This is a genomic window from Pseudomonas tohonis (assembly GCF_012767755.2).
In the GTDB taxonomy this organism is placed as follows: domain Bacteria; phylum Pseudomonadota; class Gammaproteobacteria; order Pseudomonadales; family Pseudomonadaceae; genus Metapseudomonas; species Metapseudomonas tohonis.
Map to the genome: position 1 here is coordinate 1,975,569 of NZ_AP023189.1, position 112,831 is coordinate 2,088,399.

Consider the following 112,831-nt stretch of genomic DNA (forward strand, 5'->3'; position numbering starts at 1 on the left):
GTTGCGTTTGATCACCAGCAAGGCGGGTGTGAACCTGGCTGCTGTGAATTATCACTTCGGCTCGAAGAAGGCGCTGATCCAGGCGGTGTTCTCGCGCTTCCTCGGGCCTTTCTGCCAGAGTCTGGAGCGTGAGCTCGATCGCCGGCAGGCGAAGAGCGAGGCGCGCGCGACGCTCGAAGAGCTGCTGGAGATGCTGGTGGAGCAGGCGCTGGCGGTGAAGCCACGCAGCGGTAATGACCTGTCCATCTTCATGCGCCTGCTGGGGCTGGCGTTCAGCCAGAGCCAGGGCCACCTGCGCAAGTACCTGGAAGAGGTGTACGGCAAGGTCTTCCGTCGTTACATGCTGCTGGTCAACGAGTCGGCGCCCAAGGTGCCGCCACTCGAGCTGTTCTGGCGCGTGCACTTCATGCTCGGTGCCGCCGCGTTCAGCATGTCCGGCATCAAGGCGTTGCGCGCGATGGCCGAGACCGATTTCGGCGTGAACACTTCCATCGAACAGGTGATGCGCCTGATGGTGCCCTTCCTGGCAGCCGGCATGCGTGCCGAGACCGGACTGTCCGACGAAACCCTTTCAAAAGCGGTCCTGAAACCGCGCAGCAAGTCCCCGAGTACGCCTGCCAAGGCCTGATCCCGGTGGGCGAGGGCAGGGGGATCGGCTAAGCTAGCGCCCCATGCCCGACCTCGATCTCCTTCATATTTCCATCGCCGACCAGCGCCTCTACGGCTTCGCCAAAGAGCGTCTGGTGCTGCGTCTTCCCGTTTCCACCGCGCTCAACGGCGCCGGTGAGCAGAGTGGCTCCAATCGTACGCCTCGCGGCCTTCACCAAGTGCGAGCGAAGATCGGCGAGGGGCTGCCGCAAGGTGCGGTGCTGCGCGGCCGTCGCTGGACCGGCGAGACCTGGACGCCCGAGTTGCACGCGCAGTTCCCCGGTCGCGACTGGATCCTCAGCCGCATCCTCTGGCTGAGCGGTTGCGAGCCCGGGCGCAACCGCCTGGGCAAGGTCGACACCATGCGTCGCTACATCTACCTGCACGGCACGCCGGACACCGAGCCCATGGGCGTACCGCTGTCCCATGGCTGCGTACGCCTGCGCAATGCCGACCTGCTTGAACTCTTCCCCCGCGTTCCCGTCCATTGTGCGGTGCGGATCGACGAAGCGCCCCGGCCTGACTGGGCCGCGGCAGAACTCTCCTAAGGAATCCCATGCAAGGCTCCCTGATGCTGGACATCGGCGGCACCTGGCTGACCGCTGAGGATCGCCAGATCCTGCGGCAGCCGGAAGTGGCCGGCCTGATCATCTTCGCGCGCAATATCGAGGACCCGCGCCAGGTGCGCGAACTCTGCGCCTCCATCCGCGCCCTGCGCCCGGACCTCATTCTCGCCGTCGACCAGGAAGGCGGGCGCGTGCAGCGTCTGCGCCAGGGGTTCGTGCGCCTGCCGGCCATGCGCGCGCTGGCCGACAACGCCAATGCCGAGGCGCTGGCCCGGCAGTGTGGCTGGCTCATGGCGACCGAAGTCCTGGCCGTCGGGCTGGATATCAGCTTCGCCCCGGTGCTCGACCTCGATCACCAGCGCAGCGCCGTGGTCGGCAGCCGTGCCTTCGAGGGCGATCCGCAGCGCGCCACCGACCTGGCCGGTGCCTTCATCGAGGGCCTGCGTGCCGCCGGCATGGCGGCCACCGGCAAGCACTTCCCCGGCCATGGCTGGGCGGAAGCCGACTCCCACGTCGCCATTCCCACGGATGAGCGCAGCCTGGAGCAGATCCGCGCCGCGGACCTGGTGCCCTTCACCCGCCTGGCGCCCGAGCTGGACGGCATGATGCCGGCCCACGTCATCTATCCCAAGGTCGACTCGCAGCCCGCCGGTTTCTCGCGCCGCTGGCTGCAGGACATCCTGCGTGGCGAGCTGAAGTACACCGGGGTGATCTTCAGCGACGACCTGTCCATGGCCGGCGCCCACGTGGTGGGTGACGCCGCGGAGCGCATCGAGGCAGCGTTGAGCGCAGGCTGCGACATGGGCCTGGTGTGCAACGACCGTGCTGCCGCCGAGCTGGCCCTGTCGCGCCTGCAACGTCTCGGGGTGACGCCGCCTGCTCAGCTCGCGCGCATGCGCCGCCGCGCTTTCCCGGGCACCGAATACCGTCAAGACCCGCGTTGGCAAACGGCGATCGCCGCCCTGCGCGAAGCCCAGCTGATCGACTGAAGGAAGCGAAATGACCGTTTACGCGATTATCGGTGGCACCGGCCTCACCCAGCTCGAAGGCCTGACCATGAAGGCGCTGCTCAACCCCGAGACGCCCTATGGCGCGCCCTCGGCGGGCATCGTCCAGGGCGATTACGCCGGGCGCGACCTGCTGTTCCTCGCCCGCCATGGCCACCCGCACCGCATTCCTCCGCACCAGGTCAACTACCGCGCCAATCTCTGGGCGCTCAAGCAGGCTGGCGCCCAGGCGGTGGTCGCGGTCAATGCGGTGGGCGGTATCAACGCCGCCATGGGCACCGGGCACCTCGTGGTGCCGCACCAGCTGATCGACTACACCCACGGGCGCACCGACACCTTCTTCGAAGGCGAGCTGGACCATGTGACCCACATCGATTTCAGTCATCCCTACGACGAGGCGCTGCGGCAGAAGCTGCTCACCGCACTCGCCGCCACCGGGCACGCGCACAGCGACCACGGCGTGTATGGCTGCACCCAGGGCCCGCGCCTGGAGACGGTCGCCGAGATCGCCCGCATGGAGCGCGATGGCTGTGATCTGGTGGGGATGACCGGCATGCCCGAGGCCGTGCTCGCCCGTGAGCTGGACCTGCCCTACGCCTGCATCTCGCTGGTGGTCAATCCGGCTGCCGGCAAGTCCAGCGGCGTCATCACCATGGCCGAGATCGAGGCCGCCCTGGCCGACGGCATCGGCAAGGTGCGCGAAGTCCTCGTCCGCCTGTTCAAGGCCTGACCGGCCTTCAGGCCGTCGGCAGGGGCGCGAAGAGGGCGTCGAGGTCCTCTTCGCGCAATTGCCAGTCCGCTCCCTCGCTCTGCCCGAGGATGCCCTCGGCGAGCAGCGCCTTGCGCTGTTGCAGTTGCTGGATCTTCTCTTCCACCGTGCCCCGGGCGATCAGCTTGTAGACGAACACCGGCTTGTCCTGGCCGATGCGGTAGGCACGGTCCGTTGCCTGGCGCTCGGCGGCCGGGTTCCACCAGGGGTCATAGTGGATCACCGTGTCGGCGGCGGTGAGATTCAGGCCCGTGCCACCCGCCTTCAGGCTGATCAGGAACAGCGGCACTTCTCCGGCCTGGAAGCGCTTCACGGGGGTGCGTCGATCGCGGGTGTCGCCCGTGAGGATCAGGTACTCGATGCCGCGCTGCTGCAGTTCGGCCTCGATCAGCTCCAGCATGCTGGTGAACTGCGAGAAGAGCAGCACCTTGCGCCCCTCGGCGAACAGCTCCACCAGCATCTCCATCAGGCTGTCCAGCTTGCCCGAGGTGCTGCCGCGCAGCGGCCGGGTGCGCTCGTGCTCCACCAGGCGCAGGTCGCAGCAGGTCTGGCGCAGCTTCAGCAGCGCCTCGAGGATCACCATCTGGCTGCGCGCCATGCCCTTGTCCTGGATCTCCGCGCGGACCTTGCGGTCCATCGCCAGGCGCACCGTCTCGTAGAGATCACGCTGCCCCTCGCTGAGCTCCACGCGCTGGACGATCTCGGTCTTGGCTGGCAGCTCGGTGGCCACCGATTCCTTGGTCCGGCGCAGCAGGAAGGGACGGATGCGACCGTTGAGATGGGCCAGGCGCTCGTTGTCGCCGCGCTTCTCGATCGGGGTGCGGTAGTCGCGGGCGAACTGCTTGGCGTCACCCAGCCAGCCGGGCATGAGGAAGTGGAACAGCGACCAGAGCTCGCCCAGGTGATTCTCCAGCGGCGTGCCGGACAGGCACAGGCGCTGCCGCGCCTCCAGCTGGCGCACGGCCTGGGCGGCCTTGCTGGTGGGCGTCTTGATGTTCTGCGCCTCGTCCAGCACCAGCAGGTGCAGGGGCTGCGCCTTCCAGGCCGCGAGGTCGCGGGGTAGCAGGGCGTAGGTGGTCAGCAGCAGGTCGAACTCGCCCAGGCGTGCGAAGTCCTTCTTGCGGTTCGGGCCATGCAGCGCCAGCACCCGCAGGTCGGGGGCGAAGCGTGCGGCCTCGTCCTGCCAGTTGGGGATCAGGCTGGTGGGCATCACCACCAGCGCCGGACGGTCGAGACGGCCGGCGTTCTTCTCGGTGAGCAGGTGGGCCAGGGTCTGCAGGGTCTTGCCCAGGCCCATGTCGTCACCCAGCACGCCGCCCGCACCCAGTTCGCGCAGGCTCTGCAGCCAGGCGAGGCCTTGCAGCTGATAGGTGCGCAGGTCCGCCTGCAGGCCGTCAGGGGCCTCGTGGCGGGTCTGGCGGCTGTCACGCAGGCGCTCGGCGAAGCTGCGCAGGCGTTCGCCGCCCTGCCACTCCAGTTGCAGTTCGTCCAGTTGCCCCAGGCGTGCAGCATCGGGCAGGGCGAGGCGCAGGCTGCGGCCTTCCGGGCGATCTCGCAGGTAAAGCTCGCCCAGGGTGGCCAGCAGGGGTTTCAGGCGACCGAAGGGCAGGGCGACCTGCAGGGGGCGGCCGGTGTTGGCGCCCAGGGTGTCCAGTTGCAGGCGCAATTGCTCGTCGTCGCGCCGCTTCTCCAGGTTCTTCGGGCTGAGCAGCTTGGGGTTCTGCTGGATCAGGCGCAGGAGGATGGGCAGCAGGCTGATGCGCTGGCCTTCGACGACGATGCCCAGCTCCAGGTCGAACCAATGCTGGCCCGGGACTTCGTCCACCTCGGCGTACCAGCGCTCGACGCTGGACAGGTCGAAGTGGAAGCCGGGGCGGATGTCCACCTCCCAGCCCTCGGCGCGCAGCTCCGGCAGGCCCTTGTTCATGAAGCGCTGCCAGGCGCTGTCACCGGGCAGCTCGAAGAGTTCGTAGAGGTCACTGGGCAGGGCCAGGCTCTGGCGCAGCGATTCCTTGAAACCGAGCTGGCGCAGGCGCTCACGCAGGGCCTCTTCGGTGGCGGGCTGGCGCTGGACTTCCAGCAATTCGCCCTGGCGCTTGCTCACTGCGTTGTGGCGGGCGTTCTTGCCGTGGGCGCTGATGCCGGCGTAGTCGAATGCCAGGCCGGCACGGTGCTGCTGGCTGCCGACCATGCGTCCGCTGCGCAGGTCGTAGAGGCTCTGCGCCAGGCTGCCGAGGGCCAGCAGCGGGCGTGGCTGGATGTCCTTGAGCACGCGCCTGGCCGTGGGCGTCTCGGCAGCCGACAGCGGTCGTTCCGGACGCTGGCTGGGGGCGCCTTCCTCCAGCACTTGCAGGATGGCTGCCACGCAGTGCTTGCAGTTGATGCCCACCGGGCAGCTGCAGCGGCCGATGATGCCGAGGCCGTGGGGCGCCAGGCGGATGTTCTGATGGTAGAAGTTGTCACCCGAGCCTGCGCAGCTGGACTGCAGCAGGGTCTCGTCCATGGCCCGCAGGCGCGCCAGGCGCTGGCGGGCATAGCCCGTGCCGCGCTGCAGCGCGCCGCTGTCGAAGTCCTGCCGCCAGTCGTGCTGGCGCAGGTGTTCGAGCAGGGTGAGCACGTCGGTCAGAGCGGGCTGACGCGGATCAGGACGCCGAGGCTGGAGTGATCGAGGTAGGTCAGCTCGCCGGTCTTCAGACGGGTGCCCTGCTTGATGCGTTCGCTGCCGCTGAGCAGGCCGCTACCGTCGAACTGGTTGACCCAGAAGTCGACGGCGACATCGGTGTAGCGCACCTGGGACAGGGTCACGGTGCCTTCCACCGGGAAGTGGCCAAGCTGCTGGTCACCGGCGCTGACGGCCACGCGGCTGGGGTTGGCGCCGACGCTCTGCGTCCAGGCCTTGTGCAGCAGCACCTGGTAGCCGTTGCCGGGGTTGAGCTTGGCAGCCTCGCCGTTCAGCGCGGTGGCGCGTTCACCGACACTGGCCAGGCTCTGCGCGCCGTTGGCCCAATCGTCCGGGGCCGGCTGGCTGGCGGGCGTGGCTTCGCCCGACTGGCGGAAGAGGATCAGCTCGACCTGGTAGAGCCCATCGGCGAAAGCGCTGGGGGCCAGCAGGGCAAGCATCAGGGCGAGGTAACGGAACGCACGCATGGATCGGTCCTTTAAGCGGATTGCGGAGTCAGGCGCTCGAACAGCGCCTCGAGTGTGTTGAAGCGTTCTTCCGGGCGCTCCATCGGCACCTGGAAGCGGAACAGCGTGGCGCCTTCGAACTTGTAGCGCTTGGGCTGGCCCTGGATCAGCTTGATCAGCACCAGCGGGTCGACGCAGGTGTCGGCGGCGAATTCTATCCGACCGCCCTGCGGGCCAGCGTCGACTTTCTTGATGCCGAGCTTCTCCGCCTGCAGTTTGAGCAGGGTCAGGCGTACCAGGTTCTTGGTCGGTTCCGGCAGCAGGCCGAAGCGGTCGATCATCTCCACCTGCAGCTCCTTCAGGCCGTCCTCGTCGGCGGCCGAGGCGATGCGCTTGTAGAGGATCAGGCGCGCGTGCACGTCGGGCAGGTAGTCCTCGGGAATCAGCGCCGGCAGACGCAGGTTGATTTCCGGCCCGCCGCCCAGCGGTTGCTCCAGGTTGGGCTGCTCGCCCTTCTGGATGGCCTTGACCGCGCGCTCGAGCATTTCCATGTAGAGGGTGAAGCCCACCGCCTGGATCTGCCCGCTCTGCCCGTCGCCGAGCAGCTCGCCGGCACCCCGTATCTCCAGGTCGTGGGTGGCCAGGACGAAGCCGGCCCCCAGGTCCTGGGCGTTGGCGATGGCCTCCAGGCGCTTCTCGGCGTCCGGGGTCATCTGCTTGCGTGGCGGGGTGAGCAGGTAGGCGTAGGCCTGGTGGTGGCTGCGCCCGACGCGGCCGCGCAGCTGGTGCAGCTGGGCCAGGCCGAACTTGTCGGCGCGTTCGATGATGATGGTGTTGGCGCTGGGCACGTCGATGCCGGTCTCGATGATGGTCGAGGCGATCAGCACGTTGAAGCGCTTGTGATAGAAGTCGCTCATCACCTGCTCGAGTTCGCGCTCGTGCATCTGCCCGTGGCCGATGCCGATGCGCGCCTCGGGCACCAGCTCCGCAAGGTCGGCGGCGCACTTCTCGATGCTCTTCACTTCGTTGTGCAGGTAGTACACCTGGCCGCCGCGCAGCAGCTCGCGCAGCAGCGCCTCCTTGATCACGGTGTTCTGCTGTTCCATGACGAAGGTACGCACCGACAGGCGGCGCGCGGGTGGAGTGGCGATGATCGACAGGTCGCGCATGCCGGCGACGGCCATGTTCAGGGTGCGCGGGATCGGCGTGGCGGTGAGGGTGAGGATGTCCACCTCGCTGCGCAGGGCCTTGAGCTGCTCCTTCTGGCGCACGCCGAAGCGGTGTTCCTCGTCGATGATCACCAGGCCCAGGTTCTTGAAGGTGATGTCGTCCTGCAGCAGCTTGTGGGTGCCGATGACGATGTCCACCTTGCCGTCGGCCAGCTGTTGCGCAGCGCCTTCCACTTCCTTGGCGGTCTTGAAGCGGCTCATCACCTCGACTTTCACCGGCCAGTCGGCGAAGCGGTCGCGGAAGCTGTTGTAGTGCTGCTGGGCGAGCAGGGTGGTGGGCACCAGCACCGCCACCTGCTTGCCGCTGTGCACGGCGACGAAGGCGGCGCGCATGGCCACTTCGGTCTTGCCGAAGCCTACGTCGCCGCAGACCAGGCGGTCCATCGGCTTGGGCGCCAGCATGTCGGCCAGTACGGCGTCGATGGCGGTCTGCTGGTCCGGCGTCTCCTCGAAGGGGAAGCCGGCGGAGAAGGTGGCGTAGTCGGCCATCGGGTCCTTGAAGGCATAGCCTTCGCGGGCGGCGCGACGGGCATAGATGTCCAGCAGTTCGGCGGCGACGTCGCGTACCTGTTCGGCGGCCTTGCGCTTGGCCTTCTGCCAGGCCTCGGAGCCCAGGCGGTGCAGCGGCGCGAGGGCGTCGTCGCTGCCGGTGTAGCGGGCGATCAGGTGCAGGCTGGCCACGGGTACGTAGAGCTTGGCTTCCTCGGCGTATTGCAGGGCGAGGAATTCGGCGGATTGGCCCTCGATCTCCAGGGTGATCAGGCCCAGGTAGCGGCCGACGCCGTGGTCGATGTGCACCACCGGCGCGCCTTCGCGCAGCTCGGCGAGGTTCTTGATGACGTTGTCGCCACCGTCGCCCCGGCGGTCGCGGCGGCGGCGCTGCATCACGCGCTGGCCGAACAGCGGGCTCTCGGCGACCAGCGCCAGGCCCGGGTCATCCAGCAGCAGGCCTTCGTCCAGGGGCGCGATGGTGATGGCCAGGCGCTCCTTGCCGGCGACGAACTCCGTCCAGCCGCTGACTTCCTGCGGGCGCAGTTTGAGGCGGGCGAGCAACTCCAGCAGCACTTCGCGGCGGCCGGCCGATTCGGCGCTGAACAGCACGCGGCCGGGGAACTCTTCCAGGAAGCGGCGCAGGGCGGCCAGGGGTTCGCTGGCCTTGGCCTGGATCGCCAGGTCCGGCAACGGGCGGGCCGGGAAGCGCTCGCGACCGACGCCGGTGTCCAGGTCCTCCTGGCTGACCACGACCCGTGGCGAGCCCTTGAGCCGGGCGAAGCAGTCCTCCACCGGCAGGAACAGCTCGGCGGGCGGCACCAGCGGTCGCTCGGGGTCGACGCGGCGCTCTTCATAGCGGTTGCGCACGTCGTTCCAGAACTGCTCGGCGGCCTGCTCGATGCCGGGCAGGGAGAACACCTGGGTGTCCTGGGGCAGGTAGTCGAAGAGGGTGGCGCTGTCCTCGAAGAACAGCGGCAGGTAGTACTCGATGCCGGCGGGGGTGATGCCGCTGGCCAGGTCCTGGTAGATCGGGCAGCGGCGGAAATCCACGTCGAAGCGCTCGCGGAAGCGACCGCGGAAGTCGGTCACGGCCTTCTTGTCCAGCGGGAACTCGCGGGCCGGCAGCAGGCGGATCGATTCCACCTTGTCCACCGAGCGCTGGGTCTCGGGGTCGAAGGTGCGCAGGGTCTCGATCTCGTCATCGAACAGGTCGATGCGGAAGGGCACGTCGCTGCCCATCGGGAACAGGTCGATCAGCGCGCCGCGCACGGCGAACTCGCCGTGTTCGTAGACGGTGTCCACGCAGCGATAGCCGGCCGCCTCCAGGCGGCTGCGCATCTGCTCGACGTCGAGCTTCTGGCCGACGTCCAGCACCAGGCTGGAGCCCAGCAGGAAGCGCGTTGGCGCCAGGCGGTGCAGGGCTGTGGTGATGGGCACCACCAGCACGCCGTGGGTCAGCTCCGGCAGGCGATAGAGGCTGGCGATGCGCTGGGAGATGATGTCCTGGTGCGGCGAGAACAGGTCGTAGGGCAGCGTTTCCCAGTCCGGGAAGTGCAGCACCGGCAGGTCCGGGGCGAAGAAGCTCAGTTCCTGCTCCAGGCGTTCGGCGCTCTGGCTGTCGGCGGTCAGCAGCAGGGTGAAGCGCCGGGCGGCGCTGGCGGCTTCGGCGATCGCCAGGCTGAGGGCGGCACCGGGGAGGTTGCCCCATTGCTGCTTGCCGGCGGCGGCGGGCAGGGTCGGGAGACGCAGGACGGACTCGGGCAAAGGTGGCTCCGGTCGGAAAATTGGACCCGGGCGATTGTAACTATCCCGACTGACGGATGTCAGTCTTACGTCCGCTGCAGATTGCCGCCGCTTGCGCGCGCCGTCATAATGTAGCCCCTTTTTTCAGCCCCTACATGTGGAAGGTACTGCCCGTGACTCAGAAGCCCGACCAGTGTCTCGGTGAGTGGATTGATCGTGAAGCCCTCGCGGAAGCGATGATTCCGCTGATTGGCCAGCTCTACCGCAACAACAGCGTGGTGACCTCGATCTATGGCCGTGGTCTGATCAACCGTTCGGTGATCGACATTCTCAAGGCCCATCGTTTCGCCCGCCACCGCCTGGCTGACGACAGCGAGCTGTCGGTCCACGATACCTTCCCGATCCTCAAGGCCATGAGCGAGCTGAAGCTGGGCGCGGCTTCCGTGGACCTGGGCAAGATGGCCAGCAAGTTCAAGGCCGAAGGCAACGGCCGTGCCGTCGAGCAGTTCGTCAAGGACGAGCTGGCCGACGTGGTCGGCAAGCAGAACGGCGCTGCCCGCGAAGGCACCGACGTCGTCCTGTACGGCTTCGGCCGCATCGGCCGCCTGCTGGCGCGCATCCTGATCGAGAAGACCGGTGGCGGCGACGGCCTGCGCCTGCGCGCCATCGTCGTGCGCAAGGGCGCCAGCAACGACCTGGTCAAGCGCGCCAGCCTGCTGCGCCGCGACTCCGTGCACGGCAAGTTCGATGGCACCATCACCATCGACGAGGAAAACAACACCCTCACCGCCAACGGCAACCTGATCCAGGTGATCTACGCCAAGTCGCCGACCGAAGTCGACTACACCCAGTACGGCATCAAGAATGCCCTGCTGGTCGACAACACCGGCGTGTGGCGCGATGCCGAGGGCCTGGGCCAGCACCTGAGCTGCCCGGGTGTCGATCGCGTCGTCCTGACCGCTCCGGGCAAGGGCGCGCTGAAGAACATCGTGCACGGCATCAACCACAGCGAGATCACCGCCGAAGACAAGATCATCTCGGCCGCCTCCTGCACCACCAACGCCATCGTGCCGGTGCTCAAGGCCGTCAATGATCAGTACGGCATCGTCAACGGCCACGTCGAGACCGTTCACTCGTACACCAACGACCAGAACCTGATCGACAACTTCCACAAGGGCGATCGCCGTGGCCGCAGCGCGCCGCTGAACATGGTGATCACCGAGACCGGCGCCGCCACCGCTGCCGCCAAGGCCCTGCCGGTGCTGAAGGGCAAGCTGACCGGCAACGCCATTCGCGTGCCGACGCCGAACGTGTCGATGGCCATCCTCAACCTCAACCTGGAAAAGGCCACCACCCGCGAAGAGATCAACGAGTACCTGCGCCAGATGGCCATGCACTCGGACCTGCAGAAGCAGATCGACTTCGTCAGCTCGCAGGAAGTGGTCTCCACCGACTTCGTCGGCTCCCGCCATGCCGGTGTGGTCGATGCCGAAGCCACCATCTGCAACGACAACCGTGTCGTGCTCTACGTGTGGTACGACAACGAGTTCGGCTACAGCTGCCAGGTGGTCCGCGTGATGGAAGAGATGGCCGGGGTCAACCCGCCTGCGTTCCCGCGCTGATACCGCGTTGAACAGAACGGGAGCTTTCGGGCTCCCGTTTTTCATTTTTAGGTCTGTAATCGCTATACCCACCTCCTGCTTGGAAACCCCTTGATGGACGGACAACAGCTGCACGCCGGCTCGCTCAAGCGCGGCCTGGAAAATCGCCATATCCAGCTGATCGCCCTGGGCGGCGCCATCGGCACCGGTCTGTTCCTCGGCTCGGCCGGGGTACTCAAATCCGCCGGCCCCTCGATGATCCTCGGCTACGCCATCGCCGGCTTCATCGCCTTCCTGATCATGCGCCAGCTGGGCGAGATGATCGTCGAGGAGCCCGTGGCTGGCTCCTTCAGCCACTTCGCCCACAAGTACTGGGGCGGCTACGCGGGTTTCCTCTCCGGCTGGAACTACTGGGTGCTCTATGTGCTGGTGGGCATGGCCGAGCTGACCGCGGTGGGCAAGTACGTGCAGTTCTGGTGGCCGGAAGTGCCCACCTGGGCGACGGCTGCGGCCTTCTTCGTGCTGATCAACCTGATCAACCTGGCCAACGTCCGCGCCTTCGGCGAGACCGAGTTCTGGTTCGCCCTGATCAAAGTGGTGGCGATCATCGGCATGATCATCCTCGGCCTCTACCTGCTGGTCTCCGGCACCGGCGGCGAGCAGGCGGCCGTGAGCAACCTTTGGAGCCACGGCGGGTTCTTCCCCAATGGCCTGGAAGGGCTGGTGATGGTCCTGGCGATCATCATGTTCTCCTTCGGTGGCCTGGAGCTGGTGGGCATCACCGCCGCCGAGGCCAGCGAGCCGAAGAAGGTGATCCCCAAGGCGATCAACCAGGTGATCTGGCGCATCCTGATCTTCTACATCGGCGCCCTCACCGTGCTGCTGATGCTCTATCCCTGGGACAAGCTGCTGGAAACCCTCGGCGCCGCCGGTGATCCCTACAGCGGCAGCCCGTTCGTGCAGATCTTCTCGCTGATCGGCAGCGACACCGCCGCCCACCTGTTGAACTTCGTGGTACTGACCGCCGCGCTGTCGGTCTACAACAGCGGCGTGTACTGCAACAGCCGCATGCTCTACGGCCTGGCCGAGCAGGGCGATGCACCCAAGGCGCTGCTCAAGGTCAACCGTCGTGGCGTGCCGGTGCTGGCCATCGGCGTCTCCGCGCTGGTGACCCTGCTGTGCGTGCTGGTGAACTACCTGGCGCCCAAGCAGGCGCTGGAACTGCTGATGGCGCTGGTGGTGGCGGCCCTGGTGATCAACTGGGCGATGATCAGCCTGTCGCACCTGATGTTCCGCAAGTCGCTGCAGCGCCAGGGCATCGAGCCGTTCTTCAAGTCGCTCTGGTACCCCTTCAGCAACTACCTGTGCCTGGCCTTCGTGGCGCTGATCCTCGGCGTGATGCTGCTGATCCCCGGCATCAACGTGTCGGTGTACGCCATTCCCTTCTGGCTCGGCTTCATCGCCATCTGCTACGCCATCCGCCGCTCCGCGGGCCCTCGCTCGTAACGTCGGAAACGGGGGCTGCGGCCCCCGTTCCTTTGCTGCTCGCCCCGCCGTTCGCATCCGTGACCCCGCGTCCGCCATCTGACCTCCCGTCACCGCTCCAGGCCTAACCGACGGAAAGCCAAGGATTTTCGGTGGTCGCACCGAGGTGCGCCTCTTTATAATGCGCGGTTTTCGTCCCGAGGCTCTGCCGCGTGCCGGCACATGTGCCGGTGCCTGCCTGGCGTTTGGCGGCTACTGTTCGACACCGGGACGAAACCCTTCTCAAGGTTCAGGCGAGAGACATGACAAGAATCAGACGGGGGTTGGACCTGCCCATCGCAGGCCAGCCCGAGCAGCGCATCGAGGCTGCACGAGCCGTGCGCAGCGTGGCCGTGATCGGCTTCGACTACCACGGCATGAAGCCCACCATGCAGGTGCAGGTCGGGGATCGGGTGAAGCTGGGCCAGGCCCTGTTCGCCGACAAGAAGAACCCCGGCGTGCTCTTCACCGCCCCGGCGGCGGGCGTGGTCTCGGCCATCCACCGCGGCGAGCAGCGTGTGCTGCAGTCGGTGGTGATCGATGTGGACGGCGACGACGAAGTCGTCTTCGAAACCTGCCCGGACAACGCCCTGGATGCCCTCGATCCCCAGGCCGTGCGGGACAACCTGCAGCGCTCGGGCCTCTGGACCGCACTGCGTACGCGCCCGTTCAGCCGGGTGCCGGCCGTCGATGCCGTTCCCAGCTCGATCTTCGTGACCGCCCTCGATACCCACCCGCTGGCCGCCGACCCGCAGCCGATCATCGCTGCCCACGCCGCCGACTTCGAGCGCGGTCTCAAGGTGCTGGCGCGCCTGGGCCGGGTGTTCCTGTGCAAGGCCGACGGGGCCAGCCTGCCGGGTGAGCAGTTGACCGGCGTGCGCGCCGAGGCCTTCTCCGGTCCGCATCCGGCGGGCCTTCCGGGCACCCACATCCACTTCCTCGACCCGGTGAGCGCCACCAGGAGCGTCTGGCACATCGGCTACCAGGACGTGATCGCCGTCGGCAAGCTGTTCGCCACCGGCCGCCTGTGGGTCGAGCGCGTCGTGGCCCTGGCCGGCCCGGTGGTGGAGAAGCCGCGTCTGCTGGCCACCCGCCTGGGCGCGAACCTCGACGAGCTGACCGCCGGCGAACTCAAGCCCGGCGTCAACCGCGTGGTGTCCGGCTCCCTGCTGGGCGGGCGCACCTCCCGTGGCGCCTGCGCCTACCTGGGGCGCTACCACCTGCAGGTGTCCTGCCTCGCCGAAGGCAACGACCGCGAGCTGCTGCACTACCTGCGCGCCGGGGTGAACAAGCATTCGGTGCTGAACATCTTCGTCTCCAAGCTGATGGCGGCCCGCCGGTTCGCCTTCAGCACCAGCACCAACGGCAGCCCGCGCGCCATGGTGCCGGTGGGCAACTACGAGGCGGTGATGCCGCTGGACATCCTGCCCACCCAGTTGCTGCGCTACCTCATCGTCGGCGACACCGAGATGGCCCAGAAGCTGGGCTGCCTGGAGCTGGACGAGGAAGACCTGGCGCTGTGCAGCTACGTCTGCGCCGGCAAGTACGAGTACGGCCCCATCCTGCGGGACAACCTCAACCGCATCGAGAAGGAGGGCTGACATGGGCCTGCGCAAATTCCTCGACCGGATCGAGCACAACTTCGAACAGGGGGGCCGCTTCGAGAAGTGGTACGCCCTGTATGAAGCGATCGACACCTTCTTCTACCGGCCGGCCAACGTCACCCGGACCACGGCCCACGTGCGCGACGGCATCGACCTCAAGCGCATGATGATCACCGTGTGGCTCTGCACCTTCCCGGCGATGTTCTTCGGCATGTGGAACGTGGGCTACCAGGCCAACCTGGTGTTCGCCCAGAGCCCGGACCTGCTGGCCGCCCAGGACGGCTGGCGCTTCGCGCTGATCGGCAGCCTGGCCGGCTTCGACCCCAACAGCCTGTGGGACAACGTCATCCAGGGCGCGGCCTGGTTCCTGCCCATCTACGCCGTGACCTTCATCGTCGGCGGCTTCTGGGAAGTGCTGTTCGCCGCCATCCGCCGCCATGAGGTGAACGAAGGCTTCTTCGTCACCTCCGTGCTCTTCGCCCTCACCCTGCCGCCGAGCATCCCGCTGTGGCAGGTGGCCCTGGGCATCAGCTTCGGCGTGGTGCTGGGCAAGGAAGTGTTCGGCGGCACCGGCAAGAACTTCCTCAACCCCGCCCTGGTGGGCCGTGCCTTCCTGTTCTTCGCCTACCCGGCGCAGATTTCCGGCGACGCCGTGTGGACGGCGGTGGACGGCTTCGCCGGCGCCACTTCCCTGAGCCTGGGCGCTGCCGGTGGCGTGGAGAACATCCTCGGCCACGGCATCACCTGGATGGACGCCTTCCTCGGCACCATTCACGGCTCCATCGGCGAGACCAGCACCCTGGCCATCTTCATCGGCGGCGGCGTGCTGCTGCTGACCCGCATCGCCGCCTGGCGCATCGTCGCCGGCGTGATGCTGGGCATGATCGCCACCAGCACGCTGTTCAACGCCATCGGTTCCGACACCAACCCGATGTTCGCCATGCCCTGGTACTGGCACCTGGTCCTCGGCGGCTTCGCCTTCGGCATGATGTTCATGGCCACCGACCCGGTGTCCGCCTCCATGACCAACACCGGCAAATGGCTGTTCGGCGCGCTGATCGGCCTGATGGTGGTGCTGATCCGCGTGGTCAACCCCGCCTTCCCGGAAGGCATGATGCTGGCGATCCTCTTCGCCAACCTCTGTGCACCGCTGATCGACCACTTCGTCGTCCAGGCCAACATCAAGCGGAGGCTGGCACGCCATGGCTAACCAGAAGGAATCCACGATCCGCACCCTGCTGGTGGCCCTGGTGGTCTGCCTGGTGTGCTCCATCTTCGTCGCCGGCGGGGCGGTGGCCCTCAAGCCGGTGCAGGTGGAGAACCGCGAGCTGGACAAGCAGCGCAGCATCCTCTCCATCGCCGGCCTCGGCCAGCCGGGCATGTCCGCCAGCGAAGTGAAGGCGCTCTATGCCGAGCGCATCACCGCCAAGGTGGTGGACCTCTCCAGCGGCGAGTACAGCGACGCCATCCAGGCCACCGGCTTCGACCCGCTGAAGGCCGCCAAGGACCCGAAGCTCTCCAACGCCCTGCCGGGTGACCAGGACATCGCCTCCATCAAGCGCCGCGAGCGCTTCACCACCGTCTACCTGGTGGAGAAGGACGGCCAGCTGGACACCCTGATCCTGCCGGTGCGCGGCTACGGCCTGTGGTCGACCCTGTACGGCTTCCTCGCCCTCAAGGGCGATCTCGACACCGTGGTCGGCCTGGGTTTCTACCAGCACGGCGAGACGCCCGGCCTCGGCGGCGAGGTGGACAACCCGAAATGGAAGGCGCTGTGGAACGGCAAGAGCCTGTTCGATGAGCAGGGCCAGCTGGCCATCCAGATCATCAAGGGCAGCGTCGAGCCCGGCTCGCCCAAGGCCAGCCACCAGGTCGACGGCCTGGCCGGCGCCACGCTGACCAGCAAGGGCGTCAACAATCTGCTGCATTTCTGGCTCGGCAAGAACGGCTTCGGCCCCTTCCTGGCCAAGCTGAACAACGGGGAGGCATGAACATGGCGCAACCCACGATCCGCTCGGTCCTGCTGGACCCGATCCTGCACAACAACCCCATCGGCCTGCAGATCCTCGGCATCTGCTCGGCCCTGGCGGTCACCTCCAACCTGAAAACCGCGCTGGTGATGTCCATCGCCCTGACGCTGGTGACCGGCTTCTCCAACCTGTTCATCTCGATGATCCGCAGCCAGATCCCCAGCTCGATCCGCATGATCGTGCAGATGGTGATCATCGCCTCGCTGGTGATAGTGGTGGACCAGGTGCTCAAGGCCTATGCCTTCAGCCTGTCCAAGCAGCTCTCGGTGTTCGTCGGCCTGATCATCACCAACTGCATCGTGATGGGCCGCGCCGAAGCCTTCGCCATGGCCAACCCGCCCGTGCTGTCGTTCTTCGACGGCATCGGCAACGGCCTGGGCTACAGCGCCATGCTCATCGTCCTCGGCGTGATCCGCGAGCTGTTCGGCTCCGGCAAGCTGCTGGGCTACGAGATCCTCCCGGTGATCAACGACGGCGGCTGGTACCAGCCCAACGGCCTGTTGCTGCTGCCGCCCTCGGCCTTCTTCCTCATCGGCCTGATCATCTGGGCCCTGCGCAGCTGGAAGACCGAGCAGAAGGAAGCGCCGTCCTTCAAGATCGCGCCCCAGGTATCCAACAAGGAGGCCTACTGATGGAGCACTACATCAGCCTGTTCGTGAAGGCGGTGTTCGTCGAGAACATGGCCCTGGCCTTCTTCCTCGGCATGTGCACCTTCATCGCCATTTCCAAGAAGGTGGAAACCGCCATCGGCCTCGGCATCGCCGTGATCGTGGTGCAGGCCATCACCGTGCCGGCCAACAACCTGCTCTACACCCTCCTACTCAAGGACGGTGCGCTGGCCTGGGCCGGCCTGCCGGACGTGGACCTGTCGTTCCTCGGCCTGCTCAGCTACATCGGGGTGATCGCCGCCATCGTGCAGATCCTCGAGATGCTGCTCGACAAGTACGTGCCCTCGCTCTACAACGCCCTCGGCGTGTTCCTGCCGCTGATCACGGTGAACTGCGCCATCATGGCCGGCTCGCTGTTCATGGTGGAGCGCGACTACAACCTGGGTGAGAGCGTGGTCTACGGCGTCGGTTCCGGCTTCTCCTGGGCCCTGGCCATCGCGCTGCTCGCCGGCATCCGCGAGAAGCTCAAGTACAGCGATGTACCCGAGGGCCTGCAGGGCCTGGGCATCACCTTCATCACCATCGGCCTGATGTCGCTGGGCTTCATGTCCTTTTCGGGCGTCCAGCTGTAAGGAGACGACATGCCGAGTTTCGAAATCTTCCTCGCCATTGGCATGTTCACCGCCATCGTCCTCGCGCTGGTGGTGATCATCCTCGCCGCCCGCGCCAAGCTGGTGTCCAGCGGCGACGTGAACATCGTGATCAACCGCGAGCGCACCATCACCGTCCCGGCCGGCGGCAAGCTGCTGCAGACCCTGGCGGCGCAGAACGTCTTCCTCTCCTCGGCCTGCGGGGGCGGTGGTACCTGCGCCCAGTGCAAGTGCGTGGTGGAGAGCGGTGGCGGCGAGATGCTGCCCACCGAGGAGTCCCACTTCACTCGCCGCCAGGCGAAGGAAGGCTGGCGCCTGTCCTGCCAGACCCCGGTGAAGCAGGACATGCACATCGAGGTGCCCGAAGAGGTCTTCGGGGTGAAGAAGTGGGAATGCACGGTGGAGTCCAACCCCAACGTCGCCACCTTCATCAAGGAGCTGACCCTGCGCCTGCCGGAAGGGGAGAGCGTCGACTTCCGCGCCGGCGGCTACGTCCAGCTGGAGTGCCCGCCCCACGAGGTGCACTACAAGGACTTCGACATCCAGCCCGAATACCGGGCCGACTGGGACAGGTTCAACTTCTGGAAGTACGTCTCCAGGGTCGACGAGACCGTCATCCGCGCCTACTCCATGGCCAACTACCCGGACGAGAAGGGCATCGTGAAGTTCAACATCCGCGTGGCCTCGCCGCCGCCGGGCAAGGACGAGATCCCGCCGGGCAAGATGTCCTCCTGGGTGTTCAACCTCAAGCCGGGCGACAAGGTCACCGTGTACGGCCCCTTCGGCGAGTTCTTCGCCAAGGATACCGACGCCGAGATGGTCTTCATCGGTGGCGGCGCGGGCATGGCGCCCATGCGCTCGCACATCTTCGACCAGCTCAAGCGCCTGGGCTCCCGGCGCAAGATCAGCTTCTGGTACGGCGCGCGCTCCCTGCGCGAAGCCTTCTACACCGAGGAGTACGACCAGCTGGCCGCCGAGAACCCGAACTTCCAGTGGCATCTGGCGCTGTCCGACCCGCAGCCCGAGGACAACTGGACCGGCTACACCGGCTTCATCCACAACGTGCTGTTCGAGAACTACCTCAAGGACCACCCGGCCCCCGAGGACTGCGAGTTCTACATGTGCGGCCCGCCGATGATGAACGCCGCAGTGATCAAGATGCTGCTGGACCTGGGCGTCGAACGCGAGAACATCCTGCTGGACGACTTCGGTGGTTAGACACGTTGCCCTGCTGCTTTCGGCCAGCCTCCTGCTGGCCGGATGCGGCGATTCCCTGGAGCAGTTCGGCGGCCCGACCATGGGCAGCAGCTACTCGGTGAAGTACGTGCGCAACGCGTCCGGGCCCTCCGTGGAGCAGGCGCGGGGCGAAGTGGAGGGCATCCTCGCCGAAATCGATCGGCAGATGTCCACCTACCGCGCCGACTCCGACGTGGAGCGTTTCAACGCCCTGCCGGCAGGCAGCTGCATGGCCCTGCCGGCGCCGATGCTGGAGCTGGTGGCCTTTGGCGACAGCCTGTCCGCACAGAGCGATGGCGCCTTCGACATGACCCTGGAGCCGCTGCTCAACCTCTGGGGCTTCGGCCCGCAGTCGCGCGGGGACCAGGTGCCCAGCGCCGAGGCCATCGCCGCGGCCCGGGCCGATGTCGGTCACCAGCACCTCAAGCACCAGGGCGACCAACTGTGCAAGGACGCCGCCGTTCAGCTGGACTTCAACGCCATCGCCGCCGGCTATGCCGTGGACCGCGTCAGCGCGCGGCTGGACGAACTGGGCGTGACCAGCTCGCTGGTGGAAATCACCGGGGAGATGAAGGCCATCGGCCACAAGCCCGACGGCAGCCCCTGGCGCGTGGCCATCGAGGCGCCGCGCGACGACCGCCAGGTGGCGCAGAAGATTGTTGCATTGCAGGACATGGGCATTTCCACCTCAGGCGACTATCGCAACTACTTCGAACGGGGTGGACAGCGGTATTCTCACACCCTCGATCCCACGAGCGGCGCACCCATCACCCATCACCTGGCAGCGGTCACGGTCATCGATCCGTCGGCCCTGCGTGCCGATGGACTGTCTACGCTGTTGATGGTGCTCGGCCCCGAGGCCGGCCTGGCGTTTGCCGACCGCCACGACATCGCGGCGTTCTTCGTCACCCGTGAAGGCACGGGCTTCGCCACCCGCGGCAGCCGCCGCTTCGAGCAATTGTTCCCCACGGAGGCGCACTGAACATGACCTGGCTACTGGTCTTCCTGATCATGCTGCTGGTGGTGCTGGGCATGGCCATCGGCGTGATCATGGGGCGCAAGCCCATCGCCGGTTCCTGCGGTGGCATCGCCAACCTGGGGATCGAGAAGGAGTGCTCGATCTGTGGCGGCAATCGCGAAAAGTGCGAGGAAGCCAATCGCGACGGCGATGTAGTGGATGCAAAACTCGCCTACGACGCGACCAAGCGCTAATGTGCAGCGCCATGCAGCGTGACTAAGCTGCGCGCCGAGTTCGAAACGCTGCGGTGACCCGTTCCGCGGCCCTGCCGGAGGCCACAGAGAGCCCTCCGGCCCGTTATGAGGAGTAAGCATGGCTGTCTACAACTACGACGTAGTGGTGCTGGGTTCCGGCCCGGCGGGGGAAGGGGCGGCGATGAACGCCGCCAAGGCCGGACGCAAGGTGGCGGTGGTCGACAACCGCCCGCTGGTCGGCGGCAACTGCACCCACCTGGGCACCATCCCGTCCAAGGCCCTGCGCCACTCGGTGCGGCAGATCATGCAGTACAACACCAACCCGCTGTTCCGCCAGATCGGCGAGCCGCGCTGGTTCTCCTTCCCCGACGTGCTCAAGAGTGCCGAGCGGGTGATCTCCAAGCAGGTCGCCTCGCGCACTGGCTACTACGCCCGTAACCGCGTCGACGTGTTCTTCGGCACCGCCAGCTTCTCCGACGAGCAGACCGTCGAAGTGGTATGCGCCAGCGGCGTGGTGGAAAAGCTGGTGGCCAAGCAGGTCATCATCGCCACCGGCTCGCGTCCCTACCGCCCGGCGGACGTGGACTTCCACCACCCGCGCATCTACGACAGCGACACCATCCTCAGCCTTACCCACACCCCGCGCCGCATCATCATCTACGGTGCCGGCGTGATCGGCTCGGAATACGCCTCCATCTTCAGCGGCCTGGGCGTGCTGGTGGACCTGATCGACAACCGCGACCAGCTGCTCAGCTTCCTCGACGACGAGATCTCCGACGCCCTCAGCTACCACCTGCGCAACAACAACGTGCTCATCCGCCACAACGAGGAGTACGAGCGCATCGAGGGGCTGGAGAACGGCGTGATCCTGCACCTGAAGTCCGGCAAGAAGATCAAGGCCGACTGCCTGCTGTGGTGCAACGGCCGTACCGGCAACACCGACCGCCTGGGGCTGGAGAACATCGGCATCAAGGTCAACAGCCGCGGCCAGATCGCCGTGGACCAGTACTACCGCACCGAGGTGGGCAACATCTTCGCGGCGGGTGACGTGATCGGCTGGCCGAGCCTGGCCAGCGCCGCCGCCGACCAGGGCCGCTCGGCCGCCGGCAGCGCGGTGGAGAACGACAGCTGGCGCTTCGTCGACGACGTGCCCACCGGCATCTACACCATTCCGGAGATCAGCTCCATCGGCAAGAACGAGCGCGAGCTGACCCAGGCGAAGATCCCCTACGAAGTGGGCAAGGCGTTCTTCAAGGGCATGGCCCGTGCGCAGATCTCCCACGAACCGGTGGGCATGCTGAAGATCCTCTTCCATCGCGAGACCCTGGAAGTGCTCGGCGTGCACTGTTTCGGCTACCAGGCCTCGGAGATCGTCCACATCGGCCAGGCGATCATGAACCAGAAGGGCGAAGCCAACAGCATCAAGTACTTCATCAACACCACCTTCAACTACCCGACCATGGCGGAAGCCTATCGGGTGGCGGCGTTCGACGGCCTCAACCGGCTTTTTTGAGCGGCACCGGCCGGGCGCCTGAGCCGGCCGGGGAGGACCCTCTCGGCGAACCGCGCACCTGGCGCTGGCCGAATCGGGAGAGCTTCTGATCAGGCGACGCCCATGAAAAACCGGCCCTTGCGGCCGGTTTTTTCGTTCCGGGGTGAGTGACGCTCGGATGGGCGCAGGGTGGGCTTCAGCCCACCGCGTGTTCAGGAAACAATGCTGAACCTCGCACCGTTGGGCCTCGCTGCGCTCGGCGCCAACCTGTGGCGCCGAAAGGGCCCCGGGACCGACTGCGCCTCAGCGCGCCAGCGTGCTCACCGCCAGGCCGGGGAAGTCGGTGATGATGCTGTCCACGCCGAAGTCGGCGAGACGACGCATCAGGGCCGGCTCGTTCACCGTCCACACCGACACGTGCAGGCCCTGCTTCTGCGCCTTCTGCAGGCGCTCGGGGGTGCACAGGGTCCAGTTCAGCGCCAGCAGGTTGCAGCCGTGGTTGGCGGCGACCTTCAGCGGGTCGAGCCAGGCGTACTCGGCTACCAGGCCGCGGGCGAGGTCGGGCGTCAGGCGGTTCAGTGCGCGCAGCACCTCGCGGGAGCTGGAGGTGACGGTGACCTTGTCCAGCAGCCCGTGGCGATCGGCCAGCTCGCGGATGGCCAGCACGGTACGCGCGGCGCGCACGCGGGAGGCGCTCTTCACTTCCAGCTGCCAGTGATCGAAGTCGCACTGTTCGAACAGCTCGGCGAGGCGCGGGATGGGGCAGGGCTTCACCCAGCCCGGGCCGCCCTGGCGGGCGTCGTAGGTCACCAGCTCATCGGCGTCGTGTTCCACCACCTTGCCGCGGCGACCGGTGGTGCGCTTGAGCGTCGGGTCGTGGATCACCATCAGTTCGCCGTCACGGGACAGGTGCAGGTCGAGTTCGCAGCGTTTCACGCCGTGGGAGAGGCACTGCTGGAAGCTGGCCAGGGTGTTTTCCGGGCATTCGCCCTTGGCGCCGCGATGGCCGTAGATCAGGGTCACTGTGAAACCTCGGGATGTCGGGGTTGGTGGTGGCGGACGCTGTCGACGACATGCCCGCTCTCGAAATAGACGGAGAACTCCCGGTAGTCCCAGCGCGTGATCGGCGGTTTGCCGACGGCGGGATGTTCCTCGTCCGGCAGGCCGAAACGCTCGAGTACGGCGCGCTGCGATTCGCCGCGCGCGGGCAGCGAAAGGCCGCTGTCGCCTTGCTGGCCGACAGGGATCTCGATGGTTTCGGCCAGGGCCGGGAGGGGGAGGGACAGGCAGAGCAGGAGCAGAAGGCGCGACATGGGGTCATCCTGGAGGCGGAACCGGGCGAGCGCGGGCCTGGCGGCGAGCCTGGGCCTGCTTCTGCAGGATATGTCGGGCGAGCAATTGGCGCTGTGCGTCAGTCAGCGCTTCGAATTCGGTGCCGATCTCGAACTGGCCGTCATCGCGTGGCTGGCTGTGGATCACCACCGCACGCAGCAGCAGGCCGAGCGCCTGGGGCATCAGCACCATCTTGATGGCCAGGTGGCAGCCGAGCTCGAAGGGCTGCGGGCAGACGAAGCCGACACCGCCCTCGGAGAGCGTCACCCGGCGCGGCGGGCCGATGTCGCGCATCAGGCTCTGGGCCACGGCCTGGCCGAGCAGGTCGATGCGTTTGTTCATGACCTTCAGGTAGTTGGCCAGGGTCCGGTCGCGCTCGGAAATGTGCCGCAGCAGGTGCTGCGACTCGAAGTCCATCAGGTGCAGGTCACTGAGCAGATTGAACAGCGGCGACGGGTCGTGGAGCTCCTCACTGGCCTGCGCCTGGGCGTGGGTCAGGGGGGTAAATTCCAGTGCGATCGTATCTTCGATACGGTAGTATTCGCGGCGGTCATCTGCGTCTTGTGTCGACATGGCGAACCCATGGCTGCAGGGGTGGTCTGAGTGTAAAGCTGCTCGCCGGGCCCCGCCACAAGGACGTTCCTTTCTTCGCAAGCGAACCTTTTTTCTATGTTCAGACCGCTGCCCCTGTTCATCGGCGCCCGTTACACGCGCGCCAAGCGTCGCAGTTACTTCGTCTCGTTCATCTCCCTGACTTCCATGATCGGCCTCGCCCTCGGCGTGCTGGTGATGATCCTCGTGCTGTCGGTGATGAACGGCTTCGACCGCGAGATGCGCGAGCGCGTGCTGGGCATGGTGCCCCACGCCACCATCGAGTCCGCCGTGCCGATCAACGACTGGCAGGCGCTGGCCGACAAGGTGCGCGCGCACCCGGGCATCGTCGCGGTGGCACCCTTCACCCAGATGCAGGGCCTGCTGACCAACGACGGCAAGGTGCAGAAGGTGCTGGTCAATGCGGTCGACCCGGCGCTGGAAAGCCAGGTCTCGATCATCGATGACTTCTTCGTGAAGGGCGACCTGGCCTCGCTGCGTGCCGGCGAGTTCGGCATCGTCATCGGCGACAAGGCGGCTACCAAGCTCGGCGTCGGCCTCGGCGACAAGGTCACCTTCGTGCTGCCGGAAGTGGCGGTCACCCCGGCCGGCGTGTTCCCGCGCATGAAGCGCTTCACCGTGGTCGGCATCTTCCATGTCGGCGCCGGTGAGCTGGACGGCGCCCTGGCCGTGGCCAACATCAAGGACACCGCGCGCCTGCACCGCTGGAAGCCGGACCAGGTGCAGGGCCTGCGCCTGAAGCTCGACGACCTGTTCCAGGCGCCGCGCGTGGCCTGGCAGATCGCCGGGCAGCTCAAGGGCGAGGACTTCTACGCCCGCGACTGGACCCGCACCCACGGCAACCTCTACCAGGCCATCCGCATGGAGAAGACCATGATCGGCCTGCTGCTGCTGCTGATCGTCGCCGTCGCCGCGTTCAACATCATCTCCACCCTGGTCATGGTGGTCACCGACAAGAAGGGCGACATCGCCATCCTCCGCACCCTCGGTGCCACGCCGGGGCAGATCATGGGCATCTTCATGGTCCAGGGCACGGTGATAGGCGTGGTCGGCACCGCCATCGGTTGCGTGCTGGGCATCCTTGCCGCGCTCAATGTCAGCGCCGCCATCTCCTGGCTGGAGGACGTGCTCGGCCACAAGTTCCTCAGCGCCGACGTCTACTTCATCGACTACCTGCCCTCGCAGCTGATGCTGGAGGACGTGGTGCTGGTCTGCGGCGCCGCGCTGGTTTTGAGTTTCTTCGCCACCCTTTACCCGGCCTGGCGTGCCGCGCGCACCCAGCCCGCAGAGGCGCTTCGTTATGAGTGACGTGAAAGATCGCGCGGTACTGAGCTGCCGCAACCTGGGCAAGAGCTACGAGGAAGGCCCGCAATCGGTACAGGTGCTGTCCGGCGTCGAGCTGGAGCTGCACCCGGGCGAGCGCATCGCCATCGTCGGTAGCTCCGGTTCGGGCAAGAGCACCCTGCTGAACATGCTCGGCGGGCTCGACACCCCCAGCACCGGCAGCGTCTGGCTGGCGGGCGAGGAGCTGTCCGCCCTTAACGAGAAGGCCCGTGGCCTGCTGCGCAATCGCGCGCTGGGCTTCGTCTACCAGTTCCACCACCTGTTGCCCGAGTTCACCGCGCTGGAGAACGTCTGCATGCCGTTGCTGATCGGCCGCACGCCGATCGCCGAGGCACGCCAGCGCGCCACGGCCCTGCTCGAGCGCGTCGGCCTCGGCCATCGCCTGTCGCACAAGCCGGCGGAGCTCTCCGGCGGCGAGCGCCAGCGCGTGGCCATCGCCCGCGCCCTGGTCAACACGCCGGAGCTGGTGCTGCTGGACGAGCCCACCGGCAACCTCGACAAGCACACCGCCCAGAGCATCCAGGAGCTGATGCTGGAACTCAGCGGGTCGTTGCGTACCGCCTTCCTGGTGGTGACCCACGACCTGCAACTGGCCCAGCAGATGGACCGGGTGCTGCGCCTGGAAGAAGGCCGGCTGGTGGCTGCCTGACATGTTCAGACCCCTGGCGATATTCATCGGCGCGCGCTACACCCGCGCGAAGCGCCGCAACCACTTCATCTCCTTCATTTCGCTGACCTCGATGATCGGCCTCGCCCTGGGCGTGCTGGCGATGATCGTCGTGCTCTCGGTGATGAACGGCTTCCAGAAGGAGATGAGCTCGCGGATCCTCGGCATGGTGCCCCATGCCACCCTCGCGGCCGACCAGCCCCTGGATGACTGGCGCAGCGTCGCCAGCGCGGCGATGAAGCACCCCGAGGTGACCGGCGCGGTGCCCTTCGCCGAGCTGGAGGGCATGCTCTCCTACAAAGGCATGATGCAGCCGGTGCAGATCAACGGCATCGACCCGGCGGAGGAGCCCAAGGTCTCCATCATCGGCAAGCACATCGTCCAGGGCGCGCTGGAAGACCTCGTACCCGGCGAGTTCGGCATCGTCGTCGGCGAGATCACCGCGCGGCGCTTCCATCTCAATGTCGGCGACAAGCTGACCCTGATCGTGCCGGAGGTCAGCAGCGCGCCGGGCGGCATCACCCCGCGCATGCAGCGCCTCAACGTGGTGGGGGTGTTCAAGGTGGGTGCCGAGCTCGACAGCTCCCTGGCGCTGATCAACGTCGCCGACGCCGCGGCCATCCAGCGCCTGCAGGAAGGCCAGGTGCAGAGCGTGCGCATCGCCCTGAAGGATCTCTACGAGGCGCCGCGCGTCTCCGCGCAGATCGTCAAGGCGCTGGGCGCGGGCTATCGCGCCGATGACTGGACCCACACCCAGGGCAGCCTGTTCAGCGCGATGAAGATGGAGAAGACCATGATCGGCCTGCTGCTGCTGCTGATCGTCGCCGTGGCCGCGTTCAACATCATCGCCACCTTGATCATGGTGGTCGCCGACAAGCGCGCCGACATCGCCATCCTCCGCACCCTGGGCGCCACGCCCCGGCAGATCATGGCCATCTTCATGGTCCAGGGCAGCGTCATCGGTGCGGTCGGTACCCTGATCGGTACGGTGCTGGGCATCGTCACCGCGCTCAATGTCAGCACCTGGATCGCCGCGCTGGAGCGGGCCAGTGGGCAGCACATCTTCAGCTCCGACGTGTATTTCGTCAGCTACCTGCCTTCCGACCTGCAGGTGGCGGACGTGGTGCTGATCTGCGGTGCCGCGCTGCTGCTGAGCTTCCTCGCGACCCTGTATCCGGCCTGGCGCGCCGCCCAGACCCAGCCGGCGGAGGCGCTGCGCTACGAATAGGGCCCGACCCTCCACCATTGAAAACGCCGCTCGAAAGCGGCGTTTTTCATTTCGGGCTCGGAAATTGGCGCTACTGGTGCCCGGACTGCTGGCGGCGCTTCTGACGTTTGCGCCAGCTGTGGCCGACCCACCAGCGCCAGTAGAGCATGGTCAGCATGTAGCCCAGTGCACCGACGAGGATGCCGCAGACGATGGAGCCGAGCAGGAAAGGCTGCCAGACGGTCGAGAGTTCCTGGGTGATCCACTGGAAGGTCAGCTCGTCGGGCAGGGTGCGCGGCGGCACGCCCATCAGCCAGGCGCCCATCTTGTAGGTGCAATAGAAGACCGGCGGCATGGTGATAGGGTTCGTCAGCCAGACCAGGCCGACGGAGATCGGCAGGTTGGCGCGCACGGTGATGGCCAGGCCGGCGGCCAGCAGCATCTGCAGGGGCAAGGGTATGAACGCGGCGAACAGGCCCATCGCCATTGCCCGCGAGACCGAGTGGCGGTTGAGGTGCCAGAGGTTCGGGTCATGGATCAGGGCGCCGAGGAAGCGCAGCGACTTGTGTTCCCTGATCAGGTCCGGGTTCGGCATGTAGCGTTTGAAGAGGCGACGCGGCATGAGGGCTCTCTGGCAGGCTGAAGCGCCGACATTATGCATTCATGGTTATGACATCGCCGGGTCAGTTTGTGTCGATAAATGAATGGAACCGCTCCGATCGACGGTCATTGGCCGTGGCGCGTGGCGGGGCTTCCCAGGGAGGGGAGTGCGATGACGTGGGCGTTGGTGGCGCTGGGCGGTGGCCTGGCTGCGGTGCGGTTCATGCCGGCGTTGCCGCCGACCGCCTGGCTGCTCGCGGCGGCGGCACTGGGGCTGGCATTGCTGGCCGGGCGCGGGCGGGCGCCCGGTCTGTTCCTGCTGGGGATCGCCTGGGGCTGCTGCTGCGCCCAATGGGCCCTGGATGATCGGCTGGCCCCATCCCTCGATGGCGAGACCCGCTGGCTGGAGGGGCGGGTCGTCGGGCTGCCGCAACGGGGCAGCGGGGTGGTGCGCTTCGAGTTGGACGATCCGCAGATGCCAGGTGCCGAACTGCCGTCGCGTATCCGCCTGTCCTGGTACGGCGGGCCACAGCTGCGCGGCGGGGAGCGCTGGCGCCTGGCCGTGACCCTCAAGCGCCCGCGCGGCCTGGTCAATCCGCATGCCTTCGATTACGAAGCCTGGCTCCTTGCCCGGCACATAGGCGCCAGCGGTTCGGTGAAGGCCGGCAAGCCGTTGGCGCCGGGCAATGGCCCCGCCGCCTGGCGTGACCGCCTGCGCCAGGGCATCGAGCAGGTGCCGGCCCATGGGCGCAACGGCGGCATCGCGGCGTTGGTACTGGGCGATGGCTCGGGACTGGTCGCTGCCGACTGGCGCTTGCTTCAGGACACGGGGACCGTGCACCTGATGGTGATCTCCGGCCAGCACATCGCCTTGCTCGCCGCCGTGCTCTACGGCGCCGTCGCGCTGCTGGCGCGGCTCGGTCTCTGGCCCGGACGCCTGCCCTGGTTGCCCTGCGCCTGTGCCCTGGCGTTCGTCGGATCGCTGGGCTACGGCTTGCTGGCCGGCTTCGACGTGCCGGTGCAGCGCGCTTGCCTGATGACCGCCATCGCGCTGCTCTGGCGCCTGCGTTTCCGCCACCTCGGGGTGGTCCGCCCGTTGCTGGTGGCCTTCTGCGTGGTGCTGGCGGCGGACCCGCTGGCCTCCCTGCAGGCAGGATTCTGGTTGTCCTTCGGCGCCGTGGCGTTGCTCATCCTGATCTTCGCGGGGCGGATGGGCGTGCCACCCTGGTGGCTCAGCTGGTGGCGCGCGCAATGGACCATGGGGTTGGCGCTGTCACCCTTGCTGCTGGCGTTGGCACTGCCCATCAGCCTGAGTGGCCCGCTGGCCAACCTGGTCGCCGTGCCCTGGGTCAGCCTGGTCTCGGTGCCGCTGTCCCTGCTCGGGACTGCGCTGCAGGGCGTGCCCTGGCTGGGCGCAGGGCTGCTGTGGCTGGCCGGCGGTTCGCTGGAGCTGTTGTTCCGGCTGCTGGCCTGGATCGCCGCGTGGGTCCCGGCCTGGCAAGCGACGGCCGTTCCTCCGTGGGCCTGGCTGCTGGGCATGGGCGGCTGCCTGTTGCTGGTTCTTCCGGCGGGCGTGCCGGTGCGTGTCCTGGGCGTGGCGCTGCTGTTGCCGACGTTGTTTCCCCCCGTGGAGCGGCCGCCCTGGGGGAGGGCGGACATCTGGCTGCTGGATGTCGGGCAGGGATTGTCGGTGCTGGTGCGGACCCGGGAGCACGCGCTGCTCTACGACACGGGCGCCCGGCGCGGCGACTTCGACATGGGCGAGCGGGTGGTGCTACCGAGCCTGTTGGGGCTGGGGGTGCGGCAGCTGGACCAGTTGCTGCTCAGCCATGCCGACAACGACCACGCCGGCGGTGCCGGAGCGGTACTGCGTGGCATGCCGGTGACGCGGGTGGTCAGCGGTGAGCCGCTGCGCCTGCCGGCTGCGCTGGGCGCCACGGCCTGTGGCAACCAAGCGTGGGAGTGGGATGGCGTGCGCCTGCGTACCTGGCGCTGGGAGCAGGCGCGCAGTGGCAACGACCGGTCCTGTGTGCTCAGCGTCGAGGCGCACGGCGAGCGCATCCACCTGACCGGCGACATCGGTGTCCAGGCCGAGGCCGCCTGGATCGCCAGCGGTGAACCCCTGCGCGCCGACTGGCTGCTGGCACCGCACCACGGCAGTGCCAGCTCCTCCTCCGCGGCGCTGATCGAGGCGGTGTCGCCCCGTGGTGCGTTGATCACCCGGGGCAGCCACAACGCCTTCGGTCATCCGCATCCGTCCGTCGTCGCCCGCTACCGTGCCTCTGGCGTCGCGATCCATGACACGGCGCAGTCCGGTGCGCTGCTGATCCGTCTCGGCGAACGTGACGAGGTGCGTGGACTGCGGACCCAGGCACGTTTCTGGCGGGAAAAATGAGAACGGCGACGGTCGGCGGGGCCCTGACCCTGTGCTAGAGTTGCGCCACTTTTTTCAAGGGGATTTGCCACCGTGTGGGAGCTGGTCAAAGCAGGCGGCTGGATGATGCTGCCTATCATTCTGAGTTCCATCGCAGCCACCGCCATCATTGTGGAGCGCCTGTGGACGCTTCGTGCCAATCGCATCGCACCGCCGCAATTGCTCGGCCAGGTGTGGCGCATGGTCAAGGACAAGCAGCTCAACGCGCAGAAGCTCAAGGAACTGCGTGCATCGTCCCCGCTGGGCGAGATCCTCGCCGCCGGCCTGGCCAACTCCAAGCATGGTCGCGAGATCATGAAGGAGTGCATCGAGGAGGCTGCATCCCGCGTCATCCATGAGCTGGAGCGCTACCTCAACACCCTGGGCACCATCGCCGCCATGGGCCCGCTGCTGGGCCTTTTGGGTACCGTGTTCGGGATGATCGAGATCTTCAGCGGCTTCATGGACAACGGCATGGCGAACGCCCCGGCCCTGGCCGGCGGTATCGGCAAGGCGCTGATCACCACCGCGGCTGGCCTGATGGTCGCCATCCCCGCCGTGTTCTTCCACCGTTTCCTGCTGCGTCGTGTCGACGAGCTGGTGGTGGCCATGGAGCAGGAGGCGATCAAGCTGGTGGAAGTGACCCAGGGCGATCGTGAAGTGGACTTCGCAGAGGAAGCCAAAGCGTGAAGTTCCGTCGCCGGGCGGGCAACGTCGCCCGTGAGGAAGTCTTCCTCAACCTGACTTCGTTCATCGACGTGATCTTCGTGCTGCTGCTGTTCTTCGTGGTCACCACCACCTTCAGCCGCCCCAGCGAGTTGAAGATCGAATTGCCGGAAGCCGTCAGCGGCACGCCGGCCCAGGCCACCGAGGTGAAGACCCTGGAGCTGTCCATCAGTGCCGATGGCCAGTACGCGCTCAACGGCCAGGTGCTGGTGAAGAACGACCTGGCGACGCTGATGACGGCGCTGAGCAAGGAGTCCGGTGGTGACAACAGCCTGCCGATGATCATCAGCGCCGATGCCAAGACCACCCACCAGACGGTGATCACCGCCATGGATGCGGCCGGCAAGCTGGGCTTCAGCAAGCTGCGCATCACCACGGTCGAGGCCCAGCCGGAGAAGCCCTGATGGCCTTCTCCGATCGCCTGCTGGACGCCTGGTACCGGGGGCATCCGGCCCTGGTGCTGCTTCGCCCCCTGGAGGCGTTGTTCCGCCTCGTGGTGCGGCGCAAGCGGGAGGCCTTCCTCGCCGGTGCGGGCCCCATCTACCGTTCCCCGGTGCCGGTCATGGTGGTGGGCAACATCACCGTCGGCGGCACCGGCAAGACCCCCATGATTCTCTGGCTCATCGAGCACTGCCGCGGCCTCGGCCTGCGCGTAGGCGTGGTCAGCCGTGGCTACGGTGCCCACCCGCCGAGCCTGCCCTGGCGGGTGCGGGCGGAGCAGGGGGCCGATGTCGCCGGCGATGAGCCCCTGCTGATCGTGCAGCGCACGGGCGTGCCCCTGGTGATCGACCCCGATCGGGGTCGCGCCGTGGCGGCGTTGCTGGCCGAAGGCCCGCTGGACCTGGTACTCAGCGACGATGGCCTGCAGCACTATCGCCTGGCACGGGACATCGAACTGGTGCTGATCGACGCTGCCCGTGGCCTGGGCAACGGCCGTTGCCTGCCGGCCGGCCCCCTGCGCGAGCCGGCGCAGCGCCTCGAGAGTGTCGACGCGGTGCTCTACAACGGCGCCGACGCTGGCCCCGGTGGTGCCTATGGCTTCCGCCTGCGGCCCACCGCGTTGGTCAACCTGCTGAGTGGCGAGCGGGTCGGCCTCGAGCATTTCCCCCCTGGCCAGGCCCTCCACGCGGTCGCCGGCATCGGTAATCCGCAGCGTTTCTTCACCACGCTCGAGGCGCTAAACTGGCGCCCGATTCCGCATGCTTTCGCCGACCACGCCAGCTTCGGTGCCGCCGAGCTGCAATTCAGCCCGGCACTGCCCCTGGTGATGACCGAGAAGGACGCGGTGAAATGCCGGGCCTTCGCCGCTGACGACTGGTGGTACCTGGCCGTCGATGCCGTGCCCACCGAGGGCTTCGTCGCCTGGCTCGACGCGCGCCTGGCACGCCTGGCCAGCGAACGCTCGTAACCCCATCAGCCACCCCTGAGGGTGGCCTCCAAGGACTCCCCATGGACACCAAACTGCTCGATATCCTCGCCTGCCCCCTGTGCAAGGGCGCGCTGAAGCTCGCCGACGACAAGAGCGAGCTGGTCTGCAAGGCCGATGCCCTGGCCTTCCCCGTCCGCGAAGGCATCCCGGTGATGCTGGAGAGCGAGGCGCGCACCCTCAACGTCGATGAACGGCTGGACAAGTGATGGGCCAGGCATTCACCGTCGTCATCCCCGCTCGCTACGCTTCCACGCGCCTGCCCGGCAAGCCGCTGCAGGACATCGGCGGCAAGCCGATGATCCAGCACGTCTGGGAGCAGGCGCGACGCAGCTCGGCCGAGCGCGTGGTGGTGGCCACCGACGATCCGCGCATCGTCGAGGCCTGCAAGGCGTTCGGCGCCGATGTGGTGCTGACCCGTGTGGACCACAACTCCGGTACCGACCGCCTGGCCGAAGTCGCCACCCAGCTGGGGCTCGGTGACGATGCCATCGTGGTCAACGTACAGGGCGACGAGCCGCTGATCCCGCCGTCGATCATCGATCAGGTGGCAGCCAACCTGGCCGCCCATCCCGAGGCCGGCATCGCCACCCTGGCCGAGCCGATCCATGATGTTGAGGCGTTGTTCAACCCCAACGTGGTCAAGGTATCGACCGACACCCAGGGCCTGGCCCTGACGTTCAGTCGCGCACCGCTGCCCTGGGCCCGGGATGCCTTCGCCCAAAGGCGCGATGCACTGCCCGAAGGGGTGCCTTACCGCCGGCATATCGGCATCTACGCCTACCGCGTGCGGTTTCTCCATGACTTCGTCGCGTGGGGCCCGTGCTGGTTGGAGAACACCGAGTCCCTGGAGCAGCTTCGCGCGCTCTGGCACGGCGTGCGTATTCACGTGGCCGATGCGGTCGAGGCGCCGGCCGCCGGGGTCGATACCGCTGAAGACCTGGAGCGGGTCCGCCGCTTGCTGGGGGCCTGATGAAGGTCCTGTTCGTCTGCCTCGGCAACATCTGCCGCTCGCCCACCGCCGAGGGCGTTCTGCGTCACAAGCTGCGCGAGGCGGGCCTGGACGAGCGGGTGGAGGTCGACTCCGCCGGCACCGGCGACTGGCATGTCGGCAAGGCGCCGGACATGCGCACCCGCCAGGCGGCCCAGCGCCGTGGCTATGACCTTTCCCTGCTGCGCGCGCGCCAGGTGAGCGTGGACGATTTCGCCCGTTTCGACCTGGTTCTGGCGATGGACCACAGCAACCTGCGGGACCTCAAGGGGCTGCGTCGCGGCGGCAGTGAGCCGGACCTGTTCCTGCGTCGCTACGGCCTGGTGCCCGAGGAGGTTCCGGATCCCTACTACGGGGGCGAGGAGGGCTTCGAAGAGGTGCTGGACCTGATCGAGCAGGCCTGTGACGGGCTGGTCGCCGAGATACGGGGGCGCCTGTGAGCCTGGTCGTTTCCGAGAATGTCCCCCTCAAGCCTTTCAACACCTTTGGCATCGATGTCCGGGCGCGGCTGTTCGCCGAAGCCCGTGACGAGGCGGAGGTGCGCGAGGCGCTGGTTCTGGCGGCGGAGCGTGGCGTGTCGCTGCAGGTGTTCGGCGGCGGCAGCAACCTGTTGCTGACCCGGGATGTCGACGCGCTGGTGCTGCGTATGGCCAGCCGTGGCGTGCGCCTCCTGACTGACGATGGCGATTCGGTGGTGGTCGAGGCGGAGGCCGGGGAAGCCTGGCACCCTTTCGTGCTCTGGACACTGGCGCAGGGCCTGGTGGGGCTGGAGAACCTCAGCCTGATTCCCGGTACGGTCGGCGCGGCGCCGATGCAGAACATCGGTGCCTATGGGGTGGAGATCAAGGATGTGTTCGCCGGGTTGACCGCGCTGGACCGCCAGACCGGCGAGCTGCGTGAGTTTGCCCTGGAGGAATGCGCCTTCGCCTACCGGGACAGCCTGTTCAAGCGTGAAGCGGGCCGCTGGCTGATCCTGCGTGTGCGCTTCCGCTTGAGCCGCAATGCGCGCCTGCACCTGGACTACGGCCCGGTGCGCCAGCGCTTGCAGGAGCAGGGCGTGGACGCCCCGACAGCGCTGGATGTGAGCCGTGCCATCTGTTCCATTCGCAGCGAGAAGCTGCCCGACCCGGCGCAACTGGGCAATGCCGGCAGCTTCTTCAAGAACCCGCTGGTTTCTGCCGCGCTGGCCGAACGGTTGCGTGGCGAGCATGTGGATCTGGTGGCCTATCCCCAGGGGGACGGGCAGGTGAAGCTGGCGGCGGGCTGGCTGATCGAGCGCGCGGGCTGGAAGGGCTTCCGAGACGGCGATGCGGGCGTCCACCGTTTGCAGGCGTTGGTGCTGGTCAACTACGGTGCTGCCACCGGCCAGCAACTGTGGGCGCTGGCGCAGCGCATCCAGGCTGATGTCGCCGAGCGCTTCGGCGTGTCACTGGAGATGGAGCCGAACCTGCTCTGAGGCTGGCTGCAGGCGATGAAAGGGATGCTTCGGCATCCCTTTTTTCATTGGCCTGCGGGAGGGCAGGGTGCCGCTCCGTTGCCTGTGCCTGGCCAGCAGTCGTGATTTTCGTCGCGTAGATCGGGGGCTGGATACTTTTCCGGCCCAAAGAAAAAGGGATGCCGAAGCATCCCTTTTTCATTCAGGCAGGGCCTCAGACGGTCGGCTTGGACTCGTCCTTGGCTTCCTCTTCCTTCGTCGCTTCAGCAACGGCTTCCTCGGTGGCGCTGCTGGCCTGGGTCACTTCGACCTTCGGCTCTTCAGCGACTTCCGGGGCTTCCACGCTGGCTTCGACGACAGGCTCGACCTGGGCTTCAGCCACCGGCTCCTGCTCAGCGGCGACTTCGACCACGGCCGGGGCGGCTTCTTCAACCACCGGGGCTGCTACGGCCGGAGCGGCAGCGGCTTCACGTGCCAGGCGCTCGGCTTCCTGCTGGCGACGACGCACTTCACGAGGATCGTTCGGTGCGCGGCCACCGGCGCTGACCGGTGCGGCGGCGGGAGCGGAGACCGGCTCGGCTTCGACCGGGGCCGGAGTCTCGATTTCCGCGACGGTTTCGGCAGCCGGTACGACGTCTACCGGGGCTTCGACGGCGACGGTTTCGACGGTCGGTTCGGCAACCACGACGGACACTTCGCTTTCGATAACGGCCGGGGCGCTGGTCTCGACCACTGCGGCCGGTTCCTGCTCCTGGGCGATGGTTTCGGCGACGGATGCGGCGGCAGGCGCTTCGCTGGTGGCGTTCTCGACCGGGGTCGGTTCGCTGCTGGCTTGGCCTTCGGCCTGCTCGGCGATGACGCTGGCCGCGACGGAGGTCACGGCGACGGCAGCGGGAGCGCTGCCTTCGACAGTGGCCTCTTCGCTGCCTTCCACGCCTTCTTCGCCTTCGACTTCACGCTGGCGCTCGCGGCGGTTGCTGCGACGACGCTGGCCACGGGAGCGACGACGAGGACGTTCGCCATCGGCGCCTTCCTGATCATCATCCAGTAGCTCTTCGTTGTTCAGCAGTTCTTCTTCGCTGGGCTCGGCTGCCTGCTCGGTGCGCGGTGCGCGCTCTTCACGGGGCTGGCGCTCCTCGCGCGGCGGACGCTCGCCACGTTCGCGGCGGTTTTCCTGGCCTTCGCGGGGTTCACGTGGCTCGCGCGGCTCACGAGCTTCGCGGGGTGCACGTTCTTCACGCGGCTGGCGCTCTTCACGAGGCTGACGCTCCTCGCGAGGCTCACGCGGTGCGCGCTCTTCACGGGGCTCACGCGGCTCACGGGCTTCGCGAGGCTGGCGGTCTTCACGCGGTTGGCGCTCTTCGCGCGGCGGACGCTCGCCACGTTCACGGCGGTTTTCCTGGCCTTCGCGAGGCTCACGCGGCTCGCGGGCTTCGCGAGGCTGGCGCTCTTCACGCGGCTTGCGCTCTTCGCGACCTTCACGGCCGTCACGGCGGCGGTTCTGCTGACGACCGTTACGGCGCTCCTCGGTGCGGGCGGTGCGCTCGCTGGAGGTGCTCTTCTCGGTTGCGGCGGGTTGGGCTTCTTCCTTGCCGGCGAACAGGCCTACCAGCGACTTCACCAGGCCCTTGAACAGGCTCGGTTCGGCCGCGGCGACAGCGGCGGTCGGCGGAGCCAGCGGGGCCGGGGCAGGGCGCTCGGGGGCGACGGTCTTCACCGCGGCTTCCTGGCGGACCAGGGTACGGGTGGCGGCGGCCGGCTGGTGATCCTCGGTTTCGGTCGGGGTCATCTCGTAGCTGGACTGGCCGTTCATCACTTCCGGGCTGTCATCGCGCAGGCGCTGCACTTCGAAGTGCGGCGTCTCCAGATGGTCGTTCGGCAGGATGACGATGCGGGCGCGGGTACGCAGCTCGATCTTGGTGATGCTGTTGCGCTTCTCGTTGAGGAGGAAGGCGGCAACCGGGATCGGCACCTGGGCGCGAACTTCCGCGGTGCGGTCCTTCAGGGCCTCTTCCTCGATCAGGCGCAGGATCGCCAGCGACAGGGACTCGACGTCACGGATGATGCCCTGGCCGTTGCAACGGGGGCAGACGATGCCGCTGCTCTCGCCGAGGGACGGGCGCAGGCGCTGGCGGGACATTTCCAGCAGGCCGAAGCGGGAGATGCGACCGACCTGGACGCGGGCGCGGTCGGCTTCCAGGGCTTCGCGGACCTTTTCTTCCACAGCGCGCTGGTTCTTGGCCGGGGTCATGTCGATGAAGTCGATGACGATCAGGCCGCCGATATCGCGCAGGCGCAGCTGGCGGGCGATTTCCTCGGCCGCTTCCAGGTTGGTCTGCAGGGCGGTTTCTTCGATGTCACCGCCTTTGGTCGCACGCGCCGAGTTGATGTCGATGGACACCAGGGCTTCGGTCGGGTCGATGACGATGGAGCCACCGGACGGCAGCTTCACTTCGCGCTGGAAGGCGGTTTCGATCTGGCTTTCGATCTGGAAGCGGTTGAACAGCGGAACGCTGTCCTGATAGAGCTTGATCTTGTTCTGGTACTGCGGCATCACCTGGCGGATGAAGCTCAGGGCTTCTTCCTGGGCTTCCACGCTGTCGACCAGTACTTCACCGATGTCCTGGCGCAGGTAGTCACGGATGGCGCGGATGATGACGTTGCTTTCCTGGTAGATCAGGAACGGCGCGCCGCGCTCGCCGGAGGCTTCCTTGATGGCGCTCCACAGCTGCAGCAGGTAGTCCAGGTCCCACTGCAGCTCTTCGCTGGAGCGGCCCAGGCCGGCGGTGCGCACGATCAGGCCCATGTCGGCAGGGGCGTTCAGGCCGTTCAGGGCTTCACGCAGTTCGTTGCGCTCTTCGCCCTCGATGCGACGGGAGATGCCACCGGCACGCGGGTTGTTCGGCATCAGCACCAGGTAGCGGCCGGCGAGGCTGATGAAGGTGGTCAGGGCTGCGCCCTTGTTGCCACGCTCTTCCTTCTCGACCTGGACGATCACTTCCTGGCCTTCGTTGAGCACGTCCTTGATGTTGACGCGCCCCTCGGGGGACTTCTTGAAGTATTCGCGGGAGATTTCTTTCAGCGGCAGGAAGCCGTGACGATCGGCGCCGAAGTCGACGAATGCGGCCTCGAGGCTGGGCTCGATGCGGGTGATGCGGCCTTTGTAGATGTTGGCCTTTTTCTGTTCACGGGCGCCCGACTCGATATCCAGGTCATACAGGCGTTGGCCGTCGACCAGGGCAACACGCAACTCTTCGGGCTGAGTTGCGTTAATCAGCATTCTTTTCATGTAGTACCGTCGGTTTCCGGGGCTGCCGGAAACGGCGATCAGCACACACGACTCTCGCGGTCGGTGTCAGGTGCGCGTCAGGAGCGGCATGCCACTCCCGTGTCCAGCGACATCCAGGCCAGTAGGGCCGGGGTCGCGACGACGTCTCCTGCTTGCTGTTGTCGTAACAGAAGCACGTTGTCAGGAGGAGGAATCAGCCATCGGTAGCGGACGAGATAAAGCGTCTTGATTGAAGCGTTTGCTACGCAGTCCGACGGTTGTGCATCTCCACCCTACACTTGTCCCTTGAAAATCGGGTGCCGCTCGCAGAATCCGTAGCGGGTTGCATTTACCGCGACTGCCCCTAGGGGATTGTCGCGCGTCATGGCTCAAGGCGTTTTTCTCTGGATATTCGCGCTCTGTGCGGCGAGATATTCTGAAGGACGGCCTGACGTCCTGAATGGGTTGCACGTGGCTGGGATGGCAGTTTTGGCGATCATCCGGGGCACGGCCGCTTTTGGCGGCGTTCGCGACTATAGCAGTAATCATTAAGTGCTTCAATTCCATAAAAAATTGTTATGATGCCCGCCATGACTACTCCTCCCTCCCCAACCTCCAGCGTCCAGCTGCTTGAGGTTGCGCCGGAATATGCCGGCCAGCGAATCGATAATTTCCTGCGCACACAGCTCAAGGGTGTTCCCAAGACGCTGGTCTACCGCATCCTTCGCAAGGGTGAGGTGCGGGTGAACAAGGGGCGGATCAAGCCCGAGTACAAGCTCCAGGCCGGTGACATCGTTCGCGTGCCGCCCTTGCGGCTGGCCGAGCGTGACGAGGCGGCGCCCGTGGCGCAGGGCATGCTCGAGCGCCTGGAGGCGGCAATCGTCTACGAGGACAAGGGCCTGATCGTGCTCAACAAGCCGGCCGGTATCGCCGTGCACGGCGGCAGCGGGTTGAGCTTCGGTGTGATCGAGGCGTTCCGCCAGTTGCGTCCTGATGCCAAGGAGCTGGAGCTGGTGCATCGGCTGGACCGGGATACCTCCGGCCTTCTGATGATCGCCAAGAAGCGCAGCATGCTCCGCCATCTCCATGAGGCCCTGCGCGGCGATGGCGTGGACAAGCGCTATATGGCGCTGGTCCGTGGCAGTTGGCCGACCTCGAAGAAGAAGGTCAGTGCGCCGCTGTTGAAGAACAACCTGCGCTCCGGTGAGCGCATGGTCGAGGTCAATGACGAGGGCAAGGAAGCGCTGACCGAATTCCGTGTGCTGCGCCGCTTCGGCGAGTTCGCCACGCTGGTCGAGGCGAGCCCCATCACCGGGCGGACCCACCAGATCCGCGTGCACACCCGTCACGCTGGCCATGCCATCGCGGGTGACCCCAAGTACGGTGACGAGGACTTTTCCCGCGAGATCCGTGAGCTGGGCGGCAAGCGTCTTTTCCTGCATGCCTACGCGCTGTCGCTGGTGTTGCCGGATGGCACGCCGCTGCAGGTCGAGGCGCCGGTAGATGACATGTGGGAGAAGACCCTGGAGCGCCTCGGTGCCTGACTATCGCCTGCTGGTATTCGATTGGGACGGCACGCTGGTGGATTCCATTTCGCGCATCGTCGAGTCCCTGCAGGTCGCTGCCGAGGCTTGCGGGTTGCCGCAACTGGACGAGTCGGCCCTGAAAGGCATCATTGGCCTCGGCTTGCCCGAGGCGATTCGCGTGCTTTATCCCGAGGTCGACGACCCGGTGGCGGTCCAGCGCTATCGAGAGGTCTATGGAGCCCATTACAACCGGCTGGAGGCGCAGCCTTCCGCGTTGTTCCCGGGTGTGCTGGAGGCTCTCGAAGGCTTTCGGGGTGAGGGGTACCTGCTGGCGGTCGCTACCGGCAAGACCCGGCGCGGCCTGGATCATGTGCTGGCCGGTCGTGGCTGGCTCGATTACTTCGATATCACCCGTTGCGCGGACGAGACCGCGAGCAAGCCGGATCCGCGCATGCTGCACGAGATTCTCCAGCATTGCCGTGTGGATGCCGGGCAGGCGCTGATGGTCGGTGACTCGCCCTTCGATCTGCAGATGGCTCACCGGGCGGGGATGGATTCCGTGGCGGTGGGGTACGGCGCCCAGTCCCTGGGTGCACTGCGCGGCGAGTCGCCACGATTGGCGATCGAGCATTTCGATGAATTGCGTCACTGGCTCGCTGGTGGTGCGAACACACACACTATGAAGGTGGATCTGCATGTCGGATGAATGGAAGGCTTCGACGCCTGCGGGCGGTGGCGATGACAAGAGCTGGAAGCTGCTGGAAAAGGCCGTGCTGGCGGGTGTACAGGAGCAGCGTCGCTCGCGTCGCTGGGGCATATTCTTCAAGGTCCTGACCTTTCTCTACCTGTTCGTGGCACTGGCGCTCTTCTCGCCGCTTTTCGATCTGCAGAAGACTGCGGCGCGAGGTGAGAACCACACGGCGCTGGTCGAAGTGAAGGGCATGATCGCCGATGACGAGGCTGCCAGCGCCGACAACATCGTCGGCAGCCTGCGCGCTGCCTTCGAAGATCCGAAGACCAAGGGCATCGTCCTGCGCATCAACAGCCCGGGCGGTAGCCCGGTGCAGTCCGGCTATATCTACGACGAGATCCGGCGGCTGCGCGGGGAGCACGCGGACATCAAGGTCTATGCGGTGATCACTGACCTGGGGGCCTCTGGCGCCTATTACATCGCCAGCGCCGCCGATGAGATCTATGCCGACAAGGCCAGCCTGGTCGGTTCCATCGGTGTTACCGCCGCGAGCTTCGGTTTCGTCGACCTGATGGGCAAGCTGGGTGTCGAGCGTCGCGTCTACACCTCGGGTGAGCACAAGGCCTTCCTCGATCCCTTCCAGCCTCAGAAGGCCGAGGAGACCCAGTTCTGGCAGGGTGTACTCGATACCACTCACAAGCAGTTCATCGAGAGCGTGAAGAAAGGTCGTGGTGATCGCCTGAAGGTCGAGGGGCATCCGGAGCTGTTCAGTGGTCTGGTGTGGTCCGGAGAGCAGGCTCTCGAGCTGGGCTTGGTGGACAAGTTGGGTAGCACCAGCTTCGTTGCGCGCGAAGTGATCGGTGAGAAGGAGATCGTCGACTACACCAAGCAGGAGACGCCCTTCGATCGTTTCGCCAAGCGGCTCGGCGCCAGCGTGGCGGAGCGCCTGGCGCTATGGATGGGGTTCCAGGGGCCGAGCCTGCGCTGACCCATCGCTGCCTTATATAAGGAAGAGCCCGGCCCGTGCCGGGCTTTTTCGTCAGGGTAGCGCCAGGCCTTCTTCGAGCAGCATGTCCACCAGGCGGATCAGTGGCAGGCCCACCAGGCTGGTGGCGTCCTCTCCCTGGGTGGAGCGGAACAGGCTTACGCCCAGTCCTTCGGCCTTGAAACTGCCGGCGCAGTCGTAGGGCTCTTCGGCATGGAGATAGCGCTCGATGGTCGCTTCGTTCAGGGGGCGGAAGTTCACCGTGAAGGGCACGCAATCCACTTGGCAGCGGCCACTGCGGGTGTTCAGCAGGGCGAGGCCGGTGAGGAAGGTGACGCTGGTGCCGCTGGCGGCCAGCAGCTGGCTGCGGGCGCGCTCGAACTCCAGGGGCTTGCCGAGTATCTGCTCGCCGAGGACGGCTACCTGGTCGGAGCCGATGATCAGGTGCTGGGGATGCAGGTCGGCCAGGGCGCGAGCTTTTTCTTCGGCCAGGCGGCGTACCAGCTGCTCCGCTGTTTCGTGGGGGTGGCGGGTTTCATCGATGGCCGGCGCGCTCCATGCGAAGGGCAGGCGAAGGCGTTCAAGAAGCTCGCGACGGTACGGCGAGCTGGATGCGAGCACCAGAGGTGGCATGCTGATCTCCCAGTCAGGAAGCGGAAATTCTATAGCTCTAGCCGCATGGCGGACAGGGCGGAATTTGTTTTGACAGGTGCTGGGTGCATCCCTAGAATGTCGCGCCTATGTTGAATGGGCCGATTCCACCTCACGTCGATCCGCGCAAGATGGCTGATCGCGGCGTAACCCTCCAGGGCGAGCTGCAACTCTCCAGTCTTGAGCGTCTCTGCGACCCGCTTGCCGATGATGCAGGCATCGTACGCACGAAACTCGTTTTCGGGCGCGACGAGCGCAGGACTGCGATTATTCGCAGTGAAATCGATGTCGAGGTCAAGATGGTGTGCCAGCGTTGTCTGGAGCTGGTCGTGCTTCCGATCCACAGCGAATGCACGTACGCCGTGGTGAAGGAAGGCGCGGACAGCGAGTCACTGCCCAAGGGCTATGACGTGCTGGAAGTGGGTGAGGATCCCCTGGATCTTCTGACTCTGGTCGAGGATGAGCTCTTGCTCGCCTTGCCCATTGTTCCGGCCCATGACCCTGAAGATTGCCAGCAGCCGGAGGGGCTTGATGAGCCCGAGCCGAGTGAGAACGAGGTGACGCGGTCCAACCCGTTCAGTGTACTGGCGCAGTTAAAGCGTGACCCAAACGTTTAGGAGTTAATTGATTATGGCTGTTCAGCAGAACAAAAAATCCCGCTCTGCCCGCGACATGCGTCGTTCCCACGATGCCCTCGAGGCCAACGCCCTGTCCGTCGAGAAGAGCACCGGTGAAGTACACCTGCGTCACCACGTATCCCCGGAAGGCGTATACCGTGGTCGCAAAGTGATCGACAAGGGCGCTGACGAGTAATCCTTGTCCGCTCCGATCATCGCGATTGACGCAATGGGCGGGGACTTCGGTCCCCGTTGCATTGTTCCGGCCAGCATCGCCTGTCTGGCTGAGTTCCCCTCGCTCCATCTCATTCTTGTCGGCCAAGCCCCTCTGCTCGAAGAGCTGATCGCCCGTGAAAACGGTGTCGATCGTCAGCGGCTTTCCGTCGAGCATGCATCCGAAGTTGTCGGCATGGACGAGCGCCCATCCCAGGCGCTGCGCGGCAAGCCCGACTCCTCCATGCGCATCGCCCTCGACCTGGTCCGTGCCGGTCGTGCCCAGGCCTGCGTCAGCGCCGGCAATACCGGTGCGCTGATGGCGCTTTCCCGCTACATGCTCAAGACCCTGCCGGGCATCGATCGCCCTGCGATGGTCAGTGCCGTGCCTACGGCCAAAGGGCATTGCCACCTGCTGGATCTCGGCGCCAACGTCGATTGCAGTGCCGAGCACCTCTATCAGTTCGCCGTCATGGGCTCGGTCGCGGCCGAAGCACTCGGGGTGTCGCGCCCACGTATCGCGTTGCTCAACGTCGGCACCGAGGACATCAAGGGCAATCAGCAGGTCAAGCTGGCGTCCAGCCTGCTGCAGCAGGCCGAAGGCCTGAACTACATCGGCTATATAGAAGGCGACGGTCTGTACCGTGGCGAGGCCGATGTGGTGGTATGCGACGGTTTCGTCGGCAACATCCTGCTCAAGTCCAGCGAAGGCCTGGCGTCGATGATCTCCGCCCGTATCGAGGCGCTGTTCACCGACAGCCTGGGCTCGCGCATGGTCGGCGCCCTGGCGCTGCCGTTGCTGCGCCGCTTGCAGGGTGACCTGGCGCCTGCCCGGCATAATGGCGCGAGCTTCCTCGGCCTGCAGGGCATCGTGGTCAAGAGCCACGGGGCCGCTGGCTCGGACGGCTTCCAGAGCGCCATCCGCCGCGCGCTCATGGAAATCCGCGAGAATCTTCCCCAGCGCCTGCACGGGCGTCTCGAGGATCTGTTGCTCTAGGATGTGACCGCCGTCTGCGGCCTGTCATCCAACTGTCAGTTCCTTGCGCTTGGCTATGCCCGGCGCTCCTGTACACCGATCAAGGCAAACAAGGGAATAGTTCCGATGTCCGCATCCCTCGCATTCGTTTTTCCCGGCCAGGGCTCACAGTCCCTGGGCATGCTGGCCGAGCATGGTGCTTCGCAGAAGCTGGTCCTGGATACCTTCGCTGAAGCCTCCGAAGCCCTGGGCTACGACCTCTGGGCCCTGGTCCAGCAGGGGCCGGAAGAAAGCCTGAACCAGACCGACAAGACCCAGCCCGCCATCCTCACCGCCTCCATTGCGCTCTGGCGCCTGTGGCTGGCCGAGGGGGGCGCCCGTCCGGCCTATGTCGCCGGTCACAGCCTGGGTGAGTACTCGGCGCTGGTCGCCGCCGGCAGCCTGGGCTTCGCCGATGCGGTGAAGCTGGTCGAGCGCCGCGGCCAACTGATGCAGCAAGCCGTTCCGGCAGGGCAGGGCGGCATGGCCGCCATCCTCGGCCTGGAAGATGCCGACGTGCTCGCCGCCTGCGACGAAGCCGCGCAGGGTGATGTGGTCAGCGCGGTCAATTTCAACGCCCCCGGCCAGGTGGTGATCGCCGGTAGCGCCGTTGCCGTCGAGCGTGCCATCGAAGCCTGCAAGGCCCGTGGTGCCAAGCGCGCCATGGCGCTGCCGGTCAGCGTACCCTCCCATTGCGCACTGATGCGCCCGGCTGCCGAACGCTTCGCCGAGTCGGTCGAGGCCATCGCCTGGCAGGCACCGCAGATCCCGCTGGTGCAGAACGTCAGCGCCGCTGTCGTGGCTGACCTAGCCGTCCTCAAGGGCGACCTGCTGGCCCAGCTCTACAGTCCTGTTCGCTGGGTCGAGTCCATGGTCCGCCTGTCGGAGCATGGCGTGACCGAGTTGGTCGAGTGCGGCCCCGGCAAGGTTCTTTCCGGCCTGAACAAGCGCTGCGTGAAGGGCATCGGTACGCACAATCTGGATACCCCCGACGCTTTCGCAGCCGCTCGCGCTGCGTTGGCCTGAGCAAGGAGAAGACTATGAGTCTGCAAGGTAAGGTCGCCCTGGTCACCGGTGCGAGCCGTGGCATCGGTCAGGCCATCGCGCTGGAACTGGGTCGCCTGGGTGCCGTCGTCATCGGCACCGCCACCACCCCGAGCGGTGCCGAGCGCATCGCCGAATACCTCAAGGAAAACGGCGTCCAAGGCGCCGGCCTGGTGCTCGATGTCAGCAATGACGAGTCCGTCGCCAGCACCCTCGAACACATCCAGCAGCACCTCGGCCAGCCGCTGATCCTGGTGAACAACGCCGGCATCACCCGCGACAACCTGATGCTGCGCATGAAGGACGACGAGTGGTTCGACGTCATCAACACCAACCTCAACAGCCTGTATCGCCTGTCCAAGGCCGTGCTGCGCGGCATGACCAAGGCGCGCTGGGGCCGCATCATCAACATCGGCTCGGTGGTGGGCGCCATGGGCAACGCCGGGCAGGTCAACTACGCCGCCGCCAAGGCCGGCCTGGAAGGCTTCGGTCGCGCACTGGCCCGTGAAGTCGGCTCCCGCGCCATCACCGTGAACTCGGTGGCGCCCGGCTTCATCGATACCGACATGACCCGCGAACTGCCGGAAGCCCAGCGCGACGCACTGCTGGGGCAGATTCCGCTGGGTCGCCTGGGACAGGCCGAGGAGATCGCCAAGGTGGTCGCATTCCTCGCTTCCGATAGCGCATCCTACGTGACCGGGGCTACTATCCCTGTGAACGGCGGCATGTACATGAGCTGAATGTGACGATTCCCTTCAGGAAACTGTCATAGGAGCTGTCTAAAATCCGGTACATAAGTGCAATTGGGTTATGGACGGGTCCAGACGGGGCCTGGAGGGGTTGGCATCCCGCTTGAAATGCGGAAAACCCTTTCTATACACTGCAGCCCAAGCTGCACGGATTTTTCCATAGGAGTGAAAACAAGGTATGAGCACCATCGAAGAACGCGTCAAGAAAATCGTCGCCGAGCAACTGGGCGTTAAAGAAGACGAAGTAACCAACAGCGCTTCCTTCGTCGAAGACCTGGGCGCCGACTCCCTTGACACCGTTGAGCTGGTGATGGCTCTGGAAGAGGAATTCGAGACCGAGATCCCGGACGAGCAAGCTGAGAAGATCACCACCGTTCAGGAAGCCATCGATTACATCAACGCGCACGCGCAATAAGTAATCGTCGATTCCCGACTCGGAAAAGCCGCACGACCGTCAGGTCGTGCGGCTTTTCTTTAAGTGTCATCCAACCGCCGTGTAGAAATTGAGGAGAGCACAGTGTCGCGTAGACGCGTCGTGATCACTGGCCTTGGCATGCTGTCGCCGCTGGGCACCAACGTCCCGGACAGCTGGCAGGGCATTCTGGCTGGCCGCAGTGGCATCGGCCTGATCGAGCATATGGACCTTTCCGCTTACTCCACCCGCTTCGGTGGTTCGGTGAAGGGCTTCGATGTCGAGCAGTACCTGTCCGCCAAGGAAGCTCGCAAGCTCGACCTGTTCATCCAGTACGGCCTCGCTGCCAGCTTCCAGGCTGTGCGTGACTCCGGCCTGGAAGTCACCGACGCCAATCGTGAGCGCATCGGTGTGGCCATGGGCTCCGGTATCGGCGGCCTGACCAATATCGAGAACAACTGCAAATCCTTGATCGAGCAGGGGCCGCGGCGTATTTCGCCTTTCTTCGTTCCCGGTTCGATCATCAACATGGTGTCCGGCTTCCTGTCGATCCACCTGGGACTGCAGGGGCCGAACTACGCCATCGCCACCGCCTGCACCACCGGCACCCACTGCATCGGCATGGCCGCACGCAACATCGCCTATGGCGAGGCCGACGTGATGATCGCCGGCGGTTCCGAGATGGCGGCCTGTGGTCTCGGCCTGGGTGGCTTCGGTGCCGCGCGGGCATTGTCCACGCGCAACGATGACCCTGCCGCCGCCAGTCGCCCCTGGGATCGTGGCCGTGATGGCTTCGTGCTCTCCGATGGCGCCGGTGCGCTGGTCCTCGAGGAGCTGGAGCACGCCAAGGCACGCGGCGCCACCATCTATGCCGAGCTGGTCGGCTTCGGCATGAGCGGCGACGCCTTCCACATGACCTCGCCGCCGGACGATGGCGCCGGTGCCGCGCGCTGCATGCGCAATGCCCTGCGCGATGCCGGCCTGAACGGCGACCAGGTGCAGTACATCAATGCCCATGGCACCTCCACGCCGGCCGGCGACAAGGCGGAAGCCGCAGCGGTCAAGAGCGTGTTCGGCGACCATGCCTACAAGGTCGCGGTGAGCTCCACCAAGTCCATGACCGGCCACCTGCTGGGCGCCGCCGGTGCCGTCGAGGCGATCTTCAGCGTGCTGGCGATCCGCGACCAGGTGGCGCCGCCGACCATCAACCTGGATGACCCGGACGATGGTTGCGACCTGGACTTCGTGCCTCACGAAGCCCGTTCCATGCCCATCGACGTGGTCCTGTCCAACTCCTTCGGTTTCGGTGGCACCAACGGTTCCCTGGTGTTCCGCCGGTTCGCCGATTGATGCTGGCCTGGGTCGACGGCCTGCCGGCCGGGTCGCTGTCCCTCAAGGATCGCGGCCTGGCCTACGGCGATGGGCTGTTCGAGACCATCGCCGTGCGCGGTGGTCGACCCGGGCTGCTGGAGCGTCATCTCGCGCGCCTTGCCGAAGGTGCGCATCGCCTGTCCCTCGAACTCGACCCGCATCTCGTGCGTGAAGAGCTGCTGGCGTTCTGCGCCCAGCAGGGCGAGGGCGTCGCCAAGCTCATGGTGACCCGTGGCGACGGCCTGCGCGGCTATGCACCGCCCACCACGCCGCCCCGGCGCATCCTCATGGGTAGCGCCTATCCCGTTTATCCCGAAACCAACGCCCGGCAAGGCGTCGAACTGTTCCCCTGCGCCACGCGCCTGGCCGAGCAGCCCCTGCTTGCGGGCCTCAAGCACCTCAACCGCCTGGAGCAGGTGCTGGCGCGAGCGGAATGGCAGGATGCCCGCTTCGCCGAAGGGCTGATGCGCGACGTATCCGGTCGGGTCATCGAAGGGGTGTTCAGCAACCTCTTCCTGGTCAGTGGCGGCGTATTGATCACCGCCGATCTCGCGCGCAGCGGCGTGGCCGGCGTGATGCGTGCCGAACTGCTGGATCAGGCCGCGGCCCAGGGCATCGCCACGCGCGTATGCGATATCGAGTACGAGGAACTGCTGGGAGCCGACGAAGTCTTCCTCTGCAACAGCCTCTACGGCGTCTGGCCCGTGCGCGCCTTCGCCGGGCACGACTGGTCGGTCGGGCCGCTCACCCGTAAACTGCAGGCCCTTGCCCGCGCCCTACTGGATTGCTGATTCGTGATACGCAAATTGCTCGTGCTGCTGCACAGTGGCCTGATCCTCGGCGGCCTGGTGTTCGCCTATGCCGGTTGGCAGCAGCGTGAAGCCCTCAAGCAGCCGCTCGTTATCACCGGAGAGCAATTGCTCGACGTGCCGGCCGGGTCCACCCCCGGTGGCCTGCTCAACCGGCTGGAAGAGGAGGGCGTGATCCAGGATGCGTTCTGGTTGCGCCAGTATTGGCGCTTCAACCTCGCGGGTCAGTCGCTGCACAGCGGCGAATACCGCATGGCCCCAGGGATGGATGCAGCTCAACTGCTGGGTCTCTGGCAGCGTGCCGAAGTGGTGCAATACAGCCTGACGCTGGTGGAGGGCTGGAACTTCCGTCAACTGCGTGCCGCCCTGGCCAAGCAGCCCAAGCTGGAGCAGACCCTGGCGGATGCCAGCGATGCCGAGCTGATGAAGCGGCTCGGCCTGGAGGGGCAGCATCCCGAGGGGCGTTTCTTCCCCGACACCTATCGCTACGTGCGCGGCATGCGTGACATCGACCTGCTCAAACAGGCCCACCAGCGTCTCGAACAGGTGTTGGAGAGCGAGTGGGCGAAGCGGGCGGACGACCTGCCCTACGCCGATCCCTACCAGGCGCTGATCATGGCTTCGATGGTGGAGAAGGAGACCGGCGTGCCCAGCGAGCGCGGCCAGATCGCCGGTGTCTTCGTGCGTCGCCTGAAGCTCGGCATGCTGCTGCAGACCGACCCCACGGTGATCTACGGCCTGGGCGAGCGCTACGCCGGCAAGATCACCCGTGCCCACCTGCGTGAATCCACGCCCTACAACACCTATGTGATCGCCGGCATGCCGCCGACCCCCATCGCCATGGTCGGTCGCGAGGCGATCCACGCCGCCTTGCACCCGGTGGATGGCAAGAGCCTCTACTTCGTGGCCCGTGGCGACGGCAGCCACGTGTTTTCCGAATCGCTCGCCGACCACAACCAGGCGGTGCGTGAATACCAGTTGAAGCGGCGCGCGGACTATCGCTCCAGCCCCGCTCCCATCACCAACAAGGACACCCCGTGAGCGGTCTGTTCATCACGCTCGAAGGTCCCGAAGGGGCCGGCAAGAGCACAAATCGCGACTTCCTCGCCGAGCGCCTGCGCGGCCACGGCATCGACGTGCTGCTGACCCGCGAGCCGGGTGGCACTCCGTTGGCCGAGTGCATCCGTGAACTGCTCCTGGCGCCCAGCGATGAAGCCATGGCCGCCGATACCGAGCTGCTGCTGATGTTCGCCGCCCGTGCCCAGCACATCGCCGGGGTGATCCGCCCGGCGCTTGCCCGGGGCCAGGTGGTGCTTTGCGACCGTTTCACCGATGCCACCTACGCCTACCAGGGCGGAGGGCGAGGGCTGCCCGTCGAGCGCATCGCGTTGCTGGAGGACTTCGTCCAGGGCGAGCTGCGCCCTGACCTGACCCTGGTCTTCGACCTGCCCGTGGATGTCGGCCTCAGCCGGGCCGCCGCGCGCGGTCGCCTGGATCGCTTCGAGCAGGAAGACCGCAGCTTCTTCGAGGCCGTGCGGCAGACCTACCTGCAGCGGGCCGCCGCAGCGCCCGGGCGCTACCGTGTGCTGGATGCCGCCGCCCCGCTGGCCAATGTCCAGCAGACCCTCGAAGCCCTGCTGCCCGAACTGCTGGAGCGTTGCCGTGGCTGAAGCCTATCCCTGGCAGGAATCGCTCTGGCAGCACCTCGCCGGGCGTCCGCGTCATGCCCACGCCTACCTGCTGCATGGCCCGGCCGGTATCGGCAAGCGCGCCCTGGCCGAGCGCCTGATGGCGCGTCTCCTGTGCCAGAAGCCCGAGGGCCTCGATGCCTGCGGCCAGTGCAAGTCCTGCTACCTGCTGGCCGCCGGGACCCATCCGGACAACTTCGTGCTGGAGCCGGAAGAAGCAGACAAGGCGATCAAGGTCGACCAGGTCCGCGAACTGGTCGAGTTCGTGGTGCAGACCGCGCAACTCGGTGGGCGCAAGGTCGTCCTGCTCGAACCCGCCGAAGCGATGAACCTGAATTCCGCCAACGCCCTGCTCAAGAGCCTGGAGGAGCCTTCCGGCGACACCGTGCTGCTGCTCATCAGCCACCAGCCCAGCCGGCTGCTGCCGACCATCAAGAGCCGTTGCGTGCAGCAGGCCTGCCCGTTGCCGGGCGAGGCGGACAGCCTGGCCTGGCTGGCGAAGGCGCTGCCGGATGCCGACGAACAGGTCCGCCGCGACCTGCTGGTGCTGGCCGGCGGCTCGCCGCTCACCGCGCAGCGCCTGCACGGCCAGGCGGTGCTGGAGCAGCGCGCCCAGGTGGTGGACGGGGTGAAGAAACTGATCAAGCAGCAGGTGGGGGCGAGCCAACTGGCCGAAGGCTGGAACGCGGTGCCGCTGATCCTGCTGTTCGACTGGTTCTGCGATTGGGCGCAACTGATGCTGCGCTACCAGCTGACGCGTGATGAAGAAGGCCTGGGCATGGCCGACATGCGCAAGGTCGTCCGGTACCTCGCCGACAAGGCTCCCCAGCACAAGGTGCTGGGGTTCCAGGACTGGTTGCTGCAGCAGCGGCAGAAGGTCCTGGGCAAGGCCAACCTCAACCGTGTCTTGCTTCTCGAAGCCTTGCTGGTGCAGTGGGCAAGCCTGCCCGGACCGGGCTAGAATCCACCGCTGAGCCAGCTAGCCAGGAAAGCCGCATGAGCCTGCCACCCAATCTGGGCCCGCGTAACGGGATCCTGTCCTTGACCATCAAGGACAAGTCCGTGCTGTATGCCGCCTATATGCCCTTCATCAAGAACGGCGGCCTGTTCATCCCGACGAACAAGAGCTACAAGCTCGGCGACGAAGTGTTCATGCTCCTCAACCTCATGGACGAGCAGGAAAAGATCCCGGTGGCCGGCAAGGTCGTCTGGATCACCCCGAAGGGGGCCCAGGGCAACCGTGCCGCCGGCATCGGCGTGCAGTTCAACGATGGCGATACCGGTGCACGCAACAAGATCGAGACCTACCTCGCCGGTGCCCTCAAGTCGGACCGCCCCACCCACACCATGTAACGCCGCGCCGGCCCATCGTGGCCGGCGCCTCCTGACGTCCAAGTGATCCGAACCATGCTGGTCGATTCCCACTGCCATCTCGATCGCCTCGATCTCGCCGCTCATGGCGGCTCCCTCGATGCGGCGCTCGAGGCTGCCCGTGCCCGCGGTGTCGGGCAGTTCCTCTGCATCGGCGTCAGCGCCGACAACGCCGCCGCGGTCAAGGACCTGGCCAGCCGCTATGCCGACGTGCATTGCTCCGTCGGCGTGCACCCGCTGGACCTGGCTCCCGGCGAAGCCCCGGCCCTGGATTGGCTGCTGGGTGAGCTCGACCACCCCCGCGTTGCCGCCATCGGCGAGACCGGCCTCGACTACCACTACGAGCCCGAGGCCGCCGAGTTGCAACAGCAGGCCTTCCGCCTGCACCTCGAAGCCGCCCGCATCACCGGCAAGCCGGTGGTCGTGCACACCCGCGAGGCGCGCGCCGATACCCTGGCGCTGCTGCGCGAGGCAGCGCTGCCCCAGGCGGGCGTGCTGCACTGCTTCACCGAGGATTGGGAAATGGCCAAGGCGGCCCTGGACATCGGCTTCTATATCTCGCTGTCCGGCATCGTCACCTTCCGCAACGCCGAAGCGCTGCGCGAGGTCGCCCGGCAGGTGCCGGCCGACCGCCTGCTGGTCGAGACCGACTCGCCCTACCTGGCCCCCATTCCGCATCGAGGCAAGCCCAACCTGCCCGAGTACGTGCGGGAGGTCGCCGAGTTCCTCGCACAGCTGCGTGGGGTGGAGTTCGAGCACTTCGCCGAGCAGACCACCGACAACTTCCGGCGCCTGTTCCCCCTGGCGCGCCTGGCGGGTTGAAACTCGCGGGCAAAAAAAACCCGGGTTCTGGGGGATGAATCCGGGTCAAGACCATTAGGAGTAAAACAAAGGTACGCGATCCTCGGTACCTTGACTGGTGGGGCACTTGGGGGGAGATGCCGCACGCCAGTCATTTGAGTATTGGTCAATATCCTCTTGCGTCCAGATGCGATTGCTCGTTTTTTAAACAGATTTGGAATACGCGCAAGGCGTCTGAGTCCTCAAGCGTCTGCCGACTGGGCTTGTGCCTGCCGGTGACGGCTACGCCCCTTCCTGACCAGGCTGCGCTCAATGGTCGCACCCCGAATCCACGCGCTGGCGTGCGTCATCTTTGTGCAGGTGGGTGGCGTTGCGATCCGAAAGCCTACTACGTGTGCGCTTCGCGTTCATCGGTATGACCGCTGCAAGCCATCTGGTTCGCGGTTTCCAGGGCCTTCGAGCACGCCCCGAAACATGTCGAACCCATCTGGCAATAGGCTCATAGTCGGATGTTCCGTGCATTTTGGCGCTAATTAGGCATAATACGCGGCTTGATTTTTGACCCTACAGTCCCTTTATGCAGAAAGAACCCCGTAAAGTCCGTGAGTTCCGCCGTCGCGAGCAGGAAATCCTCGACACCGCTCTGAAACTGTTCCTGGAACAGGGTGAAGACAGCGTCACCGTCGAGATGATCGCCGACGCGGTGGGCATCGGCAAAGGCACCATCTACAAGCACTTCAAGTCGAAGGCGGAGATCTACCTGCGCCTGATGCTCGATTACGAGCGTGACCTGAACGAGCTGCTGCATTCGGCGGATGTGGACCGTGACAAGGAAGCGCTGTCGCGCGCCTACTTCGAATTCCGCATGCGTGACCCGCAGCGCTACCGCCTGTTCGACCGCCTGGAAGAGAAGGTGGTGAAGAACAGCCAGGTGCCCGAGATGGTCGAGCAACTGCACAAGATCCGTGCTTCCAACTTCGAGCGCCTGACCCAGCTGATCAAGGGCCGCATCGCCGAAGGCAAGCTGGAAGACGTCCCGCCGTATTTCCACTACTGCGCGGCCTGGGCCCTGGTGCATGGCGCCGTGGCGCTCTACCACTCGCCGTTCTGGAGCAACGTCCTCGAGGACCAGGAAGGCTTCTTCCAGTTCCTGATGGACATCGGCGTGCGCATGGGCAACAAGCGCAAGCGCGAGAATGACGCCCCATCGGGCTGAGTGATCGCGCCCAGCCGGATGGCAAATGCATGGGACTGGCGATGGGGCGGCGATATACTTCGCCCCATTCCCCGTCGGAGCGTCCCATGATCGTCGACCGCCAAGGCAGGCGCTTCCGCAACCTGCGCATCAGCCTGACCGCCGCCTGCAACTACGCCTGCACCTACTGCGTGCCGGACGGCAAGCGCCTGGTCGCGGCACAGGACGAGCTTTCCGCCGAGGCCATGGTGCGCGGCGTCTCCTACCTGATGGAGGCCGCCGGCATCGAGCGCCTGCGCATCACCGGCGGCGAGCCGCTGGTCAGCCCCAAGCTCGATCACTTCCTTCGCGGCGTCAGCGGCCTCGGCCTCGAAGACATCAGCCTCACCACCAACGGCCAGCTGCTTTCGCGCAAGCTGCCGCTGCTGGTCGATTGCGGCATCCGCCGCCTCAACGTTTCCCTCGACACCCTGGATGCCGACGCCTTCCGGGGTATCGCCCGTGGCGGTGACCTGAAGACCGTGCTGCAGGGGCTCGCCGAGGCCCGGGCGGCGGGGCTGAAGATCAAGCTCAACATGGTGCCCCTGCGTGGCCAGAACCTGGACCAGGTCATGCCGCTGCTGGAGTACTGCCTGGAGAACGGCTTCGAGCTGCGCTTCATCGAGCTGATGCGCATGGGCCACCTGGCGCGTGATGGCGTCGGCTTCCAGCAGCAGTTCATCGGCCTGGACGAGTTGCTCCAGTTGATCGGCGAGCGTTACGAGTTCGTCCAGGCCGAAGCGCCGGTGGACGCCACCGCGCTGCGCTATGCGATTCCCGGCCTGGGGCATTTCGGCATCATCGCCAACGAGAGCGTGCCGTTCTGCCGCACCTGCTCGCGCCTGCGCCTGTCCTCCACCGGCTGGCTGCACGGCTGCCTGTCATCGAGCAACCGCCACTACGTCGGCGACCTGCTGGACAAGCCTCGCCACCAGGCCCTCCCGGGCCTGCAGCGGCTGCTGGTGAAGGCCCTGGCGGACAAACAGGACATCGCCTTCTCCGGCGGCGTCACCGTCATGAAGATCATCGGCGGCTGAACGCCGATCCCGACGGGCGCGGCGCCACGGTTCAGGTCGCACGCTTGCGCTCCTCGTACGCATCCTCCTCCACCAGCAGCGCCTCGATGTCGGGGAAGCAGCTCTCCATCACGACGACGAGCGTCGGATCGAAGTGACGTCCCGCCTGCTCGCGGATGAACGCCTGGGCGCGGTCGGGCTCCCAGGCCCGCTTGTAGGGGCGGTCCATGCGCAGCGCATCGTAGACATCGCAGAGGGCGACTATCCGCGCCGAGAGCGGGATGGCCTCGCCGGCCAGGCCGCGTGGGTAGCCGCTGCCGTCCCATTTCTCGTGGTGGCAGTAGGCGATCTCGGCGGCCATCTCGCTGAGCTCGGTGCCGGGGTCCTCGTGCAGGATGGTGTAGCCGATCACCGGATGTTCCATCATCTGGCTACGCTCCTCTGCCGTCAGCGGGCCCTGCTTGAGGAGGATGTCGTCGCCGATGCCTATCTTGCCCAGGTCATGCATCGGGGCAGCCAGCCGGATCGTCTCGCACCAGGCATCGGGCATGCCCAGTTTGGCGGCCACCATCGCGGCGGATTCCCCGATGCGCATGATGTGATCGCCAGTGTCGTTGTCGCGGTAGCAGGCGGCCCTGCCCAGCGCGCGTATCGCCGAACGGTAGCTTTCCTGCAGTTGCGCCGTTCGGGCCTGTACCTTGCTCTCCAGGTCTCGATTGAGCTGCTCGAGGCTGGCGGTGGCGTGCGACAGGCTCAGGCAGTTGCGCATCCGCAGGAGCAGTTCGGGCAGGTCCACCGGCTTGGTCAGGTAATCGTTGGCACCCAGTTCCAGGCCACGCCGACGGTTCTCCGGGTCGTTCAGCGCGGTGAGGATTATCACCGGGCAGCGCGAGCGGTTCCGGTCACCCAGATGGCCAAGGATTTCAAAGCCGTCGGGTGCCGGCATGTCCAGATCGAGCAAAAGCAGGTCCCATGGATTGGACCGCAGCCATTCCAGGCCCGCTGCGGAATCGGTGAAGCTGGTGACATGGCGCAGGCCGAACGCCTTGACGCTGGACTCCAGGAGCCGGAGGTTGGCCAGGATGTCGTCGATGATGACGATGCGGGTTTCCGGCGAGATGCTAGAGAACATCTGACTCCTCCTGAATCATCAGTGAGCTGACCAGCTCGCGCAGCTCCTGGATATCGATCGGCTTCCTCAGCACCGCTTTGAAGGCGTAATGCTGCAGGGAACGGTGGTCCGGTGCTTCGCTGAGCAGGATGACGGGAACGTCGCTGCCTCCGGGGAAAGTCTTCAGTCGATCGGTCACCTCGGCGCCCGGCACCTTGCAGTCCATGAGAAGCAGGTCCGGGAGCTCGTTCTCCAGCTCTTGCGCAAGCCTGTCGCCATGCTCGAACGGCGTGACCCGGGCGAGACCTCGAAGCGCCTGGGCCACCCTTTGCTGGCTGGCCGCTTGGTCATCGAGGTAGTACACGCTCAGCGGGCTTGGCCCGCTTTTCCTGGGCGCCTCCTCGGGCGCGGCGGCGAGTATGAGTTCGATCCAGAAGCGGCTGCCCACGCCCGGTTCGCTGTGCAGGCCCATGCAGCCCTGCATCAGTTCGGCCAGCTCGCGACACAGCGACAGCCCGATCCCGGTGCCCTGTATGGAGGTGTTCTCCTTGCCCAGGCGCTGGAAGGGCTCGAACAGCGCTTGCTGCAGGGCTGGCTCGACGCCTTCGCCGCCATCCTCCACATACAGGCGCAAGCGCCCATCGATGGTTTCCGTGCCCATCGCCAGCAGGCCGGCAGGGCGGTTGTACTTGATGCCGTTGGAAAGCAGGTTGATCAGCACCTGGCGCAGGCGCCGGGCATCGGCCATGACGTATACCGGCCCGTCCGGCAACGCCACGTGCAGGTCGAGGCCCGCCGTTTCCGCCTGTGCGCGGATCATCTCGGAGCATTCGAGCATCAGGGCACCGACTTCCACCGCGCGCAGGATGAGCCTGGGGGCCTCGGCCTGCAGGCTGGACCAGTCCAGCAGGTCGTCGACCAGCTGTCCCAGGTGTCCGCTGGCCAGCAGGATCTCGTCCAGGGGCTGCGTGTCCGCCTGCTCCTCCGTGGCCTTCATGCGCAGCAGCTGTGCGAATCCATGGATGGCGTTGAGTGGCGTGCGCAACTCGTGGCTGATGCTGGAGATGAAGCGTGATTTCGCCTGGCTGGCGGCCTGGGCCTCGCGGGTGCGATGACGCAGGTCTTCCTCCACCTGCTTGAGCACCTGGATGTCCACGAAGGTGCCGGCGGCAAGACGCCTGTCCGGCTCCTGCTCCAGATGGAGTATCCGGCCGCGGCAGAGCATCCAGAGGGGCGACTCGTCGGGCCCGAGTACACGCAGCTCGAGGTCGATGCGGGTGAGGTTGCCGATCCGCAGCCCCTGCAGTGCGGCGTCGAGCCTGGGGACGTCCTCGGGTGCTATGCGGGAGAGCAGGTCCGCCCGGCCCAGCTCGCTGTCAGGCAGACCGAAGCATTTGCAGAACTCCCCGCGAAAGAGCAGGCGGTCCCTCGCCAGGTCGTATTCCCAGAGCCCGGCGGTGACGCTTTCGATGACCAGCTCCAGGCGCTGCTGGGCCGAGCTGCGCTGCATTTCGCTGAGACTGAGCTGCTCGCCCATGACCATCACGGATTCGGCCATCTGGTCCAGTTCGTGGATAGAGGACACCGCACGCCTCGGGTGCCAATCACCCCTGCCGATCCTTCTCAGCATCTCGGCGATGGCGTCGATCGAGTCCCGCAGCTTCTCGCTCAGGCTTCTCGCCCGCAGCCACATGTAGGTGAAGAAGCACAGGTAGAAGCCGATCATCCCGGCGATCAGCAGGTAGCCGATCGACTGGTAGTGGCCGGCCAGCGAGTTCGTCGCCGCCATCACTTCGCTCTTGTCCGCCAGTGCGACCAGGCGCCACCCGGCGGGCTGGATCTCGTCCCAGGCGGCCAGGTGCGTCTTGCCGCGCAGGGTGATCTCCGCATGGCCGCTGGGACTGGCCGCCAGCAGCCCGGCCAGCGCCCTGGTATCGGGGCGCCGCTCCAGGTTGAAGTCGTCCGGCTTGAAGCGTTCGGTGCGGACCGCCTCCCGGTAGGTATGCCCCGTCAGCTCCCGCAGGTCGAAGTCATGCTCCGCCGCACGGGGCAGCGCCAGGATGTTCATGTCCTTGCTGACGAGCAGCAGGTAACCGCCCCAGCCGATATGCAGCTTGCCGATCTCCTGGAGGATGCCGTCCACCGTGAGGTCCATCCCGACCACGCCCTCCAGGAAGTCATCGCGGTAGACGGGGAAGATGGAGGACGCCATCCAGCCGTTGCCGGCCGGGTCGAGGTAGACGTCGGTCCAGCGCTGCAGACGATCCGGGTTGTGGGCCGCATCCGCCAGGTAATAGAAGTTGTAGCCGGGGATGCGCATGTTGTGCGGGTACTGCAGGTCGGTGCGGAACCACGGGTAGATCCTGTTGTAGCTGTCCCAGGCGTTGAAATAGAGGCTGGAGATCAGCGGCTGGTGGCGCTTCATCTCTTTCATCAGGGGGTCGAGCATCGAGAGCCGTCGCGCCCTGTCCTGGCTGGGCGTCCCGGCGGGCGAGAGGCTGGAGTAGAACGACGCCGCTCCCCCCAGGTCCTCGGGGCTGTAGCGGGCGCCATCCTCGGTGGTGGCGAGCTGCTCGATGGGCGCGACGGAGGGGGTGGAAAGCGCCAGTTCGGCCAGGTGGCCGAACAGTTCGGTGTTGCTCGCGATGTGCGCCAGGTGGTTTTGGATGATCTGGGCGTTCTGGTTGGCCGTGGCCTCCAGGCTGTCGAGTGCGTTGTGCTGCAGGTAGGCGATCTGGGCGTCGCGCATCTGCTGGTTGCTCAGCAGGTAGCAGGTGATCAGTACCGTTTCGACCAGGATCAGCGGCAGCAGAGCGCTTTGCACGAAGGCTTTCCAGATCCACTGGCGCAGGCCGACCTTGCGGGCGATTCCACTCATTTCCTTTCCTTGCGCGATGCGCCGGACTTTGCCGTATCCACAGGCTAGGCCAGGCTATCCAGCCGGGGCTGCGCCGATCCCGAGCGATCAGAACGACTCGAGATAAGCGCAGCGGCGGCTATTGCGATCCGTCACAGGCGGAACGAGGCGACGGCGGACTTGAGTTCCACCGCCAGGCGTGACAGGTCCTGGCTGGAGGCGCGGGTCTGGCTGGCTCCCGCCGAGGTCTGGGTGGACAGGTCGCGGATGTTGACCAGGCTGCGGTCGACCTCGCGGGCCACTGCGGCCTGTTGTTCGGCAGCGCTGGCCACCTGGACGTTCTGTTCGTTGATCGAGGCGATGGTCCGGGCGATGTCGCCCAGGCTGCCATCGGCGGCCCGGGCGAGGTCCACCGTTGTCTGGGCCAGGCGCGAACTGCCCTGCATCGTGGCGACGGTGGCGCTGGCCTCCTGCTGCAGCTGGTTCACCATCTGCTCGATTTCCTGGGTGGATTGCTGGGTGCGCTGTGCCAGCAGGCGAACCTCATCGGCGACCACTGCGAAGCCGCGCCCCTGCTCGCCGGCACGGGCGGCCTCGATGGCGGCGTTGAGGGCCAGGAGGTTGGTCTGCTCGGCAATCGAGCGGATCACGTCGAGCACCTTGCCGACGTCCTGCATCTGCCGGGCGAGCTTCTCGACACGCTCGGCGCTGCCGGTCACATCGGTCGCCAGGGCGTTGATCGAGCGCACCGTCTCACCCACCTGCTCGCGGCCATGGCGCGTGGCGGTGTCGGCCTGGCGCGAGGCGTCCATGGTCGTGGCCGCGTTGTGGGCCACCCCATCCACCGCCGCACTCATCTGGTTGCAGGCCGTGGCCGCCTGCTCGATTTCCTGGTTCTGCCGCAGGAGGTCCCGGTTGGCGTCTTCGGTCACCGCATGCAGTTGCTCGGAGGCCGAGGCGAGCTGGGTGGAGGAGTCGGCGATGAGGCTGATGGTCTGCCGCAGGTTCTGCTGCATGCCGCGCAGGGCGCTCATGAGGGAGGTCGCCTCGTCGTGCCCTTCAACCGTAATCTCGCGGCTCAGGTCGCCCTGGGATACCTGGCTCGCCACATCGACCGCCTGGTTCAGCGGCCGCACGATGCTGCGCGAGAGGAGGAGGGCAAGGATGACGGCCAGGCAGACGGCCCCGGCAAGGATCAAGCCGACTAGCGCAATGGCGTGCTCGAAGGCTGAGTCGCTGGCTGCGGAGGCTTGCTTCGCTCCCTCCTCGTTGATGTCCATCAATGCTTGGAGGTCGGTGCTGAGCGCACTGCCCAATTCATTCAGCCTGGTGGTCACGATTGACTCGGCTTCTTCCCGTTCACCGGCAGCCAAGTGTTGTATCACTGCGCCGCGGATCTCCAGGTAGCCGCGCAGGTGCTCGGCATACCGATCGAAGAGCCGCTGCTCCTCAGCGCTCGAAATCAGTTTGCTGTAGGTGTCCTGGGCTTTTTGCAGGGTGGCTTCGTCCGTGGCGAGGCGGGCCTTGGTCGCTTCGTCGTATGTCACGAGGGCACGCAGCGTGGAGGCTCGAAGCTGGAGAGTCGCCTCGTCCATATGGCTGATCGCGACGATGCTGGGCAGCCAGTTTCCATCGACCGCTTCGGAGCTGTCGTGCATCTGGTGCATCTGCATCAGGGAACCGGCGCCGACCAGCATCAGCAAGGTGACCAGAACCGCAAAGCCGAAGTTGATCCGGGTGGATACACGTAACGAGCGAATCATCATGATGATCTCCCACGTTGCACGGGCGGGTGTCGATTAGAAGTTTCAGATCATGGGCGGATGTTTAACGAGCCTCTTGTGAAAAGTGCGTTAATTCAAGTAGGCGACAATGAGCCGTTGTCGTTACAGCGATAGCAAGTTCCTGTTTGCAGGCGATTGATGGCAAAGTGCTTTTATCTGATTTTCGCCTGTTCTTACTGTGTTTCCATTGGCGACAGGCGGTATCAGACTTTAGTGGGTAGTTACATGATTGATAATAATTTGCAGTGGAATCCGGTTGCCGTTATTGATTGCGGGCAGCGCTCCATGACCTGTTGCCGGTCACGTCGAGCCGGGTCGCATCGGGAACCTCAACAGCGGGCGGACGCTTCAAGGCTCGCGTGTTTACGTACATGGCCAGGTTTAGCTGATGTTCGGATCAGCCGCTGGCATCAACGCTGCAAGTTCGATGTTCCTGAAGCGACTGCAATCCCGGCCCGCTTCCTTGGCCTCATATAAGGCGGCATCCGAAAACTCGAGAAGTCTTGCGATGTTCGGTACGACTTCATTGCTTTCACTGGAATGCGGCCAACTGGGACTTTCTTCATCGAAACTGGCGACGCCGATTGAAACCGTCACGTTCCCGTGGGGGCTGTCGGGGTGGGGAATGTTCAAGTGCCTGACACCGTCCCCCAGTTGGTCGGCTATGCGGCAGGCGCCGACATGATCGGTTTCGGGCAACAGCACGGCGAACTCTTCACCGCCATAGCGGGCCACCAGGTCGGCGGGCCTGTTGATGCAGGCGCGCAGGGCATGGGCGACGGCGATCAGGCACTGGTCGCCCTGCAAGTGGCCGTTACGGTCGTTGTAGCGTTTGAAATAGTCGATATCCATCAGCAGCAATGAGAAGGGTTGCCCGTTGCGGCGGGTCCTCAGCCATTCGCGCTCGATGGTCTGATCGAGGAAGCGACGGTTGGCCAGGCCCGTCAGGCCGTCGGTCTGCGCCAGCAGGTTGAGCCGGTCCATGGCCAGCTTCAGGTGCAGGTGCGTCTTCACCCGTGCATTGACGATGGCGGGGCGTATGGGCTTGCCGATGAAGTCCACCGCGCCCAGGGCGAGGCCCGCTTCCTCCATGCTCGCCTCGGTGTGGCTGGTGATGAAGATGACCGGGACGTCGCGCAGTTCCATTTCGGTCTTCATCCGTTCACAGACCTCGAAGCCGCCCATGCCGGGCATTTCGGCATCCAGCAGGACCAGGTCGGGCCTTTGCTCCTGTGCCGCCCGGAGTGCATCGGGACCGTTGGTGGCGAAGCGGACCTTGCCGAGACTGCCGATCGCCTTGCTGAGGATGCGGATCGCCGAGGTGTCGTCATCCACGATCAGCAGGGAGGGTGTGTAGTCCATGGGTGTCACTCCTTGGCCACGAGGCCTGCGGATTCGAGCAGGTGCAACGCCTGTTCGAAGTCCAGGTTGTCGATTGCCTGCCAGGTTTGTTCGGCCAGCGCGTGGCTGGAAACCTGGATGGCGGGGCATGCCTGGGCGAACCGCTCCAGCGCGGCCATGTCGTGGTCGCGCAGGTGGTCGACCAGCCTGGCCAGCGCCACGCCCGCCGCCATCTGGTCCGCGTCGCTCTGGGGAAGGGGCGTGGTGATCTCTTCGATGGCGCCTGCCTGGCGCTCGAGGGCGATGTAGGCCACCACCAATTGTCCGAGCAGCGCCGGCAGCGGAGGGGCGGCAGGGTCCGCCCGCAGCAGGGTCTCCGCTTCGCCCGCCAGCTGATGGAGGCGCCGGGCGCCGAGCATGCCTGCCGAGCCCCTGAGCTTGTGCAGGCGCGCCGTCAGTCCGACCGGGTCATCCTGCAGGCGCTGCCGCGTCGCTTGCTCGTCGCGGAACTCGCCGAACTCGCTGAAAAGCCGTCGCAGGGAAGAGGTGAACAGCGCCAGGTCGTGGCCCATGCGCTGGGCGACTTCGCCGGTGTCGATGCCCTCGATCGTTGGCCAGGGGCGAGGAGCCTCGCAGGCTGCCTCGACCGCGCGTATGGGCAGGGGGGCGCCCTGGGCCTGCTGGACCGCACGGCGGATGGCGCGGATCAGCACCTTGGGCTCCAGGGGTTTGCTGAGGAACTCGTCCATACCGGCCGCCGTCGCCTGGCGGCGCTCCTCCGGCAGCGCCCCGGCGGTCAGGGCGAGCACGGGCAGCCGTTGCAGGCCGAGTTCGCCGCGCAGGCGGCGGGTGGCCTCGAACCCGTCCATTTCCGGCATGTGCAGGTCCATCAGCACCACGTCGAACGCGGTGGGGTCCGCTCGCAGGCAATCCAGCGCCTGGCGGCCGTTCATGCGGGTCTGCACCTCGGCGCCCTGTTGCTGGAGCATGAGGCTGGCCACCTCCAGGTTGATGTCGCTGTCATCCACCAGCAGCAGCCGCACACCCTCCAGCCAGCGGGCCTGGGTAATGTCCAGCTCGGTGGCGTGGATCAGTTTCTCGCTATGGCCGCTGGGGTGCCTGAGGCTGGCGGCGGCCACGGCGTTGTAGAGGTCGGAGCCGTCCAGCGGGGTGCGGGTGTGGTGGTCCACCCGCGCACCGTCCCCGGCGGCGGTGGCCGATGCCTGGGGCGCCGAGAACATCACGCTGCTGGGCATGCGTTCGCGCCCCAGCAACGCCTCCAGCTGCTCCAGTGCCTGCAGGACCTCGTCGCCAGCCAGGTGGTCGAGGAGCAGGACATCGGCCAGCGTCTGTTGGCGTGCGAGCCGGTCGCGGAGGTGTTCGAGCAGGTTCTCCAGGCCGAAGAGCGGGGTGGCCCGCCAGCCCAGGGAACGACACAGCTGGGTGAGCCGCTGGCGTTCGCCCTCGTCCTGGCTGACCACCAGCACGTCCAGGCTGGACGCGGCCTCCGACTGGGCCTGGTCGTCGCGGACCCGGTTGAACGGCAGGCGTACCCAGAATTCGCTGCCCGCCCCGAGGGTGCTGCGCACACCGACCGTTCCGCCCATCTTCTCGGCCAGGCCGCGTACCACCGACAGGCCCAGCCCCGTGCCGCCGAAGCGGCGGGTGGTGGAGGTGTCGGCCTGGGTGAAGGGGGAGAACAGCCGTTCGATCACCTCGGCATCGATGCCGCAGCCGGTGTCCTGGACGCTGATGTGGAGCCAGCAGCGCTCATCGGTCTCGCGGGTGCACTCGACGTTGACCTCGATGCCGCCGGTGGCGGTGAACTTGAGGGCGTTGCCGACCAGGTTCATGAGGATCTGGTTGAGGCGCAATGCATCGCCTGTGAGTTGCTCGGGCAGCCCACGGGCATTGACCGCGAACCGCAGGCCCTTGGCTTCGGCCTGGGGCGCGAAGAGTTCGGCGAGCTCGCCGAACAGCCGGCGCGGGCGGAACGGGCTGTTCTCCAGGAGCATCTCGCCGGCCTCGATCTTGGCGATGTCGAGGATGTCGTTGATGATCCCCAGCAGGGAGCGCCCGGCGATCTGCAGCTTGCCGAGCAGGTTCTGCTGCTGCTCGTCCAGGCGCGTGCCCTGCAGCAGGTGGGCGATGCCGATGACCGCATTCATGGGGGTGCGGATCTCGTGGCTCATGTTCGCCAGGAACAGGCTCTTGGCGGCGTTGGCGCTTTCGGCCGAGGCTTTGGCGGCGTGGAGTTCGGCGCTGCTGCGCAGGCGTTCGGTGATGTCCTGGGCGATGCCCAGGTGGCCGATGAGCGCACCGGTCTCCGTGCGGATGGAGGTGATGACCATGGACACCTGGATCTGCGAGCCGTCCTTGCGGATATAGGTCCACTGGCGCGTTTCCGCCCCTTGCTCGTCGGGCTTGCAGCGGAACACCTCCATCCCCTCGATGGGGCGGCCGTATTCGCGGCTGAGCTCGGCCGCGCGTGCCTGGACTTCCTCTGGCAGGTGGAAGTCCAGAGGGGTGCGGAGGCCGATCATCTCGGCGGCGGTATAGCCCAGCAGCAGTTCCGCGCCCCGGTTGAAGACGACGATCTCGCCCTGCATGTCCACGGCGATGATGGACACCTCGGACGAGGCGTCGAGCACCGCCTGCAGCAGGCCTGCGACCCGGGAGAGCTCGGCGGTGCGTTCGCTGACCTGTTGCTCGAGGTTGGCGTTGAACTGGCGCAGGTAGTTCTCCGCGCGCTTGCGGTCGCTGATGTCGTGCATCAGCTTCGCCGCGCCGAGGATGCTGTTGTCGGCTTCGCGGATCAGGCTGCAGGTGATGGTCACATCGATCAGGCGACCATCCTTGTGCAGCCGCTGGGTCTCCAGCGTCGGGCCGCGTTCCCCGCGTGCCACCCGTTCGAGCAGCGCTTCATCCTCGGCCAGGCGTTCCTGCGGGACTAGCAGGGGGGCCAGGGGGCGGCCGAGGATCTCCGCCTCGGTGTAGCCGAACATCTGCTCGGCGGCACGGTTCCAGGTGATGATCCGGCCATCCAGCGCCTCGCCGATGATCGCGTCGCTGGAGTTCTCGACGATGGTCGCCAGCCGCGCCTGGCCGGCAATCACCTGGTGCTGGCGCTGGCGTGAAAGCAGCAGGGTGCCGACCATGCCGGTGAGCAGGAGGCTGGCCAGCAGCCCGATCACGAACACCCTGGCGGGGTGCGCGGGGTCCAGGGATTCGACGAACGCCGCGTGGGCGCTGACTTCGAACAGCCAGATGCGCCCGTAGACCTCGCGTTCGAAGCTGTAGGTCTGGACCAGCTCGCCATCCGGGCTTTCGTGATGGGTCTCGAAGATGAGCTTGCGTTGCGGGGCGTCGGTCTTGTCGTAGATCGCCAGGTGGAGGCTGTCCACGGGCAGGTCGAGGTCGGTCATCACCTCGCTCATCGCCAGGGGGGCGTAGCTCCAGCCCAGGGTTTCCTCATGGCGCGAGGGCAGGTCGGCGGGGGTGTCCGGGGTGCTGTAGACGGGCAGCAGGAACAGGAAGGAGCGATAGGCCTCCTTGGATTCGTTGATGAAGGTGATGGGCGCGGTGAGCGTGGCCTTGCCGCTGAGCATCGAGCGTTGCGCGGCGAGCCGGCGCAGGGGCTCGGAGGCGATGTCCAGGCCGATGGCGTCGATGTTGATTTCAGGCGGATCGATGTACTGGATCACGTAGCGCTCGCCCTGGAAGGGGGCGAACTGGTGCAGGGCGAAGTTCGGCTGGCCATCGGCCCTGACCCTGCGCAGGAAGTCCGCCTCCTCGTTGACCTTGACCCGGCGGATGAAACCGAAACCGCGGGCCCCGGGGAACTCTTCCTGGAGATTGCGGGCCCGGCTGTAGCGGGTGAACAGGTCGAGGGTGACGTTGTCGATGCCCAGCATGTGGATGGCGCCGCGCCAGCCCCTGAGGCGGAACTCGTAGATGCGCAGGCGCGACATGAGGTCGCCCTCCACCTCGCGGCTTTCATCCTTCAGAGCCTGCTGCACGTGGTTGTCGATGGAGCGGACCTGCTGGAAGCTGACCAGCGCGCTGAGCAGCAGGCCAGAGAGCAGTACCGCTGCCATCCAGATGGCGATGTGAGTCCATGACTTTGCCTTCATCCACTCGAGTCTCACGCCGGTTGGAGGCCGAGGCGGCCTTGGCGGCGCGCATCGAGCCCTGACTTTCCTGTCTTTTTCCTCAAGGGCGCCAGCGTACTTATGTCTAGTATCACGGTGACATCATTCGCTCTATGGAGAGGACGCCGACTCGCTGTTGCCTCCTCACTATAGATGGCCCTTTGCCTGGCTTCCCGGCGAATGACGTCGCCTGCGGCCGGCCCTCCGTCGACCCGGGTGCGGTCGGGCGAGGTGCCCGGGCCCGCTTCAGACTCCATTCAGATTGGCTGCGGATACTCGCCCCCATCGAAACGCACGTTGGGGGCCAGACATGATCCAGTCGCAATGGGAATCGTTGTTCCCGCTTCACTTCGGCAGCCTGGGGGAGCGCCATGCCTTCCTGGACCTGAACCTGCAGGGAGACCCGGGGCGCGCGGAGCTGGAGCTGTTCGTCCAGCGGGGCTTCAAGCAGGCGCATGGTGCGGATATCCAGCACTTCCTGCCGGAGATGATCGGCCTCTACGACGGCCGGGGCACCCTCGACGCTGCCGTGGGCATCCGCCTGGCCAGCACCGGGCAACTGTTCCTCGAGCAGTACCTGGATGAGCCGATGGAGGCTGCGCTGGCGCCGCGGGTGGGGGAGGTGTCCCGGGCGGCCCTGGTCGAGGTCGGCAATCTCGCGTCGCTGTCGGCCGGTGGCGCACGGCTGCTGATCATCGCCGTGACCTGGCTCCTGGCGGCAAGAGGCCTGCGCTGGGTGGCGTTCACCGGCACCTCCACCCTGGTCAACAGCTTCCACCGCCTCGGGCTCGAGCCCATGGTGCTGGGCCGCGCCGATGCCGAGCGCCTGGACGACCCGGGCAGCAACTGGGGCACCTACTACGAGCAGCGCCCGCAGGTGTTCGCCGGGGACATCCAGCACGGCCATTCCGAGCTGGAGCGTCGGGGCATCTTCCAGCGCCTGGGTTTCCCGCTGCTGCAGGGGGAGAACGGTAATGCGGCCTGATACCCGCTGGTTCCGCCAGCTCCTGGAACAGCATGCCGGGCGCGAGCCGCAGCGTTGCGCGATACGGGGCATCGAACACCGCTACACCTATGCGCAACTGCTCGATGAGCTGGCCTTGCGAGAGTCGCGGCTGCGCGCGCAGCCGGAGGGGCCCATCGCGCTGCTCCTGGACAATGGCCCCGACGCCCTGCTGTGGGACCTGGCCGCGTTGCTCAGCGAGCGCCCCTGCATCGTGCTGCCGCCGTTCTTCAGTGCTTCCCAGCGGGCGCATTGCCTGCAATTGAGCCAGGCACCGCTGGTGCTCGCTGGCGAGGCGCTGACCGACGAGCTGCATGCGCTGGGCTACCTGTTCAGCGAGGGATTCTGGAAGCGCCCGGTCAGCGCGCCGGCGATGCTGCCGGCGGCCACCGCCAAGATCACCTACACCTCCGGCAGCACCGGCACGCCCAAGGGGGTATGCCTGTCGGCCGAGTCGCTGCTGCGTGTCGCGCGGGAGCTCGAAGCCGCCAGTCGCTCCACGGAGCCGAGCCGCTACCTGGCGGTGCTGCCGCTGGGCGTGCTGCTCGAGAACCTGGGCGTCTACGCGGCGCTGATCGCCGGCGCCGAGGTGACGCTGCTGCCCCTGGACAAGTTGGGCATGAGTGGGGCCAGCGGCGTCGACCTCAAGCGGCTGCTGAGCTGCATCCTGCTCAGTGGCGCGCAGAGCCTGATCCTCGTGCCGCAACTGCTGCTGGGCCTGGTCACGGCCATCGAGCGTGGGCTCACGCAGGTCGGTGCGTTGCGCTTCGTCGCGGTGGGCGGGGCGCGGGTCTCGGCGAGCCTGCTGGCGCGTGCCCAGGCCATCGGCTTGCCGGTGTTCGAGGGCTACGGCCTCTCCGAGTGCGCGTCCGTGGTCTGCCTCAATCGCCCGGAGGCCAACCGGCCCGGCACGGTCGGGCGTCCGCTGCCCCATGTCGAGGTGCGCCTGGCCGAGGATGGCGAAGTGCTGGTGCGTGGCTCGACCCTGCTCGGCTACCTGGGCGAGCCGCCGCCGGAGCCCGCCTGGTGGCCGACGGGCGACCTGGGGCACTTCGACGCCGATGGCTACCTGCACATCCTGGGCCGCAAGAAGAACCAGTTCATCACCAGCCTCGGTCGCAACGTCAACCCGGAGTGGGTCGAGGCCGAGCTGACCCAGGACGGCACCATCCTCCAGGCCTACGTCCAGGGGGAGGGGCTCGCCTACAACCTGGCGCTGCTCTGGCCGCTGTCGCCGGAGACGACCGACGCGCAGCTGGAGGCGGCCGTGCAGCGCTGCAACCGCGCGTTGCCCGACTACGCCCGGGTGCACCGCTGGGTGCGGCTGGCCGAACCCTTCACATCCGCCAACGGCCTGCTCACCGGTAACGGCCGGCCGCGTCGCGAAGCGATCTACGTCCGTTACCAGACCCTTCTCAACCAACTCGCCAACGAATGAGGCCCACCATGTCTTTCTTCGACTCGCTGCAAGCCGCAACGCATGAGGAGCGCCAGACCCTGTTCGGCGTCCCGGTGATCCGCGATGCCCTGGGCGGAACCGTCAGCCTGGAGGGCTACATCGCCTTCCTGACCCAGGCCTACTACCACGTCCGCCACACGGCGCCCCTGATGATGGCCTGCGGTGCGCGCCTGCCCAGCCGGCTCGAGTGGCTGCGCAAGGCGGTGTGCGAATACATCGACGAGGAGTACGGCCACGAGCAGTGGATCCTCAATGACATCGAGGTCTGCGGCGGCGACCCCGAGCAGGTGCGCAACGGTAGCCCGTCGCTGCCCATCGAGCTGATGGTGGCCTACCTCTACGACACCATCGCGCGGCACAACCCGGTCGGGCTCTTCGGCATGGTCAACGTGCTGGAGGGCACCAGCATCGCCCTGGCCACCCATGCGGCCGGCAGCATCCGCACGTCCCTCGGCCTGCCCGCCAATGCCTTCAGCTACCTGAGTTCCCACGGCGAGCTGGACCAGGACCACATGGCCACCTACCGCCAGTTGATGGACCGCCTCGACCAGCCGGAGGACCAGCAGGCCGTCATCAAGACCTCCAGGGTCGTCTACGGGCTCTATGCGGACATGTTCCGTGGCCTGCCGCGCGCCAGCGTCCGCGACGAGGTGCGTCATGCGCTTGTCTGACTGCCGTGCCGTGCTCACCGGCGCCAGCGGGGGCATCGGCCTGCAGTTGGCCGAGCAGTTGTGCGAGGCGGGCGCCCAGGTCCTGGCGGTGAGTCGCCACGAGGGCAGCCTGGCGGCGCTGCGCCAGCGCTTCCCCAACCAGCTGCGCTGGCAGGAGGCCGACCTCAACCAGGCATCCGGACGCCAGGACGTGCTGAGCGCTGCCTGGCAGATGGGCGGGACCAACCTGCTGATCAACGCAGCGGGGATCAATCACTTCGCGCTGTTCGAACAGGCCAGCGAGGAGGGCATCGCTGAGCTGCTCGACCTCAACGTCAAGGCGACCTTGCAGCTGACCCGCCTGCTGCTGCCGCTGTTGCGCCGGCAGGAGCACGCGCTGATCACCAACATCGGCTCCACCTACGGCTCGATTGGCTACCCCGGCTATGCGGCCTACTGCGCCAGCAAGTTCGCCCTGCGCGGTTTCTCGGAAGCCCTGCGCCGCGAGCTGGCGGACACGGCCGTGGATGTCCTCTATGTCGCGCCGCGCGCCACCCGCACCGCGATGAACGGCGCTGCCGCCCGGGCGCTCAACGATGCCCTCAAGGTCGGCACCGACGATCCCGGCGACGTCGCCATCGCGGTGCTGGAAGCGATCGAGCGCAATCTGCGCGAGCTCTACCTGGGCTGGCCGGAGAAGCTGTTCGTGCGCCTGAACCACCTGCTGCCGGGTTTGGTCGACCGCGCCCTGCGCAAGCAACTGCCATTGATTCGTCACCACAGCCGCCCGGGGGCGGGGGAGATCGGCAAATGAAACGACTGATGCTCATCGGCCTGCTTTTCGCTTCATCCTTCGCCTTCGCCCTGGACGATGCGGGGCAGCAGCGCCTGGCGGATATCCAGACGCGCTGGGCGCAGATCCAGTACCGCACGGCCGAGTCGGAGCGCGCGGCGGCATTCGCCAAGCTGGCCGCCGACACCCAGGTCTTCACCCGCCAGCAACCGAGCGCCGCCGAGGCCTGGATCTGGAACGGCATCGTCACCAGCAGTTGGGCCGGTGTCGAGGGCGGCCTCGGGGCGCTGGGCAAGGTGAAGGACGCCCGCGCCAGCCTCGAGAAGGCCATGGCGCTGGACCCCAAGGCCCTGCAGGGTTCCGCCTACACCAGCCTGGCCGCCCTTTATGACCGGGTTCCCGGCTGGCCCATCGGCTTCGGCGATGCCGAGAAGGCCGAGACGCTGCTCCAGGAAGCGCTGCGCCTGAATCCCGATGGCATCGACAGCCTGTATTTCTGGGGGGATCACCTGTACCGTCAGGACCGCTTCGCCGAGTCGAGGCAGGCCCTGGAGCGCGCACTGCAAGCCGCTCCCAGGCCTGGTCGCGAGCTGGCTGACCAGGGGCGGCGGGAGGAGATCAATGCTTTACTCAAGACCCTCAAGGACAAATAGGACTGGGCATGCGCCTGTTGTTGGTTGAAGACGACACTGCGTTGGGGGAGGGCCTGCGGACGGGCCTTCGCGAGGAGGGGTACACCATCGACTGGTTGCAGGATGGCGCCAGCGCATTGCATGCACTGACCCAGGAGAACTTCGACCTGGTGATCCTCGATCTCGGCCTGCCGCGGATGGATGGCATCAATGTGCTCAAGCGCCTGCGTGGCAGCGGGTCGGTGCTGCCCGTGCTGGTGCTCACGGCGCGCGATGGCATGGAGGATCGCATCGCCGGCCTCGACGCGGGGGCCGACGATTACCTGATCAAGCCGTTCGACCTCAACGAGCTCAAGGCGCGGTTGCGTGCCTTGCTGCGTCGCAGCAGTGGCCGCGCCAAGGTGCTGATCGAGCATGGCGGGGTCAGCCTCGATCCCGTCTCGCAGCAGGTCCACTACCAGGGCCGGCCTGTCCTGCTGACCCCGCGCGAATACCTGCTGCTGCACGAGCTGCTGGCGCAACCGGGGAAGGTGTTCAGCCGCGAGCGCCTGACCCAGCTGCTGTATGGCTGGGACGAGGAGGCGGAGAGCAACACCCTCGAAGTGCACATCTATCACCTGCGCAAGAAGCTGTTCAGCGAGCTGATACGGACCGTCCGCGGGATCGGTTACCTGGTGGAAAACAGACTATGACGTCGTTGCGGCAACGCACCCTCTGGCGGGTGGTGATCCTGCTCATCCTCGGTACCGGCCTCCTGGCGCACTACAACTACCGTGACAGCAGCCACGAGATCGCCGAGGTCTACGACGCCCATCTGGCCCAGAACGCCCGCCTGCTGCAGGGCGTGATGAGCCTGCCGCTCGCGCCCGCCGACCGGGGGCGGCTCTACGATGCCTTCGACGAGGCCCTGCGCCAGGCCGGCAGGCCGGGTGTCGGGCACCCCTACGAGAACAAGCTGGCGTTCCAGGTCTGGCGCGACGGTGGCGAGCTTCTGGTCCATACGCCCAGTGCGCCACGGATCGACCCTTCGCAACGCCTTCCGGGCTTCTCCGACATCGTCATCGAAGGCAAGCAGTGGCGTGGCTTCCTGCTGCCGGTGCCGGCGCAGCAGGTGTCGATCTGGGTGGGCGAGCGCAAGGATGTCCGCGGCGACCTGGTCGGGCGCATCGTCCGCCATACCCTGTTGCCGTTCCTGTTCGGCGCTCTGGTGCTGGCTCTGCTGGTGTGGTTCGCCATCGGCTCGGGGCTGCAGCCCCTGCAGAACATGGCGAACGTCATCCGCGGACGCCACGCCAAGTCGCTCGAGCCCCTGCAGCTGGCGCCCCTGCCCAGCGAACTGGAGCCGATGCAGGCCGCCATCAACCGGCTGCTCAGCCAGGTCGCCGACCTGCTCAAGCGCGAGCAGCGTTTCATCGCCGACGCGGCCCATGAGATGCGCACCCCGCTGGCCATTCTCCGCCTGCATGCGCAGAACGTGGAGGAGGCCCGGACCGAGGAAGACCGGGCCCGGGCGCTGGGCTTTCTGATCGGCGGGGTGGATCGGCTGAGCCGGGTGGTGAACCAGTTGCTCACCCTGGCGCGGATCGAGCCGCGGCTCGGCCAGCGCCACCTGGAGGATGTCGACCTGGCCAAGGTCGCCATGGACACGCTGGTGGAGATGACGCCCTGGATACTGGAGCGCAACGTGGAGCCTGTGCTGGATATCGAGCCGGGCGCCTGCCATGTCCGGGGCGACGCGATGAGCATCGGCATCGCACTGCAGAACCTGGTCAGCAATGCGGTCAACTTCTCCCCGGTCGATGGCGTGGTGAAAGTCGGCCTCACCGTCCGCGAGGGGCATGTCGAGCTGTCGGTCGAGGACGAGGGGCCCGGTGTTCCGGCCGATCGCCTGGCGGTGGTGTTCGAGCGCTTCTTCAGCGATGGCCACGAAGGGGGCGCCGGCCTCGGGCTGCCCATCGTGCGGACCATCATGGAACACCTGGGTGGGGCCGTCCGCCTGGAAAACCGGCCCGGCGGCGGAGCCCGGGCCACCCTGGAGTTTCCCTTCGCGGAGGCGGCCGGGCGGCCCGCAGCCTAGTGGGGCTCGTCGTCGCCCGGTAGCGGGCGGCGGCGGCCGGTGATCATCGAAAGCGGCAGGTTGTCGCGTACGCGCAGGCTTTCGAACACGGCGGCGGCCACGTGCAGCGACACGAGCAGGGCCAGGCCGTTGGCGATCCAGCGATGCGCATCCTCCGGCCATTCGGCGCCCCACAGCGCATCGACTTCCTGCATCAGGTAGCCGGTGAGCCCGAGCAGCGCCATCGACAGCATCATCAGGATCATCACCAGCGCGCCGAGGGGCGAATGCCCCAGGCGGTGGTGCGGCGCGCCGCTGCGCAGTGCGCGCAGGTGCGCGGCGAGGCGCCCGGGGGTGGGCCAGAAGTCGCGCCAGCGGGCGCTGCGCGGGCCGATGAAGCCCCAGGGCACCCGCACCAGCAGGCAGAAGCAGGCGTAGTAGCCCAGCCAGGTGTGCCAGGCGTCGCCTTCCTCGGTGAACAGGTAGTTGGCGAAGAAGGCGCCGGCGACCGAGGCATGGAACACGCGGACGACGGGGTCCCAGAGCCGGATGGTCGCCCCGCCCATCAGTTTTCCACCCGGCTCTTGACCGGCTGGCCGGTGACCGGATCGTGATAGATCTCGACCTTGCGCTTGTCCTTGTCGAAGCCGTAGATCTCATAGCAGTTGCCGGAGGTGATCTTGAACTTGCTGATCTGGTAGCCCTGTTCCTTCAGCTGTGCCTGGAACTGCTCGGGGTCCTTCCAGGTGGAGCGTTCGGCGGTGGTGCACTGGGGGGAGGCGAGGGCCGCGGTGCTGGCGATGAGCAGGGCGGGAAGCAGCAGGTAGCGCATGATGAAGTCCTCGATGGAGTGGGGAGGCTTCACTCTGCGCGCCGAAGCTTAAGGGATTCTGAGGGGGGCGATATCGACATTCCGGCGCGGTTGAGGGAGGCTGTGCCGCCTGAATTTCTCCTGGCGCCCGGGGTCAGCTCTTGCAGGGGGCGATTCGCGCCAGGGTTTCGACGGTGCCGTGCCCCGGACGCAAAGCCCGTTGCGCACCCTGGCGCAGGGCCGCCACGCGCGGCAGTGGCTCGTGCGGGCGTGCTGGCAGGCGCTCGAGGGCGTGCGGCGGGCTATGGGGGCGGCCCGTATTGGCGGCGGAGTACGTGATGGCGCGGAAGCTGCATCGCTGCGCCGAGTGCCGGTTTTTCGTCGCCGGCCGTGGAGGATTGAGAATGCGTAGTTTGATGCTGTTGCTGGCGCTGCTGGCCCTCGGGGGCTGCATGAAGGTCAGCGACATGACCCTCGGCGCTCGCGAGCAGATGAGCGACGCCGGGCTGCTGGATCACAGCGAGACCTATCGCTCTATGTCCTGGCGGCTGCAGCCGGATTCGTTCATCTACATCGCCCAGAGCAGTTTCATGCCCCAGGGCGGCACCCACACCAGGGCGAACGTGGTGGCCGAGGAGGCCTTCAAGGGGTTCGTCGAATACTTCCCGCTGGTGCGCCGTGCGAGCCAGCCGGTGAGCCTGGAGCAGGCGATGAGCGAGGCCCGTTCGCTCGGGGCCAACTACCTGCTGTACAGCCGCTTCGCCGATGCCGATGATCGCATCGGCACGCTGGAGGAGTGGGAGGACCAGGAGGCGCTGGACCGGCTCGGCGTCGACAATGGCGTGATCCAGCTGATGCTGATCGAGACCGGCAACCGCTATCTGGTGGACACGGCGCGCATCACCCATCGCGGTGGCCTGTTCACTTTCCATGACCAGAAGCCCGAGGACCTGATCGGGCCGCCGTTGAGACAATACGCGCGCAGCCTCATGGGGCTGAGCCGCTGAGGAGGATGTGATGAACGACCCGGGCAAGGCCGGCGATCTGCTGGCGCAGATTCCCAAGGAGAAGGGGCTGCCGCCGGTGCACCTGTGGAACCCCGATTTCTGCGGCGATATCGACATGCGCATCGCCCGCGACGGGACCTGGTACTACCTGGGCACGCCCATCGGCCGCAAGCCGATGGTCAGGCTGTTCTCCACCATCATACGCCGCGATGGCGACGACTATTTCCTGGTCACGCCGGTGGAGAAGGTCGGCATCACCGTCGACGACGTGCCCTTCGTGGCGGTGAGCGTCGAGGTGAGCGGGGAGGGCGAGGCGCAGGTGTTGCGCTTCGTCACCAATGTCGAGGACGAGGTGGAGGCGGGCGCCGAGCACCCGATCCGTGTCGAGACCGACCCGGTCACCCAGGAACCGTCGCCCTACGTTCATGTGCGCACCAACCTGGAGGCGCTGATCCATCGCAATGTCTTCTACCAGTTGGTGGAGCTGGCGGTGGTGCGCGAGGTCGATGGTCGCAACTGGCTGGGCGTGTGGTCGGGTGGGCAGTTCTTCCCGATCGGCGAGGAGCCTTGACCGGGGCTTTTCACGCAGGCAACAAAAAAGGCCCCGAGGGGCCTTTTTCGTTCGTCGCGCTTACATGTTGGGGTAGTTCGGGCCACCGGTGCCTTCGGGCGCGACCCAGGTGATGTTCTGGGCCGGGTCCTTGATGTCGCAGGTCTTGCAGTGGACGCAGTTCTGGGCGTTGATCTGGAAGCGCTTCTCGCCGTCTTCCTGGGTCACCACCTCGTATACGCCGGCCGGGCAGTAACGCTGCGCGGGCTCGTCGTAGAGCGGCAGGTTCTTGGCGATCGGGATGCTCGGGTCGGTGAGCTTCAGGTGGCAGGGTTGTTCCTCTTCATGGTTGGTGTTGGAGAGGAATACCGAGCTCAGCTTGTCGAAGCTGAGTTTGCCGTCGGGTTTCGGGTAGTTGATCTTCGGCGCTTCGCTAGCCTTCTTCAGGCAGGCGTGGTCCGGCACGTTGTCGTGCAGGGTGAAGGGGATCTTGCCGCCGAAGATGTTCTGGTCCAGCCAGTTGATGCCGCCGCCGATGACCGGGCCGAACTTGTGCAGCGCGGCACCGAAGTTGCGGCTGCGGAACAGCTCGTCATACAGCCAGCTGGCCTTGAACGCGTCGACGTAGGTGGTCAGCTCGTCGCCGCCTTCCTTGCCGCCCAGCAGCGCTTCGGCCACGGCTTCGGCCGCGAGCATGCCGGACTTCATGGCGGTGTGGCTGCCCTTGATCTTGGCGAAGTTCAGGGTGCCCAGGTCGCAGCCGATCAGCGCGCCGCCTTTGAAGACCATCTTCGGCAGCGAGTTCAGGCCGCCCTTGCAGATGGCACGGGCACCGTAGGCCACGCGCTTGCCACCTTCCAGGTACTGCTTGATCACCGGGTGGTGCTTGTAGCGCTGGAATTCGTCGAAGGGCGACAGGTGCGGGTTGGAGTAGGACAGGTCGACGATCAGGCCGACCACCACCTGGTTGTTCTCCAGGTGATAGAGGAAGGAGCCACCGGTGTTGTCGGTGCCCATGATCGACAGCGGCCAGCCGGCGGTGTGCACTACCAGGCCCTGCTCGTGCTTGGCCGGGTCGATGTCCCAGATTTCCTTGATGCCGATGCCGTAGTGCTGGGCGTCGGCTTCGGAGTCCAGGTTGTATTTCTTGATCAGTTGCTTGCCGATGTGGCCACGGCAGCCTTCGGCGAACAGGGTGTACTTGCCACGCAGTTCCATGCCGGGGGTGTAGTAGCCTTCCTTCGGATGGCCTTCGCGATCCACGCCGAGGTCGCCGGTGATGATGCCGCGTACCACGCCGTTCTCGTCGATCAGCGCTTCCTGGGCGGCGAAGCCCGGGTAGATCTCGACGCCCAGGCCTTCGGCCTGCTGGGCCAGCCAGCGGCACAGGTTGCCCAGGGAGATGATGTAGTTGCCCTCGTTGTGCATGGTCTTGGGCACGAAGAGGTCGGGGATCTTGATCGCGCCTTCGGCATCCTTGAGCATATAGATGTCGTCGCGCTTGACCGGGGTGTTCAGCGGGGCGCCGAGTTCCTTCCAGTCAGGGAACAGCTCGTTCAGCGCACGCGGCTCGAACACGGCACCCGAGAGGATGTGGGCGCCGACTTCGGAACCTTTCTCGACCACGCATACGCTGATCTCCTGACCAGCTTCGGCGGCCTTCTGCTTCAGTCGGCAGGCGGCGGACAGGCCAGCAGGGCCGGCGCCGACGATGACGACGTCGAATTCCATGTATTCGCGTTCCACAGTCATTCTCCTCAAGGCTCTCTTCGATGTTTTATGTGGGAGGGCTAGGCTCGATCCCTGACCAGAGCTGGCGCATTATATCCACACCCTTTGGCCGGTCCAATACAAACGTTTGTTTGAATTTTGTAGAAGCCTGATAGGATAAGGCTCTGCGGCTTATGGCGGGGTATTTTCCCGTATTGACCGGATTAGGCGTTACGGTCAAGATACGGGCGGTTTTGCGCTCGCCGTATGGGCTGACCGTCGGTTCCGGCCGACGAGCATCACCCGCCAGAGGCTCGTCCTTGGCGACATTCTTATTCACCGGAGAGTAACGAGGAATCCATGAAGGTTCTTGTAGCTGTCAAACGAGTGGTCGACTACAACGTCAAGGTTCGCGTCAAGGCGGACAACTCCGGCGTCGACCTCGCCAACGTCAAGATGTCGATGAACCCCTTCTGCGAAATCGCCGTGGAAGAAGCCGTCCGTCTGAAGGAAAAAGGCGTGGCGAGTGAAATCGTCGTCGTCACCATTGGCCCGGCCACTGCTCAAGAGCAGCTGCGTACCGCCCTGGCCCTCGGTGCTGACCGCGCCATCCTGGTCGAAAGCGCCGAAGAGCTCAGCTCCCTGGCCGTCGCCAAGCTGCTGAAGGCCGTCGTCGACAAGGAACAGCCCCAGCTGGTGATCCTTGGCAAGCAGGCCATCGACAGCGACAACAACCAGACCGGCCAGATGCTGGGTGCCCTCACCGGCTACGCCCAGGGCACCTTCGCCTCCAAGGTCGAAGTCGCCGGCGACAAGGTCAACGTCACCCGTGAGATCGACGGCGGCCTGCAGACCGTAGCCCTTAACCTGCCGGCTATCGTCACCACCGACCTGCGTCTGAACGAGCCGCGCTACGCGTCGCTGCCGAACATCATGAAAGCCAAGAAGAAGCCTCTGGACACCGTCACCCCGGACGCCCTGGGTGTTTCCACCGCTTCCACCGTCAAGACCCTGAAAGTCGAAGCGCCTGCTGCCCGCAGCGCCGGCATCAAGGTCAAGTCCGTGGCTGAACTGGTCGAGAAACTGAAGAACGAGGCGAAGGTAATCTAAATGACTATCCTGGTTATCGCTGAACACACCAATGCCGCCCTGGCCGCTGCCACGCTGAACACCGTTGCCGCTGCCCAGAAGATCGGTGGCGACATCCACGTCCTGGTCGCTGGTGCCGGTGTCGGCGCCGCTGCCGAAGCCGCCGCCAAGGTCGCTGGCGTTTCCAAGGTCCTGGTTGCCGACAACGCCGCCTTCGCTCATCAGCTGCCGGAAAACGTCGCGCCGCTGATCGCCGAGCTGGGCAAGGGCTACAGCCACATCCTGGCTCCCGCCACCACCAACGGTAAGAACTTCCTGCCGCGCGTCGCCGCCCAGCTGGACGTCGACCAGATCTCCGAGATCATCGCGGTCGAGAGCGCCGATACCTTCAAGCGCCCGATCTACGCCGGTAACGCCATCGCCACCGTGCAGTCCTCGGCTTCGGTCAAGGTCATCACCGTGCGCACCACCGGTTTCGACGCCGTTGCCGCCGAAGGCGGTTCCGCTGCCATCGAAGCCGTCGGCGCCGGTAGCGACGCTGGCAAGTCCGCCTTCGTTGGCGAGGAACTGGCCAAGTCCGACCGTCCGGAACTGACCGCAGCCAAGATCGTCGTTTCCGGCGGCCGCGGCATGCAGAACGGCGACAACTTCAAGCACCTGTACGCGCTGGCCGACAAGCTGGGCGCTGCCGTCGGCGCTTCCCGCGCTGCCGTCGACGCCGGTTTCGTGCCGAACGACATGCAGGTCGGCCAGACCGGCAAGATCGTCGCTCCGCAGCTGTACATCGCGGTCGGCATCTCCGGTGCCATCCAGCACCTGGCTGGCATGAAGGACTCCAAGGTCATCGTCGCCATCAACAAGGACGAAGAAGCCCCGATCTTCCAGGTGGCTGACTACGGCCTGGTGGCTGACCTGTTCGAAGCCGTACCGGAGCTGGAAAAACTGGTCTGATCCAGCTTTCCGCACCCACGAAAAACCCGCTCATCGAGCGGGTTTTTTGTTGCCCGGGGATTCACGGCGAATCGAGGAAGGCCTGGTAGTGCGCAGCTGTTTCGGCGGGGCGTTCGATCATCGGCACGTGGCCGCAGTCCTTCATCACCACCACGCTGGGCTTGGCCAGCAATGGCTTCATCACCTCGATGCTGGAGACATCCAGGACGCGGTCGCGATCGCCCCAGAGCAGCAGGGTAGGGGCGGTGATCTTCTGCAGCTCCGGTTCCAGCGGCACGTAGCGCTGCACCAGATGCTGGAACACCTGATCGTAATGTTCGCGGTTGGCCACCGCCTGCTCGGCGAGATAGCGCTTGAGGGAGCCGGGTATCGCCGGTTTCTCGACGAAGACGAAATCCATCAACGGGTCGTAGTCCGCGACCGAGGCCACCACCAGCGGGTTGGCATCGCCGCGTTCCAGTCGCTCGTACAGCTCGCTCCTGTGCGGGGCGGTGATCCCGGCGTTGTCGAACAACGCCAGCGAGCGCACCTGCTGTGGATAACGCGCGGCGTAGAGGGCGACGATGTGCCCGCCCATGGAATTGCCTACCAGGTGCACCTTGCCCGCGCCCAGCGTGGTGATGAAGGAGGCGAGGCGCTCGGCCTGGGTGCCGACGTCGTAGCTGCCGGCCGGGCGGCTGCTGTCGCCGAAGCCCGGAAGGTCCGGGACGATCACGTGGTAGCGCTCGGTGAAGTGTCGCGCCATGCGCAGCCAGTTGTCCTTGTTGGCCCCGAAACCGTGGACCATGACGATGGTTTCGCCGCTGGCCGGGCCACCCTCGTAGTAGGCGATGTCCAGGTCGCCGACCGTCACGTTGCGGGTGGACAGCCCCGCCAGCTGGCACTCCACGAAACGTGCCGTGGTCATCAGGGCGGCGGGGGAGAAGTACAGGGTGGCAGCCAGGGCTGCCAGCACCGTCACAAGTCCGACAAGCAGTTTTTTCATGGCGCGTCCTTATCGCAAATAATTATTGCAGTTCGCCTAAGCTAGCATGACGCTAGAGCGATGCAGCGCAGTGGCTGCATCGCCCAAACCAAGGTCCGGTCCAGGAAGTCCCTGATGCACATACGCCCCTTCATCGCTCCGTTGTTGCTGGTCCTGGCCACGCTGCCGGGGCTGGGTCATGCGGCTGGCAAGTGCGAGCGCCTGGTCGCCACGGGCAACCCCGAATATCCGCCCTACCTGTGGCGCGACCCGCAGAACCCCAAGCTGCTGGTCGGTGCCAACGCCGATCTGCTCAAGCGCGTGGGCGACGAACTCGGGTTGAAGATCGACATCCTTTATACTGGCCCCTGGTCCCGCGCCCAGGATGAGGTACGCACCGGTCGCGTGGACCTGATCGCCGGCGCCTTCCTCACCCTGCCGCGCCTGGAAACCATGGACTACATCCACCCGGCCTTCCTCGACACGCCCAGCGTCGTGTGGGTCAAGCGCGGCCACGGCTTCCCCTACACCCAGTGGCAGGACCTGCTCGGCCATACCGGCGGCACCCTGGTGAACAACAGCTTCGGCCAGGCCTTCGACGCCTTCGCCAGGGCGAACCTGACCCTCGAAGAGGTCCCGAGCCTGACCCAGGCCTACCAGAAGCTCGTGCTGGAGCGCACCGAGTACGTGCTCTACGAGCATTACCCGGGCCTCGCCCTGGCCGACACCCTGGGCATGGCGGATGATCTCGAGGCGCTGGAACCGCCGATCTCCAGCGAGGGCCTGTACCTGACCCTGTCTCACAATTCGGCCTGCAACGATCCCTGGCTGCGCGGACAACTCGCGAAAAAAATGACAGAATTGACCGCCGCAGGTGTGCCGCAAGTCCTCTTGCAGCGCAATCTCGAGCGTTGGAAGGCCCAGCAGTTGCAGCCGGCCAGCGCCCCGAAACCCTAGGAATCCCTCGTGATCGAACAACGCATTCTGGCCCTCGGCCTGGCCGTCCTCGCCCTGGCCGGCTGTGCCAACGACCCCGCTCCCGTGGAGCAGCTCCGCCTCACCGAGCAGGCCGTGGCCCAGGCCCGTGCCGTGGGTGCGAGCGCCGAGCAGAGCCCCGACATGAAGCTGGCCGAAGAGAAACTCGCCCGCGCGCAGAAGAACATGGGCGAGCAGGATTACAAGCGTGCCCGCATCTTCGCCGAGCAGGCCGAACTGGACGCGCGCCTGGCCGAGTCCAAGGTGCTGACCGAGAAGAGCAAGGCCCAGCTGGCCGACCTCAGTGCCCGCATCAATCGCCTGCGCAAGCAACTGGGGGAATTGCAATGAGCCATCGCATCGCCCTCGGCAGCCTCCTGCTGGGCCTTGGCCTGTTGGCCGGCTGTGCCAGCCCGCAGCGCGCCGAAGACAGCCTGGAGGCCGCGCGTGCCCGCTTCCAGCAGGTGAAGGAAGACCCGGACGTGCTGCGCAGCGCGCCGAAGGACGTGATCCGCGCCGGCGAATCCCTGGCCCGCGCCGAGCGCCTGTCCAACTACCTGGGCAACGACCAGGATGTCGAGCACTACGCCTACCTCAGCCAGCGCTACAGCGAGATCGCCAGCCAGCACAGCGAGCTCAACCTCAACCAGGAGCGTGCCGCCAAGCTGCAGATGGACCAGGAACGCCTGCAACTGGCTCTGCGCGAAGCCAAGCTGCTCAGCGTCCAGCAGCAGGGCGACTGGATGGAAGAGCAGATGGTCAGCCTCGCCGCCACCGAGACCGACCGCGGCCTGGTGATGACCCTGGGCGACGTGCTGTTCGACACCGGGCGTGCGGAACTCAAGGCCTCGGCCAACCGCACGCTGCTCAAGCTGGTGCAGTTCCTCCAGATCAACCCGCGTCGCGTCGTGCGCATCGAGGGCTACACCGACAGCAGCGGTGCCCGCGAAGAGAACCTCGTCCTGTCCCGCGATCGTGCGCAGGCGGTGGCCGACGTGCTCGGCGACCTCGGCATCGATGCCAAGCGCATGGAAGTGGTGGGCTACGGCGAAGCCTTCCCCGTAGCCGAGAACGCCTCCTCCCACGGGCGGGCGCAGAACCGCCGCGTCGAGATCGTGTTCTCCGACGAGAAGGGCAAGCTCGGCGAGCGCCGCTGACGGCAGGCGTTCGAAAGACCCCGGCGGCTTCGGCCCCCGGGGTTTTTTATTGCCCGTACAGCTGCGCCGGAAGCGGCGGACCCGTCGGAGTGAAACGATACAGTCACTGGCGAAAGCGCACTGTATGGCCCACAATTTCACGCTCTGTACCGGTGCAATTTGTTACTGCTCGGGTACTGTTTCGGTCCAGTGAACCAGGTGCCGCCGCCATGACCAATCTGTTGCTCTATCAACGTATCGCCCAGCAACTGGCCGAAGACATCCGTCGCGGCGTGTACCAGCCTGGCGAGCGCGTGCCTTCGGTCCGCAAGATGAGTTCGCAGCTCAATGTCAGCCATGCCACCGTGCTGCAGGCCTACGCCAACCTCGAGGACCAGGGCCTGATCCGCGCGCGGCCGCAATCCGGCTTCTACGTGCACCAGACCCCGGCCCTGACCGCGTCCACCCCGGACATCGCCCGTGTCGAGCGCCCCGGCCTGGTCACCCGCGCGAGCATCATCAACCAGGTGCTCACCGAGTCCCGCCGCGAAGGCGTCTTCCCCCTGGGCGCCGCCGTGCCCCATGTGGACTACCTCCCGGTCCGCGCGCTGCACCAGCAACTGGCCAAGGTCACCCGCTTCCACAGCCCGCGCGCCTTCAGCTACATGTTCAGTCCCGGCTTCGAGCCGCTGCGCCGCCAGGTGGCGATCCGCATGCGCGACGCCGGCGTGGTGGTCAACCCCACCGACGTGGTGATCACCCATGGCTGCGTCGATGCGCTGCAGATGAGCCTGCGCGTGCTGACCCGTCCCGGCGACCTGATCGCCGCCGAGTCCCCCACCTACTACGGCCTGCTGCAACTGGCGGACCTGCTCGGCCTCAAGGTCATCGAGATCCCCAGCGACCCCACCACCGGCATCAGCCTCGAGGCCCTGCAACTGGCCGCCAACCAGTGGCCGATCAAGGCGCTGGTGCTCACCTCGCGCCTGAGCAATCCCCTGGGCGGCACCATCCCCGAGGAGCGCCAGAAGCAGCTGCTGCGCCTGGCGTCGGACTTCGACATCCAGATCATCGAGGACGATATCTACGGCGAGCTGATGTTCGAGCAGGGCCCCTCCAAGGCGCTCAAGGCCCACGACCGCGAAGGGCGCGTGGTCTACTGCTCCAGCTTCTCCAAGACGCTGTCGCCGGGCGTGCGCATCGGCTGGATCATCGCCGGCAAGTACCAGGACGAGATCCAGCGCCTGCAGACCTTCAGCACCCATTCCGCCTGCAGCGTCACCCAGATGGGCGTCGCCGCCTATCTGGAGAACGGTGGCTACGACCGGCACCTGCGCTACATCCGCCAGGAGTACCGCAAGAACCTCACCGCCTTCCAGCTGGGTGTGCAGCAGTACTTCCCCGAAGGCACGCAGATGAGCCGGCCCAACGGCGGCTTCATCCTGTGGATCAGCCTGCCCGCCAAGGTCAACACCAAGGACCTGCACGTGCGCGCCTTGCAACAGGGCATCAGCATCGCGCCGGGGCTCATCTTCAGTAACACCGAGCAGTTCAACCACTGCGTGCGGCTCAATTGCGGCATCCCGTGGAACCGCGAGGCGGAGCGCGCGATCATGACCCTCGGCATGCTCGCCAAGCAGCTGTGCCAGGAAGCCGGCAGCTTCTTCTGACACCAGGCGCGCCCCGGGCTGAAGCCCGGGGCCCCTATTGTGGGAGCGGTTTCAACCGCGATGGCCTGGCACGGCGATCATCGCGAATGAATTCGCTCCCACGCTCCACGCCCAGCCCGGAAATAATTTCATCTCCCCTTTAACCCGACCTGATCGGCGCCCCCGTCTACTGGTGCGTATGGACATTCCGTCCCCAGGAGACCCGCCATGACCACCCCCGCCGCACTGCTCCGCCAACCCCTCGCCGCCGGTTTCGCCGCCGGCCTGCTGCTCGCCCTGGCCGCGTGCCAGGGGCATGAATCCGGCACCACGCCCGGTGCAAGCGAGACCAAGGCCGAAGCCGAGGCCAGCGGTTCGGTGAGCGCCAACGACGACGCGCGCCTGCAGGAACTGGCCAAGCCCGCCGTCGAGCCGAATGCCGCCTATGCCCCGGCGCCGATGGCCAAGCGCTCGGCCCCCATCGCGGTGGCGGGTTCGATGGCCATGCCCGTGGCCCCCGCACCGCTCAGCGACGCCCTGGCCGCCGGCTACCGCGACGAGGGCCGCGAGCAATACGCGCATCTCGCCGACAACCCCATCCATGCCGTGACCAGCGACCCGGTCTCCACCTTCAGCATCGACGTCGACACCGGCGGCTACGCCAACGTCCGGCGCTTCCTCAATGGCGGCCAGCTGCCGCCCAAGGACGCAGTGCGGCTGGAAGAGCTGGTCAACTACTTCCCCTACGCCTACCCGCTGCCCCAGGGCGACGTGCCCTTCGGCATCGGCACCGAACTGGCGCGTTCGCCCTGGAACCCAGAGGCGCGCCTGCTGCGCATCGCCATCAAGGCCTCCGACACCCAGGTCGAGCAGCTGCCGCCGGCCAACCTGGTGTTCCTGGTCGACGTCTCCGGCTCCATGGACCGCCGTGACGGCCTGCCCATGGTGCAGGGCACCCTCAAGCTGCTGGTGGACCAGCTGCGCGCCGAGGACCGCGTCTCCCTCGTCACCTACGCCGGGGAGGCCCGCGTGGTGCTCGAATCCACGTCGGGCAGCGAGAAGGCGAAGATCCGCGCCGCCATCGACCAGCTCGCCGCCGGCGGCTCCACCGCAGGAGAATCCGGCATCCAGATGGCCTATGCCCAAGCGCAGAAGGGCCTGGTGAAGAACGGCATCAACCGCATCCTCCTGGCCACCGACGGCGACTTCAACGTCGGCATCAGCGACTTCGAAAGCCTCAAGCAACTGGCCGCCGAGAAGCGCAAGGGCGGGGTCTCGCTGACCACCCTGGGCTTCGGCACGGACAACTACAACGAACAGCTGATGGAGCAACTGGCCGATGCCGGCGATGGCAACTACGCCTACATCGACAGCCTGCGCGAGGCGCGCAAGGTGCTGGTCGACCAGCTCAGCTCGACGCTCAAGGTGGTGGCCAGGGACGTCAAGCTGCAGGTCGAGTTCAACCCCGCCCAGGTCAGCGAATACCGCTTGCTGGGCTACGAGAACCGCGCGCTCAAGCGCGAGGACTTCAGCAACGACAAGGTCGACGCCGGCGAGATCGGCGCGGGCCACACCGTCACCGCGCTCTACGAGATCGTCCCGGCCGGCGGCAAGGGCTGGCTGGAGCCGCTGCGCTACCAGCAGGCGCAGAAGGCCGATGGCAAATCCTCCGAGCTGGCCTGGCTGCGCATCCGCTACAAGGCGCCGGGCAGCGAGCAGAGCAAGCTGCTGGAGCGTCCCATCGCCGCCGCCGAGGTGCCCGCGATCGCCGGGGCCAGCGAAGACCTGCGCTTCGCCGCCGCCGTGGCCGCCTTCGCCCAGCAGCTCAAGGGCGGGCAGTACACCGGCAGCTTCGGTTTCAACGACACCCTGGCGCTGGCCCGTGGTGCCCGTGGCGACGATCGTTTCGGCCTGCGCGGCGAATTCGTGCAACTGGTCGAACTCGCACAAAGCCTGCAAAATCCAACTCCTTCACAGGCACGGATCGAGTGACTTGAGCGAACCCATCACGGATGACGACGCCGCGCTGCTGCGGCGCTACCGACACGGCGATGCCGAGGCCTTTGGCGTGCTCTACGCACGCCATCGCCTCGGCCTCTACCGTTTTCTCTGCGGGCTGTGCGGCGACGCCGGCCTGGCCGAGGAGATCTTCCAGGAAACCTGGCTGAACCTGATCCGCAGCGCCACCGAGCAGCGCGAGCAGGTGGCGTTCAAGACCTGGCTCTACCAGATCGCCCGCAACCGCCTGATCGATCATTGGCGCAAGCACGGGCGGCTCCATGGGCGCGTCGACGAGTTCGACGAGCAGGTGCACGGCGACGCCATGCCGGGTGCCAGCGAAGACCCCGAGGAGCAGCTCAGCCTCAGTCGCGACCGCGCGCGCCTGCAGGCGGCCCTGGAGGAATTGCCCGGCGAGCAGCGCGAGGTGTTCCTGCTGCGCGCCCATGGCGACCTCGAACTGCACGAGATCGCCGAGATGACCCGCACGCCCGCCGAGACGGTGAAGAGCCGCCTGCGCTACGCGTTGCAGAAGCTACGTCGGTTGCTGGCCGATCCGGCCGCCACCGAGGAGGTATCCACATGAACCAGGAGCCACGCAAGCCGGATGGGCTGGAGCGCGACCTGCTCGCCCACTTCCGTGCCCATGACGCCGGCGAGCCTTCCGCCGAGCTGGATGCGCGCATCCTCGCCGCGGCCCGCGATGCCGTGCGTCCCGCGAGGCCAGGCCTGGGCGAGCGCCTGCACGCCTGGCTGTTCGGCCCCGGTGGCCGCCAGCGCTGGTCCGTGGCCTTCGCCGGCCTGGCCTGCCTGGGCATCGGCGTCAGCCTCACCTGGCGCAACCTCGATCGCCCCGAACTCGACTACGAAAGCGGCATCCCGGCCCCGGCGGCCATGAGGGCGCCTGCCCCCATCGTGCCCGTCGCCCCGGCCGCTGCACCGATGGCCCGCGCAAGCGAGGCCACCGCCGTGGCGGGCAGCATGGAGTCCGCGCCGGAGCCGGACGTGGCGGGCTATGCCGCCCCCGCGCCAGAGCCCCGGATGGAGCGCGAGGCGAAGAAAATGGCCGCCTCGCGCCTGGCGGAAGAGGCCCAGCGCCAGGCGCCGGTGGCAGCCCTGAGCGATCAGGCCGACGTGCACGAGCAGGCCGCCGAGGCGCTGAAGGCCGAGGCCACCGCGCTGGCCGCCAAGCCGCGCCCGGCGCCGGCCAAGGCCAAGGAGGAGACGCTCGTGGCGCAGCTCGAAGAGCTGCTGGCGCTGCGCGAGAAGCGCGACACCCAGGCTGCCGACGCGCTGCTGGCGCGCCTGCGCCAGGATCACCCGCAACTGGATATCGAGGCCGAGCTGGAACGGCTCGGGGAACGCCGCTAGTCCGGCCCCGGCGGTCAACCAGCACCGCCGGGACCGCGACCCGTGCAAGGAGCGCGTGATTGTCCCTTTCATCTTCCGGGCACGACGACAAGAGCCTCGGCCGCCTGCTGCTGGAGCTGTGCGTCCAGCTCGCGCTGACCCTCCTGCCCATCGTCCTCTGCGCCATGCTGCCCCTGCCGCTGTCGGCGGCCCTGGTGCTGCTGCACGTTCTCGCCCTGGGCCTGGCGGCATACACCGGGCGCGAGGCGCTGGCCCGGCGCATCAGTCCGCAACTGTCCTGCGCCATGATTGGCTTCGGCATCGGTGTGGGGCGGCTGCTGCCCGGCTACTGGGGCATCTTCGCCGGCATCGTCGCGGTCTTCATCGGCCTTGCCGCGGTGGCGGCGTGGGAGCGTCGCCTGGGCCTTGCCGAGCCGGAGCCGGGCGCCAACGCCTGGGGCAGCGGCGGCCCGTTGCTGACACCCGAAGGCGAACCCGTGCGCAGCTTCAACTGGGGCGAAATCGCCATGGGCGGGCCCGCCTGGTGCGACCACCTGCTGCCCGACGGCGTGGTCCTGGAGGGGCTGGGCAGCTCGCTGTGCTTCTCCAGCGACGGCCGCTACCTGGCCGCGCCCATTCCCTCCCGGGGCGAGTGGGGCCTGGTGATCTTCGACCGCCAGCTGCGCCGCCTCCATCACTGCACCAACGGTCCGCAGTTCTGGGAGCTGGATGCCTTCGATGGCGAGGTGCTGCGCGGTCGCCACAGCCCACTGGTGTCCAACCAGGGCGTCGCGGCGCGCCTCGATACCTTGCTGGCCGATGCCCGCAGCGAAGACTTCATCGCCGTGGGCGATCTCTGGCTCAGCCCGGACCGGGCCGCACACCTGCCCGCCGCGCGCGAGTTCCCCGCCCCGACGGGCAGCCACCTCCTGCGTGGCGCCCCCCACCTGCCGGGCACCCTGCGCGAGCTGGACAACCCCCTCGCGCCCCTGGCCAACCCCGCCTGCGAACTGGTGCTCGACGACGAGCCCAGCGGCCTGTTGCTGGCCGACGGCGAAGCGGTCATCTGGCGGCAGGATGGCAAGGCGCTGGTCTGCCGCGCGCGTCCCGTCGCCGAGCTGGAGCGGGGCTGGAGCAACGACTGCTGGTTGTGGGAGGAGGGCGAGGGCTGGCGCCTGCTCGACGAGCCCTGGCAGGCCCTGGAGGGCGAGCCCCGTCTCAACCTGGGCGCGCCATTGCGTATCGATGGGCGACACCTGTGGCGCGCCGCCTATCTCGATTTCGCCGGCACCGATCGCCTCGGCTTCGGCTATGGCTTGTACAGCATCCACAGCGACAGCGAGACCCTGGTCGGCGTCGATGAGCAGGGCCGTGCCCTGGCCGGCGAGCACCGGCTGACGCACTTGAGCCTCGGCGTCTCGCTGGACGGCGCGGGACGCAGCGGCGCCAGCCTGGAGCTGCAGCCCATGGCCAATGGCGAGGTTCCGCGCCTGGAGTGGCTGCGTGATGGCACGGACGGCCGTCAGGGCGCATTCGCCTGCCGCATCGGCGACTGGCTGCTCGACGGTGAATGGTGCCTGGACCACCGGGTTTCCGACTGCGGGCGTTACCTGGCCCTGGTGGCGTTCGCCGAGGCCCCGGCGGTGCCCCATCGCCTGGTGGTGGCGGATGTCCGCGAGCGTCGTCTGCTGGCGCTGGAACGCCCCTTGCTGATCGCCCGGCTGCACGACTTCCGCGAGGGCATCGTCAGCCTGGCCCATGTGCGCGGGCGCCTGCCCGAAGGGCGCGAATCCATTCCCCAGCAGCGCTTCACCGAAGCGGCCCCGGACCCACTGCGGGCTGTCACCTTCATGGCCGCTGGCGGCGAGCGTTTCTACTACGAGGTGGCGCAGGTGGCGGTCGACCCGGATGCGCTGCGCCTGGTGCCGACCTGGCGGCTGGCCGAGCGCCCGCCGGCTGCCAATGCGCTGGGGGATTTCGTCCTGCCTGCGCCCGGTGGCGGGGATGCCGCCTGGCTGTTCGGCTGCGAAAGCCGTTTCGCCGACAGCTACCTGCGTGAGCAGGAGCCCCGCATGGGCGGTTGCCTGCTCACCGCCTCCGGCTGCGCGATCGCCGACCTGGGGCCGGCGATGATCTGGTCGGCCGATGGCCGCTTCCTGGCGCTGACCCGTTTCGGCGAGTTCCACGACCCACGGGCCGGCAGCCATCCGCTCTGGCACCTGCTGGTGCTGGATACCCACGAACACCGCCTGTATCGCTGCGCCGATCCCATCGGCCTTATGCCGCGCTTCGAAGGCTTCGATGGCGCGGGCCTGCGCATGCGCGTCCATGCCTACGCCCATGAGGTGGAAGACGATGTCGGCGAACCGCGTCGTTTCAGCCTCGATGAGCTGCTGGCGCTGCGTGCCGAACCGCTGCGCCGCGAAGGGGACCTCTGGCTGCCCGATGCGGAGCGGGAGCGCGTCGACCTCTGGCAGCACCTGGATTCCACCCACCTCGACCCCTGGAGAGCCCCATGACCGACAGCCCTTCCGCCATCTTCTCTCTGCTCAGCTCCATCGGCCTGCTGCCACTCGTCGTGGTCTGGCTGCTCGGCTGCGCCATGGCCGCGCGCTTCTGGCGTGCCCAGCCCCGCGCCGCCGGGCTGTGCCTGGCCAGCATGCTGATCCTGCTGGTATGGCAGGGCATGACCATCGGCCTGCACGCGCTGATCCCGATCCTGGCCTTCGATATCTGGCCCGACGCGGAGCCCATGTACTTCTACGCGGTCATCAACCTGCTCGGCAGCCTGGTCCACACCCTGGCCTTCGGCCTGCTGATCTGGGCGGTGTTCACCGGCCGGGAAGGGGTGTGAAGCGTTGGCAAGTTCCGAAGCCCGGGGTTGCCAGGGCGGGATCGAGGGGCGAGCATGGCCCCTCATGCCTTGCCTTGCACACTGCCCATGACCCGTTTTCCCTTCTACCTGCTGTTGCTCCTGGGCCTGCTCGCCGGCTGCGAGCAGGAAACGCCGCCCCCGCAGAAACCACCCGCCAGCCCGCCTCCAGTGACCGAGGTCGCGAAGCCTGAGCCTGCCGCCCCGGCCAAGGAGGCACCTGTGGCCAAGCCGACGAGCGAGCCCCCCAAGGTGGCGAGTGAGGCGCCCAAGCCCGTGGCCAAGGCCGAGTCCAAACCCGAAGCCAAGTCGCAAGCCAAGCCCAAGGTGGAGGCCAAGCCCTCGACCAAGGTGGCCCAGCCCGCCACCAGCCCGGCCGGCAATGCGCGCAAGCCGGAGAAGACCGAACTGCCCAAGGCCCAGCTCGACCTGCGCCTGCCCAGGCACCTGGTGGACAAGCTCGAGCCCGAGATAGTCGAGGAGCGCAAGGCCGAGGAGCCCCTGCTGCCGCCGATGTTCACCGAGAAGGCGCCGGAGCAGGGCCCCTTCCAGCTCAACGGCAAGCTGCTGACCAACGAGAAGGAGGATGACTACTGGCGCTCCGTGGAGGGCGCCGAGCTGCAGTTCGAGTTCAAGCAGTAACGGGGCAGGCGGCGGCTGGACCCCGCCTCACCAGTTCACCTTTCGTACTCGCCGGCGGCTCCGCCGGTGGATGGAAAGAGCGCCATCCACCCTACACGCCGGTTGGCACTGTGGTTCGGGTTGGGCGCGGTGCCTTAGGTTGGCGCCGAGCGCAGCGAGGCCCGACACAGCCATGTCCGGTCCTGCGGCGGGCTCTCCCTGTGGGAGCGGCTTCAGCCGCGAAAGATCTGCAGCCGGCACAGGGCGGGGAGTCGCCGGGTATGTCATCGCGAATGAATGCGCTCCCACGAGGGCAAGGGCGGATCAGAAGCGGTACTCCCCGCTCTGGATCGCCTGGTGGAGGGTGCTGTCCAGCGGGCGGAACGCGTCTTCGCCGGGCAGGCGCACGAACAGCGGCTCGCTGACCTGGTTCGGGTCGAAGCCGTTCTTCTTGAGGTCGGTCTTCTTGTACTTGAAGGTCCCGGTGGTCTCGATTTCCTCCAGCAGGCGGATGAACAGCGGCGCCGCGTAAGGCGGCAGTTCACGGTCCAGGTGGGCGGCCACGGCCTGGGCGTCGAGCTGCGAGCCGCTGCCCAGGCGCAGCGCGGCCATGCCGCAGCGACCGTTGGTCCCGGGGATCTCCACGCCATAGACCACTGCGTCCTCGACACCGCCGAAGGCGCCCAGCACGCTTTCCACCTCGGTGGTGGAGACGTTCTCGCCCTTCCAGCGGAAGGTGTCGCCGAGGCGGTCGACGAACTGGGCGTGCTTGCAGCCGATGTCGCGCATCAGGTCGCCGGTGTTGAACCAGGCATCGCCCTTCTTGAACACGTCCCGCAGGATCACCGACTCGCTCTTGGCCGGGTCGGTGTAGCCGTCGAAGGGCCATTTGGCGCTGATCTCGCTGATCAGAAGGCCCGGCTCGCCCTTGCCGACCTTCTCCAGGTAGCCCTTGTGGTCGCGCACCGGGCGGTCGTTTTCGAGGTCGTAGCGGACGATGGCGTAGGTGGCCGGCGAGAAGCCCACGGTGTTGTCGAAGTTGAAGACGTTGGTGAAACCGATGTTGCCCTCGCTGGAGGCATAGAACTCGGTGATGCGCTCGATGCCGAAGCGCTCCTTGAACTCGGCCCAGATGGCCGGTCGCAGGCCGTTGCCGATCATGCAGGTGAGGGTGTTGTTGCGTTCCTCCTCGCTGGGCGGCTGGTTCAGCAGGTAGCGGCACAGCTCGCCGATGTAGCCGAAGCAGGTGGCCTGGTACTGCGCGACGTCCTTCCAGAAGCTGCTGGCGGAGAACTTGCGGCGCAGGGCGATGGCGGCGCCACCGGCCAGCACCGAGGCCCAGCTCACGGTGACCGCGTTGTTGTGATAGCAGGGCAGGGTCAGGTAGAAGACGTCGGTGTCCGTCAGCCCGAGGCCGGAGTGGCCGAAGCCGCCATAGGCCTTGATCCACTTGCCGTGGCTGAGGATCGAGGCCTTGGGCAGGCCCGTGGTGCCCGAGGTGTAGATGTAGAAGCAGGGGTCCTTGAGGCGCACCTTGGCGGTTTCCGCCGGATTGTCGGCGCTGTGCTCGCCCGCCATGCGCATCAGGTTGTTCCAGCCGCGCGGCGCCTGGCCCGGGTCGCGACGGGTGTCGGCGTCGTCGATCCAGTAGCGACGCCCGGCCGTATTGCCCAGTTCGGCCTCCACGTCCTCGAAGGCTTCGCGCAGTTCCTCGCCGACCAGGTAATGGGTGGCCTTCACCAGGGTCAGGCTGTGGGCCAGGACCTTGCCGCGCTGGGTGGTGTTGACCAGCGCGCCGATGGCGCCGAGCTTGGCCAGCGCCGCCAGCAGCGCGAGGACCTCGATGCGGTTCTCCAGCATCACCGCCACCACCTTGCCGTGGGACACGCCCTCGGACTTGAGCGCGTGCGCCAGGCGGTTGGCCCAGGCGTTGAATTCGGCGTAGGTCAGGCGCCGGGTCTCGTCGATCACCGCCGGGCGCTGGGGGAATTTCTGCGCGGCACGCTCCAGGGCCCAGCCCAGGGACAGCGACTTCTCGCGGTTGCGGATGCCGGTGTAGTACAGGCCCAGCAGCATGCGCGGCACACGGGGCAGATTGCCCGGAAGGCGGGCGAGGAAGCGGAACGGGGAAATCAGATCGGCCTGGGTCATGGCTCTCGCACTTTGTCGTTGTTGTGGGCAGGCAATGGCGCTTTCACGACTGTAGAAGCCGCTCAGGCAAAGCGGTATGACCGTGGCGCGGGGAACGCCGGGCAGATGGGCAAATAGCGACGCCCGCCCCGCGCGGAGTCCGGCACGGGGCGGGGGTGGGCCGGGCTTCAGTCGAGGAACAGGTCCGGCACCAGGCTGCCGCCCTCGGGATCGAAGCGGTAGTGCTCGAAGTCGGTCTGGCCCTGTTCGCGGAGGATCTCCTCGTCCACCAGCAGGCGGCCGGTGATGCTGCGCCCGGTGCTGGAGAGGATGGCGTGGGCGGCGTCGGCCATGATCGCCGGGGTGCGCGAGCGCTTGAAGGCGTCGCGGCTGCCCAGCTCGAACTCGATGGCGGCGGTGGCGATCATGGTCTGCGGCCACAGTGAGTTGACGCTGATGCCGTATTTCTTGAACTCCTCGCTCATGCCCAGGGTGAGCATGCTCATGCCGTACTTGGTGACGGTGTAGGGGCCGTGCTGGGCGAACCACTTGGGCGCGAGGTTGAGTGGCGGGGAGAGGTTGAGGATGTGCCCGCCCGCGCTCTTCTTCAGGTAGGGCAGGGCGGCCTGGCTGCAGACCATCACCGCGCGGGTGTTGATCTGGTACAGCAGGTCGAAGCGCTTGGGCTCCAGTTGCTCGACGCCCACCAGCTTGATGGCGCCGGCGTTGTTCACCAGGGCGTCGATGCCGCCGAAGTGCCCGGCCGCCTGGGCCATGGCGTCACGCACCGCGGCTTCGTCGCGCACGTCCAGTTGCAGGGCCAGGGCCTTGCCACCCGCGGCCTCGACCTCCTCGGCCACGCTGAAGATGGTCCCGGCCAGCTTGGGATGGGGCTCGGCGCTCTTGGCGGCGATGACGATGTTGGCGCCATCGGCAGCGGCGCGCAGGGCGATCTCGCGACCGATACCACGGCTGGCACCGGTGATGAACAGGGTTTTGGCAGAAAGGCTCATTGCAGTGCTCCTGGTTGTTGTTGTCGGGCATGGAAGCCGGAAGCCGGAAGCTAGAAGCCGCCCGCACCAGCCTGCTCTTGTCTCCCAGCTTCAGGCTTCAAGCTTCAAGCTGCTCTTGCACTTCCACCAACACCTGGCGGCTCTTGACCTGGTCGCCGGCGGTGGCCTGGACGCGGCGGACGATGCCGTCCACCCCCGCCTTGAGCGGGTGTTCCATCTTCATCGCTTCCAGCACCACCAGCAGTTGGCCCTTGGCGACGCGATCGCCTTCGCCCACGAGGACGTCGACGATCGCGCCGTCCATGGGGGCCTTGACGGTGCCGGAGCCGGCACCGCCCTGGCCGCCGGCCGGTTCATGGGTGATGTCCAGCAGTTCGACGTTGCCCTGTTGCCCGTGCAGCCACAGGCGCGGGCCGTCCAGGTGGTAGGCCAGGCGGCGGCGGATACCGTCCAGCTCCAGGGTGGCCCAGCGGCCATCGCTGGCGAGCAGGTGCAGGGCGATGGCCTGTTCGCCGATACGGGCCAGCAGGCGCGGTTGCGGGCCGCTGGCTTCGACTTCCAGCTCCACCGCCAGCTTCTGCTCGCCCTGGCGCAGGACGAAGCGCCAGGGCGCGCTGCCGGCGCTGCGCCACCCGGCGAGGCCGGACTGGTGGGCGCGGGATTCGGCGGAAGCCTGATAGAGCAGGGCGGCCGCGACGGCCAGCTCGCTGGCCGGCAGCGGCTGCGGGGCGAGGCTCGGGTCGTTGGCGAAGTGCTCGCCGATGAAGGCCGTGGTGGCATGGCCGGCGGCGAATTCGGGGTGCGCCAGCAGGTTGGCGAGGAAGCGCTGGTTGCCCTTCACGCCCAGCAGCACGCAATCCTCGACGGCGCGTACCAGCTTGCGCCGGGCTTCGTCGCGGGTGGCGCCCCAGGCGATCACCTTGGCCAGCATGGGGTCGTAGAAGGGCGTCACCGCCTGGCCTTCCACCAGGCCGTGGTCGATGCGGATGCCCGGCAGGAGGGCGGGCTCCCAGCGCAGCACGTCGCCGGTCTGCGGGAGGAAGTCGCTGGCCGGGTCCTCGGCGTACAGGCGCACCTCCATGGCGTGGCCGTCGAGGCGGATGTCGTCCTGGGCCAGCGGCAGCGGCTGGCCGGCGGCGACCTGGATCTGCCAGGCCACCAGGTCGAGCCCGGTGACCAGTTCGGTGACCGGGTGCTCCACCTGCAGGCGGGTGTTCATTTCCAGGAAGTAGAAGCGGCCCTCGGCGTCGAGGAGGAATTCCACGGTGCCGGCGCCGGTGTAGTTGACCGAGGCCGCGGCCTTGACCGCGGCCTCGCCCATGGCGCGGCGCAGTTCCGGGGTCATCACCGGGCAGGGCGCTTCCTCCACCACCTTCTGGTGGCGGCGCTGCACCGAGCAGTCGCGCTCGCCCAGGTAGAGGAGGGTGCCCTGCTGGTCGCCGAACACCTGGATCTCCACGTGGCGCGGGCGGATCACCGCGCGTTCGAGGATCAGCTCGCCGGAGCCGAAGGCGTTCTGCGCTTCGGAGCGCGCGGTGCGGATCTGCGCGGCCAGTTCGCCGGCTTCGTGCACCAGGCGCATGCCGCGACCGCCGCCGCCGGCGCTGGCCTTGATCATCAGCGGGTAGCCGATGCGCTCGGCCTCGCGGGCGAGGGTCGCGTCGTCCTGCTCGGCGCCCTCGTAGCCGGGGATGCAGGGCACGCCGGCTTCGAGCATGGCGATCTTCGACAGGCGCTTGCTGCCCATCAGGTGGATGGCTTCGACGCTGGGGCCGATGAAGACGATGCCGGCGGCCTCGCAGGCGCGGGCGAACTCGGCGTTCTCGGAAAGGAAGCCGTAGCCGGGGTGTACGGCGTCGGCGCCGGTGCGCCGGGCGGCATCGATGATCGCCTCGACCTTGAGGTAGGACTGCGCCACCTGGGCCGGGCCGATGCACACCGCCTCGTCGGCGAGCTGCACGTGGCGGGCGTCGCGGTCGGCTTCGCTGTACACCGCCACGGTGCGGTAGCCGAGCGCTTGCGCGGTGCGCATCACCCGGCAGGCGATCTCGCCCCGGTTGGCGATCAGGATCTTGTTGAATGCGGGCATCTTCGTGCTCCTGCTGGGGGACCGGAGGGCATCCGGGGCCCGGACTGTGTGCGTTCGGTGTTGCGGTGGATGTGAAGAGCGACATCCACCTGCGGGTGCCACGGTGTTGCATGGGGTGGATCGCGCTTTATCGATCCACCACTGGTGTTCACTGGGCCCAGGTCGGTTTGCGCTTCTGCACGAAGGCCATGGTCCCTTCGGCGCCTTCGGCTCCGGTCACGGCGTCGGCGAACCAGGCGGCGGCGTCGTCCAGCAACGGGCCCAGCTCGCGTTCCTCGGTGGCCAGCAGCAGTGCCTTGGTCCGTGCGTTGGCGCCGGGGGCACAGCGGCGCACCTGCTCCAGGGTGGCGCCGAGGCGTGCGTCGACGGCGGCGTCATCGGCCTCGGCGAAGTGCACCAGGCCCAGGCGCAGCGCCTCGTTGCCGTCGAAGCGCGCGGCGGTGAGGGCCAGGCGGCGGGCCTGGGTCAGGCCGATGCGCTTGACCACGAAGGGGGCGATCTGTGCGGGCAGGATGCCCAGGCCGGTTTCCGGCAGGCCGAATTGCGCGCCCTGGTGGGCGATGGCGATGTCGGAGATGCAGGCGAGGCCGAAGCCACCGCCGAGCACGGCGCCTTCCAGCACGGCGATCACCACTTGCGGGGCGGCCTGGGCCTCCTCCAGCAGGCTGCCGAAGGCACGGTTCAGCTCGCGGTAGGCGTCGGCGCCGGCGGCGCGCGCCGAGGCCATGTCCTTGATGTCGCCGCCGGCGCAGAAGTGCCCATCGGCGCCACGCAGCACCAGGGCGCGCACGTCACTGCCCTGGCGCACGGCGGCCAGCACCGAGCGCAGTTCGCCGACCATGGCCAGGCTCATGGCGTTGCGCGCGTCCGGGCGGTTGAGGGTGACGTGGAGCACGCCGCCCGCCTGCTCCAGCAGCAGGGTTTCGCAGGCGGGCAGGCTCATTTCTTCTTACCGGGCAGGATGCCCATCAGCTTGCTGATGATGCCCAGCATGATCTCGTCGGCGCCGCCGCCGATGGAGACCAGGCGCGTGTCGCGGTAGGCGCGGGAGATGTGGTTGTCCCACATGAAGCCCATGCCGCCCCAGTACTGCAGGCAGGAGTCGGTGACTTCGCGGCCCAGGCGCCCGGCCTTGAGCTTGGCCATGGAGGCGAGGCGGGTGACGTCCTTGCCCTTCACGTACATTTCGGTGGCCTGGTAGACCAGGGCGCGCAGGCATTCCACCTCGGTCATCATCTCGGCCATGCGGAAGTGGATGACCTGGTTGTCGATCAGCGCGTTGCCGAAGGTCTTGCGCTCTTTGCAGTACTCGATGGTGGCGTCGATGCAGTGCTCCAGGCCCTTGATCATGTTGGCGGCGCCGAACAGGCGCTCTTCCTGGAACTGCAGCATCTGCATCATGAAGCCGGCGCCTTCGTGGCCGATGCGGTTGCGCTGCGGCACGCGGACGTTGTCGAAGAACACCTGGGCGGTCTCCGAGCTGCGCATGCCGAGCTTGTCCAGGTGCGGGCTGACGCTGATGCCGGGGGTGTTCATCGGCACCATGATCAGCGACTTGTTGACGTGGGGCTTGTCGTCGGAGGTGTTGGCCAGCAGGCAGATGAAGTCGGCGGACGGGGAGTTGGTGATCCACATCTTGCTGCCGTTGATCACGTAGTCGTCGCCGTCCTTGCGGGCGCTGGTCTTGAGGCCCGCGACGTCGGAGCCGGCGCCCACTTCGGAGACGCCGATGCAGCCGACCATCTCGCCGGCGATGGCCGGGCGCAGGAACTCCTCGCGCAGCTCGTCGGAGCCGAAGCGCGCCAGGGCTGGGGTGCACATGTCGGTCTGCACGCCGATGGACATGGGGATGCCGCCGCAATGGATGGTGCCGAACTCTTCGGCGGCGACGATGGAGTAGCTGTAGTCCAGGCCCATGCCGCCGAATTTCTCCGGCTTGGAGATGCCCAGCAGGCCCAGCTCGCCGGCCTTCCTGAAGATGTCGTGGATGGGGAAGCGACCGTCTTTCTCCCACTGGTCGACGTGCGGGTTGATTTCCTTGTCGACGAAGTTGCGGACGGTACGGCGAAGCTCTTCGTGTTCCTGGGTAAAGATCATCCTGTCGTTCTCCTCTTGGGGTGCGTCGTGCGCACCGTGATCGTTCGGTTCAGAAACGGGCGACGCCGAAACTGTTGGCTTTCAGCGGTCGCCGGTGGGCTTCCGCGCAGATGTCCAGCAGGTAGCCCAGCAACTGGCGGCTGTCGCGGGGGTCGATCAGGCCGTCGTCCCACAGGCCGGCGGTGCCGTAGAGCGCGGTGGACTGGCTGTCGAGCTTCTGCGCGGTGACCTGTTCGAGCATGTCGAGCATCTTCGGGTCGGCTTCCTTGCCCTCCTTGGCGTGTTTCTCCTCGGTGACGATGCGCAGCACCTTGCCGGCCTGGGCGCCACCCATCACGGCGGTACGGCTGTTGGGCCAGGCGAAGATGAAGCGCGGGTCCAGCCCGCGGCCGCACATGGCGTAGTTGCCGGCGCCGTAGGAGCCGCCCACCACCAGGGTGAGCTTGGGCACGGTGGCGTTGGCCACCGCCTGGATCATCTTCGAGCCGTGCTTGATCACCCCCAGCTGTTCCGACTCGGTGCCGACCATGAAGCCGGTGGTGTTGTGCAGGAACAGGATGGGCGTGTTGCTCTGCTCGCAAAGCTGGATGAACTGCGCCGCCTTGGCTGCACCGCGGGGGGTGATCGGGCCGTTGTTGCCGATCAGGCCGCAGGGCTGGCCCTCGATGCGCAGGTGGCCGCAGACGGTCTGGCTGTCGAACTCGTTCTTGAAGTCGAGGAATTCCGAGCCGTCGGCGATGCGCGCGACGATCTCGCGCACGTCGTAGGGCTTCTTCGGGTCGGCCGGCACCAGGCCCAGCAGGTCGCTGGCCGGGTACAGCGGCTCGCGCCACTGGCGCTGCTCGCGCGGCGGCAGCTGGGCGTTCCACGGCAGCATGGCGAGGATGTCGCGGGCGATGCGCAGGGCGTCGGCGTCGTTCTCCGCCAGGTACTCGGCGGTGCCGGCGACCTGGGCGTGCATCTCGGCACCGCCCAGCTCCTCGTCCGTGGCCACCTCGCCGGTGGCGGCCTTGAGCAGCGGCGGGCCGGCGAGGAACATCTTGGCCTTGCCGCGCACCACCACCACATAGTCCGAGAGGCCCGGCTGGTAGGCCCCGCCGGCGGTGCTGGAGCCGTGCACCACGGTGATCTGCGGCAGGCCCATGGCGGACATGCGCGCCTGGTTGGCGAAGCCGCGCGCACCCTCGACGAAGATGTCCGCCGCGTAGTTGAGGTTGGCGCCGCCGCTCTCGGTCAGGGCGATCACCGGCAGCTTGTTCTCGAAGGCGATCTGCTGCAGGCGCAGGGTCTTCTTCAGGCCGGTGGGGGAGATGGTGCCGCCCTTGATGGCGCTGTTGCTGGCGGTGACCAGGCAGCGCACGCCGGCCACATAGCCGATGCCGGCGATGATGCCGCCGCCGGCCTGGGTGCCGTCCTTGTCGTCGTGCAGCTTGTAGCCGGCCAGCGAGGAGAGCTCGAGGAAGGGCGCGCCCGGGTCAAGCAGCAGGTTGAGGCGCTCGCGGGGCAGCAGCTGGCCACGCTTCTCGAACTTGGGCTTGGCCTCGAAGGCCTTGTCCAGGACCTTGCGCTCGACATCGCGGAAGCTGTCGATGGCGGCGAGCATGGCCTCGCGGTTGCGGGCGAATTCCTCGCCCTGGGTGTCCAGTTCGGAGTGGATGACGGCCATGGCTTACTCCTCGTCCTTGAACACGGCGGGCATATAGGCCCGGTGGAAACCGTTGTAGGACTCGCTGGCGCGGGCCTTGCCCAGGGTCCAGGCGCGGGTGCCCTGGCTGGCGGCGCCGTCGATGCGGATGGTGTTGCCGCTGATGAAGTTGGCACCGGGGGAGAGCAGGAAGACGATGGCGGCCGCCACCTCGGACTCGGTGCCGATGCGCTGCAGCGGGACGTGGTCCTTGAGGGAGCGGATCATCGATTTCATGGATTCGGGGTAGGTGTCCATGCCACTGGAGGCGATCCAGCCCGGCGCCACGGCGTTGACCCGCACCCCGGCGTGGCCCCACTCGTAGGCGGCGGTCTTGGTGAAGTTCTCCATGCCGGCGCGGGCGGCGCCGGAGTGGCCCATGCCGGGCATGCCGCCCCACATGTCGGCGAGCATGTTGACGATGCTGCCGCCGGTCTTGCTCATGCTCTGCAGGAAGACCTCCTTGGCCACCAGGAAGCCGCCCACGAGGTTGGTGCGCACCACGGTCTCGAAGCCTTTCTGGTTGATGCCGATGAGCGGCGCGGGGAACTGGCCGCCGGCGTTGTTGACCAGGTGGTGGATGGGGCCGCGCTCGGCCACCACGGCCTTGACCATGGCCTTGACCGCTTCTTCGTCACGGATGTCGCAGGCCTGCCAGCTGGCGCTGCCGCCGTCCTCGATGATCTCGCCGGCGGTGGCTTCGAGCTTTTCCGCCTTGCGCCCCACCAGCACCACGTGGGCGCCGAGGTGGGCGAGCTCGTGGGCCACGCAGCGGCCGATGCCGCTGCCGCCGCCGGTGACGAGGATGGTCTGGCCGCTGAACAGGCCGGGTTTGAACACGGAATCGTAGGCCATCGCGTGCTTATCCTTTCAGGCTGTCGGCCAGGGCGCGGGGCACCGGGACCGGGAATTCGAGCAGTTGCTGGGCGAAGGCCTTGCCTTGCGGGTCGATGCGCAGGCTGGCGACGCCCCCGCCGCCCAGGGCGTTCTCCAGGAGGAAGTTGAGGCTGTGGCTGCCAGGCAGGTACCAGCGCGCCACGCGGCCGATCTGCGGGTCGAGCACATGGCCCATCCAGTCGACCACCGCCTCGGGGGTCAGCGCCTCGGCGATCCAGGGCAGGTAGTCGCTCTGGCGCGCCATGACGCCGATGTTGCTGTGGTTGCCCTTGTCGCCGGAGCGCGCCACGGCCAGCTTCACCAGCGGCACGCTGGCGTCCGCGGGGCCCTGGGGGGCGGGCGGGGCGAGGTCGTCGGCCAGGCTGGCGGCGTCGAAGGCCTCCAGCTCGGGCAGGGCCACGGGGTGGCGTTCGCCGGCCAGTTCCACGTCCAGGTCGCAGGCGGCCTTGTCCACCAGGAAGGAGAACAGGCGGATCACCGGGTACACGGTCGGGCGCCCGCCGACGATGCCGGTGAGGCCCGGCGCCATGCCGGTGGCGGCCTGGGCGATCTCGCGGGAGAAGAGGATCAGTGCTTCCTTCCTGGCGTGGCGCACGGCCAGCTTGACCACGATCTCGCGGCTGTCCTGCCTCTGCCCGTGCGGCCCGTAGGTGGCCTCGCTGCCGAGCAGCTCGATGCTCACCTCGCGGTAGGGCCCCCAGCCGCGTGCGGCGAAGATCTCCTCGGTCTTGGCGATGATGGCGCGGCTCACGCGATCGGCCTTCTTCACCGCGTCGATGCCGGCGATCAGGCAGCTGGCGGTGCAGCGGAAGCCGTCCGGGTGGGTGGCACTGACCTTGTACTGGTCGGTGGGCGGCAGGCCGTGGGCACCCTCGACGCTGACGCGGTGCTCGCCGACCTGGGCCAGGCGCACCCGGGTGAAGTCGCAGACCACGTCCGGCAGCAGGTAGGCGCGGGGGTCGCCGATCTCGTAGAGCATCTGCTCGCCGACGGTGAAGGGCGTCACCAGGCCGCCGGTGCCGGCCGGCTTGGTCACGGTGAAGCGGCCATCGGCCTCGACTTCGACGATGGGGAAGCCGATGTGCTCGTAGTCAGGCACCTGCTCCCAGTCGGTGAAGTTGCCACCGGTGCACTGGGCGCCGCACTCGATGATGTGGCCGGCGAGGGCGGCCTGGGCCAGGCGGTCGTAGTCGTTCCAGCCCCACTTGAATTCATGCACCAGGGCGGCGCTGACCACCGCGCTGTCCACCACCCGGCCGGTGATGACGATGTCGGCGCCTTGCTCCAGCGCGGCGACGATGCCCGGCGCACCGAGGTAGGCGTTGACCGAGACGCACATGGGCGGCAGCGGCGCGCCGCTGAACATCTCGGTGACGCCGGCCTTGGCCAGGGCGGGGAGCTTGGGTTGCAGGTTGTCGCCATGCAGCACGGCGATCTTCAGGGTCACGCCGGCCTTTTCGCAGGCCGCGGCGAGGGCGGCGGCGCAGGCCTGGGGATTGACCCCGCCGGCGTTGCTGATCACCCGGATGCGTTTATCGGCGATGGCCGGCAGCAGCGGCGCCAGGACCTCGACGAAGTCGGTGGCATAGCCCTCGTCGGGCTTCTTCATGCGAGCGCCGGCGAGGATCGACATGGTGATCTCCGCCAGGTAGTCGAATACCAGGTAATCCAGCGGCGCACCGTTCACCAGCTGTGCGGCTGCAGTGGAGGTATCGCCCCAGAAGGCGGAGGCGCAACCGATGCGTACGGTTCTAGTCATTGTTCGGGCCCGTATCACTCGAAGGAGGTGTTGGCGACATTACCAAGCAAGCGCTTGGTTGAAAAGTATGCCCGAGCAGTTTTTTACCCAAGCGCTTGCTTGGGCGGCGGGTGCAGCATAGATTTCACGAATCAAGACAGAGACTTGCGCCCCATTCTTAAGTCGGATGGGCAAGCGCCGTGCAGCCGAGGTAGTGGGGATAGATGAGCCTGGACGACCAAAAAGCCCAAGAAGTGATGCGCGAACTGGTGGCCACCGGGCAGGTGACCGATCCCGAGAGCGCCCGCGGCAAGCTGCTGCAGACCGCCGCTCACCTGTTCCGCAGCAAGGGCTACGAACGCACCACGGTGCGCGACCTGGCCGGCGCCGTGGGCATCCAGTCGGGCAGCATCTTCCATCACTTCAAGAGCAAGGACGAAATCCTCCGCTCGGTGATGGAGGAGACCATCCTCTACAACACCGCGCTGATGAAGGCCTCCCTGGCCGATGCGACCAACCTGCGCGAACGGGTGCTGGCGCTGATCCGCTGCGAGCTGCAGTCGATCATGGGCGGCACCGGCGAGGCGATGGCGGTGCTGGTCTACGAGTGGCGCTCGCTGTCGGAGGAGGGCCAGCGCTACATCCTCGAGCTGCGCGATGCCTATGAGCTGCTCTGGCTGGATGTACTGGGCGAGGCCAAGGCCCAGGGCTACTTCAATGCCGATCCCTTCATCCTGCGGCGCTTCCTCACCGGCGCGCTGTCCTGGACCACCACCTGGTTCCGTCCCGAGGGGGCGATGTCCCTCGACCAGCTCTGCGAAGAGGCGCTGTCGCTGGTGATCAAGGAAGTCTGAAGGCCCTTGAGCTAGTCTTGCCAGCGTGCGGGTTTCCTCTTCTCCGGGGCTTCGATGTCTGCCGTTCGGCTTGTGTTTTCGGGTGTTTTGCTGCTTGCGTTGTGCCTTTCCTGCACCAGCGCGTCAGCGGCTCGACCCCGGGAAATACTGGTCGGCGGCTACCATTTCCCGCCCTACCTGATAAAGCCCGAAGAGCGGGAGCAGGGCCTGGTCCCCGACCTGGTGGCGCAGCTCAACCAGCTCCAGGGGCGTTTCCATTTCAGCATCGTGCCGACCTCGGCCGCGCGCCGTTACCGCGACCTGGAGCAGGGCCGCTATGACCTGATGCTGTTCGAGGACCCCGACTGGGGCTGGAGCGGCGTGCACTACGAAAGCATCGACATGCGCACCTCCGACGCCGAGGTCTACGTCGCACGCCGCCAGCCGGGGCGCGGGCAGGCTTTTTTCGATGACCTGGCGGGCAAGCGCCTGGCGCTCTACAACGGCTATCACTACGGTTTCGCCGGCTTCAACGCCGACCCCGAATACCTCTTCAAACGCTTCTCCGCCACGCTGACCTACTCCCACGACAGCAATCTGCTAATGGTTTTGCACGGTCGTGCCGATATAGCCGTGGTCACGCGCTCCTACCTGGATCTGTTGTTCGCCAGGGAGCCGGCGCTGCGCGACAACCTGCTGGTTTCCCGTCGGATCGATCAGGAATACCATCTGCACGCGATGCTGCGTCCGGATGCACCGATCACCCGCGATGAGATGGCCGGTTTGCTCCAGAACCTGCAGGACGACGAGGCATTCCAACGGCTGCTGGCCAAGTACCAGCTGACGTTCAAGAAAAACGACCGACGATGAACGAGCGGCGCGATATCGGGGACACCATGGTTTTTGCATCAGCCTGCCAGGCAGGCCTTCGCTACGGATCGGCGAGATGGGGATTTATGGATTCTCTCCGCCATGCACTGTTGGCCGCGCTGTTTCTGGCCGCTTGTGGCAGCGCCCAGGCGGCCGAACTGGTGCGGGTTGGTGGCGCGCACTTTCCCCCCTATGTGATCAAGCCCGAGTCCGCCGAGGCCACTGGCCTGCTGCCGGAGTTGCTGGCGGCGCTCAACCGCGAACAGCACGAGTTCGAGTTCGTCATGCTGCCGACGGCCATTCCCCGGCGCTTTCGCGACTTCCAGGCCGGTCGCATCGACATGGCGGTATTCGAGAACCCCGACTGGGGCTGGCAGGACATCCCCGGCGCGCGCGTCGACATGGGCCTGGAGGATGCCGAGGTGTTCGTCGCCCAACGACGCGCCTCCCGTGACCAGGAGTACTTCCGCACCCTGGTGGACAAGCGCCTGGCGCTCTACAGCGGCTATCACTACGGCTTCGCCGGCTTCGATGCCGACCCCGAGTACCTGACCCGCGAATTCAACGCGCTGATGACCTATTCCCACGACAGCAACCTGCTGATGGTGCTGCGGGGCCGGGCGGACATCGCCCTGGTCACCCGTTCCTACCTCGGCATGTACCTGGAGAAGAACCCCGATCAGGCCGGGCAGTTCCTGGTGTCCACCCGTGTCGATCAGCATTACCGTCACTACGCGCTGCTGCGCCCCGGCGCGCCGATCAGCCCCGAACGCTTCACCGCGCTGCTGGAGCGATTGCGGGCCAAGGGCGACCTGGAACGTATCTTCGGGCGCTACCAGATCCAGGTCAGCCCAGCTTCACTGGATAGCTCAGCATTGCCAGATGGCAGAGATTGACCGCCAGGTGCAGCGCGATCGCCACCCCCAGCCGCCCGCTGAAATGGAAGGCCAGCCCGTAACCCAGGCCTGCCACGGCCGCCACGGCGGCGAACAGCGGGCTGAACGGCAGGTGCACCGCGCCGAACAGCAGGGCGGTGATCGCCACCCCCGCCCACGCGCCCAGGCGTGACACCAGCGCGCTCTGCAGCAGAGCGCGGAACAGCAGCTCCTCCGCCAGCACCACCGCCAGCAGGTTGACCGGCAGCCAGCGCCACACCAGCTCCGGCCATTTCGGCATCCAGTCCACCAGGCCAAGCCCCAGGGCCAGCACCGGCACCGCCAGCAGCGTGGCCACCGCTGTCAGCGCCGTGGCGCGCCAGCGAGCGACCATCACCTGCGGCGGGCGGCCCAGCCACCAGGCCAGCAGCGTCATGCCCACCAGCGTCTTGTCCCAGGACAGGCGCAGTGCGTAGAGCGGCGCGTCGGCACTCAGGCGCAGCGGCTCGGCCAGCGGCAAGGGCGAGAACCCGGGGACCAGGTGCGCGGCGAAGGCGATGCTCCCCAGCAGGGTGACGGGGAACCACAGGCGCGCCGGGATTTTCGGCGCGGCGAGGACCCAGAAGGCATAGGCCAGCCCGCAGGCCAGGCCGATAGGGGACACCTGCCCGAAGCCACGGCCCAGGGCAAGGGTGAAGAGCGGAAGCAGGATCTGCAGATGGAGCGGCATGGCACCTCCTTGTAGCGGTGCCGCACTGTAACCGCCGGGCGGTCGGGTGTCAGCGCTCCTTGGCTTCCTTGGCATCCATCTCGGCATTGCGTTCATGGATGCGCTTGAGCTGCTCCTCGGTCAGGGGCAGTTTCTTCGCCGTATCGCGCAGCATCATCAGGCCGCCGACGATGGAGCCGATGGCGAGAATCAGGATCAGCCAGGCATACCAGGGCATGGGAATCTCCTTCGAGGTGGGGCCGCTACTGTAGTTCGAACGCGCTGCGCTTGCCGCGTTCCCTTCACATTTGCCCCTGGCGACCGGTGATCACGGCCGATCGCGAATGAATTCGCCCCCACAAGGGCGGCGGCAGAAAGCCGCAGGACTGCGAGTTGGCGCCAATGGCACCTGTAGGGTGTGCCGCGCACACCGGGAAAGATGGTGCGCGCACCGTTCCCCAGATCGAGCGATGCGGGCCGGGCAGGCCTCAATCCAGCTGCGCTACCGGCTGCAAATTGCTGTCGTCCTTCAGGCTCACGCCCGACAACTGAAGCCGCAGCGCCTCGCGCGCCAGGTAGTCGAGCTTGATCGCCGCCAGGGCATAGGGCAGCCCCTCCGGGCGTACGTTGGAGATGCAGTTGCGCTCGCTGTCCATGCGCCCGACGCGAGGCTGGAAGGTCAGGTACAGGCCCAGGCTGTCCGGCGAGGTGAGGCCCGGCCGCTCACCGATCAGCACCGCCACCAGCTGCGCCCGCAGCGCTTCGCCTATGCCGTCGCCGATGGCCACCCGGCCCTGCTCGGCCAGCACCACCGGGGTATTGGCCCAGTCGGTGGAAAAGCGTTCGCGGAAGGCTTCCAGCAAGGGCAGGGCGTGGCGCTGCACGGCGATGGAGGAGAGCCCGTCGGCGATCACCACCGCCAGCTCCGGTGCCGGTGCCTCGGCCAGCAGGCGGGCCTGGCAGTCGTCGTGCAGGCGGCGGCCGCGATCCGGGCGCAGCAGGTAGGCCTGGCGATCCTCGGCGTCGCTGCGCACCTGCAGGGTGCGGAAGCCGGCGGCCTTGAGCTGCGCATCGAGGGTAGCGAAATCCAGCGGGTGATGCACCGCGTCGCGGGCCTGGGCGTGGGCCAGGCCGAAGCGCAGCACCTCGGCGGTGGGCAGGCTGGAGCCGACGCGACCGAGCGCGATGCGTGCGGAAGTGTGGGCGCGGAGTTCGTCCCAGGGGTTGTGTTGCACCAGTTTCATCAGGCGGCTCCCAGTCGTGGCAGGTCCTTGAGCAGGGCGTGGCCCTTGCCGATCTCGCGCAGGCGCCCGGAGGGCTCGGTGATGGCCATGCGCAGCAGCCACTCCTCGTACTCCGGCGCGCGCTTCAGGCCCAGCACGGAACGCAGGTAGAGGGCGTCGTGGAAGGAGGTGCTCTGGTAGTTGAGCATGATGTCGTCGGCACCGGGGATGCCCATGATGAAGGTGATGCCCGCCGCGCCCAGCAGGGTCAGCAGGGTGTCCATGTCGTCCTGGTCGGCTTCGGCGTGGTTGGTGTAGCAGACGTCGCAGCCCATCGGTACGCCCAGGAGCTTGGCGCAGAAATGGTCCTCCAGCCCGGCGCGGATGATCTGCTTGCCGTCGTAGAGGTATTCCGGGCCGATGAAACCGACCACGGTGTTGGTCAGCAGCGGGCGGAACTCCCGGGCCACCGCGTAGGCGCGTACTTCGCAGGTCTGCTGGTCGACGCCGTGGTGGCCGCCGGCGGAGAGGGCGCTGCCCTGGCCGGTCTCGAAGTACATGACGTTGTCGCCCAGGTTGCCGCGCCCCAGCGAAAGCGCCGCTTCGTGGGCTTCCCTGAGGATGGCCAGGGAGACGCCGAAGCTCGAATTGGTCTTCTCGGTGCCGGCGATGGACTGGAACACCAGGTCGATGGGCGCGCCGGCCTCGATGGCCTGGATCTGCGTGGTGACGTGGGTAAGCACGCAGCTCTGCATGGGAATGGCGAAGTGCTCGCGCACCTCGTCCATCATCTGCCACAGGCGCATCAGCGTCGGCAGCGAATCACTGGCCGGGTTGATGCCCACCACCGCATCCCCCGAGCCGTAGAGCAGGCCGTCGAGCATGCTCGCGGCGATGCCGCGCACGTCGTCCGTGGGGTGGTTGGGTTGCAGGCGCACCGAGAGGTGGCCCGGCAGGCCGATGGTGTTGCGGAAACGGGTGACCACGCGGCATTTCTTCGCCACCAGGATCAGGTCCTGGTTGCGCATCAGCTTGCTCACCGCAGCGGCCATCTCCGGGGTGATGCCCCAGCGCACGGCCTCCAGGGTGGCGGAGTCGGTACTGTCGAGCAGCAGCCAGTCGCGCAGGTCGCCCACGGTCAGGTGGCTGATGGGGGCGAAGGCGGCGCGGTCGTGGCGGTCGATGATCAGCCGGGTGACCTCGTCCTCCTCGTAGGGGATCAGCGCCTCGTCGAGGAAGCGCTTGAGCGGCACCTCGGCCAGGGCCAGCTTGGCGGCCATGCGTTCTTCATAGGTGGCGGCGGCGACCCCCGCCAGGTAGTCGCCCGAGCGGGCGGGGCTGGCCTTGGCCAGCAGGGTCTTGAGATCGGCGAAGCGGTAGACCTGGGCGCCGACTGTGGTCTGGTAAGGCATCACGGCCTCCGGCGGTTGCAACGGGGCAGAAAAGACGAGGCCCGGCGGACCGGGCCTCGCGGGTTCAGCATAGAGGCTTTGTCAGGCGGCATCACCTGTCAGCAGCGCATCGGCCGGCGCGTTGGCGCGGTGGTGGGCGGTGAACTGGAACCAGACGAAACCGACCGCCATGAAGCCGAGGAAGATCAGGCCGATGGTGGTGTTGAACCAGGCCATGGCCACCAGGCAGACCACTGCCAGCACCAGGGCGATGGCCGGGACGACGGGGTAGCCCGGCGCGCGGAAGGTGCGCTCCAGGTTCGGCTCGCTTTTGCGCAGCTTGAACAGGCTGAGCATGCTCATGATGTACATCACGATGGCGCCGAACACGCTCATGGTGATCATCGCGGCGGTCAGGCTCATGCCCTGCAGGTTGATCAGGCCGTCGCTGTAGATCGCCGCGATGCCCACCAGGCCACCGGCGATGATGGCGCGGTGCGGGGTCTGGAAGCGCGACAGCTTGGCCAGGCCACGGGGCAGGTAGCCGGCGCGGGCGAGGGCGAAGAACTGGCGGGAGTAGCCGAGGATGATGCCGTGGAAGCTCGCCACCAGGCCGAACAGGCCGATCCACACCAGCATGTGCAGCCAGCCGGAGTTCTCGCCGACCACGGCCTTCATGGCCTGGGGCAGCGGGTCGTTGATGTTCGACAGCTGGGTCCAGTCGCCCACGCCGCCGGCGAAGATCATCACGCCCATGGCCAGGCTCACCAGGGTGAGGATGCCGGCGATATAGGCCTTGGGAATGGTGCGTTTCGGGTCCTTGGCTTCCTCGGCGGCCATGGCCGCGCCCTCGATGGCGAGGAAGAACCAGATGGCGAAGGGAATGGCGGCGAAGATGCCGGAGATGGCCGCGCCACCGAATTCATTGCTGCCGGCCCAGCCGTTGAGCACGAAATTGCTGAAGCTGAAGCCGGGTGCCACCACGCCCATGAACACCAGCAGCTCGGCCACCGCGAGCACGGTGACCACCAGCTCGAAGGTGGCGGCGATGCTGACGCCGAGGATGTTCAGGGTCATGAACACGAAATACGCCCCCACCGCCGCGTGCTTGGGATCGAGCCCCGGGAACTGCACGTTGAGGTAGGCGCCGATGGCCATGGCGATGGCCGGCGGGGCGAAGACGAACTCGATCAGCGTGGCGAGGCCGGCCACCAGCCCGCCTTTCTCGCCGAAGGCGCGACGGCTGTAGGCGAAGGGGCCGCCGGCGTGGGGGATGGCGGTGGTCAGCTCGGTGAAGCTGAAGATGAAGCAGGTGTACATGGCCGCGACGATCAGCGCGGTCACCAGGAACCCGAGGGTGCCCGCCACGCCCCAGCCGTAGCTCCAGCCGAAGTATTCGCCGGAAATCACCAGGCCGACGGCGATGCCCCAGAGGTGCAGGGTGCCGAGGGTCGGCTTGAGTTGCAGGGTCATAAAGCCTCCATGGATGGAATGAACGCAGACGAGGCTGTGTGTTTGCAGTGCCCATGCCAGGTCCCCGAATGGCGTCGCAAAGACCCGTGAAACGTCGTTTGCGGGATGCTTCGCCACCTGATCGCCGCCGTTCGTGACTCGCAATGGTGCGTGGTATGGATGTAACCAATCGTTTCGGTGCACTGGTCTAGGCCAGTGTGACGGTTATGTGAACGGCAGATGGCGAGACACTCGATGATCTGCGCCAACCCCTGTAGGGGCGAATTCATTCGCCCGCTCTTCGTGGGAGCGAATTCATTCGCGATGCTGTTCCTGCCAATCCGCTGCCCCAAGCAAGATTATTCCGGGAGCATTGGCAGCAGGGTTTCGCTTCGCTCGCGGAACGCCGCCCGACCCATCCTGCGAATGACGGGTAGTTCGTAGGATGGGCAGAGCTCCGCGAACCCCATCAACGCAGCCATGACAGGCCCCCGGCAAGCCCAGGAAAAGCGCGTTCTTTACGCTTTCTTTATGCCCCGTCCCCGGTCCCCGTCTCGTCCCTTTACGCCCCTGATACCGAGAATTCCTCCAAAGCGGCGCAGTCCGCATATCGGAGCAACAGTCATGAGCATTCTCGACGGGTTGTCCCTGGCAATGGCCACGGGGCTTTTCATCTACTTGCTGGTCGCGCTGCTGCGCGCCGAACGCAGCTAGGGGGCGTCATGCAAGTACAGGACTACGGGCTGATTCTGGCCTTCTTCGTGCTGGTGCTGGTGCCAGCGCCCTTCATCGGCCGCTTCATCCATCGCGCGATGGAGGGGCAGCGCACCTTCCTCACGCCGGTCTTCGCTCCCGTCGAGCGCCTCTGCTATCGCATCGCCGGGGTCGACCCGCACAGCGAGCAGGACTGGAAGACCTACACCGTCGCGCTGCTGCTGTTCAACGCCGCCGGCCTGGCGCTGCTGTTCGCCATCCTCATGCTGCAGGGCATGCTGCCGCTCAACCCGCAGAAGCTGCCGGGCCTGGAATGGACCCTGGCCTTCAACACCGCCGTGAGCTTCGTCAGCAACACCAACTGGCAGGCGTACAGCGGCGAGGCGAGCCTCAGCTACTTCAGCCAGATGGTCGGCCTGGGTGTGCAGAACTTTGTCAGCGCCGCCGTCGGCCTTTGCGTGCTGGTGGCCCTGGCCCGTGGCATCAGCCGTCGCAGCACCGACAAGCTCGGCAACTTCTGGGTCGACCTGACCCGCGGCACGCTCTACGCGCTGCTGCCGCTGTGCCTGCTGCTGGCGCTGTTCCTGGTCTGGCAGGGCGTGCCGCAGACCTTGCTCGACTACGTCAGCGTCCACACCCTGGCCGGCACCGACCAGGTGGTCCCGCTCGGCCCGGCGGCCAGCCAGATCGCCATCAAGCAGCTCGGCACCAACGGGGGCGGCTTCTTCGGCGTCAACTCCGCGCACCCGTTCGAGAACCCCAGCGCCTGGAGCAACCTGCTGGAAGTGGCGTCGATCATCCTGATCCCCGCCGCCCTGGTGTTCACCTTCGGCCACTACGTCAAGGACCTGCGCCAGAGCCGCGCGCTGCTGGCGACCATGCTGATCCTCTTCGTCATCGGCCTGGGCGTGACCCTGTACAGCGAGTTCCAGCCCAACCCCGCCCTGGCCGCGCTGCCCATCGAGCAGTCCGGTTCCCTGGAGGGCAAGGAGAGCCGCCTCGGCATCACCGCCTCGGCACTCTGGGCGGTGACCACCACGGCCGCGTCCAACGGCTCGGTGAACGCGATGCACGACAGCTTCAGCGCCATCGGCGGGATGATCCCGATGTTCAACATGATGCTCGGCGAGGTGATCTTCGGCGGCGTCGGCGCGGGCCTCTACGGCATGCTGCTGTTCGTGCTGATCGCCGTATTCCTCGCGGGCCTGATGATCGGCCGCACCCCTGAATACCTCGGCAAGAAGCTGGAGGCCCGCGAGGTGCGCCTGCTGGTGGCGACCCTGCTGGTGATGCCGGTGGGCGTGCTGGTGTTCTGCGCCCTGGCGGTGAGCCTGCCGGGCCCGGCGGCCTCCATCACCAACCCCGGCGCCCACGGTTTCAGCCAGGCGCTCTACGCCTACACCTCGGGCACCGCCAACAACGGCTCGGCCTTCGCCGGCTTCGGCGCCAACACGCCGTTCCACAACATCATGATCGGCCTGGCGATGCTCCTCGGTCGCTTCGGCTACATCCTCCCGGTGCTGGCCATCGCCGGCAGCCTGGCGGCCAAGCAGCGCGCGCCGGTGGGCGGCAACAGCTTCCCCACCCACGGCCCGCTGTTCGTCACCCTGCTGACCCTGACCATCCTCCTGGTCGGTGGCCTGACCTTCCTCCCGGCATTGGCCCTGGGGCCGATTGCCGAACACCTCGCGCTGATCGGCCTTTAAGGGAGACCCGCATGAACGCCCCTATCCAGGCGCCGAAGAATGGCGCCAAGCAGCAACAACCCCGTACCGCCATCGCCGCGCTGTGGAAGCCGGCGCTGGTGCAGGCCTTCGCCAAGCTCGACCCGCGCCAGCTCAAGCGCTCGCCGGTGATGCTGGTGGTGGAACTGACCGCCGTGGTCACCACGGTGCTGTGCTTGATCCCCAACCCGGCGGTGTCCACCGGCCTGGCGGTTCAGATCGCCCTGTGGCTGTGGTTCACCGTGCTCTTCGCCAACTTCGCCGAGGCCCTCGCCGAAGGCCGTGGCAAGGCCCGCGCCGACAGCCTCAAGGCCGGCAGCCAGGGCCTCAGCGCCCGTCGCCGCGCTGCCTCCGGGCAGTTCGAGACGGTGGCCGCCAGCAGCCTGCGCCGCGGTGACCTGGTGCGCGTGGAGGTCGGCGAGCTGATCCCCGGCGACGGCGAGGTGGTCGAAGGCATCGCCGCGGTCAACGAGGCCGCCATCACCGGCGAATCCGCGCCGGTGATCCGCGAATCCGGCGGCGACCGCTCGGCGGTCACCGGCAACACCCGCGTGGTCTCCGACTGGCTGCTGGTGAAGATCACCGCCAACCCGGGCGAGTCGACCCTGGACCGGATGATCGCCCTGGTGGAGGGCGCCAAGCGCCAGAAGACCCCCAACGAGGTGGCGCTGGACATCCTGCTGATCGGCCTGACGCTGATCTTCCTGCTGGTGGTCGCCACCCTGCAGCCCTTCGCCCGCTTCGCCGGTGGCGACCTGCCGCTGGTGTACCTGGTGGCGTTGCTGGTGACCCTGATCCCCACCACCATCGGCGGCCTGCTCTCGGCCATCGGCATCGCCGGCATGGACCGCCTGGTGCGCCTCAACGTCATCGCCAAGTCCGGCCGCGCCGTGGAGGCGGCGGGTGACGTGCACGTGCTGCTGCTGGACAAGACCGGCACCATCACCTTCGGCAACCGCCGGTGCAGTGCACTGGTCAAGGCCCCGGGCGTGAGCGGCAAGGAGCTGTCCGACGCCGCGCTGCTGGCATCGCTGGCCGACGACACGCCGGAAGGCAAGTCCATCGTCGACTACCTGCGTGCCCTCAGCGCCATGGTCGAGCCGGCCCGCGACGAGGTCACCGCCATCGCCTTCAGCGCCGAGACACGCCTCTCCGGGGTGGACTGGAACGGCCACAGCTACCGCAAGGGCGCGGTGGACGCGGTGCTGGCCTGGGTCGGCATGAGCCGCGCCGAGATGCCCGAGCAGCTGTCCCGCGAGATCGACCGCATCGCCCAGAGCGGCGGCACCCCGCTGCTGGTGGCCGCCGATGGCAGGCTGCTGGGCGGCATCCACCTCAAGGACGTGGTCAAGCCCGGCATCCGCGAGCGCTTCGCCGAGCTGCGGCAGATGGGCATCCGCACCGTGATGGTCACCGGCGACAACCCGCTGACCGCTGCCGCCATCGCCGCCGAGGCGGGGGTGGACGACATGATCGCCGAGGCCACGCCGGAGAAGAAGCTGGCGCGCATCCGCCAGGAGCAGGGCGAGGGCAAGATGGTCGCCATGTGCGGCGACGGCGCCAACGACGCCCCGGCGCTGGCCCAGGCCGACGTCGGCCTGGCGATGAACGACGGCACCCAGGCCGCCCGTGAGGCCGCCAACCTGGTGGACCTGGACTCCGACCCGACCAAGCTGCTGGACGTGGTGCAGGTGGGCAAGGAGCTGCTGGTGACCCGGGGCGCGCTGACCACCTTCTCGGTGGCCAACGACGTGGCCAAGTACTTCGCCATCCTCCCGGCCCTGTTCGCCGGCATCTACCCGCAGCTGGGCGTGCTCAACCTGATGCAGCTGCACAGCCCGCAGAGCGCCATCCTCTCGGCCATCGTGTTCAATGCGCTGATCATCATCGCGCTGATCCCCCTGGCCCTGCGCGGGGTGCGCGTGCAAGCCGCCGACGCCGCCAGCCTGCTGCGCCGCAACCTGCTGATCTACGGCCTGGGCGGGCTGGTGGCGCCCTTCATCGGCATCAAGCTGATCGACATCCTGCTCACCGCCCTGCACCTGGTCTGACGCCTTTCCCCCTCTCCACGGAGAGGGGACTTAATCCGAGGAACTGAATATGCTTACGCAACTCCGTCCC

Annotated in this window: 103 protein-coding genes and 1 pseudogene (2 of these 104 only partly in view); 72 read left to right on the top strand and 32 right to left on the bottom strand. The window is 66.8% G+C overall.

What is annotated here, in order from left to right:
- The 4 genes in view from HSX14_RS09135 to HSX14_RS09150 are tightly spaced (at most 43 nt apart) and all read left to right on the top strand, a layout consistent with a single transcriptional unit that may run on beyond the window.
- Positions 1–628, top strand: partial view of a TetR/AcrR family transcriptional regulator gene (locus tag HSX14_RS09135; RefSeq protein ID WP_111262749.1) — the 3' portion only. It extends 80 nt beyond the left edge of the window; 628 of the gene's 708 nt are visible here — the last part of the coding sequence; its start codon lies off the left edge, out of view; it ends in the stop codon at positions 626–628.
- A gap of 43 nt (positions 629–671) precedes the next feature.
- The gene (locus tag HSX14_RS09140) at positions 672–1,196 is read left to right on the top strand and encodes a L,D-transpeptidase (RefSeq protein ID WP_173173763.1); all 525 of its coding nucleotides are present in this window, start codon (positions 672–674) and stop codon (positions 1,194–1,196) included.
- 8 nt (positions 1,197–1,204) lie between these two features.
- Complete coding sequence (gene nagZ, locus HSX14_RS09145) at positions 1,205–2,203, top strand: beta-N-acetylhexosaminidase (protein WP_173173765.1); 999 nt, start codon at positions 1,205–1,207, stop codon at positions 2,201–2,203.
- Positions 2,204–2,213: 10 nt separating this feature from the next.
- Positions 2,214–2,951 (top strand): S-methyl-5'-thioinosine phosphorylase, encoded by a 738-nt coding sequence (locus HSX14_RS09150; RefSeq protein WP_173173767.1) that lies wholly within the window; start codon positions 2,214–2,216, stop codon positions 2,949–2,951.
- Between the two features lie 7 nt (positions 2,952–2,958).
- Here the strand turns inward: HSX14_RS09150 and HSX14_RS09155 are convergent, their stop codons facing one another.
- The 3 genes from HSX14_RS09155 to mfd are packed head-to-tail and all read right to left on the bottom strand — an operon-like array spanning position 2,959 to position 9,601.
- A complete protein-coding gene (locus tag HSX14_RS09155) occupies positions 2,959–5,607 on the bottom strand; it encodes a DEAD/DEAH box helicase (RefSeq protein ID WP_373874652.1) in 2,649 nt (882 codons plus the stop codon).
- Positions 5,608–5,612: 5 nt separating this feature from the next.
- Positions 5,613–6,137 (bottom strand): CsiV family protein, encoded by a 525-nt coding sequence (locus HSX14_RS09160; RefSeq protein WP_173173769.1) that lies wholly within the window; start codon positions 6,135–6,137, stop codon positions 5,613–5,615.
- An 11-nt stretch (positions 6,138–6,148) separates the two neighbouring features.
- Positions 6,149–9,601, bottom strand: a complete 3,453-nt coding sequence (gene mfd, locus HSX14_RS09165) for a transcription-repair coupling factor (RefSeq protein ID WP_173173771.1) — start codon at positions 9,599–9,601, stop codon at positions 6,149–6,151.
- Between the two features lie 134 nt (positions 9,602–9,735).
- Here mfd and HSX14_RS09170 point away from each other — a divergent pair, with 134 nt between their 5' ends.
- The 11 genes from HSX14_RS09170 (at position 9,736) to sthA (ending at position 21,558) form a co-directional block, all read left to right on the top strand.
- Complete coding sequence (locus HSX14_RS09170) at positions 9,736–11,202, top strand: glyceraldehyde-3-phosphate dehydrogenase (protein WP_173173773.1); 1,467 nt, start codon at positions 9,736–9,738, stop codon at positions 11,200–11,202.
- A 93-nt stretch (positions 11,203–11,295) separates the two neighbouring features.
- A complete protein-coding gene (locus HSX14_RS09175; RefSeq protein ID WP_173173775.1) occupies positions 11,296–12,687 on the top strand; it encodes an amino acid permease in 1,392 nt (463 codons plus the stop codon).
- Positions 12,688–12,968: 281 nt separating this feature from the next.
- Positions 12,969–14,306 carry a Na(+)-translocating NADH-quinone reductase subunit A gene (locus tag HSX14_RS09180; RefSeq protein WP_173173777.1) on the top strand — a complete coding sequence of 446 codons (1,338 nt, stop codon included), beginning with the start codon at positions 12,969–12,971 and terminating at the stop codon, positions 14,304–14,306.
- Position 14,307: 1 nt separating this feature from the next.
- Positions 14,308–15,519, top strand: coding sequence for an NADH:ubiquinone reductase (Na(+)-transporting) subunit B (locus HSX14_RS09185; protein WP_173173779.1), 1,212 nt, complete (start codon positions 14,308–14,310; stop codon positions 15,517–15,519).
- Positions 15,512–16,300 (top strand): Na(+)-translocating NADH-quinone reductase subunit C, encoded by a 789-nt coding sequence (locus HSX14_RS09190; RefSeq protein ID WP_173173781.1) that lies wholly within the window; start codon positions 15,512–15,514, stop codon positions 16,298–16,300. The genes HSX14_RS09185 and HSX14_RS09190 overlap by 8 nt, the downstream gene beginning before the upstream one ends.
- Complete coding sequence (locus tag HSX14_RS09195; RefSeq protein WP_172433032.1) at positions 16,297–16,971, top strand: NADH:ubiquinone reductase (Na(+)-transporting) subunit D; 675 nt, start codon at positions 16,297–16,299, stop codon at positions 16,969–16,971. The genes HSX14_RS09190 and HSX14_RS09195 overlap by 4 nt, the downstream gene beginning before the upstream one ends.
- A complete protein-coding gene (gene nqrE / locus HSX14_RS09200; RefSeq protein WP_021219522.1) occupies positions 16,971–17,579 on the top strand; it encodes an NADH:ubiquinone reductase (Na(+)-transporting) subunit E in 609 nt (202 codons plus the stop codon). The genes HSX14_RS09195 and nqrE overlap by 1 nt, the downstream gene beginning before the upstream one ends.
- A 9-nt stretch (positions 17,580–17,588) precedes the next feature.
- Positions 17,589–18,815 carry an NADH:ubiquinone reductase (Na(+)-transporting) subunit F gene (gene nqrF / locus HSX14_RS09205; RefSeq protein ID WP_173173783.1) on the top strand — a complete coding sequence of 409 codons (1,227 nt, stop codon included), beginning with the start codon at positions 17,589–17,591 and terminating at the stop codon, positions 18,813–18,815.
- A complete protein-coding gene (locus HSX14_RS09210) occupies positions 18,808–19,815 on the top strand; it encodes an FAD:protein FMN transferase (RefSeq protein WP_173173785.1) in 1,008 nt (335 codons plus the stop codon). The genes nqrF and HSX14_RS09210 overlap by 8 nt, the downstream gene beginning before the upstream one ends.
- Positions 19,816–19,817: 2 nt before the next feature.
- Complete coding sequence (nqrM, locus tag HSX14_RS09215) at positions 19,818–20,045, top strand: (Na+)-NQR maturation NqrM (protein ID WP_021219519.1); 228 nt, start codon at positions 19,818–19,820, stop codon at positions 20,043–20,045.
- Positions 20,046–20,163: 118 nt separating this feature from the next.
- A complete protein-coding gene (gene sthA / locus HSX14_RS09220) occupies positions 20,164–21,558 on the top strand; it encodes a Si-specific NAD(P)(+) transhydrogenase (RefSeq protein ID WP_111262762.1) in 1,395 nt (464 codons plus the stop codon).
- A gap of 282 nt (positions 21,559–21,840) precedes the next feature.
- Here sthA and HSX14_RS09225 read toward each other — a convergent pair whose 3' ends face one another.
- The 3 genes from HSX14_RS09225 to HSX14_RS09235 are packed head-to-tail and all read right to left on the bottom strand — an operon-like array spanning position 21,841 to position 23,442.
- A complete protein-coding gene (locus HSX14_RS09225) occupies positions 21,841–22,560 on the bottom strand; it encodes a glycerophosphodiester phosphodiesterase (protein ID WP_173173787.1) in 720 nt (239 codons plus the stop codon).
- Positions 22,557–22,850 carry a phosphodiesterase gene (locus HSX14_RS09230; protein WP_111262764.1) on the bottom strand — a complete coding sequence of 98 codons (294 nt, stop codon included), beginning with the start codon at positions 22,848–22,850 and terminating at the stop codon, positions 22,557–22,559. Before HSX14_RS09230 ends, HSX14_RS09225 begins: the two co-directional genes overlap by 4 nt.
- Positions 22,851–22,854: 4 nt before the next feature.
- A complete protein-coding gene (locus tag HSX14_RS09235) occupies positions 22,855–23,442 on the bottom strand; it encodes a PilZ domain-containing protein (RefSeq protein WP_173173789.1) in 588 nt (195 codons plus the stop codon).
- A gap of 96 nt (positions 23,443–23,538) precedes the next feature.
- Between HSX14_RS09235 and HSX14_RS09240 the strand changes: the two genes are divergently transcribed.
- From HSX14_RS09240 to HSX14_RS09250, 3 genes are read left to right on the top strand one after another with little or no spacing between them, the layout of a single operon-like run.
- Positions 23,539–24,789, top strand: a complete 1,251-nt coding sequence (locus HSX14_RS09240) for a lipoprotein-releasing ABC transporter permease subunit (protein ID WP_173173791.1) — start codon at positions 23,539–23,541, stop codon at positions 24,787–24,789.
- A 1-nt stretch (position 24,790) separates the two neighbouring features.
- Positions 24,791–25,474 (top strand): lipoprotein-releasing ABC transporter ATP-binding protein LolD, encoded by a 684-nt coding sequence (gene lolD / locus HSX14_RS09245; RefSeq protein WP_173174046.1) that lies wholly within the window; start codon positions 24,791–24,793, stop codon positions 25,472–25,474.
- Position 25,475: 1 nt separating this feature from the next.
- A complete protein-coding gene (locus HSX14_RS09250) occupies positions 25,476–26,720 on the top strand; it encodes a lipoprotein-releasing ABC transporter permease subunit (protein ID WP_173173793.1) in 1,245 nt (414 codons plus the stop codon).
- A gap of 70 nt (positions 26,721–26,790) precedes the next feature.
- Here the strand turns inward: HSX14_RS09250 and HSX14_RS09255 are convergent, their stop codons facing one another.
- Positions 26,791–27,321 (bottom strand): DUF2062 domain-containing protein, encoded by a 531-nt coding sequence (locus HSX14_RS09255; protein ID WP_173173795.1) that lies wholly within the window; start codon positions 27,319–27,321, stop codon positions 26,791–26,793.
- 150 nt (positions 27,322–27,471) lie between these two features.
- On the opposite strand from HSX14_RS09255, the gene HSX14_RS09260 reads away from it, so the two are divergent.
- From HSX14_RS09260 to murB, 8 genes are all read left to right on the top strand, one after another.
- Positions 27,472–29,694 carry a DNA internalization-related competence protein ComEC/Rec2 gene (locus HSX14_RS09260; protein ID WP_228723564.1) on the top strand — a complete coding sequence of 741 codons (2,223 nt, stop codon included), beginning with the start codon at positions 27,472–27,474 and terminating at the stop codon, positions 29,692–29,694.
- A gap of 72 nt (positions 29,695–29,766) precedes the next feature.
- Positions 29,767–30,402 carry a MotA/TolQ/ExbB proton channel family protein gene (locus HSX14_RS09265; RefSeq protein ID WP_173173797.1) on the top strand — a complete coding sequence of 212 codons (636 nt, stop codon included), beginning with the start codon at positions 29,767–29,769 and terminating at the stop codon, positions 30,400–30,402.
- On the top strand, positions 30,399–30,842 hold the full coding sequence (locus HSX14_RS09270) for an ExbD/TolR family protein (protein WP_173173799.1): 444 nt from the start codon (positions 30,399–30,401) through the stop codon (positions 30,840–30,842). Before HSX14_RS09265 ends, HSX14_RS09270 begins: the two co-directional genes overlap by 4 nt.
- Positions 30,842–31,846, top strand: coding sequence for a tetraacyldisaccharide 4'-kinase (gene lpxK, locus HSX14_RS09275; protein ID WP_173173801.1), 1,005 nt, complete (start codon positions 30,842–30,844; stop codon positions 31,844–31,846). Before HSX14_RS09270 ends, lpxK begins: the two co-directional genes overlap by 1 nt.
- Positions 31,847–31,887: 41 nt before the next feature.
- Positions 31,888–32,073 (top strand): Trm112 family protein, encoded by a 186-nt coding sequence (locus HSX14_RS09280; RefSeq protein WP_111262773.1) that lies wholly within the window; start codon positions 31,888–31,890, stop codon positions 32,071–32,073.
- Entirely contained in the window at positions 32,073–32,837 is a 765-nt protein-coding gene (kdsB, locus tag HSX14_RS09285) for a 3-deoxy-manno-octulosonate cytidylyltransferase (protein ID WP_173173803.1), read from the top strand. Before HSX14_RS09280 ends, kdsB begins: the two co-directional genes overlap by 1 nt.
- Complete coding sequence (locus HSX14_RS09290) at positions 32,837–33,295, top strand: low molecular weight protein-tyrosine-phosphatase (protein ID WP_173173805.1); 459 nt, start codon at positions 32,837–32,839, stop codon at positions 33,293–33,295. The genes kdsB and HSX14_RS09290 overlap by 1 nt, the downstream gene beginning before the upstream one ends.
- A complete protein-coding gene (murB, locus tag HSX14_RS09295) occupies positions 33,292–34,311 on the top strand; it encodes a UDP-N-acetylmuramate dehydrogenase (RefSeq protein ID WP_173173807.1) in 1,020 nt (339 codons plus the stop codon). The genes HSX14_RS09290 and murB overlap by 4 nt, the downstream gene beginning before the upstream one ends.
- A 193-nt stretch (positions 34,312–34,504) precedes the next feature.
- Here the strand turns inward: murB and rne are convergent, their stop codons facing one another.
- Positions 34,505–37,579, bottom strand: coding sequence for a ribonuclease E (gene rne / locus HSX14_RS09300; RefSeq protein WP_173173809.1), 3,075 nt, complete (start codon positions 37,577–37,579; stop codon positions 34,505–34,507).
- A 569-nt stretch (positions 37,580–38,148) separates the two neighbouring features.
- Between rne and rluC the strand changes: the two genes are divergently transcribed.
- From rluC to sppA, 3 genes are read left to right on the top strand one after another with little or no spacing between them, the layout of a single operon-like run.
- Complete coding sequence (gene rluC, locus HSX14_RS09305) at positions 38,149–39,102, top strand: 23S rRNA pseudouridine(955/2504/2580) synthase RluC (protein ID WP_173173811.1); 954 nt, start codon at positions 38,149–38,151, stop codon at positions 39,100–39,102.
- Positions 39,095–39,790, top strand: a complete 696-nt coding sequence (locus HSX14_RS09310) for an HAD-IA family hydrolase (protein WP_173173813.1) — start codon at positions 39,095–39,097, stop codon at positions 39,788–39,790. Before rluC ends, HSX14_RS09310 begins: the two co-directional genes overlap by 8 nt.
- The gene (gene sppA / locus HSX14_RS09315; RefSeq protein ID WP_173173815.1) at positions 39,780–40,763 is read left to right on the top strand and encodes a signal peptide peptidase SppA; all 984 of its coding nucleotides are present in this window, start codon (positions 39,780–39,782) and stop codon (positions 40,761–40,763) included. Before HSX14_RS09310 ends, sppA begins: the two co-directional genes overlap by 11 nt.
- A gap of 51 nt (positions 40,764–40,814) precedes the next feature.
- On the opposite strand, the gene HSX14_RS09320 is transcribed toward sppA, so the two are convergent.
- Positions 40,815–41,393 (bottom strand): Maf family protein, encoded by a 579-nt coding sequence (locus HSX14_RS09320; RefSeq protein WP_173173817.1) that lies wholly within the window; start codon positions 41,391–41,393, stop codon positions 40,815–40,817.
- 107 nt (positions 41,394–41,500) lie between these two features.
- Between HSX14_RS09320 and HSX14_RS09325 the strand changes: the two genes are divergently transcribed.
- From HSX14_RS09325 to HSX14_RS09395, 15 genes are all read left to right on the top strand, one after another.
- Entirely contained in the window at positions 41,501–42,028 is a 528-nt protein-coding gene (locus HSX14_RS09325; RefSeq protein ID WP_173173819.1) for a YceD family protein, read from the top strand.
- A gap of 13 nt (positions 42,029–42,041) precedes the next feature.
- Positions 42,042–42,224: a 50S ribosomal protein L32 gene (gene rpmF, locus HSX14_RS09330; protein ID WP_013791824.1), complete on the top strand. Its 183-nt coding sequence runs from the start codon at positions 42,042–42,044 to the stop codon at positions 42,222–42,224.
- A 3-nt stretch (positions 42,225–42,227) separates the two neighbouring features.
- Positions 42,228–43,238 (top strand): phosphate acyltransferase PlsX, encoded by a 1,011-nt coding sequence (gene plsX, locus HSX14_RS09335; protein WP_173173821.1) that lies wholly within the window; start codon positions 42,228–42,230, stop codon positions 43,236–43,238.
- Between the two features lie 105 nt (positions 43,239–43,343).
- Complete coding sequence (gene fabD, locus HSX14_RS09340; protein ID WP_173173824.1) at positions 43,344–44,282, top strand: ACP S-malonyltransferase; 939 nt, start codon at positions 43,344–43,346, stop codon at positions 44,280–44,282.
- A 14-nt stretch (positions 44,283–44,296) separates the two neighbouring features.
- On the top strand, positions 44,297–45,040 hold the full coding sequence (fabG, locus tag HSX14_RS09345; protein ID WP_111262429.1) for a 3-oxoacyl-ACP reductase FabG: 744 nt from the start codon (positions 44,297–44,299) through the stop codon (positions 45,038–45,040).
- Between the two features lie 187 nt (positions 45,041–45,227).
- Positions 45,228–45,464 carry an acyl carrier protein gene (gene acpP / locus HSX14_RS09350; protein ID WP_016493661.1) on the top strand — a complete coding sequence of 79 codons (237 nt, stop codon included), beginning with the start codon at positions 45,228–45,230 and terminating at the stop codon, positions 45,462–45,464.
- A gap of 102 nt (positions 45,465–45,566) precedes the next feature.
- Complete coding sequence (gene fabF / locus HSX14_RS09355) at positions 45,567–46,811, top strand: beta-ketoacyl-ACP synthase II (RefSeq protein ID WP_173173826.1); 1,245 nt, start codon at positions 45,567–45,569, stop codon at positions 46,809–46,811.
- The gene (pabC, locus tag HSX14_RS09360) at positions 46,811–47,623 is read left to right on the top strand and encodes an aminodeoxychorismate lyase (protein WP_173173828.1); all 813 of its coding nucleotides are present in this window, start codon (positions 46,811–46,813) and stop codon (positions 47,621–47,623) included. The genes fabF and pabC overlap by 1 nt, the downstream gene beginning before the upstream one ends.
- A 3-nt stretch (positions 47,624–47,626) precedes the next feature.
- Positions 47,627–48,682, top strand: a complete 1,056-nt coding sequence (gene mltG / locus HSX14_RS09365) for an endolytic transglycosylase MltG (RefSeq protein WP_173173830.1) — start codon at positions 47,627–47,629, stop codon at positions 48,680–48,682.
- Complete coding sequence (gene tmk, locus HSX14_RS09370) at positions 48,679–49,311, top strand: dTMP kinase (RefSeq protein WP_173173832.1); 633 nt, start codon at positions 48,679–48,681, stop codon at positions 49,309–49,311. Before mltG ends, tmk begins: the two co-directional genes overlap by 4 nt.
- Positions 49,304–50,290: a DNA polymerase III subunit delta' gene (locus HSX14_RS09375; RefSeq protein ID WP_173173834.1), complete on the top strand. Its 987-nt coding sequence runs from the start codon at positions 49,304–49,306 to the stop codon at positions 50,288–50,290. The genes tmk and HSX14_RS09375 overlap by 8 nt, the downstream gene beginning before the upstream one ends.
- A gap of 35 nt (positions 50,291–50,325) precedes the next feature.
- A complete protein-coding gene (locus HSX14_RS09380; protein ID WP_021217603.1) occupies positions 50,326–50,682 on the top strand; it encodes a PilZ domain-containing protein in 357 nt (118 codons plus the stop codon).
- Between the two features lie 54 nt (positions 50,683–50,736).
- Complete coding sequence (locus HSX14_RS09385; RefSeq protein ID WP_173173836.1) at positions 50,737–51,522, top strand: TatD family hydrolase; 786 nt, start codon at positions 50,737–50,739, stop codon at positions 51,520–51,522.
- A gap of 556 nt (positions 51,523–52,078) precedes the next feature.
- Positions 52,079–52,717 carry a TetR/AcrR family transcriptional regulator gene (locus HSX14_RS09390; protein ID WP_021217601.1) on the top strand — a complete coding sequence of 213 codons (639 nt, stop codon included), beginning with the start codon at positions 52,079–52,081 and terminating at the stop codon, positions 52,715–52,717.
- Positions 52,718–52,803: 86 nt separating this feature from the next.
- Positions 52,804–53,772: a GTP 3',8-cyclase MoaA gene (locus HSX14_RS09395; protein WP_173173838.1), complete on the top strand. Its 969-nt coding sequence runs from the start codon at positions 52,804–52,806 to the stop codon at positions 53,770–53,772.
- 31 nt (positions 53,773–53,803) lie between these two features.
- Here the strand turns inward: HSX14_RS09395 and HSX14_RS09400 are convergent, their stop codons facing one another.
- The 6 genes and pseudogenes from HSX14_RS09400 to HSX14_RS09420 form a co-directional block, all read right to left on the bottom strand.
- Positions 53,804–54,883, bottom strand: a complete 1,080-nt coding sequence (locus HSX14_RS09400) for an HD-GYP domain-containing protein (RefSeq protein ID WP_173173840.1) — start codon at positions 54,881–54,883, stop codon at positions 53,804–53,806.
- Positions 54,873–57,740, bottom strand: a complete 2,868-nt coding sequence (locus HSX14_RS09405; RefSeq protein WP_173173842.1) for a hybrid sensor histidine kinase/response regulator — start codon at positions 57,738–57,740, stop codon at positions 54,873–54,875. The genes HSX14_RS09400 and HSX14_RS09405 overlap by 11 nt, the downstream gene beginning before the upstream one ends.
- A 131-nt stretch (positions 57,741–57,871) precedes the next feature.
- Positions 57,872–58,753, bottom strand: a complete 882-nt coding sequence (locus tag HSX14_RS31560; RefSeq protein WP_373874654.1) for a methyl-accepting chemotaxis protein — start codon at positions 58,751–58,753, stop codon at positions 57,872–57,874.
- 21 nt (positions 58,754–58,774) lie between these two features.
- Positions 58,775–59,485: pseudogene (locus HSX14_RS31565) on the bottom strand (MCP four helix bundle domain-containing protein); the annotation flags it as partial.
- 399 nt (positions 59,486–59,884) lie between these two features.
- Positions 59,885–60,865, bottom strand: coding sequence for a GGDEF domain-containing response regulator (locus HSX14_RS09415; protein ID WP_173173846.1), 981 nt, complete (start codon positions 60,863–60,865; stop codon positions 59,885–59,887).
- Positions 60,866–60,870: 5 nt separating this feature from the next.
- Positions 60,871–64,941, bottom strand: coding sequence for a CHASE domain-containing hybrid sensor histidine kinase/response regulator (locus tag HSX14_RS09420; protein ID WP_228723565.1), 4,071 nt, complete (start codon positions 64,939–64,941; stop codon positions 60,871–60,873).
- Between the two features lie 364 nt (positions 64,942–65,305).
- On the opposite strand from HSX14_RS09420, the gene HSX14_RS09425 reads away from it, so the two are divergent.
- From HSX14_RS09425 to HSX14_RS09455, 7 genes are read left to right on the top strand one after another with little or no spacing between them, the layout of a single operon-like run.
- On the top strand, positions 65,306–65,980 hold the full coding sequence (locus HSX14_RS09425; protein ID WP_173173850.1) for a thermostable hemolysin: 675 nt from the start codon (positions 65,306–65,308) through the stop codon (positions 65,978–65,980).
- Entirely contained in the window at positions 65,970–67,436 is a 1,467-nt protein-coding gene (locus HSX14_RS09430) for an AMP-binding protein (RefSeq protein ID WP_173173852.1), read from the top strand. Before HSX14_RS09425 ends, HSX14_RS09430 begins: the two co-directional genes overlap by 11 nt.
- A gap of 8 nt (positions 67,437–67,444) precedes the next feature.
- Positions 67,445–68,128 carry an iron-containing redox enzyme family protein gene (locus HSX14_RS09435; protein WP_173173855.1) on the top strand — a complete coding sequence of 228 codons (684 nt, stop codon included), beginning with the start codon at positions 67,445–67,447 and terminating at the stop codon, positions 68,126–68,128.
- Positions 68,115–68,921, top strand: a complete 807-nt coding sequence (locus HSX14_RS09440; protein ID WP_111262414.1) for an SDR family oxidoreductase — start codon at positions 68,115–68,117, stop codon at positions 68,919–68,921. The genes HSX14_RS09435 and HSX14_RS09440 overlap by 14 nt, the downstream gene beginning before the upstream one ends.
- Entirely contained in the window at positions 68,918–69,553 is a 636-nt protein-coding gene (locus HSX14_RS09445; RefSeq protein ID WP_173173857.1) for a tetratricopeptide repeat protein, read from the top strand. Before HSX14_RS09440 ends, HSX14_RS09445 begins: the two co-directional genes overlap by 4 nt.
- Positions 69,554–69,561: 8 nt before the next feature.
- Positions 69,562–70,224, top strand: coding sequence for a response regulator (locus HSX14_RS09450; protein WP_173173859.1), 663 nt, complete (start codon positions 69,562–69,564; stop codon positions 70,222–70,224).
- Positions 70,221–71,609 carry a sensor histidine kinase gene (locus HSX14_RS09455; protein WP_173173861.1) on the top strand — a complete coding sequence of 463 codons (1,389 nt, stop codon included), beginning with the start codon at positions 70,221–70,223 and terminating at the stop codon, positions 71,607–71,609. Before HSX14_RS09450 ends, HSX14_RS09455 begins: the two co-directional genes overlap by 4 nt.
- Here the strand turns inward: HSX14_RS09455 and HSX14_RS09460 are convergent.
- Both HSX14_RS09460 and HSX14_RS09465 read right to left on the bottom strand, forming a co-directional pair.
- Entirely contained in the window at positions 71,606–72,154 is a 549-nt protein-coding gene (locus HSX14_RS09460) for a cytochrome b/b6 domain-containing protein (protein WP_173173863.1), read from the bottom strand. The genes HSX14_RS09455 and HSX14_RS09460 overlap by 4 nt on opposite strands.
- Positions 72,154–72,420 carry a PepSY domain-containing protein gene (locus HSX14_RS09465; RefSeq protein WP_111262439.1) on the bottom strand — a complete coding sequence of 89 codons (267 nt, stop codon included), beginning with the start codon at positions 72,418–72,420 and terminating at the stop codon, positions 72,154–72,156. Before HSX14_RS09465 ends, HSX14_RS09460 begins: the two co-directional genes overlap by 1 nt.
- 383 nt (positions 72,421–72,803) lie before the next feature.
- On the opposite strand from HSX14_RS09465, the gene HSX14_RS09470 reads away from it, so the two are divergent.
- Positions 72,804–73,406 (top strand): DUF4823 domain-containing protein, encoded by a 603-nt coding sequence (locus HSX14_RS09470; RefSeq protein WP_173173865.1) that lies wholly within the window; start codon positions 72,804–72,806, stop codon positions 73,404–73,406.
- Between the two features lie 10 nt (positions 73,407–73,416).
- Positions 73,417–73,977, top strand: coding sequence for a DUF1285 domain-containing protein (locus HSX14_RS09475; protein WP_173173867.1), 561 nt, complete (start codon positions 73,417–73,419; stop codon positions 73,975–73,977).
- 60 nt (positions 73,978–74,037) lie between these two features.
- Here the strand turns inward: HSX14_RS09475 and HSX14_RS09480 are convergent, their stop codons facing one another.
- Positions 74,038–75,702, bottom strand: coding sequence for an electron transfer flavoprotein-ubiquinone oxidoreductase (locus HSX14_RS09480; protein ID WP_173173869.1), 1,665 nt, complete (start codon positions 75,700–75,702; stop codon positions 74,038–74,040).
- 324 nt (positions 75,703–76,026) lie between these two features.
- Between HSX14_RS09480 and HSX14_RS09485 the strand changes: the two genes are divergently transcribed.
- Entirely contained in the window at positions 76,027–76,776 is a 750-nt protein-coding gene (locus HSX14_RS09485) for an electron transfer flavoprotein subunit beta/FixA family protein (protein ID WP_111262406.1), read from the top strand.
- The gene (locus HSX14_RS09490) at positions 76,777–77,706 is read left to right on the top strand and encodes an electron transfer flavoprotein subunit alpha/FixB family protein (RefSeq protein WP_111262405.1); all 930 of its coding nucleotides are present in this window, start codon (positions 76,777–76,779) and stop codon (positions 77,704–77,706) included.
- 61 nt (positions 77,707–77,767) lie between these two features.
- Here HSX14_RS09490 and HSX14_RS09495 read toward each other — a convergent pair whose 3' ends face one another.
- Positions 77,768–78,691, bottom strand: coding sequence for an alpha/beta fold hydrolase (locus HSX14_RS09495; protein ID WP_173173871.1), 924 nt, complete (start codon positions 78,689–78,691; stop codon positions 77,768–77,770).
- Positions 78,692–78,805: 114 nt separating this feature from the next.
- On the opposite strand from HSX14_RS09495, the gene HSX14_RS09500 reads away from it, so the two are divergent.
- From HSX14_RS09500 to HSX14_RS09545, 10 genes are all read left to right on the top strand, one after another.
- Positions 78,806–79,627 carry a substrate-binding periplasmic protein gene (locus tag HSX14_RS09500; RefSeq protein ID WP_173173873.1) on the top strand — a complete coding sequence of 274 codons (822 nt, stop codon included), beginning with the start codon at positions 78,806–78,808 and terminating at the stop codon, positions 79,625–79,627.
- 39 nt (positions 79,628–79,666) lie between these two features.
- Positions 79,667–79,996: a DUF4398 domain-containing protein gene (locus HSX14_RS09505; RefSeq protein ID WP_173174050.1), complete on the top strand. Its 330-nt coding sequence runs from the start codon at positions 79,667–79,669 to the stop codon at positions 79,994–79,996.
- The gene (locus HSX14_RS09510; protein WP_173173875.1) at positions 79,993–80,802 is read left to right on the top strand and encodes an OmpA family protein; all 810 of its coding nucleotides are present in this window, start codon (positions 79,993–79,995) and stop codon (positions 80,800–80,802) included. The genes HSX14_RS09505 and HSX14_RS09510 overlap by 4 nt, the downstream gene beginning before the upstream one ends.
- Positions 80,803–81,011: 209 nt before the next feature.
- The gene (locus HSX14_RS09515) at positions 81,012–82,451 is read left to right on the top strand and encodes an aminotransferase-like domain-containing protein (protein ID WP_111262401.1); all 1,440 of its coding nucleotides are present in this window, start codon (positions 81,012–81,014) and stop codon (positions 82,449–82,451) included.
- 207 nt (positions 82,452–82,658) lie between these two features.
- On the top strand, positions 82,659–84,422 hold the full coding sequence (locus HSX14_RS09520; RefSeq protein ID WP_173173877.1) for a vWA domain-containing protein: 1,764 nt from the start codon (positions 82,659–82,661) through the stop codon (positions 84,420–84,422).
- A 1-nt stretch (position 84,423) separates the two neighbouring features.
- A complete protein-coding gene (locus HSX14_RS09525) occupies positions 84,424–85,014 on the top strand; it encodes an RNA polymerase sigma factor (RefSeq protein ID WP_173173879.1) in 591 nt (196 codons plus the stop codon).
- Positions 85,011–85,799: a hypothetical protein gene (locus HSX14_RS09530; protein ID WP_173173881.1), complete on the top strand. Its 789-nt coding sequence runs from the start codon at positions 85,011–85,013 to the stop codon at positions 85,797–85,799. Before HSX14_RS09525 ends, HSX14_RS09530 begins: the two co-directional genes overlap by 4 nt.
- A gap of 59 nt (positions 85,800–85,858) precedes the next feature.
- On the top strand, positions 85,859–88,297 hold the full coding sequence (locus tag HSX14_RS09535) for a hypothetical protein (RefSeq protein ID WP_173173883.1): 2,439 nt from the start codon (positions 85,859–85,861) through the stop codon (positions 88,295–88,297).
- The gene (locus HSX14_RS09540; RefSeq protein WP_173173885.1) at positions 88,294–88,632 is read left to right on the top strand and encodes a hypothetical protein; all 339 of its coding nucleotides are present in this window, start codon (positions 88,294–88,296) and stop codon (positions 88,630–88,632) included. Before HSX14_RS09535 ends, HSX14_RS09540 begins: the two co-directional genes overlap by 4 nt.
- Positions 88,633–88,719: 87 nt before the next feature.
- On the top strand, positions 88,720–89,292 hold the full coding sequence (locus tag HSX14_RS09545; RefSeq protein ID WP_173173887.1) for a hypothetical protein: 573 nt from the start codon (positions 88,720–88,722) through the stop codon (positions 89,290–89,292).
- A 303-nt stretch (positions 89,293–89,595) separates the two neighbouring features.
- Here HSX14_RS09545 and HSX14_RS09550 read toward each other — a convergent pair whose 3' ends face one another.
- The 8 genes from HSX14_RS09550 to HSX14_RS09585 all read right to left on the bottom strand — a co-directional run bounded on the left by HSX14_RS09550 (position 89,596) and on the right by HSX14_RS09585 (position 100,940).
- Positions 89,596–91,422 carry a long-chain-acyl-CoA synthetase gene (locus HSX14_RS09550; RefSeq protein ID WP_173173889.1) on the bottom strand — a complete coding sequence of 609 codons (1,827 nt, stop codon included), beginning with the start codon at positions 91,420–91,422 and terminating at the stop codon, positions 89,596–89,598.
- A 167-nt stretch (positions 91,423–91,589) separates the two neighbouring features.
- On the bottom strand, positions 91,590–92,414 hold the full coding sequence (locus HSX14_RS09555) for an SDR family oxidoreductase (protein ID WP_173173891.1): 825 nt from the start codon (positions 92,412–92,414) through the stop codon (positions 91,590–91,592).
- Positions 92,415–92,511: 97 nt separating this feature from the next.
- Complete coding sequence (gene atuF, locus HSX14_RS09560) at positions 92,512–94,503, bottom strand: geranyl-CoA carboxylase subunit apha (RefSeq protein WP_173173893.1); 1,992 nt, start codon at positions 94,501–94,503, stop codon at positions 92,512–92,514.
- Between the two features lie 148 nt (positions 94,504–94,651).
- Positions 94,652–95,446 carry an isohexenylglutaconyl-CoA hydratase gene (atuE, locus tag HSX14_RS09565; RefSeq protein WP_173173895.1) on the bottom strand — a complete coding sequence of 265 codons (795 nt, stop codon included), beginning with the start codon at positions 95,444–95,446 and terminating at the stop codon, positions 94,652–94,654.
- Entirely contained in the window at positions 95,443–96,600 is a 1,158-nt protein-coding gene (gene atuD / locus HSX14_RS09570) for a citronellyl-CoA dehydrogenase (protein ID WP_173173897.1), read from the bottom strand. The genes atuE and atuD overlap by 4 nt, the downstream gene beginning before the upstream one ends.
- A gap of 49 nt (positions 96,601–96,649) precedes the next feature.
- Entirely contained in the window at positions 96,650–98,266 is a 1,617-nt protein-coding gene (gene atuC / locus HSX14_RS09575) for a geranyl-CoA carboxylase subunit beta (protein WP_173173899.1), read from the bottom strand.
- Positions 98,267–98,269: 3 nt separating this feature from the next.
- Positions 98,270–99,139, bottom strand: coding sequence for an SDR family oxidoreductase (locus tag HSX14_RS09580; protein WP_173173901.1), 870 nt, complete (start codon positions 99,137–99,139; stop codon positions 98,270–98,272).
- Between the two features lie 7 nt (positions 99,140–99,146).
- Positions 99,147–100,940, bottom strand: coding sequence for an acyclic terpene utilization AtuA family protein (locus HSX14_RS09585; protein WP_173173903.1), 1,794 nt, complete (start codon positions 100,938–100,940; stop codon positions 99,147–99,149).
- A gap of 209 nt (positions 100,941–101,149) precedes the next feature.
- Between HSX14_RS09585 and HSX14_RS09590 the strand changes: the two genes are divergently transcribed.
- The 3 genes from HSX14_RS09590 (at position 101,150) to HSX14_RS09600 (ending at position 103,518) form a co-directional block, all read left to right on the top strand.
- Positions 101,150–101,773: a TetR/AcrR family transcriptional regulator gene (locus HSX14_RS09590; protein WP_197970226.1), complete on the top strand. Its 624-nt coding sequence runs from the start codon at positions 101,150–101,152 to the stop codon at positions 101,771–101,773.
- A gap of 54 nt (positions 101,774–101,827) precedes the next feature.
- Positions 101,828–102,622, top strand: a complete 795-nt coding sequence (locus HSX14_RS09595; RefSeq protein ID WP_173173905.1) for a substrate-binding periplasmic protein — start codon at positions 101,828–101,830, stop codon at positions 102,620–102,622.
- Positions 102,623–102,708: 86 nt separating this feature from the next.
- The gene (locus tag HSX14_RS09600) at positions 102,709–103,518 is read left to right on the top strand and encodes a substrate-binding periplasmic protein (protein WP_173173907.1); all 810 of its coding nucleotides are present in this window, start codon (positions 102,709–102,711) and stop codon (positions 103,516–103,518) included.
- On the opposite strand, the gene HSX14_RS09605 is transcribed toward HSX14_RS09600, so the two are convergent.
- The 5 genes from HSX14_RS09605 to eat all read right to left on the bottom strand — a co-directional run bounded on the left by HSX14_RS09605 (position 103,469) and on the right by eat (position 108,293).
- Positions 103,469–104,227: a CPBP family intramembrane glutamic endopeptidase gene (locus tag HSX14_RS09605; RefSeq protein WP_173173909.1), complete on the bottom strand. Its 759-nt coding sequence runs from the start codon at positions 104,225–104,227 to the stop codon at positions 103,469–103,471. The genes HSX14_RS09600 and HSX14_RS09605 overlap by 50 nt on opposite strands.
- A gap of 49 nt (positions 104,228–104,276) precedes the next feature.
- Positions 104,277–104,444, bottom strand: coding sequence for a DUF2897 family protein (locus HSX14_RS09610; RefSeq protein ID WP_111262384.1), 168 nt, complete (start codon positions 104,442–104,444; stop codon positions 104,277–104,279).
- Positions 104,445–104,694: 250 nt separating this feature from the next.
- Positions 104,695–105,450, bottom strand: coding sequence for an ethanolamine ammonia-lyase subunit EutC (gene eutC / locus HSX14_RS09615; RefSeq protein ID WP_173173911.1), 756 nt, complete (start codon positions 105,448–105,450; stop codon positions 104,695–104,697).
- Positions 105,450–106,841 carry an ethanolamine ammonia-lyase subunit EutB gene (locus tag HSX14_RS09620; RefSeq protein WP_173173913.1) on the bottom strand — a complete coding sequence of 464 codons (1,392 nt, stop codon included), beginning with the start codon at positions 106,839–106,841 and terminating at the stop codon, positions 105,450–105,452. The genes eutC and HSX14_RS09620 overlap by 1 nt, the downstream gene beginning before the upstream one ends.
- A gap of 81 nt (positions 106,842–106,922) precedes the next feature.
- Positions 106,923–108,293, bottom strand: a complete 1,371-nt coding sequence (gene eat, locus HSX14_RS09625; RefSeq protein WP_173173915.1) for an ethanolamine permease — start codon at positions 108,291–108,293, stop codon at positions 106,923–106,925.
- Positions 108,294–108,896: 603 nt separating this feature from the next.
- Between eat and HSX14_RS09630 the strand changes: the two genes are divergently transcribed.
- The 4 genes in view from HSX14_RS09630 to kdpC are tightly spaced (at most 49 nt apart) and all read left to right on the top strand, a layout consistent with a single transcriptional unit that may run on beyond the window.
- Entirely contained in the window at positions 108,897–108,986 is a 90-nt protein-coding gene (locus HSX14_RS09630) for a K(+)-transporting ATPase subunit F (RefSeq protein ID WP_021220384.1), read from the top strand.
- 8 nt (positions 108,987–108,994) lie between these two features.
- Positions 108,995–110,692: a potassium-transporting ATPase subunit KdpA gene (kdpA, locus tag HSX14_RS09635; protein ID WP_173173917.1), complete on the top strand. Its 1,698-nt coding sequence runs from the start codon at positions 108,995–108,997 to the stop codon at positions 110,690–110,692.
- A gap of 11 nt (positions 110,693–110,703) precedes the next feature.
- The gene (gene kdpB / locus HSX14_RS09640; RefSeq protein WP_173173919.1) at positions 110,704–112,761 is read left to right on the top strand and encodes a potassium-transporting ATPase subunit KdpB; all 2,058 of its coding nucleotides are present in this window, start codon (positions 110,704–110,706) and stop codon (positions 112,759–112,761) included.
- A gap of 49 nt (positions 112,762–112,810) precedes the next feature.
- On the top strand, positions 112,811–112,831 hold the 5' end (the start) of the coding sequence (gene kdpC / locus HSX14_RS09645) for a potassium-transporting ATPase subunit KdpC (RefSeq protein ID WP_173173921.1). The gene runs 531 nt beyond the window's last position; the window shows 21 of its 552 coding nt (coding positions 1–21); its start codon is at positions 112,811–112,813; the stop codon falls past the right edge of the window.

What these genes read in the sequence shown, in the direction of transcription:
- HSX14_RS09140 (WP_173173763.1), top strand. Translation starts at nt 672, where the DNA reads ATGCCCGACCTCGATCTCCTTCATATTTCCATCGCCGACCAGCGCCTC.
- nagZ (WP_173173765.1), top strand. Translation starts at nt 1,205, where the DNA reads ATGCAAGGCTCCCTGATGCTGGACATCGGCGGCACCTGGCTGACCGCT.
- HSX14_RS09150 (WP_173173767.1), top strand. Translation starts at nt 2,214, where the DNA reads ATGACCGTTTACGCGATTATCGGTGGCACCGGCCTCACCCAGCTCGAA.
- HSX14_RS09160 (WP_173173769.1), bottom strand. Translation starts at nt 6,137, where the DNA reads ATGCGTGCGTTCCGTTACCTCGCCCTGATGCTTGCCCTGCTGGCCCCC.
- HSX14_RS09170 (WP_173173773.1), top strand. Translation starts at nt 9,736, where the DNA reads ATGTGGAAGGTACTGCCCGTGACTCAGAAGCCCGACCAGTGTCTCGGT.
- HSX14_RS09175 (WP_173173775.1), top strand. Translation starts at nt 11,296, where the DNA reads ATGGACGGACAACAGCTGCACGCCGGCTCGCTCAAGCGCGGCCTGGAA.
- HSX14_RS09180 (WP_173173777.1), top strand. Translation starts at nt 12,969, where the DNA reads ATGACAAGAATCAGACGGGGGTTGGACCTGCCCATCGCAGGCCAGCCC.
- HSX14_RS09185 (WP_173173779.1), top strand. Translation starts at nt 14,308, where the DNA reads ATGGGCCTGCGCAAATTCCTCGACCGGATCGAGCACAACTTCGAACAG.
- HSX14_RS09190 (WP_173173781.1), top strand. Translation starts at nt 15,512, where the DNA reads ATGGCTAACCAGAAGGAATCCACGATCCGCACCCTGCTGGTGGCCCTG.
- HSX14_RS09195 (WP_172433032.1), top strand. Translation starts at nt 16,297, where the DNA reads ATGAACATGGCGCAACCCACGATCCGCTCGGTCCTGCTGGACCCGATC.
- nqrE (WP_021219522.1), top strand. Translation starts at nt 16,971, where the DNA reads ATGGAGCACTACATCAGCCTGTTCGTGAAGGCGGTGTTCGTCGAGAAC.
- nqrF (WP_173173783.1), top strand. Translation starts at nt 17,589, where the DNA reads ATGCCGAGTTTCGAAATCTTCCTCGCCATTGGCATGTTCACCGCCATC.
- nqrM (WP_021219519.1), top strand. Translation starts at nt 19,818, where the DNA reads ATGACCTGGCTACTGGTCTTCCTGATCATGCTGCTGGTGGTGCTGGGC.
- sthA (WP_111262762.1), top strand. Translation starts at nt 20,164, where the DNA reads ATGGCTGTCTACAACTACGACGTAGTGGTGCTGGGTTCCGGCCCGGCG.
- HSX14_RS09230 (WP_111262764.1), bottom strand. Translation starts at nt 22,850, where the DNA reads ATGTCGCGCCTTCTGCTCCTGCTCTGCCTGTCCCTCCCCCTCCCGGCC.
- HSX14_RS09235 (WP_173173789.1), bottom strand. Translation starts at nt 23,442, where the DNA reads ATGTCGACACAAGACGCAGATGACCGCCGCGAATACTACCGTATCGAA.
- HSX14_RS09240 (WP_173173791.1), top strand. Translation starts at nt 23,539, where the DNA reads ATGTTCAGACCGCTGCCCCTGTTCATCGGCGCCCGTTACACGCGCGCC.
- HSX14_RS09250 (WP_173173793.1), top strand. Translation starts at nt 25,476, where the DNA reads ATGTTCAGACCCCTGGCGATATTCATCGGCGCGCGCTACACCCGCGCG.
- HSX14_RS09255 (WP_173173795.1), bottom strand. Translation starts at nt 27,321, where the DNA reads ATGCCGCGTCGCCTCTTCAAACGCTACATGCCGAACCCGGACCTGATC.
- HSX14_RS09260 (WP_228723564.1), top strand. Translation starts at nt 27,472, where the DNA reads ATGACGTGGGCGTTGGTGGCGCTGGGCGGTGGCCTGGCTGCGGTGCGG.
- lpxK (WP_173173801.1), top strand. Translation starts at nt 30,842, where the DNA reads ATGGCCTTCTCCGATCGCCTGCTGGACGCCTGGTACCGGGGGCATCCG.
- HSX14_RS09280 (WP_111262773.1), top strand. Translation starts at nt 31,888, where the DNA reads ATGGACACCAAACTGCTCGATATCCTCGCCTGCCCCCTGTGCAAGGGC.
- kdsB (WP_173173803.1), top strand. Translation starts at nt 32,073, where the DNA reads ATGGGCCAGGCATTCACCGTCGTCATCCCCGCTCGCTACGCTTCCACG.
- HSX14_RS09290 (WP_173173805.1), top strand. Translation starts at nt 32,837, where the DNA reads ATGAAGGTCCTGTTCGTCTGCCTCGGCAACATCTGCCGCTCGCCCACC.
- rne (WP_173173809.1), bottom strand. Translation starts at nt 37,579, where the DNA reads ATGAAAAGAATGCTGATTAACGCAACTCAGCCCGAAGAGTTGCGTGTT.
- rluC (WP_173173811.1), top strand. Translation starts at nt 38,149, where the DNA reads ATGACTACTCCTCCCTCCCCAACCTCCAGCGTCCAGCTGCTTGAGGTT.
- sppA (WP_173173815.1), top strand. Translation starts at nt 39,780, where the DNA reads ATGTCGGATGAATGGAAGGCTTCGACGCCTGCGGGCGGTGGCGATGAC.
- HSX14_RS09320 (WP_173173817.1), bottom strand. Translation starts at nt 41,393, where the DNA reads ATGCCACCTCTGGTGCTCGCATCCAGCTCGCCGTACCGTCGCGAGCTT.
- HSX14_RS09325 (WP_173173819.1), top strand. Translation starts at nt 41,501, where the DNA reads ATGTTGAATGGGCCGATTCCACCTCACGTCGATCCGCGCAAGATGGCT.
- rpmF (WP_013791824.1), top strand. Translation starts at nt 42,042, where the DNA reads ATGGCTGTTCAGCAGAACAAAAAATCCCGCTCTGCCCGCGACATGCGT.
- fabD (WP_173173824.1), top strand. Translation starts at nt 43,344, where the DNA reads ATGTCCGCATCCCTCGCATTCGTTTTTCCCGGCCAGGGCTCACAGTCC.
- fabG (WP_111262429.1), top strand. Translation starts at nt 44,297, where the DNA reads ATGAGTCTGCAAGGTAAGGTCGCCCTGGTCACCGGTGCGAGCCGTGGC.
- acpP (WP_016493661.1), top strand. Translation starts at nt 45,228, where the DNA reads ATGAGCACCATCGAAGAACGCGTCAAGAAAATCGTCGCCGAGCAACTG.
- pabC (WP_173173828.1), top strand. Translation starts at nt 46,811, where the DNA reads ATGCTGGCCTGGGTCGACGGCCTGCCGGCCGGGTCGCTGTCCCTCAAG.
- HSX14_RS09380 (WP_021217603.1), top strand. Translation starts at nt 50,326, where the DNA reads ATGAGCCTGCCACCCAATCTGGGCCCGCGTAACGGGATCCTGTCCTTG.
- HSX14_RS09385 (WP_173173836.1), top strand. Translation starts at nt 50,737, where the DNA reads ATGCTGGTCGATTCCCACTGCCATCTCGATCGCCTCGATCTCGCCGCT.
- HSX14_RS09390 (WP_021217601.1), top strand. Translation starts at nt 52,079, where the DNA reads ATGCAGAAAGAACCCCGTAAAGTCCGTGAGTTCCGCCGTCGCGAGCAG.
- HSX14_RS09395 (WP_173173838.1), top strand. Translation starts at nt 52,804, where the DNA reads ATGATCGTCGACCGCCAAGGCAGGCGCTTCCGCAACCTGCGCATCAGC.
- HSX14_RS09400 (WP_173173840.1), bottom strand. Translation starts at nt 54,883, where the DNA reads ATGTTCTCTAGCATCTCGCCGGAAACCCGCATCGTCATCATCGACGAC.
- HSX14_RS09405 (WP_173173842.1), bottom strand. Translation starts at nt 57,740, where the DNA reads ATGAGTGGAATCGCCCGCAAGGTCGGCCTGCGCCAGTGGATCTGGAAA.
- HSX14_RS31560 (WP_373874654.1), bottom strand. Translation starts at nt 58,753, where the DNA reads ATGAGCGCCCTGCGCGGCATGCAGCAGAACCTGCGGCAGACCATCAGC.
- HSX14_RS09415 (WP_173173846.1), bottom strand. Translation starts at nt 60,865, where the DNA reads ATGGACTACACACCCTCCCTGCTGATCGTGGATGACGACACCTCGGCG.
- HSX14_RS09420 (WP_228723565.1), bottom strand. Translation starts at nt 64,941, where the DNA reads ATGGCAGCGGTACTGCTCTCTGGCCTGCTGCTCAGCGCGCTGGTCAGC.
- HSX14_RS09425 (WP_173173850.1), top strand. Translation starts at nt 65,306, where the DNA reads ATGATCCAGTCGCAATGGGAATCGTTGTTCCCGCTTCACTTCGGCAGC.
- HSX14_RS09430 (WP_173173852.1), top strand. Translation starts at nt 65,970, where the DNA reads ATGCGGCCTGATACCCGCTGGTTCCGCCAGCTCCTGGAACAGCATGCC.
- HSX14_RS09435 (WP_173173855.1), top strand. Translation starts at nt 67,445, where the DNA reads ATGTCTTTCTTCGACTCGCTGCAAGCCGCAACGCATGAGGAGCGCCAG.
- HSX14_RS09440 (WP_111262414.1), top strand. Translation starts at nt 68,115, where the DNA reads ATGCGCTTGTCTGACTGCCGTGCCGTGCTCACCGGCGCCAGCGGGGGC.
- HSX14_RS09445 (WP_173173857.1), top strand. Translation starts at nt 68,918, where the DNA reads ATGAAACGACTGATGCTCATCGGCCTGCTTTTCGCTTCATCCTTCGCC.
- HSX14_RS09450 (WP_173173859.1), top strand. Translation starts at nt 69,562, where the DNA reads ATGCGCCTGTTGTTGGTTGAAGACGACACTGCGTTGGGGGAGGGCCTG.
- HSX14_RS09455 (WP_173173861.1), top strand. Translation starts at nt 70,221, where the DNA reads ATGACGTCGTTGCGGCAACGCACCCTCTGGCGGGTGGTGATCCTGCTC.
- HSX14_RS09460 (WP_173173863.1), bottom strand. Translation starts at nt 72,154, where the DNA reads ATGGGCGGGGCGACCATCCGGCTCTGGGACCCCGTCGTCCGCGTGTTC.
- HSX14_RS09465 (WP_111262439.1), bottom strand. Translation starts at nt 72,420, where the DNA reads ATGCGCTACCTGCTGCTTCCCGCCCTGCTCATCGCCAGCACCGCGGCC.
- HSX14_RS09470 (WP_173173865.1), top strand. Translation starts at nt 72,804, where the DNA reads ATGCGTAGTTTGATGCTGTTGCTGGCGCTGCTGGCCCTCGGGGGCTGC.
- HSX14_RS09475 (WP_173173867.1), top strand. Translation starts at nt 73,417, where the DNA reads ATGAACGACCCGGGCAAGGCCGGCGATCTGCTGGCGCAGATTCCCAAG.
- HSX14_RS09485 (WP_111262406.1), top strand. Translation starts at nt 76,027, where the DNA reads ATGAAGGTTCTTGTAGCTGTCAAACGAGTGGTCGACTACAACGTCAAG.
- HSX14_RS09490 (WP_111262405.1), top strand. Translation starts at nt 76,777, where the DNA reads ATGACTATCCTGGTTATCGCTGAACACACCAATGCCGCCCTGGCCGCT.
- HSX14_RS09495 (WP_173173871.1), bottom strand. Translation starts at nt 78,691, where the DNA reads ATGAAAAAACTGCTTGTCGGACTTGTGACGGTGCTGGCAGCCCTGGCT.
- HSX14_RS09500 (WP_173173873.1), top strand. Translation starts at nt 78,806, where the DNA reads ATGCACATACGCCCCTTCATCGCTCCGTTGTTGCTGGTCCTGGCCACG.
- HSX14_RS09510 (WP_173173875.1), top strand. Translation starts at nt 79,993, where the DNA reads ATGAGCCATCGCATCGCCCTCGGCAGCCTCCTGCTGGGCCTTGGCCTG.
- HSX14_RS09515 (WP_111262401.1), top strand. Translation starts at nt 81,012, where the DNA reads ATGACCAATCTGTTGCTCTATCAACGTATCGCCCAGCAACTGGCCGAA.
- HSX14_RS09520 (WP_173173877.1), top strand. Translation starts at nt 82,659, where the DNA reads ATGACCACCCCCGCCGCACTGCTCCGCCAACCCCTCGCCGCCGGTTTC.
- HSX14_RS09530 (WP_173173881.1), top strand. Translation starts at nt 85,011, where the DNA reads ATGAACCAGGAGCCACGCAAGCCGGATGGGCTGGAGCGCGACCTGCTC.
- HSX14_RS09540 (WP_173173885.1), top strand. Translation starts at nt 88,294, where the DNA reads ATGACCGACAGCCCTTCCGCCATCTTCTCTCTGCTCAGCTCCATCGGC.
- HSX14_RS09545 (WP_173173887.1), top strand. Translation starts at nt 88,720, where the DNA reads ATGACCCGTTTTCCCTTCTACCTGCTGTTGCTCCTGGGCCTGCTCGCC.
- HSX14_RS09550 (WP_173173889.1), bottom strand. Translation starts at nt 91,422, where the DNA reads ATGACCCAGGCCGATCTGATTTCCCCGTTCCGCTTCCTCGCCCGCCTT.
- HSX14_RS09555 (WP_173173891.1), bottom strand. Translation starts at nt 92,414, where the DNA reads ATGAGCCTTTCTGCCAAAACCCTGTTCATCACCGGTGCCAGCCGTGGT.
- atuF (WP_173173893.1), bottom strand. Translation starts at nt 94,503, where the DNA reads ATGCCCGCATTCAACAAGATCCTGATCGCCAACCGGGGCGAGATCGCC.
- atuE (WP_173173895.1), bottom strand. Translation starts at nt 95,446, where the DNA reads ATGAGCCTGCCCGCCTGCGAAACCCTGCTGCTGGAGCAGGCGGGCGGC.
- atuD (WP_173173897.1), bottom strand. Translation starts at nt 96,600, where the DNA reads ATGATCTTTACCCAGGAACACGAAGAGCTTCGCCGTACCGTCCGCAAC.
- atuC (WP_173173899.1), bottom strand. Translation starts at nt 98,266, where the DNA reads ATGGCCGTCATCCACTCCGAACTGGACACCCAGGGCGAGGAATTCGCC.
- HSX14_RS09580 (WP_173173901.1), bottom strand. Translation starts at nt 99,139, where the DNA reads ATGGCCTACGATTCCGTGTTCAAACCCGGCCTGTTCAGCGGCCAGACC.
- HSX14_RS09585 (WP_173173903.1), bottom strand. Translation starts at nt 100,940, where the DNA reads ATGACTAGAACCGTACGCATCGGTTGCGCCTCCGCCTTCTGGGGCGAT.
- HSX14_RS09595 (WP_173173905.1), top strand. Translation starts at nt 101,828, where the DNA reads ATGTCTGCCGTTCGGCTTGTGTTTTCGGGTGTTTTGCTGCTTGCGTTG.
- HSX14_RS09600 (WP_173173907.1), top strand. Translation starts at nt 102,709, where the DNA reads ATGGATTCTCTCCGCCATGCACTGTTGGCCGCGCTGTTTCTGGCCGCT.
- HSX14_RS09605 (WP_173173909.1), bottom strand. Translation starts at nt 104,227, where the DNA reads ATGCCGCTCCATCTGCAGATCCTGCTTCCGCTCTTCACCCTTGCCCTG.
- HSX14_RS09610 (WP_111262384.1), bottom strand. Translation starts at nt 104,444, where the DNA reads ATGCCCTGGTATGCCTGGCTGATCCTGATTCTCGCCATCGGCTCCATC.
- eutC (WP_173173911.1), bottom strand. Translation starts at nt 105,450, where the DNA reads ATGAAACTGGTGCAACACAACCCCTGGGACGAACTCCGCGCCCACACT.
- HSX14_RS09620 (WP_173173913.1), bottom strand. Translation starts at nt 106,841, where the DNA reads ATGCCTTACCAGACCACAGTCGGCGCCCAGGTCTACCGCTTCGCCGAT.
- eat (WP_173173915.1), bottom strand. Translation starts at nt 108,293, where the DNA reads ATGACCCTGCAACTCAAGCCGACCCTCGGCACCCTGCACCTCTGGGGC.
- HSX14_RS09630 (WP_021220384.1), top strand. Translation starts at nt 108,897, where the DNA reads ATGAGCATTCTCGACGGGTTGTCCCTGGCAATGGCCACGGGGCTTTTC.
- kdpA (WP_173173917.1), top strand. Translation starts at nt 108,995, where the DNA reads ATGCAAGTACAGGACTACGGGCTGATTCTGGCCTTCTTCGTGCTGGTG.
- kdpB (WP_173173919.1), top strand. Translation starts at nt 110,704, where the DNA reads ATGAACGCCCCTATCCAGGCGCCGAAGAATGGCGCCAAGCAGCAACAA.